The sequence below is a fragment of the Microbacterium sp. LMI13-1-1.1 genome (assembly GCF_040815625.1).
Taxonomy (GTDB): domain Bacteria; phylum Actinomycetota; class Actinomycetes; order Actinomycetales; family Microbacteriaceae; genus Microbacterium; species Microbacterium forte.
The window spans coordinates 723,188-838,530 of record NZ_JBFPNL010000005.1 but is presented as its reverse complement, the minus strand read 5'-3'; the positions used below and the strand labels follow the sequence as shown (position 1 = coordinate 838,530).

Sequence of the window (115,343 nt, the reverse complement as noted above, 5' to 3'; positions counted from 1 at the left end):
CGCCAGCCGTTCACCGCGACGAACCCGAGCGACGACAGCAGGAACATGCCGCCGGTGAGCAGACCCGTCACCGACTGGTTCGACATCGTGACCATGACGATCGCACCCACACTGCCCAGCATCGGCAGCAGGGATCCGAGGATCCCCATGCCGCCGTCATTGGGCTGAAGCTCAGGGGGCGCCTGAACGGGGAGCTTTCCGGAGGGGACGCGGGGCGGCGCGAGACGGGGTCCTGTCATGCTCTCTCTCCGGCGCTGCTGTCCGTGGCCAGCAGGAGGCTGATGGTGAAGCTGCGGTTGCCGATCCTGACGCGATCCGCGTCGTCGAGCAGGACGCGCTCACCGGCGACGAGCTCGGTCGTCTGCCCGTCGTCGGATCGGATGTCGGAGCCGTTGGTGGATCCGAAATCGGTGACCCAGGTGCGGCCGCGCGAGTGCTCGAGGCGCAGGTGCGTCTTCGACACCGAAGAGTCGGGGTCGGTCACGATCACGAGTCGGTCGTCGTGCACACTCGCCACAGGTGCGCGTCCGAGGTTCGCCGCGAGCGGCAGCCCGAGCTGCACGCGCTGCCCGGTGTCGAAGATCAGGAGCAGCGCTCCGGACTCGGATGCCTGGGCGGCGGGATCGGACTGCTGTGCTGCGGCCGGGGCGACGGTGAAGAGCGGCCTGTCGTCCCCCTGCGCCACGGGTGCGGGCGTCTCGGTGCGGTGCGAGGCCGCGCGAGAGTCGGTCGGCTCGGAGTCCTCGTCGATGACGGACGGGTGTGCGCCCAGAGGCACGACCTGCGGAGGCGCCAGAGGGGTGGCGGCCTCGGCGACGGAGACCTTCTGCTGTGCGTCCGCGGCGGCACGAGGCGGGACCGAGACCACGACGGTGCCGGCGACGCGATCGGCCCAGGACTGACGGCGACCACCGCGATCCCACGCGCTCGACGCGACGACGACCCAGCTGCCGACCGCCACCAGGAAACCGGCGCCGGTGATGATCGCGCGAACGAACTGGCGCCCGACGCCCGGCGAGTAGGGCCGGTCGCCGCGGGCGGCGCGCAGACGCAGCACGGCGTTGCCGAGGGTGAGTCCGGTGCGCGCTTCGAGCACGCAGAGGAAGATCGCGAGCTCGGCGGCCGTGAGCCCTGCGAGCAGCATGCTGCGGGTGATGATGAGCACGATCGCCGCGCTGAGGATCACTGCCGCGGCATCGAGTGTGAAGGCGGCGATCCGCGCTCCGGTCCCCGCCGGCGCGCCGACGAAAGCCGGGCCGAGCCCGTCAGAGGGGCGTCTCGTCCTGGCGCGTGTCGAGACGATCGGCGTCGGTGCGGGAGGCGTGGATCCCGACCGCAGCGGTGCGCCGTCGACTCCGGGCGGAGCCGCGATCAACGCCGGCGGCAGCGCGGGGATCTCACCAGGCTGGCCGGGCCCCGGATGCACGGGTGGGATGGTGCCACCGCCCGGCCAGGGCTGTGGTTCGCCGTTCCCGATCATCCCGCCATCATTCCACGAAGCAGGGACAGCGCATTCGCGTAGAGGAGCGCCGCGGGGAGGGCGAGCGCGACGGCGAGCCATTCGAAGGCGTCTCCGAAGCGCGACCAGACGAGCGAGCTCGCGCCGCGCGAGATGGGGATGATGACCGCGACCGCGGTGAGACCGACAGCGAACAGCACAAGGGCACCGAGCACCTGGAAGCCGTCGCCCATCGCGGCGGATGCCTGCAGACCGGCGACCAGGAACACGACGGCGGCGGCCGCACGGGGAAGCCAGCGGAGGATGCGCGAGGTCGTGTGCCGGGGTGTCAGCAGCAGCGCGAGGCCGACGCAGACGAGAAGTGCGATGCCTCCGGAGATCACGAAGGGGTCGTCCGGCCACGGGCGCAGGAACGCGAGGGGGGTCATCAGCGCGGCGACGATGCTGAGCACGGCGGTTCCGGCGATGAGTCGTGCCGAGGAATCGTCGACGACGGCGATGATGCGCTCGGGTCGCAGGAGACCGACGGACTCGGGGATGGCTCCGCGGACCGTCCAGCGACTGGTCATGAAGTGCTTGTAGTCGATGAAGTACCCCTCAGGGAGGTTCACCAGGCTGCTCGGCAGAGCGCGCAGTCCGAGCGGCACGAGTCCGAGCGAGATGGCGGCGGCCTCGGCCGGTCCCCAGCGCAGCAGCAACGCGAGCCCCCAGACCGCGGCGACGCCGACGAGGAGCACGGTCGCGGTTCCGGCGGCCGCCCGCATCGGACGCGCTCGGGCAGAGACGGCGATGACCGCCGTGGTGATTCCGGCGGCGAGAAGACCTGCGGCGGCGGAGAGGTGCGCGCTCGCGTCGAGTTCCGCCGGGATCAGGAGAGCGCCCGCGGCGAACGAGAGGAGGACCGGGGCGAGGACCCCGAGGATGCCGCGCACCCCTGCCGCCGAATCCCGGCGCGACCATGCGACCGCTCCGCTGACGGCACCGACCACGAGGAAGAGACCGATCAGGAGTCTGAGCAGCGGATCTCCGGCCCCCTGTGCGAAGACGGCGACGAGCAGCAGCCCGCTGACCGCGAGCATCCACCATCGAGCACCGTGGTCGGCGCGCGACGCCCGTTCGTTCGCCACCGCAGGTCGGGCCTGCGGCGCCAGCGCCGTGCGGTCGATGAGCGCATAGAGACCGCCATCGACGAGGTCTTCGCACTCGGTGTCCCCGGGGATCTCGAACCCGCCGGGACCGATCGTCACGAATCGATCCGCCGTGGACAGTCCGCTGAGGATGAGTGCGTCGTCGAGGGTCTCGTCGAACGGAAGCGAGAGATCGAGTCGACGATCCTCGCTCTGAAGAACGATCCGACGCCGCTCTACCGTTTCGACTGACATACCTGAACCCTATCGACCGTGTGCGGCTCTCGCCGCGGCCCATCCGACCACTGATCACCCTGATGCCGAGGGCGTGCACGGCATCCGCCGCCCACGCTCTCCGCCGCCCCGTGGATCAGTCTGTGTGCTCGTCACGGGAGCCGGCCTGCGCGCTCTTCGCGCGCGGACCACGCTCCTCCTCATCTTCGAGCTTGGGGGCGATCGGGCCTCCGAGTCCGGAGCGCTTCGCCTTGTCTTCCTCATCGGCTCCGCCGGCGCCCATCATGCCCATGCCGGGGCGACCACCGGCCGCACCGGACGAACCGGCACCGGCCGAGCCCGACGCAGAACCGGGGCCGCCCGCGCCGCCCACACCACCCACGCCACCCACGCCACCCACGCCACCGCGAGCAGTGCCGCCCGCGGCCGTTCCGCCGGCAGCGCCGGACGCGGAGTTGCCGAGGAGCCCGCCGCCCGACTTGAGCCCTGCGCCGGATGCCGAGCCGCCGATTCCTCCCATGCTGCCGACACCGGCGATCTTCGAGCTGGCGGCGATCGCCGCCGCTCCCGCACCCCCTCCGACGATGCCACCCAGGCCGCCACCGCCACCGGGCAGGAACGCCCCAGGAAGCGAACCGCCCGGGGACGCACCAGAACCAGGGCCGCCGGCCCCACCGGGGTAACCGCCACCACCCGTGCCGATGGGCGCCCCGGGGAGCACCCCGCCGCCGGGGTGATCGACCGAAGGGTCGCCGTCTCCGCTGCCCGAGCCGTCGGGGTCGACGCCTTCCACCCCACCGGGATAGGTCGGCTCCCAGCCGCCGGGATACGTCGGCTCGCCACCGCCGGGGTACGTCGGCTCCCAGCCGCCGGGATACGTCGGCTCCCAGCCGCCGGGGTTGAGGCCGCCGCTTCCACCCCCGCCGCCGGGGTGCGTCGGGAACGTCGGCGTCGAGGGCTGCTGCCCGCCGCCGCCGGCCCCGGGACCCGAAGGAGACGACCCTCCGCCGGGATACGTGATCTGCGGACCCTCGATGCCCGTGCCGGGACTGACCGGTTTCTCAGGCGGGGTGGGTACTGCGACGCGCGGATCGAAATCCGCCAACGTCGAGGATGCCTTTGTGAGCGACTTCGCCGACGGCGAGAGGTCCCGCTCGATCTGCTCGACGATCTTCTTCGCTTCCTCCTCACGCTGGTTGCCGAGGAACCCGCCGATCACATCGAGGGCCTTGTCGGCGGCAAGCGGGCCGAGCACCGGGTGCACGACGACCGATCCCACCTTGGCCGCGTTCGCCCAGAACGGATCGACGGTGGCTGACGGGAGCTCCGCGGCCGCGGCGTTGCGGCGGTAGGTGTTCGCGTGTTCGATCGTTTCGGTGAGATGCCCCACGTACGTCTCGATCATCCGGAAGTTCTGCTGCAGCCGAGCCAGCGCGCTCCGCGCAGCCTCTGCCGAGCTTCCCTCCCACGCCGCCGACTCGAGCACAGTGCCCAATGCGCGGTCCAGCGTCGTGAGTGCCATCCGCAACGACGCCGCCTTCGGAATCCGCCAGTCCTCGAGCCCCCGGATCCGTTCGAGCTCGGTCTCGTAGGGCCCTGCCCCTTGACTACTCACGATGGTCTCCCCCTTGTTGTGTCGTCTGTCGCCGAGACGATCTCGTCAGGACCACGGCGAGCACCACGCCGCCGATGACGAGAATCGCCATCACGACTCCCCCGCCGACCAGGAACGGCATCGCGTCGACGCCCTCCGACGACGCCCCGCCGGCCGGATCGCTCGTCGGCTGCGAGGTGGCTTCCGCCTCGAGCAACCGGGCTTCCTCGTCCACGGTGGCCTGATTGGGAAGAGCGTCCTCGTTCTCCGCGTCGAAGAGCGGATTCACATCCGGATACTTGGTCGGGTCGACCGCGAGCATCCCCGTAAGCGAGATCGCTCCGTACCCACCGCTGTTGTCCCACTTCGGCTCGTGTTCGCCCTTTGTGCCCGTGTTGTGGATCAGGCTCTGGATGAGCTGATTCGAGGTGGCATCCGGATATTTCTGCTTCACCACAGCCAGGAAGCCCGCGGCGATCGGGGCAGCGAACGACGTGCCTGACCGCAACTGCTGTGCGTCCCAGGAATCAGCGGTCCCCTGCGCGATGACGTCGAGTCCGGGCGATGCGATGATCACGTCGTCGCTCAGATTGGGCGACGGCTCTGCGAGCGCCGGGTCGTACGTCGAGTACTGGATCTGCCCGTCAGGACCGAACGCCTGAACCGCGATCACCCCGTTGTAGCTCGACGGCCAGTCGCCCACTCCGCCGACGTTCGGGAGAGACCCGAGCACCACCACACCGGCCGCGTGCGCCTTGGCCACCGCATACGACGCGTCGACGAGACCGCCCAGCGAGACGGAGATGATGTCGGCGCCGTCATCCACCGCATCCGAGATCGCCTGGGCCAGGCCCGACGCGAGGTTCCTCTCTTCCCGGGTGTCGCCGTCGCCGATCAACTCGCCGTTCTCCTGAAGGCACGTGGAATCGACGTCGTTGCCCTGGGGCGCCGTCGAGGTGACCATCGAGTTGTAATAGAGCACCTTCGCTCCGGGCGCCACGCCCTTGATCGGCGTCCCACCGACGGCTTCACCCGTGCCCAGGATCATCGATGCGACATTCGTGCCATGGTTCGCAGCGATGTAATCGGACGACACCGCGTCGTACCTCTCACCGGAGGCATCGAAGCAGTACGACTCCTCGCGCACCTCGAGGTCAGCCCCTCGGAGGCCCGGCGCGTCAGGATTCACCTGCGTGTCGACCACAGCGATCGTGACTCCGGCCCCGTCGAAACCCGCATCGATCGCCGCCTGCACCTTGCCTCGAGTGAAATACCAGAGCCCGCCTTCCGACGCGTCTGTGGCGGCGGCAGCCGGGACCGCGACCACGATGCTCAGCGCGACCACGCCGATCACTGCAGCGATCGACCGCCGCACTCGGGTCATCAGTAGTCCATCTCCTCAGGCTCCTCGGCGGCGGCATCCGTCTGGCCGCCGACCGGCTGCTGCCCGGCCGGCGTCTGCTGGCCGGCGGAGTCGAGCAGGGTCAGGATCAGTTTCGCCTCATCCGCGAGCGCGGCATCCTGCTCTGCGATCTCCGTGACCGCCTGTCGGATCGCCTGGTTGGCGTCGTTGAGAGCGGCGATCGAGTTCTCCGTGACGGCACCCATGCCCTGGGCGACCTGAGTGACGGCCACCCGGAACTCGGCGGTGGCCTTCGATGACCCGCCCTCAGACACGGCCACCTCGGATGCGGCAGGGAACTGCTGCATGTCGCGCTCGATGCGTTTCAGCTCGGCGAAGATCTGCTCGAAGTCGAATGCGATGGCCATCGACAACCCCTCCCTGTTGACTACGGCGATTCCCGTCACATCTGCTGCGCCCTCCGACTCGATCGCCGAACAGCACAGCAGACGGCGCGGGCCCGGCGCATCTCTGCGTCGGGCCCGCGCCGGAGATCAGGCTCCGAAGCGCCCGGCGGCCGACTTGTCGGTCTGGACGTACTGGCCCGAGATCTCCTCGGTCTTGCCCGCGATCTGCGTGAGAAGCTGCTGCATCTCACTCAGCGAACGGTTCCACTTGGCCTGAGCCTGGTCGTAGGCCTGCTGCGCGGAACCATCCCACGCCGCACGCAGCTTGCCGACCTCGGACTCGAGACGGTCGAGCTCTGAACGAATACCCTGCGACCCGCTGCGGATCTGCGCTGCCAGAGCGTTGACCTGCTCCGGGCGAACTGACATCGACTGCATCATGTTCTCCTTGAAATCTCTGTGGTCGTCGCTCAGGAACCCATCATCGAGCCGAGGCCCGAGATGGTCTGCTGGTGAGCTTCTTCGGTTGCGGCCTGGTCGCGCTCGGTGCCTGCGAGGGCATCCTCGAGCGTCACGAGGACCTCGTTCAGCTGACGAGCCTGCTCGTCCCAGCGGGACATCAGCGTCGTGAACGATGCGGCAGCCGCACCCGTCCAGAAGCCGCGCAGCTGCTCGATCTCGCTGCGGACCTTCTTGGTCTGCTGGTCGATCCCGGACTTGGTCTCCCGCACCGCCTGGGCTCCGCGGCGCAGAGCCCCTTCTTCTGCGGAGATGACATCAGCCATAACTCACTCCCTCCGGTCCTCACGGACACACGTGCGGGGGAGCGCATCCCTGTGTTGGGACGACTTCGAAACAACCCCCCACGATTCGTTTCAGGAGCCAGGCTAGATCACATCGGCGGGATGCGCCATAACACCAGCTGTATCCGCACAGCATTCGTGCGTTCGATGGAGAAATCGTCCCCCCTCGCGACTACGCGTTGCCGCACGCCTCAACTAGGGTGAAAGGCGGAATGCGCAGCCACGGGTCTCCTCCCGCTCGGTTGCACACCATGGAGGGGGCATCGTTCCATGACTCAGAGCGCAACGGCAGGCACCGTGCTGCGGCTTTCCGTCGTCAGCGACGACCGCCGGCTTGACGTCGGCGTGCCATCGCAGATCCCGCTCGTCGAGATCATCCCCGGCTTCGCTCGGAGTCTCGGCGTGCTCGACCCGACGCTCACCCATGGCGGCTACTCGCTGCAGCGAGCCGACGGCACACCCCTCGACCCCGCACGCGGAGCCGCAGCGCAGGGCGTGCACGACGGGGAGCTGCTGACGCTCGTGCGGGGCGGCCTGATGCAGGAGCCGCGTGTGTACGACGACGTCGTCGAAGCGGTGATCGACGCCACGGCCGAGCAGCACGGCTCCTGGACGCCGGCAGACAGTTCGCGCACCGCCCTCTTCGTCAGCCTCACCTTCCTCGCCCTCTGCGCGCTCCTGCTCGTCGCGACCCCGCCCACCTCCCTTCTGCCCGCGATCATCGCGGCGTCGGGGGCGATCGTCCTCAGCGTCGCGGCCGCCGTGCTCATGCGCCTCCGTCAGCCCGAAGCCGGGCACGCGCTCGGACTCACCGCCGCGGCCTACGGCGGACTCGCGGGCTACCTCGCCGTTCCGGAGCAGAGCATCTGGGGCTGGCCGCTCGCCGCGATGGGACTGGGCCTCGTCATCGTCGGCGGCCTCGGCCTCGCCGTGACCCAGGAGAAGCCCGAGATCCATCTCGTGCCCATCGCACTCGGCGCCTCGATCGGCATCACCGCGACCACGGCCGCGATCTTCGGCGACGCACTCGCGCCCTACGCGATCATGCTCGCGACCACCGCACTGCTCGCGAACGGCATCCCGTGGCTCGCGCTCAGCTCCACGCGCATCCGGGTCATCTCGCCGCAGAGCGATGCCGACATGTTCGCGGCGCCGGAGCCGATCGACGCGGACGAGGTCAAGCGTCGCGCAGCGGCAGGGACGCGCACCCTGATCGCACTCCGTGCAGCGCTGGGCCTCGCGGCCCTGACAGCGACGCCGTTGGTCGCTGCGAGCGGCGTCTTCGGCGCCCTGCTGTGCGTGCTCGCGTTCGTCGGGATGATGTTCCAGTCTCGGCAGATCTACGCCCGCCTCGGCGTGCTCGTGCTGATGGCGATCGGCGCGATCGGGCTCGCCGTCACCGGTGTCACGGTGGCACTGGCCCTGCCCGACGTCCGCACCTGGATGCTCCTCATCCTCGTCGTCGCCACCGTGATCCTGGTCGGGCTCACGCTGCTGACCCCGAAGGCGCGTCTGCGGCTCACGAGGCTCGGCGACACGGTCGAGGTCATCGCCCTCGCGCTGCTGCTGCCGCTCGGCGTCACGACGGCCGGGCTCGTCTGACCCATGGCGACCAAGAAGGATCTGATCGAGGCCCAGGGCTTCAGCAGGCGACGACTGCTCTCGGCGTTCACCGGTGGAGCCCCCGGGGGCAAAGAGCTCGACCCCGCGAAGCCGCTGCGCGCGGTCGTCGCCGGCGTCGCGCTCACGATCGGCGTCATCCTCGTCGGGGTGTTCTGGGGGATCATGCAGCCTGGACTCCCGGGCGACTGGCAGAACAACCGTCTGATCGTCGCCACCGACACCGGGGCCCGCTACGTCTCGGTCGAGGGAACGCTGTACCCGGTGATCAACACGGCGAGCGCGCGCCTGCTGATCCCTGCCGGCGAGTTCAAGGTCGTGCGCACGGATCAGGCCGCACTCGACGGCATCCCGGTCGGCCCCTCGATCGGCATCCTCGGCGCACCGGACGATCTGCCGGCCCCGAGCGCCCTGATCAACTCGTCGTGGACGGCCTGCATCGACGACACCGCGGGTGCGTCTGTCTCGCTGTCGACCACGCCGATCGCCGAGATCTCCACCGGGACCGGCGCCGTCGTCCAGCGCGGCGACGAGCTGTTCGTGATCGCCGACGGTCTCCGATACGCCGTTCCGTCGGACGACGCCAACGCCGTGCTCCGCGCCGTCGGACTCGGCACCGCCGACATCCTCGAGGTCGACGGGCGTTGGCTCAATCTCTTCGAGTCGGGCGAGGATCTCGAGCCGATCAGTCTCAACGCGATGGGAGCCTCGGTTCCCGGCACCGATCTGACGGCGGGGACGATCGTGCACACGCAGGGCAGCCCCGCGGAGGAGCGCTATGTGGCGCTCGCGACCGGCGAGATCGCTCGCCTCAGCCCGCTCGCCTACCAGCTCTACCTTCTCGGCAGCGGGCAGGAGGCCGGCGCCGAGCAGGAGGTGTCTCCCGCGGAGATCGCAGACGTGGAGACACGTCCGTTCATCGGCGGTGAGGACTGGCCGACTCTCCCGCTGACGACGCTCGCTGCGGGCGAGACACCGTGCGCGATGGTCACCGATGATGCTCGCACCGTGCTCGGAGCGACCACGACCGAGCTGCCGGAAGAGCGCTCCGGCGTCGACGTCTCGGTCGGCGGCGGCGCCCTCGTCGAAGTGAGCGGAGCGTCCGACGACGCGGCGGGCCTGGCCGTGCTCATCGACGAATCAGGCACCGCGTTCGCGATCCCCGGTGCCGCCGCGGAGCAGAGCGCGGAGGACGCGGCGAGCGGCCCCATCGCTCAGCTCGGCTACTCCCCCGACGACGTCGGGCGTGTGTCCGACGCGTGGATCGAGTTCTTCGCCGCCGGCCCTGCGCTGACCTCCGAAGCCGCCAGAGAGTCGCCCGGCTCAGGGACGAAGTGATGCGTCGACGCAGAACCGCCCTTCCCGCCCTCCTGGTGGGCGCGATCGCGCTCGGCGCCGTCTTGACGAGTGCGCCGGCATCGGCGGCCATGCTCAGCTCGACCGTGCCCTCAGCGACTGCCGGAGAGGCCTGCACCCCGGGCACCGTGGTGTTCACACCCGAGGCCCCACCGGCCCTCGCTCTGCTCGGCGCCGAAGACGCCAACCGCGTCGCCACAGGCAGAGGAGTCGTCGTCGCCGTCGTCGACTCGGGCATCGATGCGGGAAATCCGCATCTCGCCGGAGTCGTGATCGGCGGTGTGGATCTCGTCGGCGACGGCGAGCGCGCCGATGGTCTGAGTGACACCACCGGGCACGGCACCGCGATCGCCGGCCAGATCGCGGCACAGCCGGTCGACGGTTCCGGGGTCGTCGGGCTCGCGCCGGACGCCCGTCTGCTCTCGGTGCGGGTCTTCCGCAGCAACCAGCAGCAGGACAAGGACAAGGGCTTCGGACCGACGTCGCAGCGCATCGCGGACGGCATCCACTGGGCGGCCGACAACGGCGCCGACATCATCAACGTCTCGATCTCGCAGGAGACCGACTCCCCCGACCTCCGTGCGGCGGTGGAGCACGCGTCAGCCGTCGGAGCCCTGGTCGTGGCGAGCGGCGGCAACAGGGCATCGGACCCCGATGCGAAAGACGGCGCTCGCTACCCCGCAGGGTACGAGCAGGTGCTCGGAGTCAGCGCCGCCGACGCCAGCGGCCGCGCGAACGATGCATCGATCCATGGCCCGCAGGTCGGCGTGACGGCTCCCGGGATGAATGTGCTGAGCGCGGCGCTGGGCGGTGGAGACTGCATCTTCGCCGCCGACGCCCCCGCATCGAGTTTCGCGACCGGATACGCCAGCGCGGCCGCGGCTCTGGTGGCCGAGGCGCACCCCGAGGATCCACCGGCCGGATGGGCATACCGGCTCACCGCCACGGCCCTGCGAGACGACGCCGACAACCGTGACGACGTCAACGGATGGGGATTCATCCAGCCGTTCGCGGCCATCGAGCTGCTCCCGGACGAGACGACGCGAGGGCCGGTGAGCCCCTACTTCGACACCAGCGAGAGCGCGGCGCGCCCGCCTGCCGCCGCCGTGAATCCCGACCACGGCGCATCGCCGTTCCTGCTCACACGGGAGGCCGCACTCTTCACGACCATCGGCGGAGCGACCCTGCTCGGTGTGCTCGGCATCCTCATCGTGCTGCGCCGCCGCAGAGAGCAGCCCGCCGTGGATCCGGTGGAGATCGAACGTGAGGGCGGGCTGCTCAACACACCGGGGCCGGGCAGCGGCAAAGAGGCGTGGGACTGACGCGGGCTGCTCGCACCCTCAGTCGAACACCACGCTGTCGTAGCCGCGCTCAACGATGTCTAACACGGCTCAGTCGAACACGGCTCAGTCGAACACGACGGCGACAGCGCCGGACTCGTCGCGCTGCACTGTCGCCTCGACATCGACGGTGACCTCCTGCGGGCCACTCGTCCGTGTGAAGCTCACAGTGAGCGGAGCACCCGCTCGCACCTCGTCTCCTGCGACGAGCTCCAGCGGTTCCTCCTGACGCCACACGACGGAGTTCACATCGACCGCACCCTCGAACGCACGGTTCGCCACGCCGTCTGCGATCACGGAGGGACAATCGCTGCCCGTGAGTCCGCTGGCCGCGCAGGAGACGAGCAGCCTGTCGACGCTCGCTTGCGCCTCATCTGCGACGTCCGTCCGCAGCACGGGGTGGAGGACCATGATCCTGGACACCATCTCCGCACCCGCCGGAGGCTCGATCGAGGCGCCATCGGCGGGGTACTCCAGGGCGATCGGTTCACCGTCCCCGCCGTCCGGGTCGATCGTGGTGAGTTCCTCCGCATCGGAATATTCGAGGTCGTAGATCCCCGGCAGCAGCCGCAGAGATTCGTCCGTCGTCAGGTCGAAGGCGGTGAGGCCGTCTACTTCCAGCGACCCGGGGACGCCTCGGCCGTCGAAGTACAGTCCGAGATCGCCCCACTTCTCGATCCTCGGCTCGCCCTCGACCGTCGTCGTCGTCACTGTGATGTCGCGAGGTTCGGATTCGCCGTCGAGACGATACTCGACCGAGACGGACGCCTCGGACGACGACCCCGTCACCGCAGTGACCCGAGCCTCGACGGGCCGCACGGCCGCGGAGTAGACGTCGTCGTCCAGCGCAGCCGGGCTCACGACAGAGGGGTCGCTGAGAAGGGCGCCCGCGCCGACGGCATCACCGTCGATGAGCCGATCGAAGAACTCGGTGACGACCTGCGCCCCCGGATCGCCCTGCGACGCTCCGAACGAGCACCCGGTGGCCGCGAGCGAGAGGACCGCGACCCCTATCGCCGCGGCCCACCGCACCGCGCGCCTACGAGCCGCCGGCGACGACGCCCCATCGCTCACGACAGCCGAGCAACAGGCCACTTGCCGAAGTCTGTGCCCGCCGTGTTCGACGCGCTCGCGCGGAAGCTCTCGAGGTTGCTGTTGGAGGCCATGCCGAACTCGAAGATCAGGGAGACGATGTTCTGGACTGCCTCCAGAACCCGCGCGATGCAGTCCGCGATCGGCTCGGCCATGTCGAGCCACTTGATCGGGTTCGCGGAGATGAACTTCGATGCGAGCGGGATCGCGTCGATAACGAACGAGACGACCTCCTCATAGAGGTCCCACCACAGCCGGATGATGTTGTCGGAATGCTCGCGCAGGTACGTCCGCATGTTCTCGACGTGCGGTACGAGTCCCTCGAGTGCGGCGCGCTGACCCGCCGGCACGTTCGCGTAGTAGCGCCCCATGCCGTCCTGCCAGCTGGCCGTCGCATAGAACTTGTCGTCGCCCAGGCTGCCGACGACGCCCGTGAGCACCGTGTTGATGTTGTCCCACTCGTTCGCCATCATCTTCAGCGCGAAGGGGTTGCCGGGGCTGAGTAGCTGCGCGACCTCTTCTGCGATATCGGCCGCCCCCTCTGCGGCCTGCTCGAGCATCGCCTGCACGGCTGGCTGATCGGCGATGAGTCGCTCGATGTCTTTGGCTCCGAAGTAGAAGCCGGCGATCGGGAACAGTGCCGTTATCAGGCCCTGCCCGAGGCGCTCCCACCCCGACGGCCAGTCGATGTCCCTGACCTTCGCCTGGCACTCGTCGATCTTCGTCTCGACCTCGCCGATCTTCGGCGTGATCTCCTCGACTCCTGCGTCGAAGTCGGCCTGACTGGTTGGAATCCCCACTGCTACATACCCTCCGTCGAGTACCGATGACCTTTGATGCTCCGCCGCTCGGGGCCCACTCCCCGGTCACCCACCGCTGGCGTCCTGGTCGGCCGTCTCGATGTTCGTCGCGGTCCCTCGAAGTGCCTCCGCGATCCTCGCGGTCTCCGCCACACCGCCCTCGAGAAGGGTCCGCAGACGCTCCAGCACGTCGTTGTACGCCGTCGTGGCCCCCAGGCCGTGGGTGATGCCGTCGAAGGACATGAACGGCAGCGTCGCGCCTTCCGACATCATCGTGACGGCGCGACTGAACTCGCCCGAGACGTTGTCCCAGCGCGTGGCGTCCAGTCGAAGATCGCCGACGACTGCATCGGTATCCAGGTCTGTCATCGCTTGCCCCTCATTCTGCAGATCGGATCTGTCACCGCAGTCACGACCTGCGTGCTGCGGCCTTGAGCGCTCGTAGGCGCTTGAACTCGGTCACGGCGGGGAACCTCTGCCGCATGTCCTGCTCGATCTCGGCACCGGTGCGGATCGCCTGAGCGACCAGCGGCCGCGCGGTCTCGGCGATGTCATGCCCGACCGCGAAGCGCAGCCAGGTCGAGTCGAACGCGACGTCGCCGAGCGAGCCCCCGACGGCGGTGACCGTCACGTTGCCGTCCGCACTGGTCAGCGGTCGATGCTGACGCAGGGACTCGTCGAACGTCGCGACGTAGTCGGCCTGTTCCCGTGTGACCTCGATCAGGAGCTCGGCGGGGATGTCGGGAACCGACGAGGCCGGAGCACCGGGCGTTTCCGCACCGCCGGTTCGCTCCGCGTCGAGGCGCGCACGCTCCCGCTCATCATCGAGTCGCGCACGCTCTGCGCGGCTGTACGCGGTGAACACCGCGCCCGCGAGCGACTCGGGATCGATCCTCGACCGCCAGTCGTCGACGATCGTGAGCTCGTCCAGGTCGCCGTCGTCGTGCAGCGTGACGGTGACCGTCTCAGTGTCATCGACTCCGGCGTGGGAATCGTCTGCGTCTCCCGCACTCTCAGTCGTCGAAGCGTAGGGGTTCCAGGACATGGCATGACTCCAAATGATCGTGACGTGCGGGAAGCCGAGGGCCTCAGGACCAGAGGGCCTCGTTCTTGCGCCTCGCGTCTTGGAAGATCTCCTGGGCGCGCACGGTCGTGTGCCGGTGCTCGGCGAGCAGTTCGTTGAGCGCCGTCAGCTTGGCCGTCCATTCGCGCTGGGCGCGGTCGTAGGCGTCGGAGGCCTCACCGGTCCATCGACCGCGCAGCGTGGAGACCTCTTGATCGAGAGCCTCGAGAAGCTGGGTGAAGTGCTGAACCGCATCCCGCAGCTGGTCGATCAGCTGGTCCATGCCGGCCTGCGTGACCATGATCCGCTCTGACATTCGAGATCCCCCCTCAAAGACTCACTGCGACCCTACGACATGGGCATGCATCGTGCCAAGCACGAGTCTTCCCCGCCGCCGTCGCTCAGGCGAAGACGACGAAGCCCAGCGCCACCAATCCGGCGACCGAGACGACACAGGCCGCTGCGAACGCGAGGAGGGTGGTCACGCTCCAGCGCAGTCCCTGCTTCGTGACCGAAGGCAGCTCCGGGTCCACCGCGCGGGTGGGCGCGGCGGCGCCAATCACCACGGGCGGCGCGGAAGGGCCCAGTGGCGCGGGACGCGGTCGGTAGATCGCCGGCTCCGGAGCATCGGTCGGCGCCTCGAACGAGACGGCTGCGGCACTCGGATCGGTGACGGGCTCGGTGATGGGATCGGTGACGGGGGCGGGATCGACGACGGCGTCGCCCTCTTCGGGCCGTTCCGATCGCTTCCTGCGCACACGGCGCGGAGTCCGGGAGACGAGCACGGTCGCTTCATCGGGGAGCTCCTGCTCCCGTTCCGAGTCGCGAGCACCGTCCGGCACATCCGACCTCGAATCGGACCTCGACGGGCTCCGGTCGACGACGACGGTCGCCTCATCGAGAGGATCCACTGGTTCCCCGGGAGGATCCACTGGTTCCCCGATGGCACCGGCTGGTTCGTCGACCGCGATCGGATGGCGGTCGACGACGACGGTCGCCTCATCGACATCGCCAGGCGCCTCAGAATCGTCGGCCGCGGTGGAATCGTGGGTCTCCGCTGCGCCGTCCGCGACAGCCGCCTCCGAGTCGCTCGGCGCTGCTGGCGAACCGACGACCACCCCGCCCCGGCGCCGATCGCGACGGGTGAGCATGACGGTCTCGTCGACCTCGGACTCGTCGTCGGTCATCTGGCGCGGACCGGGATCGTCGTGCCCTCGAGGCTCGAGTCGGTGAGAGAGGCGGATGCGGCCTCGCGACCGGCCGTGCTGTCGTCCGGACGCGTGCGCGCTCCTCCCGAGACCACGTCGATCACGACGACCGACACGTTGTCGCGACCACCCGCCTTGAGCGCCCGGCTCACGAGAGCCGCAGCGGCCGACTCGGGTCTCCCGTTCATGGTCAGGGTGGCTCGGATCGCTTCGTCGCTCACCTCGCCGCTGAGGCCGTCTGAGCAGAGCAGCAGCCGCTCACCGTCGACCACCGGCAGCAGCCAGCTGTCGGCAGTGCTGTCCGGCGCCCCGATCGCCCTGGTGATGACGTTGCGCTGCGAGAACGACGAGAGATCCTCTGCGCGGAGCTCACCGGCATCCACCAACTCCTGCCCCAGCGAATGATCGATCGTCAGCTGGGTCAGCTCGTTGGCGTGGTGCCGGTAGACGCGAGAGTCGCCGACGTTGAAGACGAGCCAGTGCGGTGCGCCTTCGTGGTCGACGAGTGCGACACCCGTCACCGTGGTGCCCGCCCCGCGCTTGTGCTCGGCGGAGATGTCGTCGACGACGGCCGAGGCTCGGCTCAGCGCGTCGCCGATGTCGGCGACCTCGATCACCGACCCGCGAAGAGGCTCGAACGCAGCGACCACCGCAGCGCTCGCTCGGTCGCCGGCCTCATGCCCGCCCATGCCGTCTGCGACGAGGAAGACCGGGGATGCCACGAGCAAGGAGTCCTCGTTCGCGGCGCGTTTGAGCCCCGTGTCGGTCAAGGACGCGACGTTCAGTACGACCGACGAGACGGTCACGAGTCGCGCTCCGCCATCACGTGCATTCCCACTTCGCCGAGGATGAATCGGCCGTTGCCGGTCACGCTCTCACCCGGATCGAGCAGTGTCTCGGTGCCGTTCTCCTCGACCACGACGACGCCGTTCGTGGCGTGCAGATCGGTGAGGCGCCACTCGTCGTCGTGCACGACGAGGCGAGCGTGCGTCTTCGACAGCGTGCGGGTGGTGTCGGAGATCGCGAGCCGCTGCTCGCCCGGCTCGCCGATCGGGTTGCGTCCGATCACGACGCTCGCCCCCGACAACGAGAACTTGCGTCCGTCGTCGAGCACCAGCGAGCGACGCACACCGCGCCTGCGGGCGACGACGACCGTCGCGTCGAGGTCGTCGACGACGACCTCGTCCGTCGGGCGCGGGGTGACGACCGTCTTGTCGACATCCGCCGCGAGCCCACCCGACGGCATCCCCTGAGACTGTGGGGCAGGCACGGCAGGCGCATCAGGCGCATCAGCGGCGGGCGCGGGCGGTGCCTCTGCGACCGGGACGTCTGCGGCGGCAGGGACATCTGCGGCGGATGACGGGACCGGACGGATCGTCGGCATCTGCGGTTGTTCGGCCGAGTGCCCGCCGTCGCGGAACGACGGCGGCGCGGGTCGGACCGCGCGCTGCGGTTCTCCGACGGGCGGCGAAGAAGGCGCGTGCTCTCCCGACGTCCCGAACGGGGCCGCAGACGCGGATGCGGGTGCCGGAGACGCAGGCGCCTGCACCGCGATGTCGCCAGGGGCGGGTGCCGGAGACGCAGGGGGCTGCGGCGTGCCCGCGGCCCCGGGGTCGCCGCCCATTGCCGCCATGATCCCGGTCGTCGGGTGCGGATCGGCAGGAGTCGCAGGCGCAGGCGCAGGGGGCTGCGGTGCAGGTGCTGCCACAGGCGCAGGAGGCTGCGGTGCCGGAGGCTGCTGCCCGTGGGCGGGAGCGGGCGGCTGCTGCCCATAGGCAGGAGCCGGAGGCTGCTGCCCGTAAGCAAGAGCGGGTGGCTGGGGCGGCGCGAACGACGCAGCGGGCGCACCGGCAGCCGGGGGCTGCCCGGCGACGGGAACGGGCGGTGCTCCGGGAACGGGAGGCGCTCCGGGAGCGGGCGCAGCCCCGGGAACAGGCGCCGCCCCGGGAACAGGCGCAGCCCCGGGAACAGGCGCAGCCCCGGGAACCGGCGGGGGCCCGACCGGCGACTGCGGTCTCTGCGGCGGTGCTCCCCACGCAGAGGGAGCGACGGCGTCGGCATCCGAGGGTGCGCCGGGCGCGACGACGCCGGCGTGCGCGTCAGACGGCGCGTTCGCACGGGTCGGCGCGGCGTAGTCGGGGAACACGAGCGCGGGGGCATCCGGCTGACTCGGAGTGTGCGGAGCCAGCGACGGGATCGTATACCCCGACGCATCCCTGGCAGGCGCGGCAGCGGGCTGCGCGGTGCGGCGAGGACCAGGCTGCAGCGCGGCCAGTCGTTCGCCCTCCGGGTGCGGCGGGGTGCCCCAGGCGAGGATGGTCGCCCAGACCGGAGGCAGCAGGATGGCGAGCACCGTCATGCCGGCGCCCCTGCCGAACCTCCGATTGATGCGGTGCGTCGCGACGACCTTGAGGTAGATGCCGTACAGCTGCACGATCGGGATGAAGTAGAAGACCACCGACCACGCAGGAACTCCGCCTCGCGCCAGGATCTCAGCCTCGTTGAGGACGGGCACCCAGCCCTTCCACCCCTCTCCGTCGATGCGCGGGAACAGACGCGACAGCGCCAAGGCGTACCAGACGTAGACGGCGAGGCCGACGAGCACGCCGAGACCTCCCACGATGGCGAGCATCGTCACGTAGCCGCTATCCACGGGCGCGATCATGAGTTCCCCTTCTTCCGGTCGCCGAACGACCCGGTCAATCCGAGCGTAGCGAGAGCGGGCCTGGCTCCGGCGTAACCTCCACCGCTCGCAGCCCGCATGCGTCCGATGAACGACGTCGGCCGCACACGCCTGACGATGCGGTGCCACCACTTGCCGGATGCTGCCAGCTCAGCCCGCTCGGCATCCACGATCGCCCAGGCGGCGCTCGCATCGTCGTTCGTCGGAGGATGCTCGGCGAAGACCGCGCGATCGACGAGCACCGCCAGGCGGTCAGCGGCCTCGCGGTCGGTCGACAGCGCGCGCTGGGTTCGGGTGCCCTCGGCGTCCATCGCCACGTCGTGATCGGCGTACACGTCGACCAGCTCCTCCCAGGCTCCGGCCAGCCGCACCTCGGGGTCTTCCGCCGTGCGGCGGGTTCGGGCGCGCTGTCTCTTGGCGAACAACAGCACCAGGAACGGCAGAGCGAGCAGCGCGAGAGCGAGCAGGCTGAGTCCCACGGCCCTGAGGATCGGCAGCAGGAAGGCGAGCACCTCCGACTGCGGCGCCTCGAGCGGGGGTGCGTCGTTGTTCGAATCGCTCTGCGCCTGAGGCGGGTCGAGCGCCTCGGACCGCGGCTGCTCGGGCACGGTCGGGTGCTCCGGCAGCTGCTCGCCCTCGGTGATGGAGCTCGGCAGCATCGCGTACTGCGGCGTGGTGTCGACCGGCATCCACTCTCCACCGGGCCCCCTGACCTCGACCCAGGCGCTCATGTTCGCGCCCGTGCAGGTCTCGGTGCAGGCCGGAATGCCCGGAACCTCTTCTGCCGCCGCAAGCCGCGCGCCGATCACGACTCGGGACTCGAGACCCCAGTGCTCGGCGAGCAGTGCAGCCGCCACCGAGAACTGCTCGTCGTCGCCGACGGCGGACACCAGCAGCTCGGGTGCGGCGTCAGACCCCGCCCTTCGCTCCTGCTCGACCATGTCGGTGAACAGCTCCTCGATGCGGGCGGCGGAGTGCCCCGCATAGCTCGGCGCGAACGCGTATCCCTCGGACTCCTCGAGCGAGGCGATCCACCCCGTCGCGGCGTCGTCGTCGATGAGCGCATGGCTGAGGTAGCCGCGCGAACGCAGACGATCGATGATCTCGAGGTATCCGGCTCCCGTGCGAGGCTGCTCCTGCATCTCGGCCCACTCGGTGAGCGCGGGATACAGGTCTGTGTCGAGGTTCGAGGCGGAGCCCTGAAGCGCGGCGACCTCGCCGGGGGCACCGGGGGCGTCCACGAGCACGGTGTAGCGGTCACCGGGGACGAGCCCTTCTCCGCCGCCCGGCGCCTCTGCCACGGTGATCGCGGTGTCGCCGCCGGAGTTCACATGGAAGCCGTCGGCGAGCGCATCCGCCCGCGCGCCGGTGAAGTCGGGCGCCTCGGCGAGACCCGCAGGCGACGGCACCCAGATGCCGCGGTACGCGTCGCCGATCGTGATCTCGAGCGACATACGACCGGCACCCGGCATCGCCGTGCGGGGCAATCTGCTGAACCGGTCCTCGGGTGCGATGTGGAAGTCCTCGCCGTCGTACGAGTCGAGGGTGACGAGCCTGAGGCGCTCGATCGCGCCGGGGTCGCCCTCCATCTGCACGACAGTGTCGTCGAGAGTGCTGCCGGCGAACCACGAGCGGTAGGCGCTGAGCGGGCTCGCCTGCTGCTGCACGACGACCATGGGCTCGACCTCGTCGCGCAGAACCGAGCGGTCGCTCCACCCGGCCGCTGCGGGTGCGACCGCGAACCCGGCGACCAGGGCGACCACGGCGAGCCCCGCCGACAGCAGATGACGCCGGATGGTCAGCCACACAGGCGTCGCCCGACGCGAGATGTTCGCCGCGGCGACGGTGCGCAGCGCCTGCGCACGCTGCAGCCGGGAGCGACCGACCAGCCAGACGAGAGAGATCACGAAGAGCGCGACGCCGATCAGCCATTCCCGCGGCGCCGGAAGCGCCACGCCCAGCACAGAGACGGGAGCCGTCGTGCCGCTCACCCCGAAGGCGATGCCGAAGACGCTCATCGCGGTCACGACGGGAACCGCGACCGTGGCGCGACGACCGCCCTCGAGCACGAGCAGGGTCGCGATGAATGTGCCGAACAGCATCACGACGAGGAACGGGATCAGCACCGCCTGATACTCGCCGAGCGGCGGGTTCAGCGTCAGCATCTGCTTCCACCCGAGTGCGACCCCGAGCACGGCATCTCGGAGTCCGCCGAGGAAAGCAGGGATCGACGAGAGTGCCGACGGGATCGCGAGCGGAACCGCGACGACCAGATAGGTGCCGGCCGCCGCGAGAGAACCGATCAGCATGCCCCACCGGAGCACCTGCGTCAGCACGGCGACGGCCATGCCGAGCAGTCCGCCGATCAGGCCGACCGCCAGAGCGCGCGGGGCTTCGTAGACCGGCCACGCGGCCGCCGTCGCGAGGCCGACGCCGACCAGCACGTATCCGAGAGCCCAGACCGTCAGGGCCGAGAGCGCGAACGAGCGTCGCGACCCTGCGACCCCGCGCCGGGGGCCTGCCGCGCTCATCGCAGCGCTCCCCGAGCCAGCATCTGCGGAAGATCGCCCAGCGCGCCCAGGGTCATCACCGCGAGCTCGCGTGCCGTGCGCATCGTGGGCTGCTCGCCCAGCTCGCTGCGCACCGCGACAGCCTCGACCGCCGCCGGCAGCTTGACCGCGGCATGACGCAGTCGCTCGAGCGGCATGCGCGAACCCGTCATCAGGAACCCGATCGACAGGTCGGGGTAGGACTGCGCGGTGAGTGCGGCGACCGCCTCGAGGCGCATCACGCGGTCGGCAGGGTCGATGGTCGACGTCGCGTCGAGCAGCGCCTTGGGCGTGACAGTGGGAAGCGTGCGGATCGACAGCACCTCGGCACGGCTGTGCTCGGGGATCTCGTTGCTCACCGAGAAGAGCACGTCGCGGCCGTCGCGCACGCCCTGCAGCGCGAGGGATGCGGCAGCGCTGACCGTGTTCTCGAACTCGTCGTCGCTCTCGTACGACTCGCTGTCGAGGTCGAGGATGATCGCGATGCGGGCATGACGCGACTCCTCGTACTGGCGCACCATGAGCTTTCCGGTCTTCGCGGTCGACTTCCAGTGCACGTGCCGCTGCGAGTCACCCACCACGTATTCGCGCACCGCATGGAACGACAGGTCGGCATCGACCAGCGTCGAGCTCGGTGTGCCCTCGAGATCGCGGATCAGACCCGCGCTCGTGCTGGGCAGAGGAACCGTGACAGGGTGCACATGGATGCGCTGGACGTCGGGCCACCGCAGCTCGCGTCGGAGGATGCCGATCGGGTCGCCCCGGGTGATGGTCATGGGTCCGACGTCGATGACACCGCGGCGGTGCGCGGCGATCGTGAGCTGCTCGCGGTGGTGGGCGGCGGGGCGCAGCAGTGGAACGTGTGCTTCGACCAGCCCCTCCCCCACGGGGACGTCGACGATACCCGGCAGCGAGAGGCGCTCGCTGTTGTTGCGCACATCGAGCGTCGCGCCGATCTCGGCACCCGCGACCACGCGATCGCGGTCGAGCGTCAGCTCGATGCGATAGTCGTGGGTCCCCAGGATGAAGGGGACGCACGCGATCAGCAGCACCAGCGCGATCGCCGCCACCGCCCATGCCTCGACCCACCCGAAGAGCAGTCCGGCGGCGATGCAGAGCACGAGCGCCAAGACGACCAGCATCCCGGCCGACGTGACCGTCTCGCGCACCCACGCGACAGCCGTGCGGGCCGCGCGACGCGTCGTGCGAGCGGCACGACGGACACCGAAGACGGCGCCGCGGACGGGCCCTCGTCGTGTGCGGTCGTATCGCGTGACCGTCGACGTACGCGTCGACGTGCTGGTGCCCGCCGTGGTGCGCGTCAGACGGGACTCGGTGCTGAAGCTCACGCAGTGCCGTTCTCGCGCGGCGGCTCGACGTCGAGCAGGATCTGCCCCACCACGGCGACCGCGGTGACGCCGTCGAATTCGGCCTCCGGTTCGAGCACGAGGCGGTGGGCGAGTGCCACGACCGCGAGCTCTCGGACGTCGTCGGGGGTGGCGAACGTGCGGCCGTTCTTCGCCGCCCACGTCATCACGAGGCGCGAGAGCGCGATCGCACCTCGCACACTGGCGCCGAGACGCACCTCGGAGGCGCGACGCGTCGCATCGACGATGCGCATGATGTAGTCGGACACCAGCGGATTCACGTACACGCCGCGTGTCATCTCGGCCATCGTGAGGATGGCGTCGGTGCCGACGATGCCGTCGAGCACATGCTTCGGCTGTGCGGCGCCCTGAAGGATGCGCATGGTCGCGGCCTCGTCGGGGTAGCCGATCGACGTCTTGATCATGAAGCGGTCGAGCTGCGCCTCAGGCAGGCGGTAGGTGCCGCCCTGCTCGATCGGGTTCTGCGTCGCCATGACGAGGAAGGGCGAAGGAACAGGACGCGTGACACCGTCGACCGTGACCGTGCCCTCTTCCATGACCTCCAGCAGCGCCGACTGCGTCTTCGGGCTCGCACGGTTGATCTCGTCTGCGAGCACGATGTTCGCGAAGACGGGGCCGGCGTGGAACTCGAACGCCCCTTCCTTCTGGTCGTAGACGGTGATGCCTGTCACATCGCCCGGAAGCAGGTCGGGGGTGAATTGGATGCGCGTGCTCGTGCCCGTGACGGTCTGGGCGATGGCTCGGGCGAGGGCCGTCTTGCCGGTGCCGGGGAAGTCCTCGAGCAGCACATGCCCGCCGCTGACGGCCGCGGCGAGCGCCAGCTCGATGACATGCCGCTTGCCGAGGATCGCCTGTTCGACGTTGGCGGCGAGGATCGAGAACGTCTCCGCGAACCAGGAGGCCTGTTCGGGAGCGATGGTCACGGGAGCAACGGAGGGAGCAAGCATAGGGCAACCGTATTCGTCTCGGGCACCTGCGCGGTGCAGGGCGGTGGGGAATGGGGACTCAGCATGTGGGTAAGCTCATCCCGCGGGGTCGGTCGGAACGGGCCCGGGCGGTTCGACCGGGTCAGGCTGCTCCGGCTGCGTACACAGCTGGGCGCGATGGGTGATCGACTTGAGCGCAGCGAAGGCTCCCGTCCAGGTGATCTTCACCTCGACCATGGAGACGCCGTCGACGATCCTCGGCGTGAAGGTGCGCTCGTACGAACCGCGCGCCGCGGGGCTGACGGCGAATGCGTCATCCGGGTTCGCGGGCGCGCACTGCTGGAACTGCACGACCACCGTCGTCGGCACGGTCCTCGCCGTGATCTCCACGGGATCCGAGCAGAACTGGGTCAGGACCGAGTGGCACGAGCGCGCGCTGACCGGTAGCGGCGACGCGTCGGAGTTCAGCTCGAAGTTCTCCCGCCACTGCCCGTACATGTTGTACTGCGGGACGAAGCCGTCCTTCGCTCCGATGTCGGGTGCCGATTCCAGGCCATAGGAATAGCGGCCGTCCTGGAACGACGGCTGAGTGGCCACCGTGTAGCTCCTGTTGCCGTTCGGGCTCTCGACGAACGTGAAGGTGAAGACCTGCGTGGTGTTCGACTCGGCCACGCCGAACCCGTTCGAGGCACAGGCCTTGACGTTGTACGTGGAGTACTCGGCGAGTCCGGTGAGTGTGGGGGACGACGACTGTGCCTCTGCACCCGAGATCTGCAGCCGCCCGTTTCCGTCGGCGCTGCAGCTCGCATCGCCCGAGCGCCACGCAAGGTAGACGACGTCGATTCCGAGGGCGCTGCCGTTGGGCTGCGCAGCGACGCCGGAGACGTCGATCGACGTGTTGGAGGTCGCTGTCGCCTGCGTGCCCGCGGGGTCGAAGTAGACGGTTCCCGCAGCCGTCACCGACGTGCGGAAGGCACCGCCCTCATTGCCGCCGTCGCCCGTCGGCGGTTGGAACTGGCTGATCGGCACGATCGTGATGTTCTGCGGGCCGGGAGACAGCGCGATCTCGGCCGATGTCGTCGCGCCGGTGCGGTTGATGACCTGGCCGGTCTCCTCGACGCGGAAGGACAGCGAGTCGTCCGACGCGGCGATCGCGAGTTCGACGATGCCGCGTCCGCGTTCGGTATTTCCTGGGCGGTAGACGGGCGTAGCCGTCGCGTTCGACACCTCGGGGGCGGCATACGCCCAGCTGGTGTGCGGTGACGTGGCCGCGGAGGTTCCGACCGCGTTGACGGCCGCTGCGGTGAAGACATGCGGCGCTCCGTTGACGAGCCCGTTCACCGTGCAGCGGTAGACGCCTCCCGCCGGGCTGCATGACGCGTTCGCCGGGGAGCCGTCCTGCAGGATCGTCACACCGGTGACGCCGGGGTGCGCGCGCCCCGCTTCGCCGAGCGGCACGTCGAGCACCACGGTCGAGCGGGTGAATCCGACGGTCGTGACGCTGGCGGGCGCTTGCGGGAAGCCCTGCAGGTCGAGGGTGAGGGTTCCGGTGCCGGTGCGTCCCTGCGCATCCGACACGATGAACGGGATGATGCACTGGCCGCCGGGCGCCTGCCCTCCGCCGGGCCAGGTCGCAGTGATGGACGTGCTCCCCGAGGTCGAGACCGATGCGACATCGCACCGTGAGCCCCCGCCGAGCGACATCAGTCGGAGCCCGGATCCGGGCTTGCCCGCGAACGGATCGTACTCCCCCGCGACGTCGACGACATCGATCGTGCAGCTCGGGTTCGTGACGATGCACTGCGTCGTGAAGGTCGCGCCCCGCGGCGCATCGGGCGGCGCTGCGCCGACGACCAGGCGGACGGATGCCGACGGCTCACCGTACTGCGGCACCGTGACGCTCACGTTCTCGGTGTTGCCCGGTCTGGCGTCCGCTCGCGCTTCGATGGTCAGTTGAGAATCGGTGCGCGTGACGATGAAGGCCGATCCCGAATACACGATCCGGTACTCGAGCGATCCGGCGTCGCCCTCGCGGCCTCCCTCCCAGGCGGCCATGTTCGAGTACATGTCGACCGTCTCGGTGGTTCCGGGAGCGATCGTGTGCGAGATCGACGACAGCAGCAGCTGAGGCTCCGCAGGGCGGATGCTGATCGGCACATCGATGAACGACCAGCGCTCCTGCCCCTGCAGCCGCACCTGAACGAGGCAGGTGTCGGACCAGGGCGCTTCCCGGCCGGCTCGGTAGGTCACCTCGCCCGAGCCCTCGGCTGAGCACGACGCCGCCGCGCGCTGGGCGCTGAACTGCCCGGAGCCCACCTCGACGGCATCCGAGGCGATCAGGTCGACATAGTCGGCCGCATCGAACGAGACAGACGCGTCCTCGTCGACCACGACGGGGGTGGTGCCGGGCTTCAGCTGCACCTGCATGTCGTCGAAGGCGGGAATGCGCAGGAACCCGTAGGCGACCACGTCTCTGCCTCCCGACCCCTTGCCCTTGAGCTGGAACGGCACCAGCGCGCCGTCTTCCGGCGCCGCGCCCACGATGCGGTCGCCCTGCACCGTGAATCCGGGCTGGTCACCCCACAGACTCAGCGTGAGCGAGGAGGCATCGCCTGACGGCCAGCTCACACGGTCGGTCACGACGTCGACGCCCCGCTCCGGGAGGTCTTCACGGTCGCGCGCGGTGAGCACGGTGTCGGCGACGCTCGGCTGATCGGCGACCGCGCCGTCGGTCACGGTGACCACGATGAGCCCCTGCGACGTGCTCGACGTGCGCGAGGACTTGACGGTGTAGAAGTAGGAGTTCGTGCCTGCCGTGTCTCCCGCCCGGAGAACGACGCGACCGTCTTCGAGCGACGTGTCCGAGTCGATCAGCGCGTTCAGGCGGTCGTACAGCGGGTTGCCCTTGACCGGAGGCGCGTTGGGCACGAGTTCGGTGATCTCGAGCTCGCTCTGCGCCGGGTCGAGATCGTTCAGACGCGGGTCCAGCACGATCGGAGTGGTCGATCCTGCCTCGACCCGCACGTAGTCGCTGAAGGTCACGGGAGCCGCGTCGTCGATGTCGGCGTCGAGCACGCCGACGCGGACCACGCCTGTCCCCTGCTCGCCCTGAGGGTCGCGCACCGTGTAGCGGAACGTCACCTGACCGCCGTCGACGCCGGCCGCCGGTGCCCGGTAGACGATCGCGTCTCCGTCGGCCGAGATCGTCGCCGTGCCATAGCCCTTCTGGGGCTGGTCGATGCCCGCGAGGACCACGCGGTCGCCGTCGCTGTCCATGCCGGTCGCAGGCACCGGCAGCGACACCGTCTGACCGCTGAGGACCCGACCCGTCAGTGTCGAGGGTGTCGGCGCGCGGTTCGTGCCCGGAGGAACGACCGTGACCGTCACGACGCCGTTGTCGGAGAGAGCAGGATTGCGCTCGAGCGACACCGAATACGTGAGGCGGTAGGTGCCCGGCGTCGTGGGTGCGAGGTATCGCAGCGCATTGCGATCGGCGAAGACGAGCTCTCCGGACTCACCTGAGCCGGTCACCTCGGGGAGCACGACCAGGGGTTCACCGCGCGGGGCGACGTCGTTCGCTGCGACGTTGATGCGCGTGAGTGAACCGGCACGGACGGTGATCGCATCGGGGAACACGATCGGGCGGGTGACGGTCGACGGCGGAGTGAGGAAGACCGTGACCGTTCCCTGCACCGCGGCTCCGGTTCCGTCGGCGACCGTCACGGTGGCCTTGCCGATCACCCCGGGCTCGCCGTCCTCCGTGGTGCCGTTGAGGCGGATGCTCTCGTTGCCGACCACACGCACGCCGAGCTGCGGCGTCGAGCTCACGGCATCCGCCAGCATGAGCACTCGCCCACTGGTGTTCTGCACGGCACGGAGCACATCGACGGTCGTGTCTTCGCCTTCGCGCACGAACGCGGTGAGAGGTGCCATCGCGAGGCCTGCGGATCCGTCGACGGCCGTGATGCGGATGACCGCCGACTGCTCCGCCTGGGTCGAGACATCCTGGGCGGTGTAGGTCACGACGTACTGACCGGATTCGGCCACCGTCATCTCGACGGTGCCCGACGCCGCGTTGGGGTTGACCTCGAGGCCCTGAGCGGTCGCGGCGGTCTGCACGGCGTCGACCAGACGATACGAGCCGGATCCTCCGGACAGGTGGTCGGAGATGCGGACCGACTGCAGCTCTCCGACTCGGGCGGTCAGCGCCACGGGCGAGGCGACCAGGGCCGGGCTGCCGGTGACCTGGACATCGAGGGTCTTCTCGGCCGTCGCACCGTGCACATCCTCGACGACGACGGTGACCGAGATCACCGCATCGGCGGCGTTGGGGTCGGTGTGGCGAATGGCCACCCGTCCGTCTGCCATGGGCACGACCATGACGGGCGACGAGGAGTCGGTCTCGTAGGCATCGCTGAGCACGAACGGGTCGCCCTCGGGGTCGACCCAGCCCGACAGCGCCGAGACGACGGTGCTGCCACCGGGAAGAAGCTGCGGTGTCGGCCACTCCTGCTGGCACGCGTCGACCCCGCACCACACGGGCGCGGAGTTGGCGTCCTCGTCGACGACGGTCAGCGTCACTGTCGCCGGCGACGACACGGCGGCACCGTCGGTGACCGCATAGGTGAAGCTGGCCTGCCCCGAACCCGCCGTGACATTGACGACGAGCGACTGCCCGTTGGCGACGAGAGTCAGGTCGCCGAACGCGGGATCGCCGAGTCCACCCGACACCGAGTCGGGGTCGATCGACAGCACGTCCTCCTTGTTCGGATCGTGGTCGTTGAGCAGCACCGGCAGGATCACCTGTTCACCCGCGCGCACGCCGAACGCGTCGTCGACGGCGACGGGCGGCATCTGCTCGGCCACGTCCTCGACGATGATCGTGCCCTCCTGCTGCTCGGTATCGTCTTCGATCGCCCACTGCTCGAGCGGGATGAGGACGCCGTCGGGGGCGGTCCAGATGAGTCCGGTGCCGATCTCGCTCAGCACCGCGCGATCGCCGTTCTCCTGGAACACCGGTTCGATCGTCGAGGAGTCGAGGGCCTCGTCCGGAACGCGGAGCGGAACGGTCTCGCCATCCGCCCACAGGGTTCCCGCACCGGTGTCGAGCCAGGCCGCGTAGGTCTCGCCTGCCACGACGACCGGAGTGGCCGGGACGCCCGACGCCTCCGCGACGCGCTCGGGCTCGCCCGAGGCGAGGTCGACCGACACGAGGCCGTCGGAGTCGGCGATCACCACGACCTCGCCGGAGTCGGCGCCCTCCTGCAGGCGCGCATCTTCGGCGACATCGAGCTCGATCGGCTCGTCGCGCCCCTGGAGCCACAGCTCGCCGGTGCCCGTCTGGAGCATGGCCCAGCGGTCTCCCACGACCGTGACGGTCAGACCCTCGGCGGCATCCGGAGCTGCGGAGACGGACTCGGGATCGCCGAGGAAGCTGTGCTCGTCGATGTCGAACCGCCGGATCGCGCCCTCGTCCGAGGAATAGAGCACCAGCAGTCCTTCGGGCGACAATCCGATCGCATCCGCCGTGTATGTCGGAGGATCTTCGCCCTCTTCGACCTCGACGCCCGCGAACGGGTCGACGAGAGCGGTGGCCGCGCCGGCGTCGAGCGTGGTCACCGACACCTGACCGGTGTCGGTGCGATAGGCCACGTAGGCCCCGGCGGAGAGGATCTCCCGCGTGCCCGCCGGCGTCGGCTCGGAAGCGATCGGCGTGCCCTCCTCCGACGAGTCGGAGAGCAGATCGGCGGGGCTCGCAGGGTCGACGTCCCAGCGCTGCCTGTTGCCCTGCGCATAGACCACAGCCGCGGAGCCGTTCTGCCAGACCGCCTCCGGGTCGTCGACGTTGCGCACCGTGTCGATCTCGGCGAGCTCGGTGTTGACGCGTGCGTACTGACCGCTGTCGCGCATGACCCAGACCGACGACTCGAGCCGGGGCACCTCCTGCGACTGGTAGCCCTGCGCGGTGATGGCGAGGGTGAGCACCACCGCCAGAGCGGCGATGCCGGAGATCGCCGTGATCAGGCGTCCCCGTGATCGGGGGTTCGCCTCCGCACGCGCGCGATCGCCGATCGCCATCACAGAACCCCGGTGAGGTGGAGGGCGCCGAGACCGACTGCGGCGAGCACCGCGGCTCCGATCAGCGCGCCGATGACACCGGCGACGAGTGGGGAGCGGGTCTTCGCACGCGCTGCGGGCAGGTCGTCGCGATCGCGCGGCATCGCCTGCTGCCGTGCGGCACGCTCGGCACGTCGCGAGTCGGGTGCGACCGTCGTGATCACCGGGCCACGGGCCGTGGCGTCCGAGAAGCTGACGGGAGCCGCGGCGGCCCACTCGGCGGATGCCGCCTCGAACGCCGTCGGGTGCAGTCCGAGCTCGTACTGCGCCCAGCGGAGTCGTTCTGCGAAGTCGGCCATGCTCGCGAACCTCTTGGCGGGATCACGGTGCATCGCGGTCGCGAAGATCTCGTCGATGATCGGGGGGATGCCGTCGACGGGCACCGCCGTGTAACGCGCCTTGATGATCCGATCGGTGAGCTGATCGCGTGAATTGGAGCCGCGGTCCGCCCTCTCGAACGGGCTCCTTCCGGCGAGCAGCGTGTACAGGGTGGCGCCGAGGCTCCAGATCTCGCTCGGCACCGACCCGGAGACGCGCTCCTGCAGCACTTCGGGCGAGCTCCACGGCACCGACATCGCGATCGTCTCTCCGTCGCCCTCGTCGATCACGGCTGCGGCGATGCCGAAGTCGGCGAGCACGGGAGCCCCGAGGGAGTTGATGAGCACGTTCGACGGCTTGATGTCGCGATGCAGGAGCCCCGCCCGGTGCACCGTCTCGAGCGCACCGGCGATACGCACCCCGGTGTCGAGCACGTCCGCGAGCGCCAATGGCGCCTTCTTGTAGCGAGCGCTCATGGTGTCGGGGCAGTACTCCATGGCGAAGTACGGACGGCCGTCGGCAGAGATCGACGCCTGATAGATCGTCACGATCGAGGGGTGTGCGCTGAGCCTCGCGGAGATGTCGGCCTCGACGTTGAAGGTGCGCAGCACCTCGCGGTTCACCGCATCCGCCAGCAGCACCTTCACAGCGGCGACGCGGCGCGGCATGTCCTGTTCATACAGGAAGACGTCGGCGAACCCACCGGAGCCCAGCGGGCGCACATAGCTGTACCCCGCCAGCGTCGGCGGTGTCGATGCCATGCGCGTGGCCACCCATGCTCCTCACGGTCGGATGGGAGACCGCGCTCTGCATTCGCCCTGCGCGCTGCGCTGGACGATCCCCCCGATCAACGAGTATATCGAGGGCATGGATGATCTCGAAGGCGGTCTGGGCCGATGCTGCTGGTCAGGCGCGCCAGCATCCCACCACGTGGTCGTCGACCATGCCGGCCGACTGCATCAGGGCGTACATGGTGGTCGGCCCGACGAACCTGAAGCCTCGACGGCGCAGCTCTTTGCTCATCGCCGTCGACTCCGGCGTCACCGCCGGAACATCTGCGAAAGACGCGGGTCGGATGCCGGGCGCCGGCGCGAACGACCACATCAGCTCATCGAGCTCGCCCTCTGCCATCGAGCGGACGATACGCGCGTTGCCGATCGTGGCCTCGATCTTCGCCCGGTTGCGGATGATCCCCGCATCCGCCATGAGGCGCTCCACGTCGGACTCATCGAACTCGGCGACCAGCTCAGGGACGAATCCGGCGAAGACCTCGCGGAAGCGGGGGCGCTTGCGGAGGATGGTGATCCACGAGAGACCCGCCTGGAAACCCTCGAGCGCCATCTTCTCGAACAGCGCCCGGTCGCCATGCAGGGGCGTGCCCCACTCTTCGTCGTGATACCGGCGGTATTCCGGGTCGTCGCCAACCCAGCCGCATCGCTCGCGTCGGTCGGGGCCGGCGATCAGTGACGTCATGTGTCCACGCTAGCCGTCGCCACGGACACCCGGGAGGGATCGCTGCGCCGGCGCTCGCATGCCCTCAGAAGAAGATGTCTGGGGTCTACGGTTGCGGCTGGGCGGCGGTTCGCGCGGTTCCGGATCCGAGCGCGTCGATGAAGGATGCCGAGAACGCGTCGAGTGCTTCAAGGGCCGCGACGGGATCCTGTCGCTCGATGGCGTCGAGGGCGCCCGAGAGGAGGTCGCGGCGCGAGGTGCGATCCGCCTCGAGGTCCACGCCGTGACGACTCGCGGTCTGCGAATCCACGAACAGCCGGAGGGGGTCGATGTGATCGCGGACGATCCTCGTGCCGAGGCGGCCGAGTTCCCGCGAGATGAGGTGTTCGGCGAGTTCGAGGTATCCGAGCAGTTCGCAGGCGCCTTCGGCGAACCGAGGAGCCTGTGCGCGCATCGGCACGGGCGGGCCGCTGCACGTCTTCTCGACGATCAGGCGACCGACGACGTGAGCGCGCTCGACCATGTCGACGGACGACCATTCTGCGACGCGGGTCCCTGCGCTCGGCGACACCTGCACGAATCGCATGTCGACCAGTCTCTGCAGAGCCTCGCGCACCGGGGTGCGCGACACAGCCCAGGCATGGGCGAGCAGGTCGAGACGCAGCCGCTGCCCGGGAGGAAGACGGCCGCTCACGATCTCGGCGAGCAGTCGCTCGTAGGCGAGACCGCTGAGAAGCTGCGGCCTCAGCTGTTCCTCGAGGGAGCCCGTGGGCATGGTCTTGCCTTTCTCATGGTGCCGAACACCGGTGGGGGGGGGATCGTGCCGGATGCGCTGTGACAGTCACCAGCCAACCCGCCGGGCTCGGCTCTAGGACGCCTTGTGACGTCAGATACGAATGTGGAGAGCCGACAACCAGTGGTCGCTGTGCGGCGATCAGTGCTCGGTGCTCGGTGTTCGGTGTTCGGTGTTCGGTGCTCGGTGTTCGGTGCTCGGTATTGGGTGCCACGCAGTGGTGACAGCCACGTGATGGTGAGTGTCACGCGAGGGAGGGTTTCACGTGACGGCGCGCGTCAACCGATGGGTTCCGGGCTCGTGTTCTACCGCTTCTACTCGAAGTTCATCGAGCGAAACGCGCTCAGATGCGAAGTGAGGTGCGGCGCACTCGAGCGGGTGACGGCAGGCTGAGTCGTGGGGTGCGCCAGCGCTGGTCGGGGTCCCACCATGCCGGGCCGCGGACCTGCGGGAGGCCGTCGTTCATCCGGATCTCCCACCCCGAGGTGCCGAGGGAGCGGTGATGCCACCAACACAACGGCACACCGTTATCCGTATGCGTCGGGCCGCCCCTGGCGTGCTCGGTGACATGGTGGATCTCACACCATGATGCGGGGACATGGCATCCGGGGATCAGGCACTCTTTATCGCGGGCGATGATCGCCCGACGTTGATGCACGGTGAAGATCCGATCCGTGGTCGTGATCCCGATGATGCGGCCCTCGTCCATGAGGACACGCTGGATCGCCCCGCTGCATGCGACCTGCGCCGCGACGGAGACGGGAACATGAGCACCGGAACCGGGGATCGTCGCCCACCCACCATTGCCGCGCGCTCCAGACGCGGCGCCTCCGAAGCCGGCACTCCTGAAGACAGCACCCCCGAAGGCAGCACCGGTGGCATGAGCGGCATGGTGGGCGAGGTCGTTGGCGTCGACCGTGACGACGACGACCGGTGATGCCCCACCGAGGGTGGGCATGTCCTTGTGCCGGGCCGCGATCGCCAGCGCTGCGGCGAGAGCGTCGTGACGTTTCTGCGCCGCGGTGCGGTCATCGAGCACAGACCGCGGGTCGGAGTTGAACGGATCGGTCTCCTCCGGATCGCGCCCCCTATCGACGTCAGCGTCGACGCCAGAACCGGCACCAGCACCAGCACCAGCACCAGCACCAGCAGACGAAGAGTCGGCGTCGCGAGAGTCGGGATCCCAAAACTCGGTATAGCGAGAGTCGGTATAGCGAGAGTCGGGATCGTGAGAGTCGGGATCGTGAGAGTCGGGATCGTGAGAGTCGGTACCGCGAGAATCGGCGTCCGAAGAATCGGTGTCCTCACCGGAGCCCCCGCTCGGGGCGAAGAACACCCCCGGCATCGGCGGTCCGTCGCCCTTGGGGTTGAGGATCGCGTCCAGGATGAGCTGCAACTGGGCGGCGGCGTCCGGGGTCAGGTAGCCGCGGATTGCGTGCATGCCGTCCTTCACCCGGCCGATCGTGATCCCCCGACGACGCCGCGCGTCCTCGTCTTTCGGTTCCTCACCATCCGGATCGAACATCGACGCGAGATCCTCCGCCAGAGCCTTCAGATCCTGCACCGTCGGAGACGGACCCGCCGCATGCTCATCCACGTCCGCGTCGTCCCCGGTCGAGTCGTCGCCGGGCCCCGCCTCGAGGCCGTGGCCGCGGGCGCACCCCGCCAACGCAACATCCGCCGCCAACCGCTGATCGACCGTGAGCCGATCCCACACCTTCTCGATCGGACCCGTCGCCGCCAGAAACCCCGCGACCCCGACCACCCCGTCCAACAGCGCGAGCCGCATCTCCGCCCACCGCGCCGGCATCCTCTCCCCCGCCAGACTCATCGGCCGCCGCACCAGATCGACCACCCTGTCGACCCGGATCGCACCCCGCACATCCACACCGACCGTCCGCTGCAGCAGCTCATTCAGCCCCCGGCAGCCCGCCGAATGCGGAAAGTCGCCCGGATCTCCTGTCGCGATCGTCTCCACGATCACCGCCTCGGCACGCCGGAACACCGCCCCCGCACCCTGCAACACCGCGACCCGGTCCGCATCCGACAACCCCGCCAGCGCGTCATCGGACAGCACCGCATCCAGGTCGGCGACGACCCGATCCAAAAGCTCCGCGGTGCTGTTCATACCCCCAGTCAACCGGGGACCACCGACATTCGAGACCCGAAACCGCTCGCTTTTACCCCAGATCAAAGACATATTCCGATCTCCCAATACAGCGCACCGATGCCGCGCACACCACAGCCACGGGAGCGGCGCGAGAGCGAGAAAGAACGGACGGAGAGACACATGGAAATGGACACGGAGACACGACTCGAAGGGAGAGCACCCGGAGGAAGAGAGCACTCCGACGACGAGGAGAGCGCCGGGCAGGCAGCGAATACCCGGCGAGGACGGACCTCCGGAGGGTGAGAGCGCCCTGACGACGGGGAGAGGAGAGCAGAGGAGCAGAGAGGACAGAAGGAAAAGAGAAGCCGGAGGAGAGAGAAGGGAAGACGGAGGAGAGGAAGACGGAGGAGAGGAAGACGGAGAAGAGGAAGACGGAGAAGGGGAAGACGGAGAAGAGGAAGACGGAGAAGAGGAAGACGGAGGAGAGGAAGACGGAGAAGAGGGAAGAGGAAAGGGAAGAGCAGGAGAAGAAGAACAGAGAAGGACAACAGAGAAGAAGAACAGAGACGGACAACAGACAAGGAGAACAGAGACAGAGACGGAGAACAGAGAACGAGAACAGAGAACAGAGAACAGAGAACAGAGAACAGAGAACGAGAACGCGGTAGAAGAGAACCCGGGAACAACACTCTCGGAGCACGCACCCGCGGGATGGAGACCCCCAGAGAAGAAAGCCCCGGGAAGAACACCCCCGGAAAGAACACCCGGAGACAGCGAGAAGCCCCGGGGTGCAACACCCCGGGACTTCTCTCCGACCGTCAGTCCGCGAAGGTCGCGGCGTCGATCACGAAGCGGTAGCGCACATCGGAGGCGAGCACGCGCTCGTAAGCCTCGTTGATCTGCGCGGCCGAGATGACCTCGATCTCGGCCGCGATGCCGTGCTCGGCGCAGAAGTCGAGCATCTCCTGGGTCTCAGCGATGCCGCCGATGTTCGATCCGGCGAGCGATCGCCGTCCGCCGATCAATGACGAGACGTTGACCGAGAGCGGTTCTGCGGGGGCTCCGACGCAGACCATCGACCCACCCACATCCAGCAGACCGAGGTAGGCACGGAGGTCGACGACGGCACTGACTGTGTTGAGGATGACGTCGAACGATCCGCGCAGCGAGCGGAACGTCTCGGGATCGCTCGTCGCGTAGTAGTGGTCTGCCCCGAGGCGAAGCCCGTCGTCCTTCTTGCTGAGGGTCTGCGAGAGCACGGTCACCTCGGCGCCGAGCGCGTGGGCGATCTGCACGCCCATGTGGCCGAGTCCGCCGAGCCCGACGACCGCCACCCGCGTGCCAGGGCCGACGTTCCAGTGCCGCAGCGGGGAGTACGTGGTGATCCCCGCGCAGAGAAGGGGTGCGGCGACGTCGAGCTCGAGGGCGTCGGGGATGCGCACGGCGAACGACTCGGTCACGACGACCTGCTCGGAGTATCCGCCCTGCGTGATGGTCCCGTCGCGATCGACGCTGCCGTAGGTGAAGACAGCGCCGTTGGAGCAGAACTGCTCGTCACCGCGCTGGCAGTTGCGGCACTCTCCGCACGAGTTCACGAGACATCCGACCCCGACGCGGTCTCCCACGGAGTGCTTCGTGACGTCGGCCCCGATGGCGGCGACGGTGCCGGCGATCTCGTGGCCCGGTGCGAGCGGGTAGCTCTGCGGACCCCAGTCACCGCGCACGGTGTGGATGTCGGAGTGGCAGATTCCGGCGAATGCGATGTCGATCAGGATGTCGTTCGGGCCGAGTTCGCGGCGCTCGATGACGGTCTTCTCGAGCGGTGCGGCTTCGCTGGGTGCGGCGTAGGCGTTGACACGGGTCATCTCGGACTCCTCGGGTCGGGTCGGGTGGGCCAGATCGACACTACTCGCGGCGCCCTGTGCGCCACCCCTGTGCGCCACCCCTGTGTGATCGATACGTTGGGGCTACGACTCCGGAGGGGAAGTCCCATGCACCGCTCGACCTTGACCGCTCGACTGATCACCAGCGTGATCTCTCTCGTGCTCACTCCCATCGCCCTGATCCTGCTGTCTGTCGGCGGACAGACCATGATCCTCACGTTCTTCGCGTACGCCGGCGACGGCGACCTCGCGTCGCTGACCGGACCTGTGCTGCTGCAGATCCTCGGTCTCGCGCTGCTCATCCTCGTCGTGCTCACCGGTGTGTGGAGTTCAGCCGGCCTGATCGCCATCGGCATCTTCAGCATCGTGCCGCTGATCGTCGCCGTCTTTCCCGTGACCCTGTCATGGATCTACGGCATCGCACCCAGGGAGTGGGTCGACGGCTTCGTATACGGCCTCCCTCTCGTGGTGCTCGCCGCGCTCGGGGCGATGGGCCTGGTGCTCGCCCTCGTCCGCCGGGATCCTCGACCGAAGGGTGCCGCGCTCGGCGTGGTCGGCCTGATCGTCGCCCCACTGCTGCTCGCTGCGGGCGCCTGGTCGATCACCTGGGGAATCGCCGAGGGTACGCTGTTCGCCCTGCAGCGGTTCGAGTTCGACGTGCGCCCCGGGCCAGGCTTCGCAGTCGTCGCCGGGGCTCTGCTCGTCATCGCCGGTATCACCGTGACCCGCTGGTCGCGGTTCGCACTCGTCGTTCCCGCCCTCGTGCTCCTCGTCGGCAGCATCCTGCTCGTCGTGGCCCGCGATGCCGTGATGCCTGCGCTCTTCGAGCTGCCGCGAGGCATGAACACCGTCGCACCGAGCCTTCTTCTCTACGGCGGAGGAGCCGCGGCCGGACTCATCTATCTGACCTTCACAGCGGTGCTGCTGCGCGTCGTCGCTCACGCGCGATCGGCCGGAGCGCCCGGAGCGCCCGGAGCGCCCGGAGCGACGACACCCGACACCACGGTGCACGCGCAATACCCACACGCGCAATATCCACAGGCGCAGTACCCACCAGCGCCGATGCAGCATCCGTACCCGCCGGTCCCCGGTCAGCAGCCGCCCTCTGCGCCGTACCCGCCGCAGCCCGGGCCGTAACTCACCGAGCCGCCGCACGACGGCGGCTCAGACAGAAGGGAACCGGCCGGAATCCCACGATTCCGGCCGGTTCCGTGCTCTGCGAAAGCCGCGTCAGCGCTTGGCGTTCTTCTTCAGCGTCTTCTCCAGCACAGGTGCATCGCCGGATGCTGCGAGCGCCGCGTAGTACTCGCGGGCCTCGTCCTGGCGCTCTCGCTCAGCACCGGACGCGATGGGCGCTCGGACGTGCTCGGGCTCGTATGCGAACGCATCGACCAGGTCGAGGGCGTATGGGCGAAGCCGGGCGCACAGGCGGTCGATGTACCGCGAGACCGCAGCGGCGCGCTGCGTCGAGAGACGTCCGTTGATGAGGTGCCACGCGAGGTGCTTCTCGATGAGCTGCAGGCCGAAGAGGTCGCGCAGCCAGGTGAGAACCTTCTTCGTGTCAGCGTCATCGACTCGGTGGACGGCATCGGTGAACGCCTCCCACTGCAGCAGCTCGCCGTGTGCGCGGGCCGCCTCGATCAGCTCGGCCTGGTTCTCGTTGAACAGCTTCGCGCCGAGCACCTTGTCCTTGCCCGCAGGGCGCAGACGACCGGCGATGTCGGCGACCATCTGCTGCACGCGCTCGGCGAGCAGCAGGTGCTGCTGCTCTTCGCGCAGGCCGTTCTCGACGGAACGCGAGACCTGCCCGAGGTCGACGACCGACTGGCCGAACTGACGCAGGCCGGCACCGTGGAAGAGCTTGCCCGCGGTCATCCCGACGGCGAACTTGGCCAGAGCCGCAGCATCCTTGCCGGTGAACTGCTTGGCGTAGTCGGTCAGCAGCCGCTTGCCGACGAGCTGAAGCAGCACGTTGTTGTCGCCCTCGAACGTGACGTAGATGTCGAGGTCGGCCCGAAGACCCACGAGGCGGTTCTCGAACATGAAGCCGGCGCCGCCGCAGGCCTCGCGCGCCTCCTGCAGCGTGTCGAGCGCGTGCCAGGTCGACAGCGGCTTGAGTGCCGCGGCCAGGGTCTCGAGATCCTCGCGGTCGTCGGGGGTGTCGGTGCGACCCGAGAACACCCCGTCGAACTTCTGCAGGAACTCGTCGTGCGCGAAGATCTGCGCATACGTCGTCGCAAGCCGCGGGAAGAGGCGTCGCTGGTGCTTGCCGTAGTCGAGGAGCACGACCTCCTGCCCGTCTGCCCCGTCGAACTGACGGCGCTGCGTGGCATATGTGATCGCGATCTTGAGCCCCAGAGCGGATGCCCAGCAGGCCGCGCCGTCGAGCGAGACCCGACCCTGCACGAGCGTGCCGAGCATCGTGAAGAAGCGACGGCCGGGGCTGTCGATCGCGCTCGAGTACGTGCCGTCGACCGCGACGTCGCCGTACTTGTTGAGCAGATTGGTGCGGGGGACGCGCACGTGATCGAAGCTCAGACGGCCGTTGTCGATGCCGTTCAGTCCGCCCTTGAGCCCGTCGTCCTCTCGTCCGATGCCCGGCAGGTCGATGCCGTCATCGCCGCGCAGCGGCACGTAGAAGCAGTGCACCCCGTGGTTGACGCCGTTCGTGATCAGCTGGGCGAACACCGTCGCCGCGACGCCGTGCAGTGCGGCGTTGCCGAGGTACTCCTTCGTCGCGCCGCGGAACGGCGTGTTGATGACGAACTCCTCCGTCGCGGGGTCGTACGTCGCGGTCGTGCCGACTGCGGCGACGTCTGACCCGTGCCCGATCTCGGTCATCGCGAAGGCGCCGGGGATCGAGAGATCCATGACTCCCGGCAGCCACTTCTCGTGGTGCTCGGTCGTGCCCAGCTGCAGGATCGCTGAGCCGAACAGCCCCCATTGCACACCCGATTTGATCTGCAGGCTCGGATCGGCGACGACGAGCTCCTCGAAGCCGGCGATGTTCCCGCCGTTGTTCTCTTCGCCGCCCAGCGACTTCGGGAACGCGCGGTGCACGGCCTTGTTGTCGACGAGCAGGTGCAGCTGGCTGAGCACGCGCTCGCGGTGCTCGTCCTTGCCCAGTTCGTCCTTGCGCCAGAACGCCGAGTCCTTGATCATCTCGCGCGCCTCACGGCGGGTGTCAGCCCACGTGCCCATCAGCAGGTCGGTGACCCGAGCGACGTCGATCCGCAGGTTCGCGTCTGCGTTGTCGGTGTGGGGGCGAGTCGTCTTCGGACGGACGGCGGCGTCGACCATGAGCGTTCCTCTCAGAGGGAAGTAGTGATACGCCCATGGTAGGTGTGCCACAACCAGGAGCGAACTGCTGTGTACGCATCCTCCAACTGCCTGCGGGCACATCGCCCCGACGGATTGTCGTCAGACCACAGTCCGCGCGAGACCGCGACCTCAGGCCTCCACGCCTGACGGCCGGGGCGGGGCCGTCTGCGCCTGCTCCCACCGCCGTCTCGTGCCGGAGCTCAGACGCGCCCAGGTCCGATCACGGATGAAGATCGAGTCGATCGCGATCATCGTGAGCGAGAACCAGGGCAATCCCATCAGCACGCCGATGCCGATGTGGAACGAGAGGATGCCGACGAGGCCGATGAGACGCGTCGGCCGCGTGAGCAGCATCAGTGGGAACGCCACCTGCAGGATGATCGATCCCCAGGTCGCGGCGACGACCATCGGCCCCCACGTCGTGACGAGGTCGCTCAGAACCGGCCACGTGCCGAACCGGGCGGTCTGCAGCGGGTTGTACACCGCGTAGCCCTCTTCCCAGGGCGCACCGCCGGCTTTGTACAGAGCGCCGGAGGCGTAGACGAAGCACACCTGGGCGGTGAGCGCCACGAGGGCCAGATTGTGGAAGACGGTGCCCAGAAGAGCCGGCTGGCTCCCCGGAGCGAACCACTCGCCGTTCTTCGCACGACGTCTGGCGTCGAGCGACCACCGAGCCGCGGGGTCTGCGAAGAACAGCAGCAGCAGGGCGATGCGGAACATGTTGTCGCCCTGGTCTCCCACCATGTCGTTGGCTTCGATGAACCCCACCCAGAGGCAGAAGAACACCGGCAGGACGATCCGGAAGCGCCAGCCCAGCACGAACAGCACGGCCAGCACGCCGAGCAGCAGATAGAGAGCGGTATAGAGGACGTCATTTCCCATCGCCGCATGGAACGCGCTGAAGATCCAGATCTTCGGGAACTCGCTGACGGGTTCGGCGAGCTCGCCGTTCCACGCCGACCCCGAGCCGAACGTATAGAGACGTGTGCCGAAGTTCGACGCGAGCAGGCCGATCGCCGTGATGCCGAAGAGGATGCGGGTGACCGCCAGGCCGTAGAGGGCCTTCTTGCCGTTGAAGAGCCAGTCCCCCACGAACGCAGAGATCCGGTCGATCGCCGAGAGGACCATCGACCACAGCCCGCCGATCATCGACGCGACGAAGCTCAGCAGACGTGTCACGAAGGAACGGGGCGGCTGCAGCTGCGGCTGTGGTGTCGGAGAGGGAGAAGGAGCAGGCGAGACCGACGGAGCAGGCGCCGGAGGTGCGGATGCCGGCGCCGGCGCTGTCACCGTCGAGCGGGAGGTCTGACCCCCGGCATCCTTCTTCTTCTTCGCGTCTCCCTTGGGCGCGGTCCTGATCGGCGCGCTCACGGCTGGATCCTCTCGAACTGGGCACGGAAGGTGTCGGCGAAGTTCTCGCGACTCTGCCCCTCCTCTTCTATAGGCAGCCGCCACCCGGTGGTCGAGAACGTGGGATCGGGGCGCTGCGCGCTCGGATCGTTCCGGTCGGCATAGGGGACGACGTTCTGGCGACTCACGCGGTACTGGACCTGGACGACTGCATCGGCACCCCAGATCGCATAGGCCACCTGAGTGGCATAGGCGGTCGACAGGTGCTCCTCGGCCATGTACGCCTCGGTCGACGGCTTCTCGCCCTCGAGCTCATCGAAGGAGCGCACCATCCACTCCTCCCAGCCCTCCTCGGTGAAGTCGAGTCCCACGACGGCCTTCTGATCGTCGTCCAGCTTGTTGAACGCGTTCATCTGGCCGCTCGCGACCTCACTCGACTGGATGCCGGCGCGAGGCGGGAACAGGTTGTAGCGGATCATCGAGAGCTCGACGTCGGTGGCGCTCACCCAGCCGGTCTCGATCTCCTGGCCGTCCTTCTCTATGACGGCGCGGACGTTGAAGTGGTAGTCGCCGTTGATCGGCTCGGGAGCGAAGACGCTCCACGACTGACCGAACATGGGCAGCATGTACCCGGCGAGTACCTCCTGAGTGGGGATCTCTCGCAGTGCCGAATACGGTGCGATCCAGAGGAACGACGCACCCACATGCCACAGGGTCAGCAGACAGGCGGCGAATGCGATGAGCTTCACCCACCAGGTCGGGCGCGGTCGCGGGGCGGCCACGGCAGTCGCCGCATCCTGCACTTCCGGTGAGGTCTCAGTCATCGTGCTCATCCACATCCTTCTCACCGCTGCAGGTCGGGGCCGCCGCAGCGACGGCCCCGACCTCTCAGCGTTCCTGCACTGCGTTACTCCGTCTGGGCGAGCGGCCGTCGGGAACGCGCGACCCTCGTCATCCCGAGCCCGAGCATCAGCAGCAGCGCCGCCAGCGCGATCCACCCGCCCTGGATCTCACCACCGGTGGTGGCGAGGCCGGACGCCACGACCTGGAACGAGGCCGAGACGCTGCCGGAGGTCGCTCCGGTCAGGGTCACTGCATGGGTTCCGAGGTCGGTGCCGGACGGAATGGTCCAGGTGAAGGTGACCGTGCCCTGCGCATCGGCGACCTTGGTCCCCAGTGCGATCGGCTCGGAGGTCATCACTCCGGTGACGGACTCGCCGGGCTTGAACCCGGTGCCGACCGCCGTCTGCTTCTCGCCGCGCTCGAGAACCGGGTTCTCGATCGTGATGGCGATCTTGCCCGTCGGGTCTGCATCAGCATCCGCATCAGCAGAGGCCGAGGCCTCAGCCGTCGGATCCGCCGCCGCAGACGCGTCTGCCGTGGCGGAGACGTCCGCCGCAGCCGACGCGGACGCCGTGGCCGACGACGAGGCGTTGGCAGCCGCGGCCGCCGACGCGTTCGGGTCGGCACCGGCCGAGGCCGAGGCGTCAGCCGCACTCGTCGAGGTCGCGTCGTTCTGCGCCGTCGCCTGAGCCGCCGCAGCAGCAGCGGCAGACGCGTTGGCGTCCGTGGTAGCCGTGGTCGAGGCATCCGTGGATGCGTCGTCCGTGGCCGCCGCCGACGCCGCCGCATCAGCCGTCACGTCAGCCGCCGCCGAAGCCGAGCTCGTCGCGTCGGCCAGCGCCGCAGCGACCGCCGCCGCCTGCGCCGCAGCGTTGCTGTCGTCATCCGCCTGCGCGGATGCCGCAGCGGATGCCGAGGCGTTGGTGTCGGCCTCCGCCGTCGGATCCGCCGCCGCAGACGCGTCAGCCGAGGCGGAGGCATCAGCCGCAGCCGTCGCAGAGGCCGTGGCCGACGAGGTGGCGTTGGCAGCCGCGGCCGCCGACGCGTTCGGGTCGGCATCGGCCGAGGCCGAGGCGTCAGCCGCACTCGTCGACGTCGCGTCGTTCTGCGCCGCCGCCTGAGCCGCCGCAGCAGCAGCGGCAGACGCGTTGGCGTCCGTGGTGGCCGTGGTCGAGGCATCCGTGGATGCGTCGTCCGTGGCCGCCGCCGAAGCCGCCGCATCAGCCGTCACGTCAGCCGCCGCCGAAGCCGAGCTCGTGGCGTCGGCCAGCGCCGCAGCGACCGCCGCCGCCTGCGCCGCAGCGTTGCTGTCGTCATCCGCCTGCGCGGATGCCGCCGCAGATGCCGAGGCGTTGGTGTCGGCCTCCGCCGTCGGATCCGCCGCCGCAGACGCGTCAGCCGTGGCGACCGCGTCGGAGGAGGCATCGGTCGAAGCACTGGCGATCGCCGCCGCGCTCGCGTTCGATGCCGCGCTCGTCGAAGCGTCCGCCGTGGCCGAGGCCTCAGCCGCGGTGTCCGTCGTCGCGTCGGCCAGCGCCGCGGCCTGAGCCGCGATCGCCGATCCGGCGTTCGCCTCCGAGGTCGCGTCGGCCGTCGCGGCCGTCGACGACGTCGCCGTCGCCGTCGCCGTCGCCGTCGCCGCCGATTCCGCCGCAGCCTCGGCTGCCGGGTCAGCCGCAGCCGATCCCTCCGCAGTGGCGTCCGCGAAGGCCGCAGCCTGTGCGGATGCTTCAGCGATCGCATCGGTCGAGGCGTCGGCGTTCGCCGAAGCGGATGCCGAAGCCGCCGCGTTCGTGTTCGCCGAGGCCTCAGAAGAGGCGTCGGTCGACGAGTCGGTCGTCGCCGCCGCTTCGGAAGAGGCCGCCGAGTTCGACTCCGCCGCCGTCGAGGCATCCGCGTTCACGTCATCCGACGCGTCGGCCTGGGCCGCCGCCTGTGCGGCCACCGCAGCAGAGGCGTTGGCCGTCGAGGTGACATCGGTGGTCGCGGTCGACGATGCGTCGGGCGTCGCCGCAGCATCTGCCGCGGAGGTGGCGTCGGACGTCGCCGCTGCCGATGCCGCCGACGTCGCGTCGGCGAGAGCGGCGGCCTCGGCCGCTGCCTGTGCCGACGGGTCGCCGTCTGCGGTGGCGTCAGCCGACGCCGACGCCGATGCGGCGGCGTTGGTGTTGACGTCACCCGGGTCGCCCGCGGTCACCTCGGTGGTGTCCGTGTCGCTGAACGCACCGGATGTCGCGGTGAGCAGGTAGCCCGCAGCGGGTTCGGCATCACCCGGGACCGGATAGTTCTCCGTGAACGCACCGAACTCGTCGGTGGTCGCGGTCACGGGACCTCCGACGTCCGCTCCCCCACCGGGTGCGGTGAGCTGCAGCGACACCGTGGAGTTCACGGGCCAGCCGGAGCCGGTGACGGCGAGGTTGGTGCCGGCCGGAACCGATGCGGCCGCGTCGACGACGACAGGAGCCGCCGTCACCTCGGTCGTGTCGGTCGCCGTCTGGGCACCCGCGCTCGCGGTGACCGTGTAGCCCGTGCCTGCGGGGGTTCCCGCCGGCACCGGATAGTCGATCGCGAAGCCGCCGAGAGCGCCGGTCGTCACCGTCTGCGGTGTGCCGATGAGCGCGCCGCCCGGGGCCGTCAGCTGCACGGTGACCTCGGTATCGGCCGGCCAGTCGGCGCCGGAGACGGCGAGGTCGGTGCCCGCCTCGACGGTTGCCGCCGCGTCGACGGTCGCCGCCGCGGTCACAGCCGTCGTGTCCGTCGCCGTCTGGGCGCCGACCGTCGCGGTGACCGTGTAGCCCGCACCCGGAGCCGCCGAAGCGGGAACCGGGTAGTCCAGCGTGAACCCGCCGGACGCATCGGTGGTGACCGTCGCAGGAGCGCCGACGGTCGTTCCGCCACCCGGTGCCGTCAGCACCACCGAGACCTCGGTGTTCGCAGGCCAGCCGGTGCCGGTGACGGGAAGGCTCGTGCCTGCCTGCACCGTCGCCGCGGCATCGACCGCTGCAGCAGCGGTCACCTCGGTCGTGTCGGTCGCCGTCTGTGCGCCCACGGTCGCGGTGACCGTGTAGCCCGTGCCCGGTGTGGCCGATGCGGGAACCGGGTAGTTCAGCGTGAACCCGCCGTCTCCGTCGGTCGTGACCGTCTCAGGACCGCCGACGTCAGCGCCATCGGGGTCGGTGAGCTGCACCTCGATGACGGTGTTCGCCGGCCAGTTGGCACCGGTGAGGGGAAGGCTAGTGCCTGCCTGCACCGTCGCCGGGGCGTCGACCACAGCAGCGGCCGTCACCTCGGTCGTGTCGATCGCCGTGTCGGTTCCGTCGGTCGCGGTGACCGTGTACGCCGTTCCCGGCACCGCCGAGGCGGGCACCGGATATGCGAGGGTGAACTCGCCGTCGCCGTTCGTGGTGACCGTTTCAGGGCCACCGACATCCGCGCCTCCGCCAGGGGCGGTCAGCTGCACCGAGATCTCGGTGTTCGCCGGCCAGTTGGCGCCGGAGACGGCGAGATCGGTCCCGGCCTGAACGACCGCGGCCGCATCGATCGACGCGACCGGAGCATTCGTGACCTCGGTCGTGTCCGTCGCCGTCTGCGTGCCGGCCGTCGCGGTGACGGTGTAGCCGGTTCCGGCAGGGGTGCCGTCCGGCACCGGGTAATCGAAGGTGAACGCGCCAGACGGGTCGGTGGTGACGAGCTCGGGGCCGCCGACGTTAGCGCCGCCACCGGGCGCGGTCAGCTGCAGCGAGATCTGGGTGCTTCCCGGCCAGTTCGTTCCCGAGATGCCGAGGTTCGTGCCGTCCTGCACTGCAGGTGCGGCGTCGATCGCGGCAGCGGCCGTGACCTCGGTCGTGTCCGTCGCGGTGCTGGTGCCGTCGGTGGCCGTCACGATGTATCCGGTGCCGGGCGCCGTCGACGCGGGGATGAAGACGCCCCCGGTGAGATTGCCCGACGCATCGGTCGTCAGGGTCACGGGGTCATTGACCGGCGTGCCCCCTGCGCTCGTGACCTGCACCGAGACATCGGTGTTCGCCGGCCAGCCGGAGCCGGTGACAGGAAGGCTCGTGCCCGCCTGAACAGTGTCGGCCGCGTCGATCGCGGCGACGGCGGCGACCGCCGCCTTCACCGTCGACGATGCGAAGTCGAGTTCGACTCCTCCGCCCACGGCCGGCAGCAGATCGATCGCGAGTGCTCGCACGGTGAAGCTGTCACCCGGGATGTCTCCGGGCTCTGACTGCTCGTTGATCGTGATGGTCGCGACCTGCGACAGAACGCCCTGCAGCACGGGGTCGAGCGTCGCGAGCACAGGGCCGGTCACCGCAGCGAGGGCCGGCTGGACGAGCGGGATGACGCTGGTCAGTGCCGTATTCACCAGCGGTCCGGTCGTCGTGGCGACCGCCGTCGTGACAGCGCTCACCACCGGATTCAGCAGCAACCCGATGTTGAGTCCCGCGAGGGAGATGTCGGTGGTGACGGCGGGCACCGGTGTGGCCGTGCCCGCGAACTGGGCGAGGCTGCCGGCGACCGTCACGTCGCCTGACAGCAGGTCGAGACCGGTGAGCGGGTTGGTGAGATCCACCCCGACCGTGACCGTCACTGCGAGCGAGTCCAGCGTGGAGTCGAGGATCGTGGAGACCTTGCCGTTGAGGCTGTTCGGATGCGTTCCGGTGAGCGCCGAGGTGACGCCCTGCTGGATCGCTGCGATCGTGGCTCCGGACAGCACCGGGGTGTTCGCCGGGAGCGAGTTGAGATCGGCGCCGGCGCCCGTCTCGACGAGGATCTGGGCGAGATCGACAGAGATCGTCCCGTCCGTCAGATCGACGAGCACCGAGCCGGTGGTGTTCTCGAGCGGCTCGGTGAGCAGCTCGGCGACGACGGTGGCGCCGACCGTGTCGATACCGGCGATCTCGACCGTCCCTCCCGTCGCCTCGAAGGCGGCGACGAGGGGCACGTCCGGAATCGCGTTGATCGTGTTCACGAGCGTCGTGACGAGACCCGTGAGTGCTCCACCGGGACCGGTGAGGTCGCTCACGGGGGTCACCGTGCCCTGGATGGCCGAGCCCAGTGTGGTCGCGAGACCCGCGACCAGGTTGCTGTGCAGATCGAGGTTCAGGCCCGCGACGCGGTACTCCGAGGCGGCCACGCCCGTGGTCGACTCGGCTCGCGATGCGAGGGCTCCGATGCCGATCGACGCCTCGTCGAGCACCGCATCGGTGAGACCGGCGACGTTCAGCTGGTCGAAGAGGTCTGTCAGCTCGAGAGTTCCCGGGTTCACGCTTCCGTCGATGGCCCCGGCGTCGATCGCACCACCGGAGGTGATGGCGCCCGCCGATGCGATCGACTGCGTCTGAGTCGGCGAGGAGCTGAAGCTCTGCGCGCCTCCCAGATCGCCGAGCTGCAGCAGTCCGGGCGTCGTGCCGTCGGTCAGCAGCGGCACGTTGAGCGTGCCGACGTCGATGCTGAGCGCCTCGAGCAGATCCAGATCGAGACCGCCGAGCTCCGGCCCCGCCGCGGCGGGGTTGCTGGTGATCGTGTGACCGAGCGCGGCGACGTCGAGTCCGCCGAGCAGATCGGCGGGCAACTGGACGATCTGCCCCTGCGCTACCGACGGATCGTTCGGATTCGCGTCGTCGAGCGCGTTCGCCGCTGTCGGCACCAACGCACCCGCGAGGACCACCGCTCCGACGGTGACGCCGGCGATGCCTCCCCCGATCGCTCTGCGTCGCCGCAGAGTCTTCCCCTCGATGATTCTCATTCGCCTCTCCCGTGATGCAGATGTTCCGCGTCACAAGGCCCTCCCCAGGCGTCGACAGGTGTCGACCGAGCGCATGTCCAGACAGTATTGCGGGATTTCGAATGTTAAGTCCAGCGAACGTCCAGACTTCATTCGCTCAACGTCATAAGACGAGACGTTTGTGCACGTCCGAACGCAACCGATCGGCAGGTTGATCGCGCCCCTCACGTTTCGACGGACGAAAGGTCATCCCGACAGCACGCAGCCGCGAGCCCTCGGAACGACGAAGACCGCCCCGCAGGTCGATGCCTGCGGGGCGGTCTCAGAGGAGCGGGCGAGTGCTAGAGCGTGAGCCCGTGACCGAATCGGAAGAGCGGATCTGCGGTGTCGAAGGGCACGTCCGGACGCGAGGCGACGACCGCCGCCATCGACCTCGGCAGGTCGAACGGCAGCCTGCCCTGCGCGCTGGCGACGCCACTCAGCACGTCGAGCAGCGCGGCCGCGGAGACGCCCCAGTTGACGGTGACGGCAGCCGCGGCATCCGTGATCGGCTGGAGGATCGGCGGACGATCGGCGAGCACGTCGACCACGGTCGGCACGGCACCCGCGATCGCACGCACGTCATCGAGCACCTCGTCGGGGAACTCGAGCGAGCCCGCGTGGAAGAAGTTCTCGAAGGTGGTGTCGCGCTGCTCGAACGGTGCCTGCAGACGGATGACCGCGAGATCGGCCTCGTCCGGCGTCGCGACGACCTCGCCGTAGGCCGCCGCGACCTCGGCGTCGATCCCTTCGACGTAGAGCTTGAGCCCGGTGGCGAACGGCAGCGCGCCGTCGTTCGTCAGCACGGTGACGGACGCTCGTTGGGCCGCCTCTCCGGCGGCACGGAACTCTGCGCGGCCGACGATCTCATCGGCCGCATCCTCGTCGACGAACGGGTCCTCGAAGAGCCCGAGCTCGAACTTCTCCCGCAGGATCCGTCGTGCCGAGACATCGAGTCTGTCCTCCGAGACAGAGCCGTCGGCGAGGAGCTCGAGCAGCAGCTCCGGGCAGTCCTCGCCGCCGAACTGATCGACGCCGGCATCGAGCACCTTGAGCATGCGCTCGCGCGGCGTCAGGTCTTCGACGCCCCACGCGCGAGCGGGGAACGGCTGCCCGAAGATCTCGGCGTCGTTGATCAGTCCCCAGTCGGTGCAGACGAGCCCGTCGAACCCGAAGCGCTCGCGCAGCAGGCCCGTGATGACCGATCTGTTGAAGCCGAAGCCGACCTCTTCGTATTCGGTTCCCACGGGCATGCCGTAGTACGGCATCATCTGTCGGGTGCCCGCGGCGAGGGCGTCTTCGAAGGGCTTGAGGTGCAGCTCGAACTCGCCGCCCGGGTAGACCTGCTCACGGCCGTAGGGGAAATGCGGATCCTCCCCGTCGAGTTGCGGCCCGCCTCCCGGGAAGTGCTTCGTCATCGTCGACACGGATCCGGGGCCGAAGGAGTCGCCTTGGAATCCGCGGATATATGCCGCTCCGAGAATGCCTGTCAGTTCAGGGTCCTCCCCGAAGGTCGCGGTCTGCCGTGCCCACCGTGGTTCGGTGGCGAGATCGACCTGCGGATGGAGCGCCACACGCAGACCGACGGCCGTATATTCCTGTCGAGCGATATCAGCGAAACGCTCCACCAGCTCAGGGTCTCGAGTAGCTGCGAGACCGAGCGTCTCCGGCCACTGCGAGAACGGCCCTGCGAGGATCGATGCCCCGGGGTTCTCGCTGAACGAATGCCGCGGGTCGGTCGACAGAGTGACCGGGATGCCGAGCCTCGTCGATGCGGCGAGCCGCTGCAGCTCGTTCTGCCACGCCGCGATCTCGCGCCCGGTGGGCGCGGCACCCAGCAGATTGAAGTGCGTCATGTTCTTGACCTCGACGAACTCGCGCGCGCTCGGGGTGCCGAAGATCGGGTTCGCCTCGTCGAGGTCGCCGATCGCGATCATCGTGTGGAAGAACAGCCCGGCCTTCTCCACGATGGTCATCTCATCGAGGAGCAGCTGCACGCGCTCATCGATCGCCAGACTCGTGTCGAGCCATGGTCGCGCGGTGATGACATCGGTGTTCGTCATGGTCACTTGACTCCCTTGATGCGGTAGACGAGAACGGCGCCGGCGAGCGCGACGAGCGCCCCGAACAGATACCAGGTGGTGTAGCCGCCGAGCGGGGTCGCCGCCCCGAGAGCGATGATGCTCGGCGCGATGGCGGGAGCGATCGACTGCGGAAGAGCGTTCGCGATGTTCAGCACGCCGAGGTCCTTGGCGACATCGTCGGGATTCGGCAGCACCTCGGTGGCGAGGGCGAGGTCGACCGACAGGAACGAGCCGGCACCCAGGCCGATGATGGCCTGCGCGACGATCACGACCGGGATCGAGGGTGCCAGGGCCAGGATCACGAGGCCGACGACCATGATCACTCCGGCGATCGCGACGAACGGTCGCCGCTTGCCGATCCTGTCGGACAGGAACCCTCCGAGCGGGGCGGAGATGGCCATCGCCGCCATCGACGCGAGGTTCGCGATGAGGATCGTGCCGACCGCCCCCTGCTCGTCGAGCTCGAACTTGTTGACGAGGTACAGGGGAAGGAAGGTGGCGATGCCCGCGTAGCCGAACATGACGAAGAACTTGGTCAGCCAGGTCCAGCCGAAGTCCGGGTGCTTGCGGGGGTTGAACACGAACGAGCCGAAGAACATGCCGACAGTGAAGCGTGTGGCCGGCTTCTCGGTGAGTCGACGATCCTTCAGCGTGAGCACGAACACGACGACCAGGATCAGCGCGATCGCACCGGGGACGAAGAACCGCTCGAAGTCACCGGGGAGGAAGTTCACGATGAAGCTGCCGGCGAGGATGCCGATGGGTGTCGTGATGCCGATGATGCCCGAGACCTTGCCGCGGCTCGAGACCGGCACCTGGTCGGGCAGCGTGGCGTTGGCTGCAGCGAGCACCGCGTTCATCGACGCCTGCACGAGGCACCAGGCCAGCAGCACGACGAGCACCGAGGTCGCGGCGCCGATGATCGCGAAGCCGCCGAGACCGACGATCGCTCCGCCGAGGATCCAGGGGCGGCGCATGCCCCACTTCGAGGTCGTGCGGTCGGAGAGACGCCCCACCAGCGGGTTCGCGATGAGCGCGAATGCAGCGCCGACGCCCATCACGAGGCCGAGGCTCGCCTCGGTGTTCGTGGGGTCGAGGCGCTGGATCTTGAACGCCATCGACACCATCACGGGGGTGAGAAGCGCCAGGTAGACGCCGAAGTTCACGGCGGCGAGTCCGGGCGTATATCCGCGGGGCGTCTTCAGCGGCGTGGTGCCGGGGACTTTGAAGCCGGTGGTACCGACGGCAGCCGCAGTCGCGGCCGATGACAGCTCTGTCACGGGGGATCCTTTCGGGCAAGGTTCGTCGGTCATCTGCGACCGGACGTGAGGAAGACGATACACGAATCTCGACCGTTTGGTAAGTGAATTTCTACCGACTGGTAATGAGAGAGAATGAGGGGGAAGGGGGAGCGATGACGACAGCGACGACGACAGGCTCGCGTCAGGCGCGCGCCGCGGCCACGCGCCAGCGGATCCTGGACGCCGCCCGCGAGTTGTTCATCTCGAACGGGTACCGCTCGACGTCCCTGCGCGACATCGCCGCCGCGGCATCCGTGAGCCACCCCGGCCTCCTCGGCCACTTCGCCTCGAAGGACGACCTGCTCGCCGAAGTCGTCGCCGGGTTCGAGGAGGAGAACGAGAGGGCGTTCGATCTGGTCGGGGCGGCATCGGACTCGGGAGAGCTGATCTTCGCCGACGTCGCACGGCGCAACGCGCGCACCCCGGGTTATCTGGAGCTCTTCGCCGCGCTCACGGGCGAGGCGTCGGCCCCCGAGCATCCGGCCCACGAGCGGATGCGACAGCGATACGCCCGCCTGCGTGAGCTGAGCTCGGAGGTGCTCGAGGACGCGGCGCTGCACGGCACCATCGACGCCGGCAGGGATGTGTCAGACGAGACCACCCGTCACATGGCGGGCTGGGACGGGCTGCAACTGATCTCGCAGTACCTTCCCGACCGCGTCGATGTCGTGCAGATGCTCGAGGAGCGCGAATCGCTGTGGGCGCTGCCGGTCGGTTGGCGCGACCCTGCCCAGCCCGCACCCGCAGACGTGGCCGCGGGTCCGTTGCCCGCCATGTCGGCGGCGCTCGTCGAGGGTGCTGGCGACAACGAGCCCGGTTACGCAGTCGGTCGACGCCGTCGGGCGCAGATCCTCGCAGACGCGATGCATCTGTTCTCGCGGGGAGGATACGGCGACACGAGTCTCAGCGACATCGCCAAGGCTGTCGGGGTGTCGAAGTCGACGCTCCTGCACCACTACCCCTCGAAGGAGCTGCTGCTGAGCGCCGTGCTCACCGAGCGCGATCGCGCCATTCAGGAGCGCAGCGAGGACGAGCATCCCGAACGCGCCGGGGCCGCGCTGCGTGATCTCCCCACCGGCGCGCGCGTCAGCGCACTCGACGAGCCGGGCCTGATCGAGGTGTATGCAGTGCTGTCGTGCGAGGCCGTTCCCGCGACGCACCCCGCCCACGACTACTTCGCCGAGCGCTTCGAGGAGGTCATCGGCTACTTCGCCGAGCTCTTCCGACTCGCGCAGGTCGACGGGGACCTGTCGGAGCATCGCGACCCCGAGCACGAGGCGGTCTGGCTCGTCGCGATGTGGGACGGGCTGCAGTATCAATGGCTGTACGACAGGGACGCGGTCGACATCACCGCCCACCTGCGCGCCCATCTCGACGACGTTCTTCCGCTGCGCTGACGCGTGCGACGTCCTGCCGGAGGCCTCAGACGGCGTCAGGCCGCGGCGATCACCGCGAGCACGCCCTCGCCGTAGGCGTCGCGCTTCTTGGCGCCGATGCCGGTGATGCCATCGAGGTCGGCGAGCGAGGCCGGCCGGTGCTCGGCCAGAGCGCGCAGCGTGGCATCGCCGAAGACGATGTAGGCGGGAACCCCCTGCTCCCGTGCGGTCTCGGCACGCCACGCGCGCAGCGCCTCGAACAGCGGACGGTCGCCGGCGTCGAGAGCATCCGCCGCGCTCGCCTTGCGGGCCCGCGGTGAGGACGCCGGTCGCCCGATCGTGTCCTTGCGCAGCGGCACAGGCGTCTCGCCTTTCAACACGCCGACCGACTGCTCGCCGGGGGCGAGCGTGCCGTAGTCGCCCTGCGCCACGATGATGCCGCGCGCGAGCAGCTGACGGACGACGCTGCGCCAGTCCTGATCCGAGAGGTCGGCGCCGATGCCGTAGGTCGCGAGCTTCTCGTGGCCCTGCTGGCGGATGCGCTCGGTCGAGGCCCCGCGCAGGATGTCGATCAGGTGACCGGCGCCGAACGACTGGTTGCGCTCGCGCTTGAGGCGAACGATCGTCGAGAGCAGCTTCTGCGCGGGGACGAGCCCGTCGAAGGTCTCCGGCGTCTCGAGGCAGGTGTCGCAGTTGCCGCAGGGCTGAGACTCCTGTCCGAAGTAGCCGAGCAGATTCTGTCGACGGCATTCGACCGTCTCGCACAGCGCGAGCATCGCGTCGAGGTGCTGTCCCATCCGCATCTTGAAGGTGCGGTCGCCCGGGCTCTGATCGATCATGCGCCGCTGCTGCACCACGTCGCCGAGCCCGTAGGCCATCCACGCGATCGACGGTTCGCCGTCGCGGCCCGCACGCCCGGTCTCCTGGTAGTACCCCTCGACGGACTTCGGCAGGTCGATGTGGGCGACGAAGCGCACGTCGGGCTTGTCGATGCCCATGCCGAAGGCGATCGTCGCGACCATCACCACACCGTCTTCGCGCAGGAACCGCGACTGGTTCTTCGCCCGCACCTCGGCGGGAAGGCCCGCGTGATACGGCAGGGCGTCGAAGCCCTGCGCCGCGAGATACGTCGCCGTCTGCTCGACCGACTTGCGGCTCAGCGCATAGACGATGCCCACCGAGCCCTCCGGCTGCGCGCGGATGAAAGAGACCAGCTGCTTGCGCGGATCGACCTTGGGCACGATGCGGTATTGGATGTTCGGCCGATCGAAGCTGGCGACGTAGTGCTTCGCCGTGTCGAGCCTCAGTCGCTCGGTGAGCTCTTTGTGCGTCGCACGGGTGGCGGTCGCCGTGAGCGCCATGCGCGGAACGCCGGGGAACCGCTCGCCGAGGTCGCCGAGTGCGAGGTAGTCAGGGCGGAAGTCGTGGCCCCACTGCGACACGCAGTGCGCCTCGTCGATCGCGATCACGCTGAGCGTGCCTCGTTGCAGCAGCGCCGTGGTCTGCGGCGAGGACAGCCGCTCGGGGGCGACGTAGATGAGGTCGAGCTCACCGGCGACGTACGCCCGTTCGACCTCGCGCCGCTCGTCGATCCCCTGCGTGGAGTTGAGATACGCGGCGTTGACGCCGTTGGCCCGAAGGGCGTCGACCTGATCGTGCATGAGGGCGATGAGCGGGCTGATCACGAGACCCGTGCCCTCGCGCACGAGAGCGGGAACCTGATAGGTGACGCTCTTTCCGCCACCGGTCGGCATGAGCACGACCGCGTCGCCGCCGCCGATGACCTGATCGACGATCGCGGCCTGGTCGCCGCGGAACTCGTCGTAGCCGAACACCGTGTGCAGCGCCTCGGCCGCCGACGGATAGCGACTGGGAGTGGCACGCCGCACCGCGGGAGCGGATGCCGCGGAGGACGTTGCGGCGGATGCCGTCGCGCGGGACGCCGACCGCCCGACCTTCGTCGTCACGGGCGTCACGGGACCGCGACCCCAGTCGAGCGGAGGCTCGAACCCGGCGCCCTGCGGCTCCCAGTCCATGGGCTCCGGCGGCTCGGAGGGCTCCCATCCTGCGCCGTCCCAGGGCTCGTCTGCGTACGGCAGATCCTCGTACGGGTCACGGGGAGTCTGCGGCATCCCTCCAGCGTAACGACCCCCGCCGACCTCGGCCCGCCCCTCCGCAACTCCACGGGCGTAGGTTGGACGCAGACGCCTGAAGGAGATCCCGATGACCGACATCACCGTCACCCGCGACGACGCAGAATCCCGCTACGAGATCCGCTCGGACGGCACGCTCGCCGGCTACGCCGAGTTCGATCTGCGCCCCGGCGCGATCCGCTTCATCCACACCGAGATCGACCCCGCATTCCAGGGGCAGGGTCTCGCCGGCATCCTCGCCGAGAGGGCGCTGACGGATGCCGCCGCCTCCGGCGATGCGATCGTGCCGCTGTGCCCGTACATCGCGAAGTACCTGACGACGCACGAGATCGCCGGCGCCGAGATCCGCTGGCCGAAGCGCCCCGGCACCGCACCGGTCGAGGCCTGACCGGATCCGGACCTGGGCGAATGGCCTGACGGGAATGGCCTGGCGGGAACGGCCTGATGGGGATGACCTGACTCCAGGGCTCGACTTACTGCAGACAGGTGCCCATGTAGTACTCGAACAGGGCTTCTCCTGATGCTTTGGCGTTGTCGTCGTACGCCTCGATGACCGCGGTGGGATCGTCATCGATCGATTCCGCACCCACCGTGAGGTAGTCGGTCCAGGCCGTCAGGTCATCGGCGAGCTCCGGGGTCGGCTCGAGCTCCTCGACGAGGCTGAGCCGCGTCTGCACGTCCGCTTCCGTGTTCATCCCCGGGACCAGCGCGACGAACGCGACCGCCGCCGCCTCATGCTCGTCATGGAGTGGACCGCAGAACCCGGCATCGCCCCCTGAGGCGCAACCCGACAGCACCACCGCCGAGGCACCGAGGGCGAGCAGGATAATGGGAGAACGTCGAGACATCATGGGGCGAGCCTAGGAGTCCACCGGAGTGCCGGTGCGCAGACGCCCCTGAGCGAAGGAGAATCGGATGACCGATATCGCGACCCCATCCGGTGACGTCCACGGCGAAGCACGGATCGGCGAACGTCGCATCGTCCTCGAACCGCGCGAGGTGCCTCTCGGCGGGGTGCGCGGCATGAATGTGCTGCGTGTTCTGCCGCACCGCAACCTGCCGACGATCGGGGCCTGGTGCTTCCTCGACCGGTTCGGACCGGCCGACACCCGCATGCGGGTCGAGCCGCACCCCCACATCGGATTGCAGACGGTCACCTGGCCGCTGGTCGGAGAGATCCGTCACCGCGACTCGCTCGGCAGCGACGCCGACCTGCGACGCGGGCAGCTCAACCTGATGACCGCCGGCAACGGCATCTCGCACTCCGAGTACTCGATCGGCGATGACCCCATCCCCCTCGACGCCCTGCAGTTCTGGGTGGTCCTGCCCGACGGCGCACGCCAGGGAGCGGGCGGCTTCGAGCGCCACACCGATCTCCCTCAGGTCTCGCTTCGGGCCGACGAGGGCTCGTCGGCCACGGCCACCGTGGTTCTCGGTGAGTTCGCCGGCGTCACCTCACCGGCCACCGTGCACACACCCATCGTCGGCGCCGAGATCGTGGTGCCGGCCGGCACCCGCGTCCGGCTACCGCTGCGCCCCGAATGGGAGCAGGCCCTGATGCTCGTCGAGGGAGATGCAGACGTGGCGACGCACGGGATGACCCAGAACGAGATGCTCTACCTGGGCGACTCGCGCGATGCCGTCGAGGTGACGAGCGTGCAGGGTGCCCTGCTCTTCCTCATCGGAGGCGAGCCGTTCGCCGACGAGATCGTCATGTGGTGGAACTTCGCTGGACGTGATCACGACGAGATCGTCGAGGCGCGCACCGAGTGGGAGGCGGCATCCGCTCGCTTCGGCGTCGTCGAGGGGCACGACGTGCGCATCCCCGCACCTCCCCTGCCCGACGTGCGGCTCATGCCCCGCGGTCGGAAGATCTGACTCCATGGCGGCATGACGACGCCCCGCGCTCCGAAGAGCACGGGGCGTCGCCTGTGACTGCTACTGCGCGTCGACCGTCACGATCGTGCGCACGGCGGACTCACCGTATTGCACGAGTCCGAGATAGCGGGTGCCGGCGGTGAGACCGGTCCAGCTGAGCTCGTAGCTCGTCGCCTGGCCGCGCACGGCCTCGATCGGGTTCGGGGTCGCCGTGAACGCCCCCTCACCCTCGGGCTGCACGTTGGCGTAGGTCATGTCCCACGTCATCGGCGCCGAGGTCGAGTAGACGTTCGCGACCACCAGGTAGGTGCCGGCTGTCGGTGCAGGAAGCGTCACCCGCTCGTCTGCCGACCCCGTCGCCGACTGCCAGCGCTCGTAGTAGCGCAGGTCGTCGGGGCTCACGACCCGATAGACCGTGAGGTCGAGGTCACTGCCCGTGTCATCCGACGAGTCGAGGTCGAAGCGCGAGAGCGTCGTGCCCTCCGGCACGTCGACGATCCACGACACGTCCTTGTTGGCGTCTCCCGATGCCTCGTCACCCGAGTGGCCGACGACCCGGCCATCCGGGTCCTCCAGCAGCGTGAACGGCGTGAGGCCCGACACCCCGAGCGCGAGAGCGCCGTCGACGCCGGGAGTGATGTCGACCGTGGTCGAACCGTCGACTCCCGTGCCCTCGACCTCGGCCGGAGCATCCGCCGTGACGGGGAACACCGCGATCGGCGACCGCACCGTGTTCTTCTTGCTCGTCCAGGTGAGCGATCCGGTCGCCCACTGCTCGACCGGTGCACTCTGGTTGTCGAACGTGACCGTGTAGGTCGCGGTCTGGCCCGGCTTGTCGAACTTCAGCGTCGACGGCTCCACCGTCACGTTCACGCCGGGCAGATCGACGGATGCCGTGAACGTGCCCTTCTCCGTCGCGGTGACCGTGCGAGTGACCGTCTGCGCGCTGGCGAGCGATCCGATCGAGAACGACGCGACGTTCAGGTCGCTGCCGTCGATCGGCTCGCCGGGGAAGTCGGCCAGGCCCTTGCCCTCGAGGAACGCCACCCAGTCGGGCACGTCGTTCAGATAGAGCAGACCCGGGTTGAAGTAGCGCTTCGGGTCGACCTGACCCGCGCCCTGCTGGAACGGGTCCTTGTTGGCAGAGCCGTCGGGGTTCACCGTGTCGTATGCGGTGGTCATCATCGCGGACTTGATCTCGGCGGGCTTGGCGTTCGGCCGCTCGCCGAGATAGAGCGCCGCGAGACCGGCGATGTGCGGAGAGGCCATCGACGTGCCGGACAGGATGCCGAACGTCGGCGCCTCTCCGGGAGCGTTCTGCGTGGCCGCGAGGATCGCGACACCCGGGGCGGCGATGTCGGGCTTCATGATGTCGCTGCCGTCTGCCAGCATCGGGCCGCGGCTCGAGAATCCGGCGATCTGCGGCACGGGCGTCACCACTCCGGTCGTGTTCTCACCCACGAGCGTGATCGGACGGTCGACGCCGCCCTGCACGTAGGCGAGCACTGCTGCGCGATGCACCGAGGCGAGGTGCACGGTCGGCACGGCATGGAAGTCGTTGTCGAGCGAGTCGGCGGCACCGGGCACGTTGACGAGCACGACGCCCATGCCACCGGCATCCTTCACGACCTGCGACTTCTCGGCGCGAGCGTTGCCGCCTCGGTCGCAGACCACGATGTGACCGGTGACCTTCGCGACATCGAGCGTGCCGGGGAGGCACAGCGCGGCATCGGCGGCGGCCTGACCTGCAGCCGGCGCATCGCCCGCGTAGATCGACGGGCCGGTGACCGTCGTGCCGAAGGGCACGCTCACCGACGCACCGGCCTGGGCGAAGCCGTCGAACTGCACGGTGCCCTCCCACGTGGGGATCGTCGAGGCGGCGACCGTGGTGTACCACGGAGACGCGTGATCGGCCGTGACCGGGTCGGGGCCGTCGTTGCCGGCGCTGGTCGCCACGAAGACGCCCGCGGCGGCCGCGTTGAAGAACGCGATGTCCTCCGGCGCGAGCACGGTCGACGCGGCTCCACCGCCGATCGAGTAGTTGATCACGTCGACCCCGTCGGCGACGGCCTGGTCGATCGCGGCGATCAGGTCGCTGCCGGCACAGATGTCGTCGGTCGTGACCGCCTGGTCGGGTCCGACGTAGCAGGCCTTGTAGGCCGCGACCTTGGCACCGGGTGCGACCCCCGAAATCCTGCCGAAGTCGACGTCCTCGATCGAGGCCTTCACACCGAAGTTGCCGGCCGCCGTGCTCGCGGTGTGCGAACCGTGGCCGTCGCCGTCACGCGGCGAGAGGTAGTCGTACTGGAAGTCGAATCCTGCCGCCTCGGCGCCGGTGTAGAAGTACTGGGCGCCGATGAGCTTCGTCGAGTAGTCGCCCTTGTCCCATTCCTGGGCCTCGACCATCGTTCCCTGGAACTGACCGCCGTCGGACTTGTCGAAGTAGACGTAGGTGCCGTCGGTGTACGGCTGATTCCCCTTGTGGCGCTTGTCCTTCTTGGGCTGCTTCTTGAGGTTCTTGCCCTCGAACGACGGGTGCTCGGGGGCGATGCCGGTGTCGATGACACCCACGACCACGCCCTCGCCGGCCTTGTCGACACCGCCGGTCTGCTGCCAGACGCCGCCGCGGCCCTTCTTGTCGTCGCCGAGACCGAGGAAGTCCGTCGAGGTCTGCGCGTCGGGGTGACGGATGAAGTCGGGGTAGACGCCGTAGACGTCCTTCGACGCACGGAGCTTGTCGACCTGCTCTCCCGACAGCTCGGCGCTGAAGCCGTTGAGCACCACCTGGTAGGTGTTCTCCGGGGTGACCCCGACCTCTTGCGCGATCGTCTGCTGCTCGGACTCGAGATGCTCGACATAGCGCTGCGAGTCCTGCGACTGCCTCTCGAGCTGCTCGCCCTCGGCGGGCTTCGTCGCCTTGAGGCCGCTGACGTCGCCGGTGTAGCTCGCGAGTGGATCGGACTTCAGCACGACGATGTAGTGACCGGGCGTGCCTTCGACCGGAGTGGGGTGGTTCACCTCCTCCGTGCTTGCGTAGCCTGCGGTTGCCGTCGATGCGATGAACAGCGTTGCCAGGGTTGTGGCCGCTGCCATCCGGAGGGGTGTTCGACCCATGCGCTTCTCCCGATGATCACGGTGCGACTGCGTTGCCGCACCGCCGTTCAAGCTACGCCGGGCTTCCGTCCACACACCAGAGTCGGGGATTATTCCTGGACGAACGGCCAGCCGTGTCGCCGATGGTCGACAGTAGGCTGGACGAGTGGCATCCTCCCCCGTCCTGACGACCCGCGTGCTGCTGGTCTGCGCCGCGATCGGCGTCGCCACGGGCCTCCTCGGAGGGATCGCCGGCTGGATCACGCTCCCTGTTCTCGCGGGCCCGGCATTCCTCTACGGCCTCGTCCTCGGTTCGCACGTCCTTCCGGGCATCATCGCCCAGGAGGTGCTGCGCCGCCCCCTGGTCGCACTCGTCACGCACGTCATCGCCGCGCTCATCTCGAGCGCCTTCAACCCGGCCTGGACGCTGCGCTTCATCGGCACCGCGCTGCTGTTCGGCGCGATCCAGGAGGGCATCGCCGCACTCACGCGGTACCGCTCGTGGGGGCCGTGGCGCTTCTTCATCTCGGCCGGGGTCATCGGGGTCATCGTGGCGGTCGTGGTGTTCTTCGCCGCTCACCTGGCCGTGCTGCCGCCATGGGCGCAGATCGCCTATCTCGTGATCTCGGTGCTCGGCCCCATCGCCTGGACGGCCGTGGGGTTGGCGATCGGCGGCGCCCTGAGCCGGGCAGGCGTGGCCCGGCGCTGAGCGTCGATCGCGGCTGATCCGGCGCGTGGCGATTCAGGTAAGGCTCAGCTAAGTTAGAACGGTACCGATCCGCCGAAACCGGGGTTATGCCGTGCGCTCATCCGCGCCCCTTCTCAGCGTGCGTGACCTCTCGATCACCCACGCCGGTGCGGTGCGCCCCTCGCCCCACGACGTCACGTTCGACATCGGCACCGGTGAGGTCGTGTTGCTCCTCGGCCCCTCCGGTTCGGGCAAGTCGACGCTCACGCTCGCACTCAACGGGCTCGTCCCGCATGCCGTGCCGGCGACCATGACGGGCGCGGTCGACGCCGGCGGCGTCAGCACGGTCGAAGCCGACACCGCGTCGTTGAGCACCCACGTCGCGATGGTCTTCCAAGACCCGGATGCGCAGATCGTCACCGGCACCGTCTATGACGAGGTCGCGTTCGGACCCGAGAATCTGCTGCTCCCCCTCGACGAGGTGCACGCCAGGACAGCGGACGCTCTCGGTCGCGTCGGCCTGTGGGAGCGACGGGACGAGAACCCCGACCGGCTGTCGGGCGGCGGGCGTCAGCGCCTCGCGACCGCGTGCGCACTGGCCATGGGGTCGCCCCTGATCGTGCTCGACGAGCCGACCGCGAACCTCGACCCGCAGGGCATCGACGATGTCTATGCCGCACTGACCGATGTGGTCGCCGCCGGCGATCGGGCCATCCTGCTCGTCGAGCACAACCTCGACGCGGCGATGGGCTTCGTCACCCGCACGATCGTGCTCGACCGTGCCGGACGCGTGGCGTTCGACGGCCCGGCGGCCGAGATCATCCGCACGCACGCCCACGAGCTCATGGCCATGGGGGTCTGGTTGCCGGGTGCGACTCTGGCTGCACTGCGGATGCAGGATGCGGGGGCGCACTTCGACGAACTCCCCCTCACCCCCTCCGAGCTCGCCGCGGCGCTGACCGTGACGCGGGTGAACCACCTGCAGGGCCCGGGCGCGACGTCGTCCGCCGCCTCCCGCCCGAACCGTCTGCAGGACCGAGGCACGGATGCAGGACCAGACGACGCTGTTTCGCCCGACGTTCGTGCCACGGTCCTGCAGACGGACGCAGGTCGCGGCTCGACGACCGAGACCGGCGACACCGCACCGATCATCAGCGCCCGCGGTCTCACCGTGCGCCGCCACCGCACCGAGATCCTGCACGGCATCGATCTCGACATCGAGCCGGGAACCCTCACCGCGATCATCGGCACGAACGGCGCAGGCAAGACCACCCTGCTGCAGGCGCTGGCCGGAGTCGTGCCGCCGCCGAAGCGCCAGGTGACGATCGACGACGGCATCGACCCCGGCTCGGCGTCGCCGCGTGAGCTCGCGAGCCGCATCGGGTTCGTGTTCCAGAACCCGGAGCACCAGTTCATCGCCCACACGGTGTTCGACGAGCTGGCACACGGGCTTCGACTGCGGCACACCCCGGATGCCGAGACGCGCGAGCGCGTCGATGCCATGCTCGCCCGCTTCGGACTCGAAGCCAAAGCCGACGTGCACCCGTTCCTGCTGTCGGGCGGAGAGAAGCGACGCCTCTCGGTCGGCACGGCCCTCATCACCCGTCCGCAGGTGCTGGCGCTCGACGAGCCGACCTTCGGTCAGGATCGCGCGCGGGCCTCCGAGCTCCTCGCGCTGCTGCGCGATCTGCGCGCTGAGGGAACGACGATCGTCATCGTGACCCACGACCTCCAGCTCGTCGCCGAGCACACGTCGCACACCGTCATCCTCAAGGACGGTCGAGTGCACGCCGCCGATCGCACCGACGAACTCTTCCGCGATGAGGCGCCGTTCGTCGAGGCGGGGCTCCGGCTCCCGGCGCTGCAGCGCGTGCTGGCCGAAGCGGGGCAGGCGATCGCATGAGCGCGCACGTCTTCGACCCGTACGCCGCCGTCTCGGCATCCTCTCCGCGCCAGTTCCTCTATGCGCTCAACCCGCTGGCGAAGGTCGCCGGAGTCGCCCCGGCCATGGTGCTGCTGATCTTCGTGCGCGACCTCGCCACACCCGCCGCCTTCCTGGTGCTGTCTCTCGCACTGATCGTCGCGGGTTCCCGCGTGACCTGGCGCACGGCCGCGCTGCTGTTCGTCGCGCTGCCGGTCGGCATGCTCGCGATCGGCGTCGGGTTCTCGCTGTGGGTCGATGCGTCGCTCGTCGACGACACCCATGCCGCGCTGCAGATCGGCGAGTGGACGCTGTACCGGGGCGCTCTTGAGATCGGTTTCGCCACCGCCCTCCGACTCGGTGCGATCGTCGCCCTGGCGCTCGTCGGCGGCCTCACCACCACCGGCCCCGACCTCGTGCGCGCCAGCGTGCAGCAGCTGCGCGTGCCCTACCGGATCGGCTACACAGCCCTCGCCGCCTTCCGCTTCGTGCCGCGCTTCGGCCACGAGCTCGCTGTGATCCGTGCCGCGCATCGGGTGCGCGGTCATCACGGCGGCAGCGGTCCGTTCGCGCGCATCGCCCGAGGCTGGGGCTACATCGTGCCGCTGCTCGCCGGAGCGATCCGCCACGCCGAGCGCGTCGCTCTCGCCATGGACTCCCGCGCCTTCGGCGCCCACCCGACACGCACCGAGCGTCATCTCGTGCCGTTCCGCACCCGCGACACCGTCTTCATCATCGCGTCGATCACCGCATCCGCCGCGATCTTCGTGCTCTTCTTCCCCTGGCAGCTGCCCTGAAAGGCGCCCGCATGGCATACAGCAAACTGGTCAAGCCCGAATCGTCCGAGCTCATCCACCTCAGCGTGCTGCGCACCCAGCGCCTCTCCGAGCACTGGATGAGAGTCACCCTCGGGGGAGGCGAGATCGAGAGGTTCCATCCGATGGGATTCGACCAGTGGTTCCGCCTGTTCCTGCCGATCGGCGGCGACGCGGGCCTCGACCGGGTGCCCGCGAAGGCGAACAAGATGTTCGGGTATCTCAAGTTCCTGCGCATCCCCGACGGCGAACGCCCCGTCATGCGCAACTACAGCGTGCGCGCACACCGACCGGCGACGACGGAGTCAGGCGCCGAGATCGACGTCGACTTCGTGCTGCACGGGTCTGCGGCCGACGGCACGGCCGGGCCCGCCTCGCGATGGGCGGAGACCTGCGCGCCCGGCGAGCACGTGCTGATCATCGACGAGGGACTGACGTTCAACCCGCAGCGCGGAACGGACCGCGTCGTGCTGGTCGGCGACGAGACGGCGCTGCCGGCGATCGCCTCGATCTGCGCGTCGCTCCCCGCGCACGCCACGGGCACGGCGATCATCGAGGTGCCGTCCGAGGAGGACGCGCTCGACTTCCCGCATCCGGCCGGTGTCGACCTGGTCTGGCTCGTGCGCCCGCACGAGTTCGACCCCGGGTCTTTCGCTCTGGCTCGACTGCGCGAGCTGACGCTCCCCGACGCGCCGTTCCACGCCTACGCGGCGGGCGAGCAGTCGCTCGCATCCGGTGCGCGCAAGCACCTCGTGGGCGAGCGCGGCGTAGACAAGAACGACGTCAGCTTCTGCGGGTACTGGAAGATCGGCGCTGCGTCGCCGACGTCGAAGGCAGCCCGCGAAGCGGCAGCGGAGCCCCTCGCATGAGCGGCGCGGATGGCATACCCGGAGCGGATGCCGCGGACTCGAACCCCTACGCGGATTCGGCCCCCGACGGTGGTGAGCGGTCAGAAACGCATCCGAAATCGCCTTCTGGGATGCAGAATCGACCACGCACCGGCGGCGGACGCTCGCGCTTCCGGTTCCCGACGGCGATCCTCCTGACATGTGCCGCGCTCGGTGTCGCCGGTGGAGCGCTGCTCGCGCCGGCGAACTGGATCTCGACGATCCTCTTCCCCGGTCTCCCGTTCGTCAGCGTCGGGCTCGCCGGACTCTGGCTGCTCCCCTCGGTCATCGCCCTGCGTCTGCTGCGCCGCCCTCTCGTCGGCCTGCTGGTGGGCCTGCTGGCCGGACTCGTCATCGTCCCGTTCTCGGGATACGGCTTCAGCAGCGTCGCCACCAACCTGTGGTGGGCGGCGTTCACCGAGCTGCCGTTCCTCTTCGTGCTCTGGCGCTACTGGGGAACCTGGTTGCACTATCTCGGCGCCGCGATCGTCGGCATCGTCTACCCGGTGCTCGCCTGGACGTCGTTCAACCTCGGCAGCTTCGAGCTGCCCCTGCAGGTCACGTTCTTCGCCGTGACCCTCGCCAGCTGCCTCGGGGCGACTGCCCTCGGCATCCTGATCGCCGACCGGCTGCGGAAGGCCGGCGTGGGAGCACGGCTGCCCCGCTGACCGGGGCAGGACCCCGTCAGGTGCCTGTCGTCCGGACACAGCTTCGGATGCCGACTCGCGGCGTGCCGCGCTCCGGCATCCGGTTCCGGTGCGTCGCTCCTGCCCGCCGAATATGTGCGGAGCGAAGCCGATCCACTCGCCCACGAGCCGACTCGGGGTGGACCCGGCACCACGAGAAAGGGCCCCGGATGCCGACATCCGGGGCCCTTCGAATCTTCGGTGCGTCAGCGCTTGCCGACGATCTGACGACCGACGAGGTCGCGCATGATCTCGTTCGTGCCGCCGTAGATGCGGTGCACGCGGGCATCGGTGAAGGCCCGGGCGATCGGGTACTCCATGATGTAGCCGTAGCCGCCGTGCAGCTGCACGCCCATGTCGAGCACCTCCCACTCGCGCTCGGTCGCCCAGAACTTGACCTTCGCGGCGTCCTCGGCGCTGAGCGTGCTGTTCTTGTAGGCGAGCAGTGCGCGGTCGATGTACGCCCACATCGCGTCGGTGGTCGCCGCCATGTCGGCGAGCCGGAAGCGGGTGTTCTGGAAGTCGGCGATGCGCTCGCCGAACGCCTCGCGGTCCTTCGTGTAGGCGACGGTCCAGTCGAGGGCGGCCTGAGCGGCCGCGGCCGCGGCGACGCCGATCGAGAGGCGCTCGAGAGGCAGGTTGAGCATCAGCTGGATGAAGCCCTGCCCCTCCTTGCCGCTGATGAGGTTCTCGTCGGGGATGAACACGTCGGTGAAGCTGAGCTCAGCCGTGTCCCAGCCGTGGAAGCCCATCTTGCTGAGCTTCTTGCCCTGGTCGAAGCCCTCCATGCCCTTCTCGACGAGCAGCAGGCTGAACGCGTCGGGACGGTTGCCCTCGCCGGTCTTGACGAAGGTCACGACGACGTCGGCCGTCGAGCCGGAGGAGATGAACGTCTTGGCGCCGTTGAGGATGTAGCCGCCGTCGACCTTCTTGGCGTTGGTCTTGATGCCGCGCAGGTCGGAGCCGGCGCCGGGGTCGGTCATGGCGAGCGCACCCAGAACCTCGCCGGTGGCCATGCGGGGCAGCCACTTCTCCTTCTGCTCCTGCGTGCCCATGTGCACGAGGTACGGAACAGCCAGATCGTCCTGGATGCCGAAGGCGCCGGCCAGCGAACCCGCGCCGGAGGCGATGACCTCCTCCATCACGACCGTGCGGAATCGGTAGTCCTGCAGCATCCCGGCTCCGCCGAACTCCTCGGGCACGGACAGTCCGATCAGGCCCGCCTCGCCCGCCGCCAGCATGGTCGCCCGGTCGATCTCACCCGCGGCATCCCACCGCTCGATCGCCTCGTTGCTCACGTGGCGCTTGACGAAGTCCTTGACGAGGTCGCGGAATGCCTCGTGATCCTCTTCGTAGATGTCGCGTTCCATTGCGTCCTCCTGAACGTTCGTGCGTCTTTGCTCCGGCGATTCTATGCCGGGTCACCGACACCATGACAGCCCGTTGTGAGAATGCATCCCACAATCCGTGGGACTGGGTACCGCGATTGTCGGATGCCGCAATCGGGCCGATCCGGACATGCGCGAGACGCGGTCAGTGGGTGTAATCGGGAGCGGCGGGGAGCCCGAAGAACTCCTCCAGCGTGTGATATCCGCCCTGATGGTAGGCGGCCGCGAGCTCGCGTCCGAGGTAGCGCAGATGCCACGGCTCCGGCTTGTACCCGGTGATCCCCGAACCGATCTGCTCGTATCGGACGATGAAGCCGTATTCCCAGGCGTTCGCCGCGATCCACTCGCCCTGCACGGTCGCCCCGAACGACTCGATGGCTCCGCACGACGAGTCGCAGGCCACGAGATCGAGTGCGAGCCCGGTCTGATGCTCGCTGTGCCCGGCACGCGCCGACGAGGCATCCGCCCCGGCCTGGCCACTGTTGCGCACATGCGATGCGTGGGTCGCGACCTGCAGGTCGTATGACCGGTAGCCGTTGTTCGCGCCGATGCGGCCCGCTCCCTCGGCGGCGGCGGCATCGGCCATCTCTCCGACTGCCGCGGCGACGTCTGTGCGGGCCTGCCCCGAGCGAGTCGTCATCTGCAGCGGAAGGTCGGCGAGGGACGAAGGCGCGAAAGAGAGCGGAGCGAGGGGACGCGCCTTGTTCACGACCACCCAGACATGAGCGGGGTCGTCGAGCGCGATGCAGGGCGCGTTGCCCGCGACGACGGCGGCCCGGAAGCTCTCGCCGCCGCCAAAGCCGGCGATGATCGCCGAATCGTCGGCGACCGCTATCGCCTCGAGCACACTCGGCTCCGAACACGGATCGGCCGCGGTGGTCGCACCGACCTCGACCGCCGGCACGTCCTGCACCACCAGCGGCTCCGGCATCGCCATCTCCGCGGGCGCGGATGCGGAGATGGGCGCGCCCGCGATCGACAGCAGGACGCCGATCGCCGTCACCGCAAGACCGATGGGCAAGGCGGGTCCGCGGATCGGAGAGCGCTGTGCCGCATGCTGAGGCTGCGGCGGGAAGAACATGCTTCCATTGTCCCTTAAGTCCGATCGAACAGAATTCCCACCCCGGGTTGACGTTCCCTCGTAAGTATGTTCGAATTATCGGCATGCGGTGGCAAGGGCAGAAACTCGGCGACGTCGATGACGCCGCCCTGCCCGGCCTCGAGGCCCGCACAGGGGTGCTCCGCACGGTGACCACTCCCGACTTCGCGGGCATGACGTTCCATGAGGTGCTGTCGAAGTCCGCGCTCAACCATGTTCCCGGCGCATCGCGCATGCCGTTCGCCTGGACCATCAACCCGTATCGCGGATGCAGTCACGCGTGTGTCTACTGCTTCGCTCGGGGCACCCACGAATACCTCGATCTCGATGGCGGCTCGGACTTCGACTCTCAGATCGTCGTGAAGGTGAACGTCGTCGAAGTGCTGGAGAGAGAGCTGCGCAAAGGCAGCTGGGAGCACGAGACCGTCGCTCTGGGGACGAACACCGACCCGTATCAGCGCGCCGAGGGCCGGTACAAGCTGATGCCGGGGATCATCGACGCCCTCGCCGCGTCGGGCACCCCGATGTCGATACTCACCAAGGGAACGCTGATCCGGCGAGACATCCCATTGCTGGTGAAGGCGGCCCAGCGGGTGCCCGTCGACATCCAGATGTCGATCGCGATGTACGACGACGAGCTGCAGAAGGCGATCGAACCGGGCACCCCGACGACGCAGGCTCGGCTCGACACGGTGCGAGCGCTCCGGGATGCGGGCTTCAGGGTGACCGTGTTCCTGATGCCGATCATGCCCCACATGACGGACTCCGTCGAGGCGATCGACACAGCGCTGCGACGCATCAAGGAGGCGGGAGCGAATCGCGTCATCTACGGCGCTCTCCACCTGCGCGCCGGCGTGAAGCCCTGGTTCATGCAGTGGCTCGGCGAGTTCCGTCCCGACCTGGTCTCGTCGTACCGGGGACTGTATCCGGGCGTCTCGGCCGAGGCACCCAAGGGCTATCGCCAATGGCTCGCCAAGCGGGCGCGGCCGCTCATCAGGCTGCACGGCCTCGACGGCCAGCACGAAGACGACTACCCGGTGCGCGGCATCCGGGGGTCCGCGCCGCACGGGCGCCCGGCGCCGACGTTCACCCCGTCGCCTGCCCCTGCGCAGCCGATGCTGTTCTGAGGGAACAGGACGCGTCGGCGGCCAGCGCCCCGGGCGCGTAGGCTCGGACGTTATGGCTATCGGCTCCACCATGCACACGTTCGAAGTCCAACTGGCCGACATGGATCGCGGTGTGTACGACGACTTCTCACTGCGTGCGGCACGGCATCCGTCGGAGACCGATGCATACATGCTCACCCGCGTGCTCGCGTACGGACTCGAGTTCGCAGAAGGCATCGCATTCGGCGGCGGGATCTCGCAGACCGACGAGCCGGCCGTCCTCGTCCGCGACCTCACCGGCCAGATCACGGCCTGGATCGAGATCGGAGCGCCCGATGCCGAGCGCCTGCACTACGGCAGCCGACTGGCAGAGCGCACTGTCGTCTACACGCATCGCGATCCCGCGAAGGTCATGGCCCCCTGGGCAGACAAGCGCATCCACCGCTCAGAGGACATCCGGGTCTTCAGCTTCGATGCGGGGTTCATCGACTCCGCCGCACCGCTCATCGAGCGCCGCAACACCATGACGCTCACCGTCACCGAGCAGGTGCTCTACCTCGACCTCAACGGCACGACGTTGACGACAGCGATCCACGAGCACCAGCTCGGCTGAGCGTCGGGAGGAGGGCTGCGCTTCGGGAGGAGGACTGCGCCTCGGGAGGAGGACTGCGCTTCGGGCGGAGGACTGCGCTTCCGGAGGACGACTGCGCTTCGGGAGGACGACTGCGCTTCGGGAGGAGGATTCCGCTTCGGGAGGAGGACTGCGCCTCGGGCGGAGGACTGCGCTTCGGGCGGAGGATTCCGACCGATGAGTCCTCCCGAAGCGCAGATCTCCTCCCGGAGACGTCGCCCCCACGCGCCGAAGCAGATCACACGCGCCGAAGGAGACCACCCCTTCCGAAGCAGATCACCCGCGCCGAGGAGGGTGACCCCCTACGCACCGTGCCGCCGATGCGGCGACGCACACAGCCCCGGCGAACCGGACGAACATGACGAAGGCCCCGCCCCCGCGGATGCGGGGACAGGGCCTTCGTCGCGGCGGATCAGGCCGTGAGGTCTGACGCGGTCGGCATGCGACCGGCGATCTCCTCGATCAGGTCGTCGTTCAGACGAGCGTTCTCGAACGGAGCGTCGATCTCGGCGCGCTGCAGCAGCTCGGTCATGCGACGCTGACGCTGACGCGTGATCAGCGTGACGACGCGGCCCGAGCGACCGGCGCGACCGGTGCGGCCCGAGCGGTGCAGGTACGTCTTGTACTCGTCGGGTGCGTCGGCCTGAACGACCAGATCGATGTCGTCGACGTGGATGCCGCGGGCGGCGACGTCGGTGGCGACGAGCACGTTCACGCGGCCCGACGTCAGACGCTCGAGGTTGCGCGTGCGCTTGGCCTGGTTGAGGTCACCGTGCAGCGAGACCGCGGGGATGCCGGCGTCGTCGAACTGCTCGGCGAGCATGTCGGCATACGCACGGGTGCGGGCGAAGACGAGGGTCTTGCCCGCGCGGTCGACCAGCGACGTGAGGATGTCGGCCTTGTCGCGGTGCTCGATGACGAGCACGCGGTGCTCGATGGTGCTCGATTCCTGATCTTCACCTGCGACCTCGTAGACGGCCGGGTCGACGAGGAACTCGTCGACGAGGGCCGCGACCTCACGGTCGAGCGTGGCCGAGAAGAGGAGCTTCTGGCTGCCGTCGGCCGTGTGACGCAGGATGCGCTGCACGGGCTCGACGAATCCGAGCTCGCACATGTGGTCGGCCTCGTCGAGAACGGCGATCCGGCAGTCCGAGAGGTCGAGCTTGCCCTGGTTGATCAGGTCCTCGATGCGACCGGGTGTGCCGATGACGATGTCGACGCCCTTCTTCAGCGCGCCCACCTGGCGGCCCTGGGGCACACCACCGTAGATCTGCGTGGTGAACAGGCCGACGCTGCGGGCGATCGGCTGGATCGTGCCGTCGATCTGCAGCGCGAGCTCGCGCGTCGGGGCGAGGATGATCGCGCGGGGCTTGCGGCCGAATTCGCGGCGCTTGCCCGCCTGCGACTGCAGCACACGCTCGACGAGCGGAGCACCGAACGCGATGGTCTTTCCCGAGCCGGTGCGACCGCGGGCGAGGACATCGCGACCCTTGAGCACTGCCGGGATGCTGGCAGCCTGGATCGGGAACGGCGTCGCCGCGCCCATGCCGGCGAGGGTCTCGACGATGTTGGATCCGAGACCGAGGTCGCCGAAGGTCACACCGTCGACCTCGACGGCCGCCACGGACTTCGCCTCGAGGCGCTCGTGCACGACGTCGTCGGTCGGCTCGAACTTCTTGGCGGGGGCCGCACTCGATGTGGCGTTCCAGTCGTTGCGGCTGGGGCGCTCGTTGCGCGACGGCCGTCCGCGGGTGTCCGACGTCAGCGGGCGGGGACGATCGGTGCGGTACGCGCCACCGGTCGAGGGACGCGAACGCTCGTCGCGGCCACCCTCGATCGAACGCTGAGTGCGGTCACGGTCGAAGGCACGACGCGCACGGTCGGCGTCGTAGGAGCGCTCAGAACGCTCGGCACCGCCACGGTCATCACGACGCGGGCCCGCGCCACGGTCGTCGCGACGAGGACGGTCGTCACGGTCGAAGCGGGGACGCTCGGATGCTGCGCGGTCGAAGCGCGGACGCTCGGACGCGCCGCGGTCGTCGCGCTGCGGGCGGTCGTCGCGGTTGAAGCGCTGGCCACCGCGGTCGTCGCGGAAGCCACCGGAACGCTGGTCACGGCGGTCGTCACGACCCGGACGTCCGCCGTCGCGGTGATCGCCATCGCGGAAGCCCTGGCGCTGCGTGCCGGCACCGCGGTCGTCACGGCGCGGACGCTCGTCGCGCTGGCCGCCGCGCTCATCGCGGTACGTGCCGGGACCGGTCGGACGCTGTCCGCCGCGGTCATCGCGGCGCGGACGGTCGAAGCCCGCGGAGGAGCGGTCGTTGTAGCGCGGACGGTCGTCACGGCTGTGCGGTGCCTCACGGCGACCCGACTCGGCACGGTTGCGGATGCCGCGCGACTCGTCGCGACCCGCACGCTCCTGCGACGACCAGCGCTGCTTGGGTGCGGCGCCCTCTTCGGCCGGGCGGTAGCCGCGGTGGCCGACGCTGCGGCTGCCGGGACGACGGTCGTATCCGGCCGCGGGAGTGCGCCGCTCACCGGCATCCGCACGTCCACCGCGTGCATCACGCGAATCGCGGGTGTCGCGCGCGCCGTCACGGCCACCGTTGTGGCGGTCGTGGAACGACGTCTTGTTCGCGCCGTAACGCGGCTCGAAGTTGGCGGAGGGGCGTCCGCCGCGGGGCTTCTTGTTCTTGGGCATGAGGGTGTCCTTCTGAGTTCTCGCCACGAGAACGGCGCCGCGCACACGCGCGGTACCCTGCGCGCGGTGGGATGCGACCACGCGGGGTTTCCGGACTGTCAGCGGCCGGGGCCATTCATGTGATGGTTGATTAGCGTCGAGCGACGCTCACCATCGGCCCCTGGACTCACACTTCTTACACAAAAACGTCCGCGCACTGCGCGGGTGTCCGAAGCCGACGCATCAAGTGTAGCGGTCGCACCTGAAAGACTCCCCTGCCCCATGGCGGAGGCGGGTCGCCATACGATTGCGGAGTGAACTCCGCATCCCCCACCGGCACACAGGTGCACCTCCAGCTCGGCGACGTCAGCGCTCAGATCGCGCAGGTCGGCGCCTCGCTCCGCTCCCTCCGCATCGGCGCTGTCGACCTGATCGCTCCGTATCCGCTCGACTCGCCCACACCCTCCTGCTCCGGCGTGGTGCTCGCGCCCTGGCCGAACCGGGTCAGGGACGGACTCTGGAACGACGAGGGCACCGAGCGGCAGCTGGCGATCACCGAGCCGAAGTTCGGCAACGCGAGTCACGGTCTGCTGCGTTTCGCGGCCTACGACATCGCGGATTCCGCGTCGGCGACGACGCTGAGCGCGACGATCTTCCCGCAGACGGGCTACCCGTATCTGATCGAGACGAGTGTCACCTACGTGCTGCGCGCCGACGGGATCGACGTGACGCACGCGCTGACCAACCGCTCTGCCACCGAAGCACCGGTCGCGCTCGGCACGCACCCGTTCCTCACGATCGGCGACGTGGATCCCCATGACCTCGTGCTGCGGGTTCCGGCGCAGACTGCCATCGACACCGACGAGCGCATGCTGCCCGTGGGCACGTGCCCGGCCGAGGGGGCGCTTCGCGACGGCGTGCGCCTCGGCGACATCACTCTCGACACCGGGTTCACCGACCTCTCGCGCGACGCCGACGGACTCGTTCGGCACTCACTCACCGCGCCCGACGGGCGTCGACTCACCCTCTGGCAGGGTGCGGGATTCGACGTCGTGCAGGTCTACACGACCGACAAGTATCCGGGGCAATCCCTCGCCGTCGCGATCGAGCCCATGACCGCGCCGGCCGATGCACTGAACAGCGGAGTCGGCCTGCGCCGCCTGAATCCCGGTGAGACCTGGACCCTCGAATGGGGCATCACGCTCGACTGAGCTCGCCTGACCTCGAGCGCCCCGGTTCACAACTCAGCAAGAAACGCGCCGATGCCCGCCCGGAAACGCTTCCGGGCGGGCATCGAGCTCAGTCGTGCTGAATCATGGACGGCGGATGCGGCTACTCGCCGCGCTCGCGAAGCTCGCGCCGCGTCAGCTGGTTCGCGTGCGGCCACTCCGAGGCCGGAGCGGCACCTCCGCTGGAGGCGCCCGCGAGCGCCAGGCCATCGGCTGGCACGGGCCCGTCCGACGGCTCGGCATCCTTCGTCGGCGCAGACCCGTCGTCACCCGAACCCGCCTTGCGGGCCCGGCGTCGCTCTTTCGCACCCTCGACGAGGTTGTAGAGCGTCGGCAGCACGATCAGCGTGAGCACGGTCGACGAGAGGAGTCCGCCGATCACCACGATCGCGAGCGGCTGCGAGATGAAGCCGCCATGACCCGTGATGCCGAGCGCCATCGGTGTCAGCGCGAGGATCGTCGCGAGCGCTGTCATGAGAATGGGTCGCAGACGCTTCTCGCCACCGGCCTTCACGGCGTCGATGGTCGACAGCCCCTTCTCCCGGTACTGGTTCACGAGGTCGATGAGCACGATCGCGTTCGTCACGACGATGCCGATGAGCATCAGCACACCGATCAGCGACGCGACGCCGAGCGGCACGCCCGTCACGATCTGCAGCAGGATGGCGCCCGTCGCCGCGAACGGCACCGACACGAGCAGCAGCAGCGGCTGCCGCAGCGACTTGAAGGTCGCGACCATGACAACGTAGACGATCAGGATCGCGGCGAGCATCGCGAGTCCGAGCTGCGAGAACGAGTCGGCCTGCTGCGAGGCGACGCCACCGACCTCGGCCGATGCGCCGTCAGGCAGGTCGACCGCAGCGAGCGCCTCGGTGACCGACTGGGTCGCCACGGCGAGGTTGTCGGATGCCGGGGGCACCGTGATCGTGGCGGTGCGGCGTCCCTGCTCGGTGGTGATCGAGGTCGGGCCGTTGCGCTCCTCGACGGTGGCGATGTCCTGCAGCTGCACCACACCGGTCGCGCTCGGGACGGCCAGCTCGCGCAGGGCCTGCGCGGTGGTCGGCGGCTCGGACGCCGCGAGGTAGACCGTCAGCGCGGTGTCGTCGATCTCGACGGTTCCGACCTGCTCCGGGCGCATCGTGTTCGAGACGATCGATCCGACGGCCACTTCGGACAGTCCGCGCTGCGCCGCGGCGTCGCGGTCGACGACCACGGCGAGGTAGGGCAGCGCTGCGGCGAGGTTGTCGGTGACCTGTCCGATGCCGTCTCGACCGTCGAGCTCGTCGATGACGGCGGTCGTCGCGGTCTGCAGGTCTTCGGAGTCGGATGCCGAGACCGTGATCTCGATGTCGCTCGAGCCGAGTCCGGCAGACGCGGCGACCGACACCTCTCCGACGTCGGTGAGTCCCTCGATGGCATCCTGCACATCGGCGCGGAGCTTCTCCTGGTCGGCATCCGCGTCGGTGAGCACCGAGTAGGTCACGCCGGCTCCGCCGGAGAACGCGTCGCGCAGAGCGGATCCGCTCGAGCCGATCGAGGCCTGCACGTGCGTGATGCCGTCGATGTCGAGCAGCGCGTCCTCGACGGCGATCGCCGCCTCCGACTTGGTCTCGAGGCTCGCGGTCGGACCGAGGTCCTGCGTGACGGTCATGGTGTTCTGGCCCGAGTCGCTGAGGAAGTTGATCTTCATCAGCGGTGCGGCGGCGAGCGTCGCGCCGAGTACGACGACCGCGAGGATCACGGTCAGCCCGGAGTGCTTCAGCGTCCACCCGAGGATCGGGCGGTATGCCTTCTGGAGCCGCGTCGGCGGCGCGTCGGGGTCTTCCGGGTCGATCTGCACGCCGTTCTCGTCGAGCAGCGGCTTGCCCGGGCGGAGGAACCAGTAGGCGAGCACCGGCACGATGGTCAGCGACACCAACAGCGAGGCGACCATCGCGATCGACACCGTCATGGCGAACGGCCGGAACAGCTCGCCGACCATGTCGCCGACGAACACGATCGGCAGGAACACGGCGACCGTGGTGATGGTCGACGAGGTGACGGCCATCGCCACCTCGCGCACGGCCAGCCGGATCGCGTCTCCCTTGTCGGCGTCGCCGACGTAGTGCCTCTTGATGTTCTCGATCACGACGATCGAGTCGTCGACCACGCGGCCGATCGCGATCGTGAGCGCGCCGAGGGTGAGGATGTTCAGCGAGTACCCGAACGCCTGCAGGCCGATGAAGGTGATCAGCACGCTGGTCGGGATCGAGATCGCCGTGACCAGCGTCGAGCGGATCGACATCAGGAACACGAGGATGACGATCACGGCGAAGACGAGTCCGAGCAGGCCCTCTGTGGCGAGGGTCTCGATGGACTGCTGGATGAAGGGCGCCTGGTCGAAGATGATCGTGAACTTCGCGTCGGGGAACGCCTCTTCGAGCGTGTCGAGCGCGGCGATGACCCCCTGCGACACCTCGACGGTGTTCGCCGCCGGCAGCTTGGTGATCGAGATCGACAGGGCGTCCTTGCCGTCGACGCGCGAGATCGACGAGACGGGGTCGGTCTCCTGCACGACGGTGGCGACATCGCCGATCGTCTCGCTCGTGCCGACGAGCGGCAGCGCCGCCAGCTCATCGACAGACGTGATCTTCGCACCGGTCTGCACGGTGAGCGTCTGACCGTTCTCGGTGATGTCGCCGCCGGGGAACAGCGTGCCGTTCTGCTGCAGCGCCGTGGTGATGGCCTGCGTGCTCTGACCGAGCGCCGCGAGCTTCGCGACGTCGGGCGTGATCGTGATGCGCTGGCCGACGCCGCCGATGATCTCCGCGGCGTTGACGCCGTCGACGTCCTCGAGCTCGGGGATCGCGACGTTCTGCAGCTCCGCCTGCGCGTTCTCGGCATCCTCGAAGCCGGTCACGGCGACCTGGATCACCGGGAAGTCGTCGATCGACACGGTCAGCACCTGCGGGCTCACGTCTTCGGGAAGCTGACCCGAGATGCGGTTGATCGCCTGCTGGATCTTCTGCTCCGCCGTCGCGAGGTTCGTTCCGTAGGCGAACGTCGCCTGCACGATCGAGGCGTTCGTCGTGCTGGTGGCGGTGGTGCCTTCAAGGCCCGGAACACCCTGGATCGCCGACTCGATGGGCGTCGAGACGTCGTTCTCGACGACCTCGGGCGAGGCGCCGGGGTAGGTCGTCATGACCATCAGGTTGGGCAGCTCGAGCGACGGGATGAGCTCCTGCTTGAGGTTCGTCAGAGCGAGCCCGCCGAACACGGCGGCGACGATCGTGATCAACGCGATCAGTGCGCGGTTCTTGAGACTCAGGACGGCGAGGTTCGACAAGGCGGGTTCTCTCTCTGCTGATCAGGCGGATGCTGCGGCGGTGGATGCTGAAGTGGACGCCTGAGGAGTGAGGATCCCGGCGAGGGCGTCGCGGATGAGCTCTTCGTCGAGCGGCTCGTCGTGGATCTGAGAGTGCCAGAGTACGCCGTCGATGAAGACGGCTGCGGCCCTGGCCCTGTCCACTCCGTGAACGGGGGCGATGAAGCCGACGATCTCGTCGGACCAGAGCCGGGCGAACTGTCGGACGCGCGGGTCGTGCACGGCGGCGGTGACGACGGCACGGTCGGCCTGCACTGCACGCGCGTCATCGAGTCCTCGGCGCACCAGGCGGGCGATCCCCTCGGGCGTCACTCCCTCGATGATCACGGCTTGCCGGGTCGCGTCGATGCGCGCCTCGATCTCGACGGCCAACGCCCCGATCGCCGCCTCGCGCAGGTCGTCGAGGGTGGCGAAGTACTGGGTCGTCGAGCCGAGTGGAACCCCGGCGCGCGCGGCGACCTTGCGGTGGGTGAGAGCGTCGACGCCGATCTCGACGATCAGCTCGGCGGCCGCGGTGACGATCTCGCGACGGCGCGCTTCAGGGTCGCGGCGGCGGCGCGTGCCATCGCTCATTCCGGACCCCCAGCGATCACCCCTGTACGGGCGTACATGTACTTTTGTACATTCTGCATTCCGAACCTGAGGGTTCGCTCGGGGCGCCGCTGGTGCGACAGCTGCCGCTCGCGCCCCCTACTCGACCTGGCCGCGCTCGAAGTAGGCGACGAGGTCTTCGTCCAGCTGAGGGACCGTGATCGCCGAGCCGTCGCCGCGCAGCGACTCGGTGGCGAGGATTCCGGCCGCCACCGCTTCGCGCGCCGCCACCGGCGAGGTCTCGGTGGCTCCTCCGTCGCGCACGAAGCGCAGGAACTCGGCGACGAGCAGCGCGTCCGCCCCGTCGTGCCCTGCACCCTCCGACTCGGGGACGAGGAACGTCTCGTCGGCGTCGGCCGCACCGCGGTGACGGCGGTTCCACAACCTGACCTCGCTGCCGGCGGTGTCGCCGACGTTCTCGATGCGCCCCTCGGTGCCGATCACCGTGTAGTTGCGCCAGTAGTCGGGCGTGAAGTGGCACTGCTGGTACGAGGCGAGGATGCCACCGGACAGCCGCATGTTGACCATCGAGATGTCCTCGACGTCGATCACCGGGTTGAGCCCGGTGAGCGACGTGGGCGGCCAGTTGTCGACGCTGAACCAGTCGGGCATGCGCTCGCCCGTGCGATCCCGCCGGTCGGTGATGTCGCCGTAGACGCTGAGCTCGCCCATCGCGGCGACCTGCTCGGTGTAGGCACCCGCGAGCCAGTGGATGATGTCGATGTCGTGCGCCCCCTTCTGCAGAAGAAGACCTGTGGTCCGGCGGCGGTCGGCGTGCCAGTCCTTGAAGTAGTAGTCGCCTCCGTGCCCGACGAAGTGGCGCACCCACACGGCCTTGACGTCACCGATCCGGCCGTCCTGGATGAGTCCGCGCATCAGCGTGATCACCGGCATGTGCCGCATGTTGTGGCCGATGTAGAGGCGGCTGCCCGTGCGGCGGGCGGTCTCGAGCATCGCGTCGGCGTCGGCGAGGTCGATCGCGAGCGGCTTCTCGCAGAACACCGCGACGCCCGCCTCGAGGGCCCGGATGCTGAGCGCCGCATGCGTGTCATCCGGCGTCAGCACCATCACGGCGTCGACACCCGAGGCGAGCAGCTCGTCGAGCGAGTCGGTGATGAGAGCATCCGGAAGGAGGCGTCGAGCGTCGTCGCGGGCGCGCTCCGACGGGTCGCAGACCGCGGTGATGCGCGACCCCTGGCCGGGACGGTGCACCTCCTCGCGCAGTGTGGCGCGCGCGCCGAAGCCGATGATTCCGATGGTGAGATCCACGGTGGTCCTTCTGGGAGTAGAGATGTGCGCGCAGACGGCGGCGTCAGCGCGAGTGAGAGGAGGGGGCGTCGAGGTCGGTCGACGCCCCGGGGAACAGCGACCAGGCGAACTCGTGCAGCTGCCCGGGAGAATCGTCTGCGGCGAGCGCGCGGTCGATGATGATGCGCGCCTGCCTGTCGTAGAAGTCGGTCGGGCCGACCGTGGTCAGCGTGGGGGCGACGAGCTGAGCGTCAGGGGTGTTGCCGACACCGATCACGACGACGTCGTGCGGCACGCGGAGCCCGAGCATGTGCGCCGCGTTGATCGCCGCGATGGCCGCGAAGTCGGTGGTCGCGTAGATCGCAGAAGGCCGGTCGTCCTTCGACAGCAGCTGCACGGCCGCCGCGAACGCGCTGGCCTGCCCCTCGGTGTATGTGACGGTCCAGTCCGGATCGACCTCGAGACCGGCACCGGCCATCTTCTCGAGGTACGGCGTGTATCTGGTGACCTGCGTCGGCGCGAGGCGCACTGCGCCCTCGGCGGCGAGACACCCGATCGCCGTGTGCCGCTCGAGCAGGTGCTCCATCGCGAGCTCGCACCCCGGGATCGCATCCGACCGCACGACGTCGAAGCCCGCGGGTTCGAGGTGCTCCGAGAACACGACGAGCCGCTGCCCGCGCTGCACGAGGTCGGCGAGCTTGCGCTCGGCATCCTCGTCGATCCCGACGCCGTCGAGATAGGCGACGTCGCTCTCTACCCTGTCCAGGGCCGCATGCCAGTCGCCGTCGGCGAGGATGAGCGTCGTGAGACCGTGCCTGTTCGCCTCGGCGTTCACGGCGTCGGCCACCGCGAGCGACCACGGGTCGCTCAGCATGTGCAGCGAGAGCTGCACCATGCCGCTGCGCCCGGTGCGGATCGTCCGCGCGGCGATGTTCGGTCGGTAGTTGAGCTCGTCGGCCGCAGCGAGCACCCTGGCCGCGGTGGCCTCGGCGACGCCCGCCCCCGATGCCGCGCCCGAGCGCCCCGAGAACACGTACGACACCGTGGCCGTCGAGACGCCTGCGCGCTCTGCGACCATCTTCAGGGTCGGCCGCCGTGCGGTCGCCGACTGCTGCCTGCGCTCTGCCATGGGTCAGCCCTTCGATCCGCTGAAGGCGATGCCCTGGATGAACTGCCGCTGCAGGATCATGAAAGTGACCAGCATCGGCAGGGTCGCGAGCAGCGCTCCTGCCATCAGCACCGGGTAGTCGGTGCCGTGGATGCCGACGAGCTGCGAGAGCCCGACCGACAGCGGCATCTTGGCGGGGTCGGTCGTCACGATCAACGGCCAGAGCAGATCGTTCCAGGACCACAGCACAGTGAACACCACGAGAGCGATGATGCCAGGCTTCGCGAGCGGAACCATGATCCGCCAGAAGGTCTGCCACGGATTCGCTCCGTCGATGCGGGCCGCCTCCTCGAGTTCCGCGGGCATCGACATGAAGAACTGGCGCATCAGGAACGTGCCGAATGCACTGAAGATGCCGGGCACGATCAGCGCCTGCAGAGTGTTCAGCCACCCGAGCGCCTGGATGATCTCGTACTGCGGCAGCAGGTACAGCTGCGAGGGGACCATCAGCACCGACAGGAAGACCACGAACAGGGCGTTGCGGCCGGGGAAAGGGATGCGGGCGAAGGCATAGCCGGCCATCGTGCACAGCACGACCTGCCCGACCGTGCGCCCCACAGTGAGCAGCACCGAGTTGGCGAACATCTGCGCGAAGGGCATCGACTCGAAGACCTCGCCGAAGTTCGTGAACACCCACTCGCGCGGCAGCAGGCTCGGCGGCACCTGCACCGAGTCGGACAGCGTCTTGAACGAGGTCAGCAGCTGCCAGATGAACGGGAAGACCATGAGGATCGCGCCGACGAGGAGCACGACGTGGACGATCCAGAGCCCCCTGTTGCGTGGCTTTCCGGGACGGGCGGCCGAGCGACCGGTCGGAGCGCCGACGATGGCACGCGTGTCGAGCGAGACGTCACTCATAGTGCACCCACTTCTTCTGCAGACGGAACTGCACGACCGTGAGCACGAGGATGATCACGAGCAGCAGGAAGGCGATGGCGGCGGCGTACCCCCGGTCGTTGTCGAGGAACCCCGCTTCGTAGAACAGGTAGACGACCGTGCGGGTGTTGGGCATCGCCGGGTTGCTGCGGCCGAGCATCATGTAGATGAGGTCGAACACCTGCAGCGCGCCGATCACGCTGATGACACTGACGAAGAAGATCGACGGCGACAGCAGCGGGATGGTGATGGAGAAGAACTTGCGCACCGGACCCGCACCGTCGAGGTCGGCCGCCTCCATGATCGTGTCGGGAATGCCCTGGAGGCCGGCGAGGAAGATGACGATGTTGGTGCCGAGACCCGCCCAGATGCCGACGACCGCGATGGCGACGAGGGCGGTGTTCGGGTCGGTGAGCCAGCTGCGGCCCTCGATGCCGACCGAGCCGAGGGCTGCGTTGAGCACGCCGTAGTCGCCGTTGTAGATCATGCGCCACACCAGCGCGATCGCGGCGGGCATCGTCACGACCGGGATGAAGTAGAGCGTGCGGTAGGCGCTGCGCCCCTTGAGCCCCGCGGTGTTCAGCAGCGCGGCGATGCCCACGGCGAGCGGGATGCCGATGAGGGCGATGACCGTGTAGAGCGCGGTGTTGCGCAGGGCGCCGATCAGCTCGGGGTCTTGGAACAGGCGGGCGTAGTTCTCCATCCCCACCCATTCGGAGCCGCCGAAGGGGCCGGACTTCGTGAAGGAGATGATGAGCGTGCGCACCGTCGGCCACAGGTAGAAGACGGCGATGCCGAGTGCGGTCGGCCCGAGGAAGACGAGAGCCCACCACGGGGAGGCACCGGGATTGCGTCGCCGGCGGCGGATGCCGGGGCTCGAGGCCTCCGGCATCCGCTCTGCCTGGGCGCGCGCGGGTGACGCGACGACGGTCATGTCCGGTTACTCCTGCTCGGCGTCCAGCGCGGTCTGCATCTGCTCGGCCAGGTCCTTCAGGCCCTCCGCGGGGGCGACGGCGCCCGACCACACCTGCGAGAGCACCTCGCTCTCGATGCTGGTCCACGCGGACGTGTTCTTCGAGACCGGGTACGGCACGGCGGTGTCGAGGGCGTCGATGTAGACCTGCAGGTCGTACTGCGGCAGTGCGTCGACCCACCCCTGCTGGGTGCCATTGAACGCGGGGATCACCGTGCCGGTCTCCGCCTGGATCTCGGCGGCCTCCTCGCCGCTGGCGAAGGCCGCGAACGCCTTGGCCTCTGCGACGTGCGGGCTCTTGGCGTTGGCGACGTTGCCCACGCCGTGGATCACGCTCTGGTTGCCGTCGGGGCCCTCGGGCAGCGGCGCCACGTCGACCTTGTCGGCGATGTCGGCGTTGTCTCCGTAGGCGATGGCGGCCCACGAACCGTTCTGGAACATGGCGACCTTGCCCGAGAGGAAGAAGTCCTCGGGGTTGGTGTCGGTCATCTGCTGCGCTGTCGGCGAGGAACCGGCCTCGATGAGGTCGGTCCACAGCTCGATGCCGGCGAGCGCCTCGGGCGAGCCGTAGCCGCTCTCGGTTCCGTCTGCCGAGATGACCTCGCCACCTGCCTGGGCGATCGAGTTGTAGAAGTTCTCCTGCCCGTACTGGCTGGCTGCGACACCGAACTGCCCCGTGGCAGGGTCGGTCAGCGCGGCGGCCGCCGCGGTGAAGTCATCCCAGGTCCAGCCTGCGCTCGGGTACTCGACGCCGGCCGCGTCGAAGAGCTCCTTGTTGTACCAGAGGGCGACGGTGTCGAAGTCCTTGGGAGCGCCGTAGAGCTTTCCGTCGAAGGTGTAGAGGTCGATGAGCCCCTGCGGGTAGTCGGCGGCATCCACCCCCGCATCGTCCAGCGGCGCGAGCTGGCCGTTCGCGGCGTAGAGCTGGAAGTTCGGGCCGTTCATCCAGAACACGTCGGCCGCGGATCCGCCGGTCGCCGCGGTCTGGAGCTTGGTGAAGTACTCCTTGTACGGCGTCACCTGGATGTCGATCGTGACGTTCGGGTTCTCCTTCTCGAACGCCGCGGCGATGTCCTCCATGGCGGGCTTCTGGTTCTCGTCCCAGATGGCGTAGCTGAGGGTGACATCGCCGCCGGACGAGCTCTCGCCCCCGGCCGACGACGAGCAGGCGCTGAGCGCGAGGACGGCTGCCGCAGAGGCGGCGAGGGCGCCGAGGGCGCGGGGGGAAGTGCGGGGCATCGGTGTCTCCTTCGACGGGTGCAGGGGATCGTCGCTGCATCGGATTCTCGTGTTAAACGATTAGCAGTTAAACGATTAGCAAGGAGACTAGCCCGGTGCGGACGATCGGGTCAAGCATGAATCTCTCTGCGAGGCGGGCAGACCCGCGTCGTCGTCAGAGCATCGAGCCGAGCGCGATCCCCAGCCCTGCCGCGAGCAGACCGAGCAGCAGCATCCCCCCGGCATTGAACGCGGATGCCGTTCGCTCGCCGTCGCGCCACAGCGCGACCGTGTCGAGCATCGCCGTGCTGAACGTGGTGTATCCCCCGAGCAGACCGGCTCCGAGGAGGAAGGCGCCGTCAGGAAGCGCCGCGGTGATGACGCCCAATGCGAAAGACCCGCTGAGGTTCACGAGGAGTATCCCCCACGGGAAGCGCCGACCCGCGACCCTCGCGACACCGAGGTCGACGAGATGGCGCAGCGCTGCTCCCACGCCTCCGGCGAGTGCGGCTCCGACGAACAGCAGCGGGCTCATGCGGCTGCTGCTCCGTCGAGGCGGGCGGACGGACGAGGTCGGCCGAGACGCAGCCCCGCCGCGGCCGCGGCAAGGCCGAGAACGAGACTGGCCGCGGCGTAGACGAAGGCGAGCAGCGGAGCATCCGCCCAGAGTTCCACCGCACCGGTCATGAACGCGCTGTAGGTCGTGAAGCCGCCGAGCACACCGGTGCCGAGGAACACCCGCAGGCCCGTGGTCTGCGGCAGCCGAGCGGCGAGGATGCCGATCAGCAGCGCCCCGAGCACGTTGACGGTGAGGGTGGCGACCGGGAAGCCTCCGGCATCCGGAATCCAGAGCGCGACCCCGAGCCGCGCCGCCGTGCCGATGCTGCCTCCCACGAAGACCAGGAGGAGGCTGCGGAGAGTCACGCGACAACTCTAGCCGCGCCGTTGCAACGCATCCGCTGATTGTCAACCCGGTGTGGTTGCGCGGCGTCGGGGCGAAGACTGACGCCATGAAGCCACTGTGGAAGCTCGACCGGACCCCGCCCATCGGCACACCGTTCGATCCCGGCGCACGGCACGACGTGATCATCGTCGGTGCGGGCCTCACCGGCCTCACCACCGCAGTCATGCTCACGCGCGCGGGGCTCGACGTGGCGGTGATCGAGGCGGGGGAGGTCGCCGAGCTGGCGACCGGTGGCAACACCGGCAAGCTCACCCTGCTGCAGGGCAAGCGGCTCGCCGAGATCCGCAGGCACCACTCCGCTTCCCTCGTGCAGGCGTACGTCGAAGGCAACCGCGAGGGCATGGACTGGCTGGTCGGCTTCGCCGACCACGCAGGCGTCTCGTACGAGCGGCGAGCCGACCACTCCTACGCGCAGGATCCGAACGGCGTCGACTCGGTGCGCGCGGTGCACGAGGCGGCGCGCGAAGCGGGCCTCGCGACCAGGATGCTCACTCGGGAGGAGCTCTCGGAGGCGGCATTCCCCGTCGTCAGCGCCGTCGCGCTCGACGACCAGGTGACCATCGACCCTGCGCTCGTGACGCAGGCGCTCGCCGAGGAACTGCTCGCGACCGGCGGCACGTTGCACACGGGAACCCGGGTCACCGCCACCCACGTCCTTCCCGAGCCGCGCGTCGAGACCCCGGTCGGGCCCATGTTCGCGGAGCACATCGTGATCGCGACGGGCTATCCGATCCTCGACCGCGGGCTGTACTTCGCGAAGATGCGCGCCTTCCGGTCCTACTGCGTCTCGTTCCGCGTCGCAGGCGACGTGCCGGAGTCGACCTTCATCTCGCTCGACTCCCCCAGCCGGTCGATCCGTCCGGTCTCGCCCGCCGACGGCCCCGGCGGCACGGCGCAGCTCATCGTCGGCGGCAACGGGCATCCGGTCGGGCGCTCCGACAGCGAGGCCGCCGCGGTCGACGATCTGATCGACTGGACGAAGCAGTACTTCCCGGATGCCGAGGAGACACACCGCTGGTCGGCGCAGGACTACGAGTCGCACAACCAGATCCCGTTCGTGGGCGCGATGCCGCGAGGATTCGGCAGCATCCGCTTCGCGACCGGCTACGCCAAATGGGGGCTGTCGAACGCGCCGGCCGCTGCTCTGCGTCTGACCGCAGAGATCCTCGGCGCCCACTGGCACGATCGCCCGTCGTGGATGGTCAAGCTCGGCACGAGGCTGACGGTGCCGGCCGATCTCGCCCGAGGAGCCGCAGAAGGAGCGAAGGTCGCGGCCGCCGCGACGAGCGGATGGGTCGAGGCCGAGCGCAACCCCGTTCCGGTTCCGAAGCCGGCGGAGGGCGAGGGTGTGGTCGCCAACCGCAGCGGACGCCCGGTCGGAATCTCGACGGTCGACGGAGTCACCCGCGCGGTCTCGGCCGTCTGCCCGCACCTCGGCGGAGTGCTCGACTGGAACGATGCCGAGTGCACCTGGGACTGCCCGCTGCACGCCTCTCGGTTCGCTGCCGACGGCACCCGGATCGAGGGCCCGGCGGTCGAGGACCTGAAGGTGCTGCCCCGCAAGAGCGGGGGCTGAGCGTCAGCGCGCCGCGGTGTCGGCGCCGGGGGCCGGCGTATCCCACCCCTGCTGGGGCTGGTCGCAGTTCTCGCGGAACACGTACTGCGACGCGAGCTTGCGCTGGTGGCTCGACCAGTCGATGGCGGGGCGGCGCTGCTCGGGCGGCAGGTAGCCGAGGCGATACACGGCCATGAGCTCGAGGTCGTCGGGCACATGGAGCAGGTCGATGATCTCCTCCCACCGCCCGGGGACCTCCATCGGGAACGAGATGAACTGGATGCCCATGCCGAGCTCGACCGTCGTCAGCCAGACGTTCTCCATCGCCGCGCCCATGCTGAACACCGAGTAGAACGATGAGAGCTGGCCCGGTCGGTACTCGCTGCGATCGAGCATCACGCCGAGCAGGAGCGGAGAGCCGCCGACCAGCTTGTGGTTCTCCTCGCCCAGCGTCTTGGGCACGCCGAACGTGTTCATCAGCTTCTGACCGCGCTTCGTGAACACCTGGCTCGTGAACGGGCGGAGGGCCGCGGGGAGCTTGTCGAACAGCATCCCGCTGCGCTTCTCCTCCATCTCGGCCTGGCTGAAGCGGAAGTACGGCTTGTAGCGCTCGAAGAACGTGCCGTTCGACATCGCCTCGGTCATGCTCTCGCCCGAGATCCGCGCGATCCTGTCGATCGTGTCGCGGTTCTCGATGACCACGAACCGCCAGGGCTGGCTGTTCAGCTGCGAGGGTGCGCGGCCGGCCGCCTCGAGCAGGATGCGCTGATGCTCCTCCGACACCGGGTCGGGCAGAAACGGCCCGTTCGTGGTCTTGCGGCGGCGGATGGCGTCGAGCAGTTCCATGCGTTCACTTCCGGTCGGTGGCGAGGCGCGAACAGATGAGGCCCGCGACGATGAAGGGGGCCGCGGCGAGCGCGACGAGCGGATGCCGTCGGCTGTGCGTGCCCAGGTAGGGGATGGCGGCGAGCGGAGCGGCGGCCGGGGCGAGCGCCAGGGCGGCGCGGCGGCTCGCATGCTTCGGCCGGCCCCAGATGATCGCCGAGAACGCGGCGGCAGCGGTGGCGCAGGTGGCGACGTAGATCGCATGGTGCAGCCAGCGGAAGTTGCTCGTGTCGATGACCTTGGCGGCGACCGCCGACCCGAGGGCGACGTTCGCGGAGTAGGCGACGGCCGCCGCGGCGAAGAGCGGCGCGGCGTCGGTGCGTCTGCGGCGGTGGCCCATGACCCGACCCTACGCCCACCCCCGGCATCCGCTCTCGGCCTTGCCCTGGTGTCTCGATCTGTGCAAAGCGGGGCGTCTCGTTGAGCGAGCGAAGACCCGGTCGTTGAGCGAGCACGGCGAAGCCGAGCGAGACGAAACGCGCCACCGAAACGAGACCGGCCCACTACGTTTCGTCTCCGTCGACTCCGTCGTCGTCGCTCAACGACCGGGATGGGTCACAGGTTGCCGTCCGCGTAGATGCGGAGGGCGTCGCGGACGAACTCCGCTCCCTGCGTGCCGCCGGCCGACGTCGCGTAGTTCGCGCCGAAGCGCGGGTCGGCGACGTACATCTCGCCGAGCCCGATGACGTATCCCTTCACGTCACCACCCGGCACGGCTGCGGGGGTTCCGGGGATGCCGGTGAGCCACTCGACGTGGCGCCGAGCGACATCCTGAGCCTCGGCGGATGCCGGGTCGATCCCGCTCTCTGCGGCGGCGATCCAGTCGCGACCGAGGTCGGAGACACGCTGCTGCCAGTCGGCGCGCTCGGCGTCGGTCATCCCGCGCCACCAGCGGTCGCTGTCGGCGTAGGCCTTGCGACCCCAGCGCTCTTCGACCTCCTCCTTGTACTGGGTGTGGTCGAAACCGTCGAACATGTTCTCTGCCATGAGTTCTTCACCTCCTTTCAGTGCGTCGATGGTGTTCTCGACCGACGCGATCTGTCGCGCCAGCCGGTTCTGCTCCTCGCGCAGCAGCGCGAGGTGTGTCTCGAGAGCGGACTCCTCGCTCTGCCGCGCATTCACCGGGTTCAGCACCTCCGCGATCTGCGGCAGACCGAGTCCGAGTTCACGCAGCAGCAGGATGCGCTGCAGGCGCACGAGCGCGGCCTCGTCGTAGTGGCGATAGCCGTTGTGCGCGATGCGCGAGGGTGGCAGCAGGCCCACGTCGTCGTAGTGACGCAGCGTTCTGCTGGTGGTGCCCGCGAGTCGGGCGATCTCCTGGATCGACCAATCACGACCGGTCATCGAGTCCTCCTTCCGTGGATCCGTTCTTCGATAACTCCACGGTAGAAGTTGACGTTGCGTCAAGGTCAAGCGGCTGCCCAACCGATATTCTTCATCCGCGCGTCACACGAATCGGCTCGTCGCTCGCTACGGTCGTCTCGTGCCCGAATCACACTCCCCTCTGCATCCGCTCGCCCTCGCTCCCGTGATCGCTCCGCCGAGCACTGCGGATGAGTTCGTCGAGCGCTTCCTGCACAACCTCAACTTCGACCGCGGCGTCGCGCTGTCGGCATCCAGCGCGAATGACCGCTATCTCGCCCTCGCCCACACCGTGCGCGATTACCTGATGGCACGCTGGCTCGAAGACGTGCGGCACCAGAAGGAGGTGCAGGCGAAGGGCGTCTGCTACCTCTCGGCCGAGTACCTGCTGGGCCGTCAGCTCGACAACAACCTGCTCGCGGCCGACCTCACCGAGGTCGCCGGCGAAGCCCTGGCGTCGTGCGGCGTCTCGCTCGACGAGCTGCGCGCGCACGAGGTCGAGCCGGGTCTCGGCAACGGCGGACTCGGGCGCCTCGCCGCCTGCTTCATCGACTCGCTCGCCACGATGGCTGTGCCGAGCATCGGCTACGGCATCCGCTACGAGTACGGGATCTTCCGTCAGACGTTCGTCGACGGTCAGCAGGTCGAGCAGCCCGACGCCTGGCTTGCGCTCGGCTCCCCGTGGGAGTTCGCGCGACCCGAAGACGCGCAGACGATCGCGTTCGGCGGCCACACCGAGAAATACGACGACGACGGCGTCACGCGCAGCCGGTGGGTCCCCGCGTGGAACGTGCAGGCCGTGCCCTACAACTACATGGTCCCCGGATTCCGGAACGGCCGCGTCAACACCCTCCGGCTGTGGAGCGCGGTCGCCACGAGCGCCTTCGACCTGCGCATCTTCAACTCGGGCGACTACGAAGAGGCCGTGCGAGCGCAGACGTTCGCCGAGAACATCTCGAAGGTGCTCTACCCCGAAGACTCCACCCCGCAGGGCAAGGAGCTGCGCCTGCAGCAGCAGTACTTCTTCGTCGCGGCATCCATCCACGACTTCCTCGACAACATGCTCGCCGACGGCTTCGACCTCGCGAACCTGCCCGAGCGCGTGATCTTCCAGCTCAACGACACCCACCCGGTGATCGCGGTGCCCGAGTTCATGCGCGTGCTCATCGACGAGAAGCACCTCGAGTGGGATGCCGCGTGGGCGATCACCCAGCAGTGCTTCGCCTACACGTGCCACACTCTGCTTCCCGAGGCGCTCGAGGTCTGGCCGGTCGAACTGCTGGGCCGTCTGCTGCCCCGCCACCTCGAGATCATCTACCGCATCAACGACGAGTTCCTCGTGGCGGTGCGCGAGCGCTTCGGCGACGACGAGATGCTCGTGCGCAACATGTCGATCATCGCCGAGCATCCGGAGCGCTCGGTGCGCATGGCGTACCTCGCGACCGTCGCCGGAGCGAAGGTCAACGGCGTCGCCGAGCTGCACTCGCAGCTGCTTCGCGAGAAGGTGCTCAGCGACTTCGACGCGTTCTTCCCCGACAAGTTCACGAACGTCACGAACGGGGTGACGCCTCGGCGCTTCCTGCGCCTCGCCAACCCGGAACTCTCTTCGCTCGTCACCGCCGCGATCGGCGACGGCTGGACCACCGACCTCGAACGGCTGCATGAGCTCGAGCCGTTCGCCGAGGATGCCGAGTTCCGCACCGCCTTCGCCGCGGTGAAGGCCGCGAACAAACGCCGCCTGAGCGAGGTGCTGCGCGAACGGGACGGCGTCGAGATCAGCGACGGCCACATGCTCGACGTCATGGTCAAGCGTCTGCACGAGTACAAGCGCCAGCTGCTGAAGGTGCTGCACATCGTCACCACCTACGAGGGCGTGATCTCGGGGCGCATCGCCGTGTCTGACGTCGTGCCGCGAACGGCGATCTTCGGCGCGAAGGCCGCGCCCGGATACGCGATGGCGAAGCGCATCATCCACCTGATCAACGCCGTGGGCGAGGTGGTGAACACCGACCCGCGACTCGAGGGTCGACTGAAGGTCGTCTTCCCGCCGAACTACAACGTGACTCTGGCCGAACGCGTGATCCCCGCCGCCGACCTGTCGGAGCAGATCTCGCTCGCCGGCAAGGAGGCGTCTGGCACCGGCAACATGAAGTTCGCGCTGAACGGCGCGCTCACCATCGGCACGGATGACGGGGCCAACGTCGAGATCCGCGGGCTCGTCGGCGACGACAACTTCTATCTCTTCGGCATGAGCGAGCCCGAGGTCGAGGCGCTGAGCACTCGCGGCTATCGGCCGCAGGAGTTCTACCAGGCCGATGACGGCCTGCGTCGGGCGATCGACCTGATCGCCTCCGGCGCCTTCTCTCGCGGCGACCGCTCGGTGTTCGAACCCGTCGTCTCGAACCTGCTCTACGAGGACCGCTTCATGGTGCTCGCCGACTATGCGTCGTACATCGCCGCGCAGGATCGGGTGGATGCCGCATACGTCGACCAGGATTCCTGGACCCGCTCCGCGATCCTCAACGTCGCCCGCACCGGGTTCTTCTCCTCCGACCGCTCGATCCGCGACTACATCGACCGCATCTGGCACACTCCGCCCCTCGTCTGAGGTCGCCGTTTCCGCGGCCCACCAGAACCGTTTGCAGGACCGACGCACGTCTGCAGGACCATCTCCCCCGAACCGTCCTGCCGACGTGCCCGGATCCTGCAGACAGCCATCAGCCGGGTCACCCCACCCGTACCGTTTGCAGGACCGAAGCACGACTGCAGGACCATCTCCCCCGAACCGTCCTGCCGACGTGCCCGGATCCTGCAGACGGCCCGCGACCGAAGACACCCTTGACAAGATCGAGATATATCGTGTTACTCTTGCCGCACACGATATATCGTGTTCCCTCGAACCAGGAGAAGCAGACATGACCGAGAAGTGGCTCATCGCCCCCGGCGAAGAACGCGTCATCGACATCGAGAACGTCACCCGGCTGAAGATCGGTCTGGTCGGCGGTCAGGTCGACGTCATCGCACACGACGAACCCGGCATCCGCATCGAGGTGCACGGTGTCACGACCAAAGACCTCCGCATCGAGGCGAACGACGGCGAGGTCGAGATCGACCACCCGCAGCTCGGCTGGGACAACTTCCTCGAGGTGTTCCGCAACTTCGGCTCCGGCGGCCCCAAAGCCGAGGTCAGCGTCGCCGTGCCCCGCTCGATCGCCCTGAACCTCGGCGTCGTCAGCGCCGGAGCACTCGTCTCGGGCATCCGCAACGACGCCCGCCTCAACACCGTCTCGGGTGACCTCATTGTCGACACCCTCATCGGCGACCTCACGGTCAACTCGGTGTCCGGCGACGTGCAGGTGCGCGGCCTCACCGGCTCGATCAACGCGAACAGCGTCTCAGGAGATGTCGCCGTCACCGGCACCATCCGCCGCGCCACCGTCGACATCGTCTCGGGGTCGACGCTGGTCGACGCCGCCGGCGACGTGAACGCCATCAACGTCAACTCGGTCTCCGGCGGCACCACCGTGCGCCTCGACGAGTCACTCGCCGCGAACTACGTCGTGCGCTCGCTGAGCGGACGACTGCTGATCGACGGCGTCGAGCGTGGCTCCTCCGGGATCAACAACTACACCGGCTCGACCGGTGAGCTGGCCGGGCGTTTCGTCGACCTGCGCGCGAACTCCGTCTCGGGCGGCGTCACGGTCCTTCGCCGCACGCCCAGCTCGATCGAGAACGACCCCGAATGGGAGGAAGCATGAGTCCCGCAGTGTTCTCCCACGGCGATCTCAGGCTCTACCTGCTCTCGCTGCTCGCCGAGGCGCCCCAGCACGGCTACGGCATCATCCAGGCTCTTACCGATCGCACTGGAGGCACCTACACGCCCAGCGCCGGCACCATCTATCCGCGGCTCGCGAAGCTCGAGGAGGAGGGTCTGGTCAGCAAGACCGTCGACGGCCGCACCACGATCTACGCGATCACGGATGCCGGACGCGCCGAGCTCGCGTCCCGCGAGGGCGACCTCGCCGGCATCGAGGCGGGTCTCACCGACTCGGTGCGACTGATCGCCAACGAGGTGCGTCAGAGCGTCAAGGAGGCCATGAAGAGCCTTCGCGCAGACCTGGCCACGGCTGAGAAGGACGACCGCGCCGCATCCAAGTCCCGCCCGCGCACCGCGGGCGACAACGAGCGCATCGTCAGTCGCGAGGAGCTGCACCGAGCGGATGCCGTCATCAACGCCTTCCGCGCACGGGTGCGCACCGACCTCCGCACCCACGTGGCGAAGGGCGGCACGCTGCCGGCATCCGTCGTCACGCAGCTGGAGGACGGGCTGGATGCCGCGGCCCGAGGGATCACGACCGCTCTGGCATCGCTCGGGCGCTGACCTCACCCAACCGCACGTCCGAAGCCCCTCCCGTCACTCGACGAGAGGGGCTTCTGTCGTGCGGTGGGCTGGCGTCTTGCCGGTTGGCTGGGCCGTCCGGGAAGACGCCAGCCGTGCGGCGATCGACCAGCCATCCGAACCGGAAGGGGTCGACCGAGACCTACTCGGTCCAGATCTCGGGCTGAGTGTCGGGAACCGGGTCCTGCAGGGGCACGACGAGCACGGACCGGTGCTGGCGATGCGCGAGGCGGGCGGCGACGGACCCCGTGAAGAACTCGCGGATCGACTCGCCGATGCCACGTTTGCGTGTGCCGACGACGATCAGCTGGGCGTCGAGCTTGGTGGCGAGCTGCTTGATGGCGAGGGCAGGGTCGCCGACGAGCTGGCGGGCCGTCCACGTCAGGCCTGTGCCGTCGAGCGCCGCAGTGGCTTCGGCCTGCACGGCCTCGAACTCGGCTGCTCCGGCGTCGATGTTGATGTCGATGGGCGCCGAGTGCACATAGCCATCGGGATCTTCGTAGGTGACGAATCGGGTGACGTCGACGTGGGCCACCACGAGAGGCACCCGGAAGAGCCGGGCGAACCGCGCTGCTTCTTCGATCACCCGCGTGGGCTGACCCGGCTGCATCCCGACGATCACGGCCTTCTGCAGTGTCGCGTTCTGTGCGGCCTCGTCGGTGGGCGTCGAGGTGTTGTCGGTCATGAGGATCGCTCCCTTCACCAGCTGCCAACGGGCCAGTGCGGTCTGGCCGCGTGCTATTCTGAATGCTACTCTTACCGGCCCTCAGCCGGTGTCGTGAATGACTCGGGCAGATGGTTGCCCGCAGCTTAACTCGTGAGGGGGTCTCAGGCATGGGCCGTGGCCGTCAAAAGGCGAAACACACCAAGATCGCCCGCGAACTGAAGTCGTTCAGTCCGTCGGTGAACTACTCGGCGCTCGAGCGCGAACTCGCGCACCCGAGCGACGCTGAAGACGCATATGTCGACAAGTGGGCCGACGAGTATGCAGACGAAGACGAGGACGAACTCGAAAAGGCCTGACCGCCGATTCGATCGTCGTCGACTCCCCCGTGCGATGCACGGGGGTTTCGTCGTGCCCGGAATGCCGTAACCCGTCGCTGCCGATGCCCTGTCGGTGACGGACGGACCCCTACCAGCCTGAGAGGATCTCCTCATGGCTCGTGTCGTCTCGCTCTTCCGTCACCCGATCAAGGGCTTCACTCCCGAATCCGTCGATTCGCTGACCGTGCAAGCCGACGGCCGGATCGCGGGCGATCGCGTGCTGGCGTTCCGCTTCGCCGATGCGACGGCCCCGGAGCACCACGACGGCCTCGACCACTGGCCGAAGGCGAAGGGCCTCTCGCTGCAGGACTTCCCCGGGCTCGCGGCACTGCGCACCGACTACGACGATGCTCGGCAGCGCGTGCGGATCGAGCACGCCGGAGCAGTGCTCGTCGAGGCGGGACTCGATGACGCCGGCCGTGTGGAGCTCGCGGATGCCGTGACCGAGTTCGTGCTCGCGAGCGCGGAGGGCCGGCGCATCCGACGCCCAGGACGACTGCCGCTCGTGCTGGTGGGCGACGGTGTGACGTCGAGGTTCCAGGACCGCGCTCGCGGATACGTCTCGGTGCACAGTCGCGGCAGCGTCGACGCGCTCAGCGACGCCCTCGGCTTCGGCATCGATGACCGGCGATTCCGCTCGAACGTCGTCGTCGATGACGTCGCCCCGTGGTCCGAGCTCGACTGGACGGGTGAGCTGAGCATCGGTCGGGTGTCGTTCCGCACAGCGGGCCCGATCGTTCGGTGCCTGGCGACACACGCCAATCCCGACACCGGAGCCCGTGACGCGAAGGTGCTCAAGACCCTCACGAACGACCTCGGACAGGATGAGCCGACGCTCGGCAGGCTGCTGCTTCCGCCGCGTGCCGCGGCCGACGGATCCGCCGAGTGGGCCGGCGGCACCATCAGCGTCGGCGACGAGGTGCGGGCCCACTGAGGGCACGCTGAGGTCGCACCGGTGCTGTGACCTCGCCGCGAGTCACCAGCGACCGTGCCGGCGCTCCCAGTCCTCTTCGATCGTGCGACGACGACCCGCGATCCACCCGGCGGGGATCACCGCGATCAGAACGCCGACGAGAAGCCAGAGCGGGATCTGCCAGCTGTCGGTCATGTCGTGCAGCAGACCGATCAGCAGCGGGAACACCGCGGCGACCGCGTATCCGATGCTCTGCACGAACCCGCTGAGCGCCACGGCGCTCTCCGGCGTGCGCGCGCGGATGCTGAGCAGCACGAGAGCGAGCGGGAACAGCCCTGGCGCGAGGCCGAAGAACACGACCCAGATCGGCAGGGCCACCGTCGGGAGGAAGATGAATCCGAGGAGTCCGATGAGGCCGCAGGCGATCGAGATGACGAACACGGGTCGCGTGGCCTGGAACCGGACGATGAGGATGGGCACGAGCAGGGAGCACGGCAGACCCATCAGACCGAACAGTGAGAGCAGCAGCCCCGCATTCGCCGGCGTCACCCCACCCACGTCGATCATGATCGAGGGCAGCCAGGCGAAGGAGACGTAGGCCAGCGTCGACGACGCCGCGAACACCAGCGCGATGGACCATGCCATCGGCAACCGCCACAGCCGACCGAAGACCCGGGGGTTCGCAGGCGTCGTCGCGATCGGGCCGGTCGCCACGGATGCCGCGTCGTACCCGTCGCGCTCGACCTCGGTCGAGGCGGGATCGACGCGCGTCTGCGCGGCGGCGACGGCATCCGCTCGGCTCGTGACCAGCATCGCCACCCACGGCACCAGAGCGATCGCGGCGAACACGCCCCATAGGCCCAGAGAGACCCGCCACCCCGCCGAGTCGGCGAGCGGCACCGCGACCAGCGGCGGCACGAACGTCGACACGGCCATGGTGGTCGAGTACACGGTCATCATCAGACCTAGTCGATCGGGGAAGTACTTCTTGACCAGAGGCGGCAGCAGCACGTTGCCCGAGCCGACACCCGCGAACACCACGGTCGTCGCGGCGAGCAGCGACGTCGAGTCGACGGCGAGGCTGCGCAGCAGCAGCCCGGTCGCGATCAGCGCGATCGCGACCACGGCCACGCGCTCGAGCCCGAACCGGCGCTCGAATAGCGGAGTGAGCAGACCGAAGACGGCGAAGCACACGGGCGGCGCGGCACCGATCAGACCCACGACGACCGACGAGACCGCGAAGTCCTCGGCGACGTGGTCGAGCACCGGTGACAGGGATGCCACTGCCGAGCGCAAGGAGAAGGCGACCAGCACGATGCCGATCAGCGCGAGGGCGCGACCACGCCAGAGCGGCTGCGCACCCGAGGTCACGAGGTCTGCGACCCCTCCACCCACGCGAGGTACTCGTCGGAGACCGAGCCGGTGACGTACCGGCCGTCGAAGCAGCTCATGTCGAGATCGTTCAGCACGGAGCCCTCGGTGATCGCAGCCTTGAGGTCTTCCACCTCCTGGTAGACCAGGTGGTCGCAGCCCAGCTCGGTGGCGATCTCGGGGATCGTCCGTCCGTGGGCGATGAGCTCATGGCGCGACGGCATGTTGATGCCGTAGACGTGCGGGTATCGCACGGGCGGCGCGGCAGACGCGAACGTCACCGAGGTGGCACCGGCATCCCGGGCCATCTGGATGATCTGCTTCGACGTCGTGCCCCGCACGATCGAATCGTCGATCAGCAGCACGTTCTTGCCCTGGAACTCGGTCGACATCGCGTTCAGCTTCTGACGCACGCTCTTCTTGCGCACGGCCTGGCCGGGCATGATGAAGGTGCGGCCGACATAGCGGTTCTTGTAGAAGCCCTCGCGGTATTCGATGCCCAGCTTGCGGGCGACCTCCATGGCCGCGGGGCGAGATGAATCGGGGATCGGCATGACGACGTCGATCTTGTCCATCGGCACGTGCTTGGCGATCGTGTCGGCGAGTTTGTCGCCCATGCGCAGACGCGACTCGTAGACGGAGACGCCGTTCATGACCGAGTCGGGACGAGCGAGGTAGACGTACTCGAACGCGCACGGCGCGAGCACGGGATCCTTGGCGCACTGCCTGCTGTGCAGTTCGCCCTCGTTGGTGATGAAGATCGCCTCGCCGGGCTCGACCTCGCGGACCACCTCGTAGTCGGCGTTCTCGAGCACGAGCGACTCGCTCGCGACGACCCATTCGTCGCGGCCTTCCGCGCCAGGGACGGTCGAGGGGCGACGACCGAGGATGAGGGGGCGGATGCCGAACGGGTCGCGGAACGCGAGCAGACCGTAGCCCGCGATCACGGCGATGACGGCATAGGCGCCCTCGATGCGCTCATGCGTGCGCTCGACGGCCTCGAACACCCGCTCGGCGTCGAGGTCGACCGTCGACGTCGTGTTCTGCAGTTCACCGGCGAGCACGTTGAGCAGCAGCTCGGTGTCGCTCGAGGAGTTGAGGTGACGGCGGTCGCGCTGGGCCATGTCGGCCGTGAGCTCGCGCGTGTTCGTCAGGTTGCCGTTGTGGATGAGGATGATGCCGTACGGCGCGTTCACGTAGAACGGCTGCATCTCCTCTTCGTTCGACGCCGTGCCCTTGGTCGCATAGCGCACGTGACCGAGCCCGACGTTCCCGAGGAGCCCGCGCATGTCGCGGGTGCGGAACGCCTCGCGGACCATGCCCTGCGCCTTGGCGTTGTGCATGACGCCGTTCGCCTCAGCTGTCGCGATTCCCGTCGCATCCTGGCCGCGGTGCTGCAGCAGCAGGAGTGCGTCGTAGATGTCCTGATTGACCGGGGCAGAGCCCACCATTCCGACGATGCCGCACATGGGCTCTTACTTCGCTCCGTCCGCATAGGCGCCGACCAGGCGCACTGCTCCACCGTCGACGCCCTTGGCGCCCTGTTCGAACTCTCCTGCCGGACGCGCGCCGAAGCCCACGGTTCCGACCTGCCACGCGGGCATGCCGTCTGCCGCGAGCGCCGCGATGGCGGCATCCTTCTTGTCGGCCGCGACGATCGCGAGGAATCCGATGCCGAGGTTCCAGGTGCCCTCGGCGGATTCCAGCGTCGACCCTGCGATGTCGCTGAGCACGCGGAAGACCGGGCTCGGCGACCACGTGCTGCGGTCGACCTCGGCCCAGCTGCCCTGCGGGAGCACACGGGCGAGGTTTGCCGCGATGCCGCCGCCGGTGACGTGGCTGAGCGAGTGCACTCCGCCCGCCCCCGTCGCGCCGCCGAGCTGCTCGATCAGACGCAGCAGCGGAAGCGTGTAGAGGCGCGTCGGCTCGAGAAGAGCCTCACCCCAGGTCTTGCCGAAGTCGGCGGCGTTGTCGCCGTAGCCGATTCCGGCGTTCGTGACGATGTGGCGCACGAGCGAGTAGCCGTTGGAATGCAGTCCGCTGGACTCGACGGCGAGCACGACGTCGCCGTCCTGCACGCGGTCGGCCCCCAGGATGCCGTCGGCCTCGACGACTCCGGTCGCGGCGCCTGCCACGTCGTAGTCGCGCGGGCCGAGCAGCCCGGGGTGCTCTGCGGTCTCGCCGCCGATGAGCGCGGTGCCGGTGGCGGTGCACGCCTCGGCGATGCCGCGCACGATGTCGGCGATGCGCTGCGGGAAGACCTTGCCGCAGGCGATGTAGTCGGTCATGAAGAGCGGCTTCGCGCCCACCACGACGATGTCGTCGACCACCATGCCGACGAGGTCCTGGCCGATCGTGTCGTGCTTGTCGATGGCCTGCGCGATGGCGACCTTCGTGCCGACGCCGTCTGTGCTGGTCGCGAGCAGCGGGCGACGGAAGTCGCGCAGCGCGCTCGCGTCGAACAGTCCGGCGAAGCCGCCGACACCGCCGAGCACTTCAGGGCCGTGCGTAGCGCGCACGGAAGACTTCATCAGCTCGACGGCGAGATCGCCTGCAGCGGTATCGACGCCGGCTTCGGAATAGGGATTGGTGGGGGAGGCAGCCACACCTCCAGCCTACCGCCCGCGGGGCCCTCCTCTCCCCGCCCGCGATCTCCTACGATGGGGCCATGGCCGACAAGCCGCAGTGGTTGATCCGCGAGGATGCGAGCGTTCCGGTGCTCGTCGCGCTCGCGCTGCGTCAATCCCTCGGCATCCGGGCCCCCGAAGACCTGCCGAGCCTGCGCGATCTGCCCGTCAGAGCGCCGGATGCCGTCGAGGTGACGCCCGAGCTCGAGAAGCAGTGGCGCGACTTCTGGGACATGACGGTCGAACCTCGGGCGCACCCCTCCGGCGTGCCGCTCGAGCTCGTCGACGGCTTCGACACGCTCGTGGCCCTGCCTGCGACCGGTGCCGAGCAGCTCGCCGACGCGATCGCGCCGCACGCGGAGTCGGCGATGCACTTCGCCCGCGTCGCGCACGACCGCTACGTCGCGTCGATCCGCAGCTCGATGGCGAGCCGGTCGGGCAACGGCAACATCGGCGGCGAGGCGTACCGTGCCTATGCGAGCGCGATCGCCGAGTTCGAGCGCGAGATCGGGCGCCGAGCGCATTCGTTCGAACTCAATGTGCAGGTGCTGCCGTTCTCGCAGCGGGGGATCTGGTGGATCGGCGCTCTCACGGTCGCGGTGACCGACGGGCTGCGCCGCGACGTGGTGTCGTTCGACGCGGCGATCCGGCCGATCATCGCAGAGCTGGCCTGACGCGGCCTGCTGCGCACCGACCGGGTCAGTCGTTCTCGATGATCGTCTCGTGCTCGACCGTGACGACGTGATCGTGGCGGCGGGCGAGCCGCTCGAGGATCAGCGCGACGATGCTCGCGAGGGCGAAGCCGATCGGCACCGTCCACAGCAGAAGGAACCCGAACACCTGCCCTGGCGGGTAGACGACGCCGACCGCGTCGGAGGGTTCGTAACTGCCCATCATCGTCAGGATGCCGGCGGCGATGATGCCGAGCACGACGCCGATGCCCATGAACACGCCGAAGCGCGGCACGCGGCGGACGGTCGCCTCGACCGTCTGGGAGGAATCGTGGGAGGACATGCGTCCATTCTCCCACCGTTGCCTGTGGGTCGCTCCCCCGTCTTCCGAGCGTCTCGACGTCGCTCTGGTGGGGCCCTCGACCTGAGGGTCCTGCGGGCGCTCAGGGTGCTGCGAGTGCTGCGGGGTCAGGGACGCAGCGGCAGGACGTCCGAGAGGTCCGCGCGGGTGCCCGATGCGCTCACCCGGCCCGAGCCCGCGGCATCCGCCCAGTGCTCCGTGCCCGTGGCGACGGCGATCCAGGTCGCCGGGTCCATCTCGACGACGTTCGGCGGGGTTCCGCGCGTATGCCGAGGGCCCTGGATCACCTGCACGGCGCCGAACGGCGGCACTCGCACCTCGACGCTGTTGCCCGGAGCCTTCTCGTCGAGCAGCTGCAGCAGATAGCGCACGGCAGTGGCGAGCGGGGTGCGCTGCGGCTTCTCGCCCGCGGCATCCGCTCTCCTGACCTCATCGAGCGCCGCGCGGCCATCGATGATGTCGATCTTCCTGGAGGGCATGGGAACAGGGTACGCCGAGCGCAGCACTGCCCTGGAGGCTCTTCGCAGGCATAGGCTCGAGGCGATGAGCCAGAATCCCGACACCCTGCACGGCGCGAGAGCCGAGCTGCTCGCCGCGGCGAAGCGCAGTGAGGGCTGGACGAGGCCTGTGCCACCGGTCGACGGCAACGCGCATCCGGCGTCCGTGCTCGTGCTGTTCGGCAAGCTCGACAGCACCCCGGCTCAGACCGACGCCACGACCATGGCCGCAGACCTCGACGTGCTGCTGCAGCGCCGAGCGGCCACGCTGTCGTCGCACCCCGGCCAGGTGTCGTTCCCCGGCGGCCGGGCCGAGGATGCGGATGCGGATGCCGTCGCCACCGCCCTGCGCGAGGCCGAAGAGGAGACCGGTCTCGACCCGTCCGGCGTCGAGATCCTCGCCACTCTTGCGGAGATCCCGCTCGCCGCGAGCAACCACATGGTCACCCCCGTGCTCGGCTGGTGGCGTTCGCCATCGCGCGTCGCGGCCGTGGATCACGCCGAGACGGTCGACGTGTTCCGTGTGCCCGTGGCACAGCTGCTCGACCCGAAGACCCGGTTCACATCGACCATTCACCGCATGGGTCGCACCTGGAAGGGGCCGGCGTTCGACGTCGACGGCACGATCGTGTGGGGTTTCACGGCGATGGTGCTCGATGCGCTGTTCGACGCCGCAGGCTGGACCATGCCGTGGGACCCGTCGGCGGAGCGCCCGGTCGAGCTCTGAGCCGCAACCCGCCGAAACGCGCGCGTCCGCCTCGGTAGTCTGGACGGGTGAAGATTCTCGTCCTCGGTTCCGGTGCCCGTGAGCACGCGATCATCCTCGCCCTGCGAGCAGAGACCGCGGAGCACGAGATCTTCGTCGCCCCCGGCAACGCCGGGATCGCGCAGGACGCGACGCCCGTCACCCTCGACATGCTCGACGGCGCCGCGGTGACCTCCTTCGCCAACGAGCACGCCGTCGACCTCGTGGTGGTCGGCCCGGAGGCCCCGCTGGTCGCCGGTGTCGCCGATGTGCTGCGCGCGCACGGGATTCCCGTGTTCGGCCCCGGCAAGGCTGCGGCGCAGCTCGAGGGATCCAAGTCGTTCGCCAAGCGGATCATGGATGCGGCCGGCGTGCCCACCGGACGAGCAGTGCGAGCCACCACGACCGCTCAGGTCGAGGCCGCGTTCGACGACCTCGGAGCCCCCCATGTGGTGAAGGCCGATGGACTGGCGGCAGGCAAGGGCGTCATCGTGACGTCCGACCGCGCCGAGGCGCTCGCGCACGCCGAGCACTATCTGCCCTCGGGCCCCGTGCTCATCGAGGAGTTCCTCTCGGGCCCCGAGGTCTCGCTGTTCTTCCTGAGCGACGGCGACACCGTGCGGGCGCTCAGCCCCGCGCAGGACTTCAAGCGTGCGCTCGACGGCGACGCAGGTCCCAACACCGGGGGCATGGGCGCATACTCGCCGCTGCCGTGGCTGGCCGACCAGTTCGGCAGCGAGCAGGCCTTCGTCGAAGAGGTCACCCGAGATGTCGCCCTGCCCGTGATCCGTCAGCTCGACGAGGAGGGCACCCCGTTCATCGGCCTGCTCTACGCCGGGCTCATCCTGACTCCCGCCGGTGTGCGCGTGATCGAGTTCAACGCCCGCTTCGGCGACCCCGAGACCCAGATCGTGCTGCCTCGTCTCGTGACGCCGCTGTCGGAGCTGCTGTTCGCCGCGGCATCCGGCACTCTCGAAGACCAGCCCGAGCCGGTCTTCAGCGACGATGTCGCCATCACCGTCGTCCTGGCCAGCGAGGGCTACCCCGAGGCTCCGCAGACCGGTCGCCCGATCGAAGGCCTGGCCGACGCCGCGGCCGTCGAGGGCGTGCGTCTCGTGCACGCTGCGACCGCGAGCCCCGATGCACCCGGCGGCTCGCTGATCGCCACCGGTGGGCGCGTGCTGAACGTCGTCGCTGTGGCATCGGACTTCCGCACCGCGCGCGACCGGGCATACGAGGCCATCGGCCGCATCACTCTCGAGGGTTCGCACTTCCGCACCGACATCGCGGCCCGCGTCGCGGAGTAGCTCGCCCCTTCGTCGTTTTCCTGCCGACTCGCGCAGGTACTCCGCCATTCCGGACGTGGACTCTTGACACCGAGAACTTTCTTCAAGAAAGTGACTGGATGCCGCTCCGCTCCGACTGGTCGACAGCCACGTGTCCGATCGCCCGCTCCGCCGATGTGCTCGCCGACCCGTGGGTGCTTCTGATCCTGCGCGAGCTGTTCTCGGGTCGCACCCGCTTCGATGAGCTGCGCGATGCCACGGGAGCCGCCGACTCCGTGCTCGCCCGGCGCCTCGCCTCGATGACCGAGGCGGGCCTCGTGCGGCGCGACGACGAACGGGGGTATCTCCTGACGGAGGTCGGCCGAGAGACCCTCCCGATCCTCCACGCCTACGCGAGATTCACGCGCGTCACCGATCCCGACGGCCCCTGGGGGCTGACCGTCAGCTGCGGGCGCTGCGGCGAGCTCGCGGGGTCCGCAGACTGGTGCACGACCTGCGCCGCCCCGCTCGACGCAGACACCACCCGGTGGTCGCGTCGCAGCATGGGCGGCGAGCCGTTCGCGCTCTCATCAGGCACCGAAGCATGACCGCCGAATCGGTCGAGGAGCCGACCGACCTTCCGACACCCACGCCACCCCCGATGCCGCAGCGCCGCATCCATCCCGCATGGATCGTCGCACTCGTCGCACTGATCGCACTGATCGGAGCCGCCGGGTTCCGTGCTGCACCAGGGGTGCTGATGCTGCCTCTGCAGGACGAGTTCGGCTGGACCACGGCCGAGCTCTCTCTCGCCGTCACGGTCAACCTGCTGCTGTTCGGCCTCACGGCACCGTTCGCCGCCGCCCTCATGCAGCGCTTCGGCATCCGCGCCGTCACCGTGACCGCTCTGTTCGTGATCGGAGCGGGTGCTGCGCTGAGCGTCTTCGTCGCCACCCCGGCGCAGCTCATCCTGACGTGGGGCGTGCTCATCGGACTCGGCACCGGGTCGATGGCGCTGGTGTTCGCGGCCACGATCACCGACACCTGGTTCGCGACCAGGCGCGGCCTGGTGTCGGGCGTGCTCACGGCCGGAAGCGCCACCGGGCAGCTCATCTTCCTGCCGGTGATCGCCGCAGCGGCCGAGGACATCGGCTGGCGAGGGGCATCGCTGATCATCGCCGGGGGTGCGCTCGCGGTCGTCCCCCTGGTCTGGATCTTCGTGCGCAACCGTCCGAGCGATCTCGGTGTCAACCGCTACGGCGACAGCGGACCCGTCACCGTGACCGCACGACCGAAGGGCAGCGCGTGGGGAGCCGCTCGACTCGCGATCACCACGCTCCGCGACGCCGCGCGCACCAAGACGTTCTGGGCGCTCGCGATCGGATTTGCGATCTGCGGCGCCACGACCAACGGCCTGATCGGCACCCACTTCATCCCCAGCGCGCACGACCACGGGATGCCGACGACGACCGCAGCCGGGCTGCTCGCCGTGGTCGGGATCTTCGACATCGCCGGCACGGTGTTCTCGGGCTGGCTGACCGACCGGGTGAACGCTCGCATCCTGTTGGCCGCGTACTACGCGCTGCGCGGCGTGAGCCTGCTCTTCCTGCCGAGCCTGCTGTCGGCCGAGGTGCAGCCGAGCATCGTCGTGTTCATCGTGATCTACGGCCTCGACTGGGTGGCGACGGTTCCGCCGACCATCGCACTGTGCCGTGAGGTCTTCGGCGATCGGGGTCCCCTCGTGTTCGGCTGGGTGTTCGCCTCGCACCAGATCGGTGCCGGCATCGCCTCGTTCCTCGCGGGCATGGTGCGCGACCACACGGGCCAGTACACCGTCGCCTGGTTCGCCGCCGCCGGCCTCTGCGCCGTCGCCGCGCTGGTGAGCGCCACGATCCGCCGGCATCCGGCCGCGGTCACGTCGCCCTGATCGCCCGACGAGGAAGGCCCCCACCCGGAATCGGGTGGGGGCCTTCGACACCGGAAGACGCTCAGAGGACCTTCGAGAGGAAGTCCTTCAGGCGCTCGTTCTTCGGAGCGCCGAACAGCTCGGCGGGCGGTGCCTCTTCGACGACGACTCCGCCGTCCATGAACACCGTGCGGCCCGAGACCTCGCGGGCGAAGCCCATCTCGTGCGTCACGAGCACCATCGTCATGCCGCCGGAGGCCAGGTCGCGGATCACCTGCAGCACCTCGCCGACCATCTCGGGGTCGAGCGCGCTGGTGGCCTCATCGAAGAGCATGATCTCGGGGTCCATCGCGAGCGCGCGGGCGATCGCCACGCGCTGCTTCTGACCGCCCGAGAGCGATGCCGGCTTGGCATCCGCCTTCTCGGCCAGGCCCACGCGATCGAGCAGAGCGAGCGCCCGCTCCTTCGCCTCGGCCTTCGACAGCTTGCCGAGCTCGACCGGCGCGAGAGTGATGTTCTCGAGCACGGTCATGTGCGGGAACAGGTTGAAGTGCTGGAACACCATGCCGATGCGCTGGCGCACCTCGTCGAGCTTCACGCTCTTGTCGGTCAGGTCGACGCCGTCGACGATGACATGACCCGACGTCGGCTCCTCGAGCTTGTTGAGGCAGCGCAGCAGGGTGGACTTTCCCGACCCCGACGGACCGATGACCGCGATGACCTCGCCGTCTTCGACCGTCAGGTCGATGCCCTTGAGCACGTGGTTGTCGCCGAACGACTTGTGCAGGTCTCTGACCTCGATCTTGCTCATGCGTTGAACTTCCTCTCCAGGCGGTTCGCGAGCAGCGTGAGAAGCGTGATCACGACGAAGTAGATGATGGCGACGATGGTCAGCACCTGGGCCGACAGGTACGTCGAGGCGATGATCTGGCGCGACACGAACGTGAGCTCGGCGAGCCCGATCACGCTGATCAGCGAGGTGTCCTTGAGGGTGATGATGCCCTGGTTCACGAACGACGGGATCATGATGCGGAACGCCTGCGGCAGCACGACCTTCTGCATGGTCTTCCAGTGCCCGAGGCCCAGCGAACGCGACGCCTCGGACTGACCGGGGTCGACGGCCTGGATGCCGCCGCGGATGATCTCGGTCATGTACGCACCGGTGTTCAACGAGAGCGTGATGGCGCCCGCGACGAACGGGTTGAACGTGAGCCCGGGGAACAGCTGCGGGATGGCGAAGAACACGAAGAACGCCTGCACCAGGATCGGGGTGCCGCGGAACACGTAGACGTAGGCGGTGGCCACCCAGCGGAACGGCGCGAAGGCCGACACCCGGCCGAAGCCGAAGATGAGCCCGAGGATGAACGCCGCCACGATCGCGACCAGCGTCGCGAGGATCGTGAGCCACAGCCCCTCCATCAGAGCGGGCCAGTACTTCACCGCCACGGAGAAGATGTCGGTCGCCTGCGTGCTCTCCTCGCCGCCTGCGAGGTAGCTGTCGACGATCTCGTCGTACTCCCCCGAGGCCTTGAGGTTCTCGAGACCCGCGTTGAACATCTCGACGAGCTCGGGGTTCTGGCCCTTGTTGACCGCGAATCCGTATTCGCCGCCGAGCTCCGGCTCGCCGATCAGGCGGAAGCCGGACCCCTGCTGGATGCCGTAGGCGAGCACCGGGAAGTCCTCGAAGTAGCCGACGGCCTGGCCGGCCTTGACGGCATCCACCATGTCGGTCGTGTCCTGGTACGGCGTGATGCGGAAGCCGAATTCGTCCTGGTTCTCCTCGGCGAACGTCTGCCCCTGGGTGCCGGTCTTGACCGCCACCGCTTCGCCGTCGAGGTCGTCGAGCGACTGGATGTCGCTGGACTCGAGCACTCCGAGCTGGATGCCGCTGGTGAAGTACGGCTCGCTGAAGTCGAACGTCTTCTCGCGCTCTTCCGTGATCGACATGCCCGCCATGACGGCGTCGACCTGGTTGGCCTGCAGAGCCTGCACCGCGGCGTCGAACCCGAGCTGGCGGATCTCGACCTCGAAGCCCTGGTCGTCTGCGATCGCGCGCAGCAGATCCATGTCGATGCCGACGAGCTCGCCCTCGGGAGAGGTGAACTCGAACGGCGCGAACGTCGTATCGGTGCCGATGACATAGGTCTCGGAGTCGTCGGCCGCGGTGGCCGCGGACGCGCCGCCGAGCAGCGCACCGGCCGCGATGAACGCCGTGAGCGCCATCGCCCCGACGGTGCGTCCGAACGCGCGCAGGCGCGCGGAAGCAGGAGAGGGATGTGGGATCACGACGGGTGCTCCTCGGATCGGATGGGCGACAGGATGCTGCCACCGGGATGGTCGTCGACCATCCACCCTAACCGGCGACGGCGTGTCGCCGTGATCCGAGGGCGGTCCGCGCGCTCGCCTCTAGAGGGTGATCCAGTATCGGCGGAGCATCGCGTGCCCCCGCGCGGACTGGTCGCTGACGTCCTGCAGCACGCCTCCGGCACCCTCGATCGTGCGATACGAGCCGACGTTGTCGTCGTCGCAGGTGACGAGCACGCGCTCGAGGCCGATCTCGCGAGCACGTTCGAGCCCGAGACGCAGCGCCGCAGAGGCGTAGCCCTGTCGGCGGCGAGAGGCGCGCACCGAGTAGCCGATGTGGCCGCCCGCCTCACGGAGCCATTCGTTCAACTCGTGCCGGAAGGAGAGGAAACCGACGACCTCGCCGTCGTCGACGATCCAGTACAGATCGTTGTGCACGGCGTCGTCGGGCAGGTCGGCCGTGGTGTCGGCGAGCAGCGTCGACTTCTCGATCAGGGCCTCGAGCGTCGCGAGATCCGTGGTGACGGGTGCCTGCAGACCCGAACCGTCGACATGACCGTCGCCGAATTCGGCGACGGCAGCCGCCCAGGAGTCGAACAGGTCGGTGGTGGGCCTCGTGAGCTCGATCGTCATCGCCCGATGACATCACAGGGGGGTTCCGGGCCGCAAACCGGGCATTCCCCACGCGTGTGCGGAAGGCCCGGCTCGCAGGCAGGAGTGGGTCACGCCGCAGGCGCGGGCGCCTCCGTGGGAGCCGACGCGGCAGCATCCGCCCTGTCGTAGCGTCCGAGGAACAGCGAGGCGACGAGGGCGACGACCATCACGCACGCGGGAAGCAGGATCGCCTGCGACATGCCTGCGGCGAACCCCTCGGCGACCTCGGGCGGCAGCGAGCCGCCGCTGATGCCCGACGGGGCATCCGAGAGACCGGGCAGGTTCGCCTCGAGACGAGACTGCATGAACGTGGCGATGGATGCCGAGCCGATCACCGATCCGATGGTCCGGGTCGTGTTGTAGATGCCCGCGCCTGCGCCCGCCTGGCGCGGCGGCAGCTTGCGGGTCGCGGTGGTCGCGAGCGGCCCCCACATGCCCGCGTTGCCGATGCCCATGAGCGCCGACGGCAGCAGGAACATCCAGATCTCGGTGCCCATGTTGATCAGCGTCGAGTACCAGACGAGGGCGACGACGACGCAGAGGAGACCCGGGATCAGGATGATGCGCGGGTCGACGCGGTCGAGCAGCTTGCCCGCGAACGGGGCGAGCACGCCCGAGAGCACGGCCATCGGGATGAGCAGCAGAGCGGCCTCGGTCGGGGTGAGGCCGCGAGCGGTCTGCAGGAAGAACATCATCGGCAGCGACATGCTCGTCACCGTGAACCCGACCGCGGCGATGGCGACGTTCGCGCCCGAGAAGTTGCGGTCGCGGAAGAGGGCGAGCGGCACGAGGGCCTCACTGCGCGTGCGCGCCTGCTGCACGATGAACAGCCCGAGCACGATGAGGCCGGTGATGATCAGGCTCCACACCGAGATCGGGCCCCAGATCACACCCCAGTCGAACTTCTCGCCTTCCTGAAGACCGAAGACGATGAGGAACAGCGCGACCGCGCTCAGGATGACACCGAGGACGTCGAAGCGGTGCGGACTCGTCTGCAGCTTGGGCACGAGCCGCCAGGCGAGCACGAAGGCGACGATGCCGACGGGGATGTTCACGAAGAAGATCCATTCCCAGCCGAAGCCGTCGACGAGCAGTCCGCCGACGAGGGGTCCGACGAGCGTGGCGACACCGGCGGTCGCACCCCACAGGCCCATGGCCGCACCGCGGCGCTCGGGCGGGAACGTGCGGGTGATCACTGCCATGGTCTGCGGCGTCATGAAGGCGGCGCCGAGCCCCTGCACGGCGCGCGCCGCGATGAGCATCTCGAGCGAGCCCGAGAGTCCGCACCAGAGCGATGCGAGCGTGAAGATCGCGAGGCCGATGAGGTAGATGTTCTTGGGACCGAAACGGTCGCCGAGGCGTCCGGTGATCAGCAGCGGCACGGCGTATGCGAGCAGGTAGGCGCTGGTGACCCACACCACGTTGTCGAGGTTGTTCGTGGTGGGGTCGAGGGCGGCCTTGATCGCCGGGTTCGCCACCGAGACGATCGTCGTGTCGACGAGGATCATGAAGAAGCCGATGACCAGCGCCCACAGGGCGGGCCACGGGCTGGCGGGACGGTGGCCCGCCGCGAAGGTGCCGGTCGAGGGACCGGATGACGAGGATGCCACGGGCGTGCGTCCCGTCGAGGGAGAGTCGGTCATTGCTGTGCAGCCTTTCGCTGAGCGAGGTAGCGGTCGGTGTTCTCGAAAGCCGTGGGCCCCCAGGGGAACGCCTCGGCCTCGAGACGATCGAGGAGCGAGTCGAGCCAGCGCAGCTCGGCGTCGAGCAGCACCTCCTGACGCTCGAACTCGACGAGCACCTGCTCGGGGGCGCCCTTGCGGCGGGCGCCGGTCAGTCCGTCGCGGTGCAGAGCATGCCCTTCCGCGAGTGCGACGCGACGGATGCGGAGGCAGTCGACGACGTCGGGGCGCTCGAGGTTGTGCGCTTCCGCGAGTGCGATCCGGAACTCGGCGGGGCGGTCGATGATCGACAGCTCACGGCGGAGCCAGCCGATGAGCGCGTCACGACCGGCATCCGTGAGCGTGTAGGTGGTGCGCTCGGGGCGATTGCCCTCTCGATCGGTGCCCACCTCGTCGATGAGGCCGCCACGCTGCAGACGACCGACCGTGTGATAGAGCGTCCCGTTGGTGACGGCGAGCAGACGCTCGTCGCGGCGAGCGCGCATCAGACGCACCATCTCATAGGGGTGCATGTCGCCCTCGCGCAGCAGCGCGAGCACCATCACCCCCATCGGGGTCAACCGCTCCACAGGTTCCTTCGACACGTGTTCCACCTCAAATAGTCCACGTGGACTATACGCTCCTTCAGGCCGGTCGACAAGACGGATGCCGCCTGCGGCCGATCTACGCCATGGCGGCCGCAAGCTGTTCCGGCGTGAGCGGCCGATCCGCGTACACGAGTCGAACCACCCCGGGGTCGGGGTTGCCCGCGTCGGGCGCACGATGCACGAGGTCGAGTCCCAGCTTCCCGGCGACGCGAGCAGAGGCATGGTTGTGCTCGACGAGGTAGGCGATCACGGGCCGATCCGGCGCGATCACCCTCGCTCTCTCGACTCCGGCCTGCGCCAGCTCGGTCGCCAGCCCCTGACCGTGATGGTCCCCGGCGATGCGATAGCCGATGTTCCACACTGCTCCGCCCAGCAGGGTGCACCCGCCGTTGCCGACGACCTCTCCGGTGTCGCGCAGACGGGCGACCCACGATCCGAGACCGGCCTCCGACCAGCTGCGCTCCCACCGCTCCATCATCCGGATCGTCGTCTCGGGGTCGGTGTGACGCAGGCTCGGATAGTGCGTCCACACCCGCGGATCGCTCTGGATCGCGAAGACCTCGTCGAGGTCGGCGGCGACGGGGCGCGACAGGCGCAGGCGTGGGGTCAAGGTGTCGTCGGTCACGAGTCCAGGCTAGGCACCCCCGCAGACACCGGGCGCCGCCCTCCGGGGTCGCTCAGCTGCCCAGCCTCCGCAGCGCCGAGCCCTTGTGCGCGGCCTTCTCGCCGCTCTTCTCGGACTTCACGATGTACGCCGGCTCATCGTCCGAAGCCGTGAAGCTCTGTCCGGCGAAGCGGAAGTCCTTCGTCCGCTTCTCCTCCACCGTGCCGTGCGTTCGTCCCTGGGGCGTGTTCCAGCTCACCCGGTCCCCCGTAGACAGGTCCTTCGTCATGACTCCTCCGCTCCGTCGATTCGAGCGTCGCCGATGCCGCGCCGTTCGCACCAGCCCTTGACACGACACCGGCGCCGTCTACCGGGATAATGGGCGGGTGAGCACTCCTTCGGACAGCAACGCGCAGACCATCCCCGGCTGGCGCCACATCTACTCGGGCAAGGTCCGCGACCTCTACGCCTCGGATGACGCCGCCGACACCCGCATCCTCGTCGTCGCCTCCGACCGGGTGAGCGCGTTCGACTTCGTGCTGTCACCGGGCATCCCCCAGAAGGGCGCGCTGCTCACGCGTCTCAGCCGCTGGTGGTTCAGCCAGCTGAGCGACGTTCCGAACCACCTCGCCGAGGGCGACATCCCGGCGAGCGTCGTCGACCGGGCCATGCTCGCGCAGTCGCTCGAGATGCTGCCGGTCGAGTGCGTCGTGCGCGGCTACATCACCGGCTCCGGCTGGGCCGAATACACCGAGAGCGGCACCGTGTGCGGCATCCCGCTGCCCGCCGGTCTGGAGAACGGCGACCGCCTGCCCGAGCCGCTGTTCACACCGGCCTACAAGGCGCCGATGGGCGAGCACGACGAGAACATCACCTTCGAGCAGACCGTCGAGCTCGTCGGCGCCGACCGCGCGGCCGAGTTGCGCGACGTCTCACTCGCCCTCTACACGCGGGCCGCTGCGATCGCCGAGGAGAAGGGTCTGATCCTCGCCGACACCAAGTTCGAGTTCGGGACGGACGCCGACGGCGTGCTGCACCTGGCCGACGAGGTGCTGACGAGCGACTCGTCGCGCTACTGGGATGCCGAGGCCTGGCGCACCGGCTCGACCCCGAGCGAGCGCATGGCGAGCTTCGACAAGCAGATCGTGCGCGACTGGCTGGCCTCGAACTGGGACAAGCAGGGCGAGCCGCCCGTGCTTCCCGAGGACATCGTCGAGCGCACCGCCGCGCGCTACCGCGAGCTGATCGAGCGCCTCGGGGCCTGACCCCGCGCGCTCTCGGGAGGAGAACTGCTTCTCGGGAGGAGGGATCCTCCAGATTCCTCCTCCCGAAGCGCGGAAGTCCGCCCAGGCGTCGGGCCGCGCGCGCACCCAGGGAACACTCAGGAATCGGTAGTGTTGCTCCAGCACTCCCACTCCCCCCGATCCTGAGGAGCCCGCATGCCCCTGTGGAAGACCCACGGAAACGGCCGCACGGTCGAACCCGGCGCCGTCGTCAAGCCCGAAGAGCGCCTGAACTGGCCGGCCACGATCGCGATCGGCGCCCAGCACGTCGTCGCGATGTTCGGCGCCACGTTCCTGGTGCCGACGCTGACCGGCTTCCCGGTCTCGACCACGCTGCTGTTCAGCGGTCTCGGCACCCTCATCTTCCTGCTGATCACCAAGAACCAGCTGCCCAGCTACCTCGGATCGTCGTTCGCGTTCATCGCGCCGATCACCGCCGCGGTCGCCGCCGGCGGCACCGGATCCGCCCTGGCGGGAGTCGTCGCGGTCGGCATCCTGCTCACCGTCGTGGGCCTGGTCGTGCAGTTCGCCGGCCTGCGCTGGGTCGACGCTCTGATGCCTCCGGTGGTCGCCGGTGCGATCGTCGCGCTCATCGGCTTCAACCTCGCCCCCACCGCGTGGAACAACTTCCAGCTCGACCCCGTGACCGCGACCATCACCCTCGTCGCGATCATCCTGTTCGCAGTGCTCTTCCGCGGATTCCTCGGGCGCATCTCGATCTTCCTCGGCGTCGCGGTGGGCTTCATCTACGCCGCCTTCACCGGGTCGTTCGAGGTGCCCAACGCGCTGCGCGGAGGCAAGACGCCCGCAGAGCTCATCGCCGACGCGCCGTGGGTGGGCCTGCCCGAGTTCCAGCTCCCCGACTTCGTCGCGCCCGGCACGTGGTCGACCATCGCCATGTTCCTGCCGGTCGTGCTGGTGCTCGTCGCCGAGAACGTCGGCCACGTGCGCGGTGTCGCCACGATGACGGAAGACCCCGCGATCAACAGGCACACCGGCCGCGCCCTGATCGCCGACGGCGTCGCCACGACGATCGCCGGCGGCTTCGGCGGGTCGGGCACGACGACGTACGGCGAGAACATCGGCGTCATGGCCGCGACCCGCGTCTACTCGACCGCCGTCTACTGGGTCGCCGGCCTCTTCGCGATCCTGCTGGCGTTCTCACCCAAGGTCGGCGAGGTGTTCAACTCGATCCCCGCGGGCGTGCTCGGCGGCGCGACGACCGCGCTCTACGGCCTGATCGGCATCATCGGCATCAAGATCTGGGTCGACAGCAAGGTCGACTTCTCGCGTCCGGTGAACCAGTACACCGCCGCGGTGTCACTCGTGATCGGCATCGCCGGGTTCTCGATGCAGCTCGGCGACTTCGCGTTCGGCGGCATCGTGCTCGGCACGGTCGCAGCTCTCCTGATCTACCACGTGGGCAACGCGATCGCCCGCGCGCGCAAGACCGGTGCCGACGACCCGAGGCCGCTCGAGGCCGTGGGTCCGCTGGGCGGCGACCCCGCATAACCACGCTCGACCCGCGAACCCGAAGATCCCGGATGCTGCAGCTGCGGCGTCCGGGATCTTCGCGTCCGGCGGCGATCGCGATCAGGCGGCGATCGCGCTCAGTCGATGACGGCGATGACTCCGTCCGGCGCGATCGCCGCTGAGAGCTCGGCGCGGTGCGACAGGAGGCCGGCGCGATGAGCGGCGACCGTGGTCTCCATCTTCATCGCGTCGAGCACGGCGACCGGATCGCCCTCGGCGACGTGCGCGCCGTCATCAGCGAGCCAGCGCACGAGTGTGCCGGGCGCCGGCGAGCGCAGTTCGGTCGGGTCGGATGCGGAGGGCGCGGGCCCGGCATCCGCCAGCCCGCCGAGCCCCGCGAGCAGGGCGATCGGCAGCCCGAGCACGACCCGACGTCCGTCGATCTCGACGGGGAAGCGCTGGAGTGCGGCATCCGGGGCGGGAGCCGGGCGCAGCTGAGGCTCGAGCATCGGCAGCAACGTGCTCTCGATCCACTGCGTGTGCACCGCGAAGGTGTCGGTGGCGAACGCCGCGTCGTCGAGCGCGAGCAGATCGAACGGGATGACGGTGGCCGGCCCCTCGACCACGAGCTCGCGCAGCGCCCGTCGTGCCCGCACGAGTGCCGCATCTCGGCTGTCGGCGTGCACGATGAGCTTCGCGATCATCGAGTCGAACGCGGGCTGAACGGCATCGCCCGCCTCGATCCCGCTGTCCCAGCGCACACCGGGTCCGCCGGGGATCCGCAGCGACTCCACACGACCGGGACTCGGAAGGAACCCGCGACCAGGGTCTTCCGCGTTGATGCGGAACTCGAAGGCGTGCCCTGTCGGCGTCGGGGTCTCGGTGAACGAGATGCCCTCTCCGAACGCGATGCGGAACTGCTCGCGCACGAGATCCGTGCCGGTGACCTCTTCGGTGACCGGGTGCTCCACCTGCAGGCGGGTGTTCACCTCGAGGAAGGAGATCGTGCCGTCTGCGGCGAGCAGGAACTCGACGGTTCCCGCACCGCGGTACTGCACCTCGGCGCAGATCGCCCTGGCCGCGTCGTGGAATCGCGTGCGCTGGTCACTCGACAGCCCCGGCGCCGGGGCCTCCTCGATGAGCTTCTGATTGCGTCGCTGCATCGAGCAGTCCCGGTCGCCGACCACCACGATGCCGCCGAGTCCGTCGCCGAGCACCTGCACCTCGATGTGACGCGGGCTCTCGAGGAACCTCTCGACGAAGCACTCGCCGCGGCCGAAGGCGGCGATGGCCTCCCGGGTCGCGGCGTCGAAGGCGTCGGCGACCTCCGACAGCTCCCGCACCACCTTCAGGCCTCGCCCGCCACCGCCGAATGCCGCCTTGATGGCGATCGGAAGCCCGTGCTGCTCGGCGAAGGACACGGCCTCCGCAGGGCCGGCCAGGGGCTCGTCGGTGCCGGCCGCCAACGGTGCTCCGACGCGCTGCGCGATCCGGCGCGCGGTCATCTTGTCACCGAGCGCGTCGATGCTGTCGGGCGAGGGTCCGATCCAGACGAGCCCTGCGCCTTCCACGGCTCGCGCGAACTCCGCGCTCTCCGAGAGGAATCCGTAGCCGGGGTGCACGGCATCCGCCCCGCTCTTCCGCGCCGCAGCGAGCAGCGCATCGATGGAGAGGTACGTGGCGGCAGCGGTGTCTCCCCCCAGACCCAGCGCCTCGTCGGCGAGTCGCACGTGCAGGGCGTCGGCGTCCTGATCGGCGTAGACCGCGATCGACGTGTATCCGGCTTCGGCGCAGGCGCGGATGACGCGCACGGCGATCTCTCCGCGATTCGCGATCAGCACCTTGGTCATGAGGTCTCCTTGACGATGAAACGAACTCGCGCACCGGGCGGCAGCTGCCCGGCGAGGTCGAGGCTGCGATCGGTGAGGGCGCCGATGATCGGATACCCGCCGGTGAGCGGATGGTCGGGCAGGAACAGCACGGGCTGACCGTCCGGAGGCACCTGGATCGCCCCGGTGACGGCGCCCTCGCTGGGCAGCTCCCCGCCGACCGACCGTTCCAGGGGCACGGCTCCCTCGAGCCTGATGCCGACCCGATCCGAGCGCGGGGTCGCAGTCCACTCCTGAGCGGTGAGGGTGGCGAGCGCTGCCGCCGTGAACCAGTCGTCGCGAGGACCGAGAGTGATCTCGAGCTCGACCAGCTCGCCGGGTGCGGGGAGCGCGCGCGGCATCGCATCGGGCTCGACGGGATGCGGTGCGCGAACGCCGACACGGAGCACGTCGCCTGCGGCGAGCGCTGCCGGTCCGAGACCGGCGAGGGTGTCGCTCGCGCGGCTGTCCAGCGCCGGTTCCGCCGCCACACCGCCGCGGACGGCGATGACGTAGCGCAGCCCGCTCGCGGGGTGCCCGAGAGTGAGCTCGTCACCGTCGACGGTGGCGAAGGGCACTCCATGGGCGATCTGACGCGCCACGCCACCGTCATCGATCAGTTCGAGGGATCCGACGGCACCCGCGACGGCGGCGACCCCGGCACCCCGGAAGCGCAGCACCGCGCCCCCGACGCTCTCGAGCACGGCGGCACCGGTCTCGTTGCCCACCGCACGGTTCGCGTCTCGCATCGCACGACGATCGGCGACGCCTGACGCCGAGACGCCGAGCGCCGCGAAACCCGGACGACCGGCATCCTGCACCAGCAGCTGCAGTGACGGACGCACGATCTCGACGGCGGCCGGCATGGGAGAACCCGGGTCCGGCGTACCTGCGACGGCGGGTCGATCGGCGACACCTCGCTCGTCGGCCCGTTCATCTGCGTCGCCCGACGTCACGACCTGCTCGCGCACACGTTCGAACCGCACGGTCGTGCCCGGCGACAGCAGCGCAGGCGGGTCGCGGTCGATGTCCCACATCAGGGCATCCGTGCGACCGATGAGCTGCCACCCACCGGGACTCTCACGCGGGTACACCCCGGTGAACTGCCCGGCGAGCGCCACGGACCCTGCGGGCACACGCGTGCGGGGCGACGAGCGGCGCGGCACGTCGAACAGCGGATCGCTGCTCACCACATAGCCGAAACCGGGAGCGAAGCCCGAGAAGGCCACCTTCCAATCGGCACCGAGATGACGGTTCACGAGCTCTGACGCCGACACGCCCAGCAGGGCTGCGGCCTCGTCGAGGTCTTCGCCGTCGTATCGCACCGGCACTCTGACCTCGCCGGTGACCGGCAGGTGAGCGGTGTCGATGTCCGTCGCCGCGAGCGCCTCTGCGAGATCGCCGGCCGAGACGACGAGCGGATCGAAGCGCACGAGCACGGTGCGAGCGCCGGGGATGCGCTCGACCACACCGCGCACTCCGTCCCAGGCGAGGTTCAGACGCATCGCCTCGTCGAGGTCGGCCGCCTCGACGAGAAGCGCGTGATCGGATGCGGTGAGGATGCGCATCAGACGAGGTACTCGGCATCCGGCACGTCGGTGATGAACATGTACCCCGGTGCATGGGTGATGGCGAACGGCGGCTTCGAGGCCATGATCGCGGCCTGAGGGGTGACGCCGCAGGCCCAGAACACCGGCACTTCGCCGTCGCGCACCTCGGGGGCATCCCCGAAGTCGGGCCGGGCGAGGTCGAGGACTCCGAGGGATGCCGGGTCGCCGACGTGCACCGGAGCACCGTGTACGGCGGGGGTTCGGCCCGAGATCTGCACGGCATCCGCCACTCGGTCCGCCGCGATCGGCCGCATCGACACGACCATCTCACCGCTCAGGCGACCCGCCGGTGCGCAGGGCACCGAGGTGCGGTACATCGGCACATTGCGACCGAGCTCCTGATGACGGATCGGGATGCCGGCCTCGACGAGTCCGGACTCGAACGTGAAGCTGCATCCGATGAGGAACGAGACGAGGTCCGGATGCTCCGCCCAGGCCGCCGTGGCGTCGGCGACCTCCTCGGCCAGCTCGCCGTCGCGCCAGATGCGATACCGGCCGATGTCCGTGCGGATGTCGCTGCCCGGCGCGAGCCGTGACTCCACCTCTCCCTGCTCGATGACCTCGAGCACGGGGCACGGCTTCGGATTGCGCTGTGCGAAGAGCAGGGTCTCGAAGGCCCAGTCCGCGGGCACGGAGATGAGATTGGCCTGTGTCAGCCCGACCGCGACCCCACTGGTCGGCTCGGCGTGCCCTGCCCGGATGGCGGCACGGGCCGCGCGCGCGTCGGCGAGCTGGGCTGCGGTGGCGAGGACGGTCATGTCAGACGCCCGCGAACGGTGCGATCGTGATGCCCGCTTGCTGCAGCATCCGCTTCGTCTCTGCCGCCATGGCCACCGAACCAGGGCTGTCTCCGTGCACGCAGATCGACTGCGCACTGACGGGCACGTCGGTGCCGTCGATCGCGCGGATCACTCCTTCGCCGGCCAGGCGCACCATGCGCTCGGCGACCGCCGCGGGATCATGCAGCACAGACCCGGGCTCGGTGCGCGAGACGAGCTGCCCGTCGGGCTGATACGCCCGATCGGCGAAGGCCTCTGCCGCAGTCTGCAGCCCCGCGCGCTCGGCGACGTCGAGCACGACACCTCCGGCCAGGCCCAGCAGCACGAGGCTCGGATCGATCGCGCGGATGGCTGCCACCACGTCCTTCGACTGCCGCTCATCGCGGGCGATCGTGTTGTAGAGCGCTCCGTGCGGCTTGACGTAGGCGACCTTTCCGCCGACGGCTGCGGCGAGACCGATCAGCGCCCCGAGCTGGTACTCGACGTGGGCCTGCAGCGTGGCCGAATCGATGTCGACCTTCGTACGGCCGAAGTTC

The 115,343-nt window shown here is 69.0% G+C and carries 94 protein-coding genes (2 of these 94 running past the window's edge); 28 read left to right on the top strand and 66 right to left on the bottom strand.

What is annotated here, in order from left to right:
• The 8 genes from eccCa to MRBLMI13_RS10860 form a co-directional block, all read right to left on the bottom strand.
• Positions 1-239 carry the 5' portion of a type VII secretion protein EccCa gene (gene eccCa / locus MRBLMI13_RS10895; RefSeq protein WP_367822466.1) on the bottom strand. The gene continues 3,736 nt to the left of window position 1, outside the view, so only the first 239 of its 3,975 coding nucleotides appear in the window; its start codon is at positions 237-239; the stop codon falls past the left edge of the window.
• Positions 236-1,480, bottom strand: coding sequence for an RDD family protein (locus tag MRBLMI13_RS10890; protein WP_367822464.1), 1,245 nt, complete (start codon positions 1,478-1,480; stop codon positions 236-238). The genes eccCa and MRBLMI13_RS10890 overlap by 4 nt, the downstream gene beginning before the upstream one ends.
• Positions 1,477-2,841 carry a hypothetical protein gene (locus tag MRBLMI13_RS10885; RefSeq protein WP_367822462.1) on the bottom strand — a complete coding sequence of 455 codons (1,365 nt, stop codon included), beginning with the start codon at positions 2,839-2,841 and terminating at the stop codon, positions 1,477-1,479. Before MRBLMI13_RS10885 ends, MRBLMI13_RS10890 begins: the two co-directional genes overlap by 4 nt.
• A gap of 115 nt (positions 2,842-2,956) precedes the next feature.
• Complete coding sequence (locus tag MRBLMI13_RS10880) at positions 2,957-4,435, bottom strand: WXG100 family type VII secretion target (RefSeq protein ID WP_367822460.1); 1,479 nt, start codon at positions 4,433-4,435, stop codon at positions 2,957-2,959.
• Positions 4,428-5,798, bottom strand: coding sequence for a S8 family peptidase (locus MRBLMI13_RS10875; protein WP_367822458.1), 1,371 nt, complete (start codon positions 5,796-5,798; stop codon positions 4,428-4,430). The genes MRBLMI13_RS10880 and MRBLMI13_RS10875 overlap by 8 nt, the downstream gene beginning before the upstream one ends.
• Complete coding sequence (locus MRBLMI13_RS10870) at positions 5,798-6,184, bottom strand: hypothetical protein (protein WP_042542238.1); 387 nt, start codon at positions 6,182-6,184, stop codon at positions 5,798-5,800. The genes MRBLMI13_RS10875 and MRBLMI13_RS10870 overlap by 1 nt, the downstream gene beginning before the upstream one ends.
• Before the next feature lie 126 nt (positions 6,185-6,310).
• Positions 6,311-6,592: a WXG100 family type VII secretion target gene (locus tag MRBLMI13_RS10865; protein WP_079113895.1), complete on the bottom strand. Its 282-nt coding sequence runs from the start codon at positions 6,590-6,592 to the stop codon at positions 6,311-6,313.
• Positions 6,593-6,633: 41 nt separating this feature from the next.
• A complete protein-coding gene (locus tag MRBLMI13_RS10860; RefSeq protein ID WP_042542236.1) occupies positions 6,634-6,948 on the bottom strand; it encodes a WXG100 family type VII secretion target in 315 nt (104 codons plus the stop codon).
• A 288-nt stretch (positions 6,949-7,236) separates the two neighbouring features.
• Between MRBLMI13_RS10860 and eccD the strand changes: the two genes are divergently transcribed.
• The 3 genes from eccD to MRBLMI13_RS10845 are packed head-to-tail and all read left to right on the top strand — an operon-like array spanning position 7,237 to position 11,264.
• Positions 7,237-8,568 carry a type VII secretion integral membrane protein EccD gene (gene eccD, locus MRBLMI13_RS10855; RefSeq protein WP_367822455.1) on the top strand — a complete coding sequence of 444 codons (1,332 nt, stop codon included), beginning with the start codon at positions 7,237-7,239 and terminating at the stop codon, positions 8,566-8,568.
• Positions 8,569-8,571: 3 nt separating this feature from the next.
• On the top strand, positions 8,572-9,924 hold the full coding sequence (gene eccB, locus MRBLMI13_RS10850) for a type VII secretion protein EccB (protein ID WP_367822453.1): 1,353 nt from the start codon (positions 8,572-8,574) through the stop codon (positions 9,922-9,924).
• Positions 9,924-11,264: a S8 family serine peptidase gene (locus MRBLMI13_RS10845; protein WP_367822451.1), complete on the top strand. Its 1,341-nt coding sequence runs from the start codon at positions 9,924-9,926 to the stop codon at positions 11,262-11,264. The genes eccB and MRBLMI13_RS10845 overlap by 1 nt, the downstream gene beginning before the upstream one ends.
• A gap of 84 nt (positions 11,265-11,348) precedes the next feature.
• Here the strand turns inward: MRBLMI13_RS10845 and MRBLMI13_RS10840 are convergent, their stop codons facing one another.
• The 17 genes from MRBLMI13_RS10840 to MRBLMI13_RS10760 form a co-directional block, all read right to left on the bottom strand.
• A complete protein-coding gene (locus MRBLMI13_RS10840; RefSeq protein ID WP_367822449.1) occupies positions 11,349-12,314 on the bottom strand; it encodes a hypothetical protein in 966 nt (321 codons plus the stop codon).
• Positions 12,315-12,352: 38 nt separating this feature from the next.
• The gene (locus MRBLMI13_RS10835; protein ID WP_056375516.1) at positions 12,353-13,174 is read right to left on the bottom strand and encodes a hypothetical protein; all 822 of its coding nucleotides are present in this window, start codon (positions 13,172-13,174) and stop codon (positions 12,353-12,355) included.
• 66 nt (positions 13,175-13,240) lie between these two features.
• Entirely contained in the window at positions 13,241-13,543 is a 303-nt protein-coding gene (locus MRBLMI13_RS10830) for a hypothetical protein (protein WP_056375515.1), read from the bottom strand.
• Positions 13,544-13,583: 40 nt separating this feature from the next.
• Complete coding sequence (locus MRBLMI13_RS10825; RefSeq protein ID WP_367822446.1) at positions 13,584-14,219, bottom strand: hypothetical protein; 636 nt, start codon at positions 14,217-14,219, stop codon at positions 13,584-13,586.
• 43 nt (positions 14,220-14,262) lie between these two features.
• On the bottom strand, positions 14,263-14,553 hold the full coding sequence (locus MRBLMI13_RS10820; RefSeq protein ID WP_367822444.1) for a WXG100 family type VII secretion target: 291 nt from the start codon (positions 14,551-14,553) through the stop codon (positions 14,263-14,265).
• 85 nt (positions 14,554-14,638) lie between these two features.
• Entirely contained in the window at positions 14,639-15,424 is a 786-nt protein-coding gene (locus tag MRBLMI13_RS10815) for a hypothetical protein (protein WP_367822442.1), read from the bottom strand.
• Complete coding sequence (locus tag MRBLMI13_RS10810; RefSeq protein ID WP_367822440.1) at positions 15,421-16,251, bottom strand: PP2C family protein-serine/threonine phosphatase; 831 nt, start codon at positions 16,249-16,251, stop codon at positions 15,421-15,423. Before MRBLMI13_RS10810 ends, MRBLMI13_RS10815 begins: the two co-directional genes overlap by 4 nt.
• Positions 16,248-18,110 (bottom strand): DUF5684 domain-containing protein, encoded by a 1,863-nt coding sequence (locus MRBLMI13_RS10805; RefSeq protein WP_367822438.1) that lies wholly within the window; start codon positions 18,108-18,110, stop codon positions 16,248-16,250. The genes MRBLMI13_RS10810 and MRBLMI13_RS10805 overlap by 4 nt, the downstream gene beginning before the upstream one ends.
• Positions 18,107-20,659 carry a transglutaminase domain-containing protein gene (locus MRBLMI13_RS10800; protein WP_367822436.1) on the bottom strand — a complete coding sequence of 851 codons (2,553 nt, stop codon included), beginning with the start codon at positions 20,657-20,659 and terminating at the stop codon, positions 18,107-18,109. The genes MRBLMI13_RS10805 and MRBLMI13_RS10800 overlap by 4 nt, the downstream gene beginning before the upstream one ends.
• A complete protein-coding gene (locus MRBLMI13_RS10795) occupies positions 20,656-22,026 on the bottom strand; it encodes a DUF58 domain-containing protein (RefSeq protein WP_367822434.1) in 1,371 nt (456 codons plus the stop codon). The genes MRBLMI13_RS10800 and MRBLMI13_RS10795 overlap by 4 nt, the downstream gene beginning before the upstream one ends.
• The gene (locus tag MRBLMI13_RS10790; protein WP_414685966.1) at positions 22,023-22,988 is read right to left on the bottom strand and encodes an AAA family ATPase; all 966 of its coding nucleotides are present in this window, start codon (positions 22,986-22,988) and stop codon (positions 22,023-22,025) included. The genes MRBLMI13_RS10795 and MRBLMI13_RS10790 overlap by 4 nt, the downstream gene beginning before the upstream one ends.
• Positions 22,989-23,087: 99 nt before the next feature.
• The gene (locus MRBLMI13_RS10785) at positions 23,088-29,069 is read right to left on the bottom strand and encodes an Ig-like domain-containing protein (protein ID WP_367822430.1); all 5,982 of its coding nucleotides are present in this window, start codon (positions 29,067-29,069) and stop codon (positions 23,088-23,090) included.
• Positions 29,069-30,199 (bottom strand): serine/threonine-protein kinase, encoded by a 1,131-nt coding sequence (locus MRBLMI13_RS10780; protein ID WP_228385641.1) that lies wholly within the window; start codon positions 30,197-30,199, stop codon positions 29,069-29,071. Before MRBLMI13_RS10780 ends, MRBLMI13_RS10785 begins: the two co-directional genes overlap by 1 nt.
• Before the next feature lie 133 nt (positions 30,200-30,332).
• Positions 30,333-30,899 (bottom strand): DNA-3-methyladenine glycosylase I, encoded by a 567-nt coding sequence (locus tag MRBLMI13_RS10775; RefSeq protein ID WP_042542223.1) that lies wholly within the window; start codon positions 30,897-30,899, stop codon positions 30,333-30,335.
• Positions 30,900-30,984: 85 nt separating this feature from the next.
• Complete coding sequence (locus MRBLMI13_RS10770) at positions 30,985-31,653, bottom strand: GntR family transcriptional regulator (protein ID WP_367822427.1); 669 nt, start codon at positions 31,651-31,653, stop codon at positions 30,985-30,987.
• 361 nt (positions 31,654-32,014) lie between these two features.
• On the bottom strand, positions 32,015-33,799 hold the full coding sequence (locus tag MRBLMI13_RS10765) for a DUF222 domain-containing protein (RefSeq protein ID WP_367822425.1): 1,785 nt from the start codon (positions 33,797-33,799) through the stop codon (positions 32,015-32,017).
• Positions 33,800-34,599: 800 nt separating this feature from the next.
• Positions 34,600-35,646: an NAD(P)-dependent alcohol dehydrogenase gene (locus MRBLMI13_RS10760; RefSeq protein WP_367822423.1), complete on the bottom strand. Its 1,047-nt coding sequence runs from the start codon at positions 35,644-35,646 to the stop codon at positions 34,600-34,602.
• 126 nt (positions 35,647-35,772) lie between these two features.
• On the opposite strand from MRBLMI13_RS10760, the gene MRBLMI13_RS10755 reads away from it, so the two are divergent.
• The gene (locus MRBLMI13_RS10755; protein ID WP_367822421.1) at positions 35,773-36,801 is read left to right on the top strand and encodes a hypothetical protein; all 1,029 of its coding nucleotides are present in this window, start codon (positions 35,773-35,775) and stop codon (positions 36,799-36,801) included.
• A 93-nt stretch (positions 36,802-36,894) separates the two neighbouring features.
• Here the strand turns inward: MRBLMI13_RS10755 and MRBLMI13_RS10750 are convergent, their stop codons facing one another.
• The 6 genes from MRBLMI13_RS10750 to MRBLMI13_RS10725 form a co-directional block, all read right to left on the bottom strand.
• The gene (locus MRBLMI13_RS10750; RefSeq protein ID WP_042537923.1) at positions 36,895-38,964 is read right to left on the bottom strand and encodes an acyl-CoA dehydrogenase; all 2,070 of its coding nucleotides are present in this window, start codon (positions 38,962-38,964) and stop codon (positions 36,895-36,897) included.
• A gap of 150 nt (positions 38,965-39,114) precedes the next feature.
• A complete protein-coding gene (locus MRBLMI13_RS10745) occupies positions 39,115-40,356 on the bottom strand; it encodes an HTTM domain-containing protein (RefSeq protein ID WP_367822418.1) in 1,242 nt (413 codons plus the stop codon).
• Positions 40,353-41,168: a DUF5819 family protein gene (locus MRBLMI13_RS10740; RefSeq protein ID WP_042537925.1), complete on the bottom strand. Its 816-nt coding sequence runs from the start codon at positions 41,166-41,168 to the stop codon at positions 40,353-40,355. Before MRBLMI13_RS10740 ends, MRBLMI13_RS10745 begins: the two co-directional genes overlap by 4 nt.
• A gap of 74 nt (positions 41,169-41,242) precedes the next feature.
• Positions 41,243-46,927: a choice-of-anchor G family protein gene (locus MRBLMI13_RS10735; protein WP_367822416.1), complete on the bottom strand. Its 5,685-nt coding sequence runs from the start codon at positions 46,925-46,927 to the stop codon at positions 41,243-41,245.
• Positions 46,928-47,247: 320 nt separating this feature from the next.
• Positions 47,248-49,008 carry a glycoside hydrolase family 3 protein gene (locus MRBLMI13_RS10730; protein WP_367822414.1) on the bottom strand — a complete coding sequence of 587 codons (1,761 nt, stop codon included), beginning with the start codon at positions 49,006-49,008 and terminating at the stop codon, positions 47,248-47,250.
• Between the two features lie 2 nt (positions 49,009-49,010).
• On the bottom strand, positions 49,011-50,309 hold the full coding sequence (locus tag MRBLMI13_RS10725; RefSeq protein WP_367822412.1) for an MFS transporter: 1,299 nt from the start codon (positions 50,307-50,309) through the stop codon (positions 49,011-49,013).
• Between the two features lie 134 nt (positions 50,310-50,443).
• Between MRBLMI13_RS10725 and MRBLMI13_RS10720 the strand changes: the two genes are divergently transcribed.
• Entirely contained in the window at positions 50,444-51,727 is a 1,284-nt protein-coding gene (locus tag MRBLMI13_RS10720) for a TetR/AcrR family transcriptional regulator (protein ID WP_367822410.1), read from the top strand.
• A 35-nt stretch (positions 51,728-51,762) separates the two neighbouring features.
• Here MRBLMI13_RS10720 and recQ read toward each other — a convergent pair whose 3' ends face one another.
• On the bottom strand, positions 51,763-53,838 hold the full coding sequence (gene recQ / locus MRBLMI13_RS10715) for a DNA helicase RecQ (RefSeq protein WP_367822409.1): 2,076 nt from the start codon (positions 53,836-53,838) through the stop codon (positions 51,763-51,765).
• Between the two features lie 91 nt (positions 53,839-53,929).
• On the opposite strand from recQ, the gene MRBLMI13_RS10710 reads away from it, so the two are divergent.
• Positions 53,930-54,247, top strand: coding sequence for a GNAT family N-acetyltransferase (locus MRBLMI13_RS10710; protein WP_056375496.1), 318 nt, complete (start codon positions 53,930-53,932; stop codon positions 54,245-54,247).
• Between the two features lie 85 nt (positions 54,248-54,332).
• On the opposite strand, the gene MRBLMI13_RS10705 is transcribed toward MRBLMI13_RS10710, so the two are convergent.
• Positions 54,333-54,710: a hypothetical protein gene (locus MRBLMI13_RS10705; RefSeq protein WP_042537935.1), complete on the bottom strand. Its 378-nt coding sequence runs from the start codon at positions 54,708-54,710 to the stop codon at positions 54,333-54,335.
• A gap of 64 nt (positions 54,711-54,774) precedes the next feature.
• Here MRBLMI13_RS10705 and MRBLMI13_RS10700 point away from each other — a divergent pair, with 64 nt between their 5' ends.
• Positions 54,775-55,737 (top strand): pirin family protein, encoded by a 963-nt coding sequence (locus tag MRBLMI13_RS10700; RefSeq protein WP_367822407.1) that lies wholly within the window; start codon positions 54,775-54,777, stop codon positions 55,735-55,737.
• Between the two features lie 60 nt (positions 55,738-55,797).
• Here MRBLMI13_RS10700 and MRBLMI13_RS10695 read toward each other — a convergent pair whose 3' ends face one another.
• Positions 55,798-58,830 carry a S8 family peptidase gene (locus MRBLMI13_RS10695; protein ID WP_367822405.1) on the bottom strand — a complete coding sequence of 1,011 codons (3,033 nt, stop codon included), beginning with the start codon at positions 58,828-58,830 and terminating at the stop codon, positions 55,798-55,800.
• A 166-nt stretch (positions 58,831-58,996) separates the two neighbouring features.
• Between MRBLMI13_RS10695 and MRBLMI13_RS10690 the strand changes: the two genes are divergently transcribed.
• From MRBLMI13_RS10690 to MRBLMI13_RS10670, 5 genes are all read left to right on the top strand, one after another.
• Positions 58,997-59,539, top strand: coding sequence for an ECF transporter S component (locus MRBLMI13_RS10690; protein ID WP_367822403.1), 543 nt, complete (start codon positions 58,997-58,999; stop codon positions 59,537-59,539).
• A 91-nt stretch (positions 59,540-59,630) separates the two neighbouring features.
• Positions 59,631-61,421: an ABC transporter ATP-binding protein gene (locus MRBLMI13_RS10685; RefSeq protein ID WP_367822401.1), complete on the top strand. Its 1,791-nt coding sequence runs from the start codon at positions 59,631-59,633 to the stop codon at positions 61,419-61,421.
• Positions 61,418-62,236, top strand: a complete 819-nt coding sequence (locus MRBLMI13_RS10680) for an energy-coupling factor transporter transmembrane component T (RefSeq protein ID WP_367822399.1) — start codon at positions 61,418-61,420, stop codon at positions 62,234-62,236. Before MRBLMI13_RS10685 ends, MRBLMI13_RS10680 begins: the two co-directional genes overlap by 4 nt.
• Positions 62,237-62,247: 11 nt before the next feature.
• Positions 62,248-63,123 carry a siderophore-interacting protein gene (locus MRBLMI13_RS10675; protein ID WP_367822397.1) on the top strand — a complete coding sequence of 292 codons (876 nt, stop codon included), beginning with the start codon at positions 62,248-62,250 and terminating at the stop codon, positions 63,121-63,123.
• Positions 63,124-63,233: 110 nt separating this feature from the next.
• Positions 63,234-63,809 carry an ECF transporter S component gene (locus MRBLMI13_RS10670; protein ID WP_309693530.1) on the top strand — a complete coding sequence of 192 codons (576 nt, stop codon included), beginning with the start codon at positions 63,234-63,236 and terminating at the stop codon, positions 63,807-63,809.
• 224 nt (positions 63,810-64,033) lie between these two features.
• Here MRBLMI13_RS10670 and MRBLMI13_RS10665 read toward each other — a convergent pair whose 3' ends face one another.
• Complete coding sequence (locus tag MRBLMI13_RS10665; RefSeq protein WP_042537950.1) at positions 64,034-65,197, bottom strand: acyl-CoA dehydrogenase family protein; 1,164 nt, start codon at positions 65,195-65,197, stop codon at positions 64,034-64,036.
• A gap of 163 nt (positions 65,198-65,360) precedes the next feature.
• A complete protein-coding gene (locus MRBLMI13_RS10660) occupies positions 65,361-66,296 on the bottom strand; it encodes a M15 family metallopeptidase (protein WP_367822394.1) in 936 nt (311 codons plus the stop codon).
• An 83-nt stretch (positions 66,297-66,379) separates the two neighbouring features.
• Between MRBLMI13_RS10660 and MRBLMI13_RS10655 the strand changes: the two genes are divergently transcribed.
• Both MRBLMI13_RS10655 and MRBLMI13_RS10650 read left to right on the top strand, forming a co-directional pair.
• The gene (locus tag MRBLMI13_RS10655; RefSeq protein ID WP_367822392.1) at positions 66,380-67,441 is read left to right on the top strand and encodes an Rv2578c family radical SAM protein; all 1,062 of its coding nucleotides are present in this window, start codon (positions 66,380-66,382) and stop codon (positions 67,439-67,441) included.
• Between the two features lie 52 nt (positions 67,442-67,493).
• Complete coding sequence (locus MRBLMI13_RS10650; protein WP_042537956.1) at positions 67,494-68,033, top strand: YaeQ family protein; 540 nt, start codon at positions 67,494-67,496, stop codon at positions 68,031-68,033.
• Between the two features lie 430 nt (positions 68,034-68,463).
• On the opposite strand, the gene MRBLMI13_RS10645 is transcribed toward MRBLMI13_RS10650, so the two are convergent.
• Positions 68,464-70,752 carry a DEAD/DEAH box helicase gene (locus MRBLMI13_RS10645; protein ID WP_367822390.1) on the bottom strand — a complete coding sequence of 763 codons (2,289 nt, stop codon included), beginning with the start codon at positions 70,750-70,752 and terminating at the stop codon, positions 68,464-68,466.
• A gap of 293 nt (positions 70,753-71,045) precedes the next feature.
• On the opposite strand from MRBLMI13_RS10645, the gene MRBLMI13_RS10640 reads away from it, so the two are divergent.
• Positions 71,046-71,942, top strand: a complete 897-nt coding sequence (locus tag MRBLMI13_RS10640) for an aldose 1-epimerase family protein (RefSeq protein ID WP_367822388.1) — start codon at positions 71,046-71,048, stop codon at positions 71,940-71,942.
• 121 nt (positions 71,943-72,063) lie between these two features.
• Here MRBLMI13_RS10640 and MRBLMI13_RS10635 read toward each other — a convergent pair whose 3' ends face one another.
• From MRBLMI13_RS10635 to MRBLMI13_RS10595, 9 genes are all read right to left on the bottom strand, one after another.
• A complete protein-coding gene (locus MRBLMI13_RS10635; RefSeq protein WP_367822386.1) occupies positions 72,064-75,285 on the bottom strand; it encodes an efflux RND transporter permease subunit in 3,222 nt (1,073 codons plus the stop codon).
• 21 nt (positions 75,286-75,306) lie between these two features.
• Positions 75,307-75,897 (bottom strand): TetR/AcrR family transcriptional regulator, encoded by a 591-nt coding sequence (locus MRBLMI13_RS10630; RefSeq protein WP_042537962.1) that lies wholly within the window; start codon positions 75,895-75,897, stop codon positions 75,307-75,309.
• 117 nt (positions 75,898-76,014) lie between these two features.
• Positions 76,015-77,184, bottom strand: coding sequence for a Gfo/Idh/MocA family protein (locus MRBLMI13_RS10625; RefSeq protein WP_309693506.1), 1,170 nt, complete (start codon positions 77,182-77,184; stop codon positions 76,015-76,017).
• Positions 77,185-77,227: 43 nt separating this feature from the next.
• Positions 77,228-78,292: a LacI family DNA-binding transcriptional regulator gene (locus tag MRBLMI13_RS10620; RefSeq protein WP_367822383.1), complete on the bottom strand. Its 1,065-nt coding sequence runs from the start codon at positions 78,290-78,292 to the stop codon at positions 77,228-77,230.
• A 3-nt stretch (positions 78,293-78,295) separates the two neighbouring features.
• A complete protein-coding gene (locus MRBLMI13_RS10615; RefSeq protein ID WP_197065957.1) occupies positions 78,296-79,189 on the bottom strand; it encodes a carbohydrate ABC transporter permease in 894 nt (297 codons plus the stop codon).
• Complete coding sequence (locus MRBLMI13_RS10610) at positions 79,182-80,141, bottom strand: carbohydrate ABC transporter permease (RefSeq protein WP_079112160.1); 960 nt, start codon at positions 80,139-80,141, stop codon at positions 79,182-79,184. Before MRBLMI13_RS10610 ends, MRBLMI13_RS10615 begins: the two co-directional genes overlap by 8 nt.
• A gap of 6 nt (positions 80,142-80,147) precedes the next feature.
• Complete coding sequence (locus MRBLMI13_RS10605) at positions 80,148-81,419, bottom strand: ABC transporter substrate-binding protein (protein WP_367822380.1); 1,272 nt, start codon at positions 81,417-81,419, stop codon at positions 80,148-80,150.
• A gap of 154 nt (positions 81,420-81,573) precedes the next feature.
• On the bottom strand, positions 81,574-81,933 hold the full coding sequence (locus tag MRBLMI13_RS10600; RefSeq protein WP_367822378.1) for a fluoride efflux transporter FluC: 360 nt from the start codon (positions 81,931-81,933) through the stop codon (positions 81,574-81,576).
• The gene (locus MRBLMI13_RS10595) at positions 81,930-82,322 is read right to left on the bottom strand and encodes a fluoride efflux transporter FluC (protein ID WP_367822377.1); all 393 of its coding nucleotides are present in this window, start codon (positions 82,320-82,322) and stop codon (positions 81,930-81,932) included. Before MRBLMI13_RS10595 ends, MRBLMI13_RS10600 begins: the two co-directional genes overlap by 4 nt.
• Positions 82,323-82,408: 86 nt before the next feature.
• On the opposite strand from MRBLMI13_RS10595, the gene MRBLMI13_RS10590 reads away from it, so the two are divergent.
• The gene (locus MRBLMI13_RS10590; RefSeq protein WP_367822375.1) at positions 82,409-83,938 is read left to right on the top strand and encodes an FAD-dependent oxidoreductase; all 1,530 of its coding nucleotides are present in this window, start codon (positions 82,409-82,411) and stop codon (positions 83,936-83,938) included.
• A gap of 3 nt (positions 83,939-83,941) precedes the next feature.
• On the opposite strand, the gene MRBLMI13_RS10585 is transcribed toward MRBLMI13_RS10590, so the two are convergent.
• The 3 genes from MRBLMI13_RS10585 to MRBLMI13_RS10575 form a co-directional block, all read right to left on the bottom strand.
• Complete coding sequence (locus MRBLMI13_RS10585; RefSeq protein WP_367822373.1) at positions 83,942-84,763, bottom strand: nitroreductase family protein; 822 nt, start codon at positions 84,761-84,763, stop codon at positions 83,942-83,944.
• A 4-nt stretch (positions 84,764-84,767) separates the two neighbouring features.
• A complete protein-coding gene (locus MRBLMI13_RS10580) occupies positions 84,768-85,142 on the bottom strand; it encodes a hypothetical protein (RefSeq protein WP_367822371.1) in 375 nt (124 codons plus the stop codon).
• Between the two features lie 215 nt (positions 85,143-85,357).
• Complete coding sequence (locus tag MRBLMI13_RS10575) at positions 85,358-86,146, bottom strand: MerR family transcriptional regulator (RefSeq protein ID WP_367822369.1); 789 nt, start codon at positions 86,144-86,146, stop codon at positions 85,358-85,360.
• Positions 86,147-86,285: 139 nt separating this feature from the next.
• On the opposite strand from MRBLMI13_RS10575, the gene MRBLMI13_RS10570 reads away from it, so the two are divergent.
• The 3 genes from MRBLMI13_RS10570 to MRBLMI13_RS10560 all read left to right on the top strand — a co-directional run bounded on the left by MRBLMI13_RS10570 (position 86,286) and on the right by MRBLMI13_RS10560 (position 90,545).
• Complete coding sequence (locus MRBLMI13_RS10570) at positions 86,286-88,772, top strand: glycogen/starch/alpha-glucan phosphorylase (RefSeq protein ID WP_414685956.1); 2,487 nt, start codon at positions 86,286-86,288, stop codon at positions 88,770-88,772.
• A gap of 307 nt (positions 88,773-89,079) precedes the next feature.
• On the top strand, positions 89,080-89,922 hold the full coding sequence (locus MRBLMI13_RS10565; RefSeq protein WP_042537987.1) for a DUF4097 family beta strand repeat-containing protein: 843 nt from the start codon (positions 89,080-89,082) through the stop codon (positions 89,920-89,922).
• Positions 89,919-90,545, top strand: coding sequence for a PadR family transcriptional regulator (locus tag MRBLMI13_RS10560; RefSeq protein ID WP_367822367.1), 627 nt, complete (start codon positions 89,919-89,921; stop codon positions 90,543-90,545). The genes MRBLMI13_RS10565 and MRBLMI13_RS10560 overlap by 4 nt, the downstream gene beginning before the upstream one ends.
• Positions 90,546-90,705: 160 nt before the next feature.
• On the opposite strand, the gene MRBLMI13_RS10555 is transcribed toward MRBLMI13_RS10560, so the two are convergent.
• Positions 90,706-91,248, bottom strand: a complete 543-nt coding sequence (locus tag MRBLMI13_RS10555; protein ID WP_367822365.1) for a universal stress protein — start codon at positions 91,246-91,248, stop codon at positions 90,706-90,708.
• Between the two features lie 149 nt (positions 91,249-91,397).
• Here MRBLMI13_RS10555 and MRBLMI13_RS10550 point away from each other — a divergent pair, with 149 nt between their 5' ends.
• Both MRBLMI13_RS10550 and MRBLMI13_RS10545 read left to right on the top strand, forming a co-directional pair.
• Entirely contained in the window at positions 91,398-91,586 is a 189-nt protein-coding gene (locus MRBLMI13_RS10550) for a DUF3073 domain-containing protein (protein WP_042537993.1), read from the top strand.
• A 133-nt stretch (positions 91,587-91,719) separates the two neighbouring features.
• The gene (locus MRBLMI13_RS10545; RefSeq protein ID WP_309693467.1) at positions 91,720-92,541 is read left to right on the top strand and encodes an MOSC domain-containing protein; all 822 of its coding nucleotides are present in this window, start codon (positions 91,720-91,722) and stop codon (positions 92,539-92,541) included.
• A gap of 42 nt (positions 92,542-92,583) precedes the next feature.
• Here MRBLMI13_RS10545 and MRBLMI13_RS10540 read toward each other — a convergent pair whose 3' ends face one another.
• The 3 genes from MRBLMI13_RS10540 to purM are packed head-to-tail and all read right to left on the bottom strand — an operon-like array spanning position 92,584 to position 96,497.
• On the bottom strand, positions 92,584-93,915 hold the full coding sequence (locus tag MRBLMI13_RS10540; RefSeq protein ID WP_228385640.1) for an MFS transporter: 1,332 nt from the start codon (positions 93,913-93,915) through the stop codon (positions 92,584-92,586).
• Positions 93,888-95,360 carry an amidophosphoribosyltransferase gene (purF, locus tag MRBLMI13_RS10535; RefSeq protein WP_367822362.1) on the bottom strand — a complete coding sequence of 491 codons (1,473 nt, stop codon included), beginning with the start codon at positions 95,358-95,360 and terminating at the stop codon, positions 93,888-93,890. The genes MRBLMI13_RS10540 and purF overlap by 28 nt, the downstream gene beginning before the upstream one ends.
• A 6-nt stretch (positions 95,361-95,366) precedes the next feature.
• A complete protein-coding gene (gene purM, locus MRBLMI13_RS10530) occupies positions 95,367-96,497 on the bottom strand; it encodes a phosphoribosylformylglycinamidine cyclo-ligase (protein ID WP_042538000.1) in 1,131 nt (376 codons plus the stop codon).
• A gap of 62 nt (positions 96,498-96,559) precedes the next feature.
• Between purM and MRBLMI13_RS10525 the strand changes: the two genes are divergently transcribed.
• Entirely contained in the window at positions 96,560-97,192 is a 633-nt protein-coding gene (locus tag MRBLMI13_RS10525; protein WP_042538002.1) for a hypothetical protein, read from the top strand.
• 25 nt (positions 97,193-97,217) lie between these two features.
• Here the strand turns inward: MRBLMI13_RS10525 and MRBLMI13_RS10520 are convergent, their stop codons facing one another.
• Positions 97,218-97,532, bottom strand: a complete 315-nt coding sequence (locus MRBLMI13_RS10520; RefSeq protein WP_042538004.1) for a hypothetical protein — start codon at positions 97,530-97,532, stop codon at positions 97,218-97,220.
• A gap of 125 nt (positions 97,533-97,657) precedes the next feature.
• Complete coding sequence (locus MRBLMI13_RS10515) at positions 97,658-98,029, bottom strand: sterol carrier family protein (protein ID WP_042538320.1); 372 nt, start codon at positions 98,027-98,029, stop codon at positions 97,658-97,660.
• A 64-nt stretch (positions 98,030-98,093) separates the two neighbouring features.
• Here MRBLMI13_RS10515 and MRBLMI13_RS10510 point away from each other — a divergent pair, with 64 nt between their 5' ends.
• The 4 genes from MRBLMI13_RS10510 to MRBLMI13_RS10495 all read left to right on the top strand — a co-directional run bounded on the left by MRBLMI13_RS10510 (position 98,094) and on the right by MRBLMI13_RS10495 (position 101,984).
• Entirely contained in the window at positions 98,094-98,774 is a 681-nt protein-coding gene (locus MRBLMI13_RS10510) for an NUDIX hydrolase (protein ID WP_367822358.1), read from the top strand.
• A gap of 47 nt (positions 98,775-98,821) precedes the next feature.
• Positions 98,822-100,099: a phosphoribosylamine--glycine ligase gene (gene purD, locus MRBLMI13_RS10505; RefSeq protein ID WP_079112149.1), complete on the top strand. Its 1,278-nt coding sequence runs from the start codon at positions 98,822-98,824 to the stop codon at positions 100,097-100,099.
• A gap of 98 nt (positions 100,100-100,197) precedes the next feature.
• On the top strand, positions 100,198-100,665 hold the full coding sequence (locus MRBLMI13_RS10500) for a winged helix-turn-helix transcriptional regulator (RefSeq protein ID WP_367822356.1): 468 nt from the start codon (positions 100,198-100,200) through the stop codon (positions 100,663-100,665).
• Positions 100,662-101,984 (top strand): MFS transporter, encoded by a 1,323-nt coding sequence (locus tag MRBLMI13_RS10495; RefSeq protein ID WP_414685955.1) that lies wholly within the window; start codon positions 100,662-100,664, stop codon positions 101,982-101,984. Before MRBLMI13_RS10500 ends, MRBLMI13_RS10495 begins: the two co-directional genes overlap by 4 nt.
• 61 nt (positions 101,985-102,045) lie before the next feature.
• Here the strand turns inward: MRBLMI13_RS10495 and MRBLMI13_RS10490 are convergent, their stop codons facing one another.
• The 7 genes from MRBLMI13_RS10490 to MRBLMI13_RS10460 all read right to left on the bottom strand — a co-directional run bounded on the left by MRBLMI13_RS10490 (position 102,046) and on the right by MRBLMI13_RS10460 (position 108,083).
• Positions 102,046-102,774 (bottom strand): amino acid ABC transporter ATP-binding protein, encoded by a 729-nt coding sequence (locus MRBLMI13_RS10490; RefSeq protein ID WP_042538015.1) that lies wholly within the window; start codon positions 102,772-102,774, stop codon positions 102,046-102,048.
• On the bottom strand, positions 102,771-104,249 hold the full coding sequence (locus MRBLMI13_RS10485) for an amino acid ABC transporter substrate-binding protein/permease (RefSeq protein WP_056375462.1): 1,479 nt from the start codon (positions 104,247-104,249) through the stop codon (positions 102,771-102,773). Before MRBLMI13_RS10485 ends, MRBLMI13_RS10490 begins: the two co-directional genes overlap by 4 nt.
• Positions 104,250-104,369: 120 nt before the next feature.
• On the bottom strand, positions 104,370-104,900 hold the full coding sequence (locus MRBLMI13_RS10480) for a GNAT family N-acetyltransferase (protein WP_367822353.1): 531 nt from the start codon (positions 104,898-104,900) through the stop codon (positions 104,370-104,372).
• An 89-nt stretch (positions 104,901-104,989) separates the two neighbouring features.
• Positions 104,990-106,564, bottom strand: a complete 1,575-nt coding sequence (locus tag MRBLMI13_RS10475) for a DHA2 family efflux MFS transporter permease subunit (protein ID WP_367822351.1) — start codon at positions 106,562-106,564, stop codon at positions 104,990-104,992.
• Positions 106,561-107,187, bottom strand: a complete 627-nt coding sequence (locus MRBLMI13_RS10470) for a PadR family transcriptional regulator (RefSeq protein ID WP_200933716.1) — start codon at positions 107,185-107,187, stop codon at positions 106,561-106,563. Before MRBLMI13_RS10470 ends, MRBLMI13_RS10475 begins: the two co-directional genes overlap by 4 nt.
• A gap of 79 nt (positions 107,188-107,266) precedes the next feature.
• The gene (locus MRBLMI13_RS10465; RefSeq protein WP_367822349.1) at positions 107,267-107,815 is read right to left on the bottom strand and encodes a GNAT family N-acetyltransferase; all 549 of its coding nucleotides are present in this window, start codon (positions 107,813-107,815) and stop codon (positions 107,267-107,269) included.
• A 52-nt stretch (positions 107,816-107,867) separates the two neighbouring features.
• The gene (locus MRBLMI13_RS10460) at positions 107,868-108,083 is read right to left on the bottom strand and encodes a DUF2945 domain-containing protein (protein WP_056375459.1); all 216 of its coding nucleotides are present in this window, start codon (positions 108,081-108,083) and stop codon (positions 107,868-107,870) included.
• A 97-nt stretch (positions 108,084-108,180) separates the two neighbouring features.
• On the opposite strand from MRBLMI13_RS10460, the gene MRBLMI13_RS10455 reads away from it, so the two are divergent.
• On the top strand, positions 108,181-109,059 hold the full coding sequence (locus MRBLMI13_RS10455) for a phosphoribosylaminoimidazolesuccinocarboxamide synthase (protein ID WP_367822346.1): 879 nt from the start codon (positions 108,181-108,183) through the stop codon (positions 109,057-109,059).
• A gap of 174 nt (positions 109,060-109,233) precedes the next feature.
• Entirely contained in the window at positions 109,234-110,589 is a 1,356-nt protein-coding gene (locus tag MRBLMI13_RS10450) for a uracil-xanthine permease family protein (RefSeq protein WP_042538034.1), read from the top strand.
• A 98-nt stretch (positions 110,590-110,687) separates the two neighbouring features.
• Here MRBLMI13_RS10450 and MRBLMI13_RS10445 read toward each other — a convergent pair whose 3' ends face one another.
• The 4 genes in view from MRBLMI13_RS10445 to MRBLMI13_RS10430 are tightly spaced (at most 1 nt apart) and all read right to left on the bottom strand, a layout consistent with a single transcriptional unit that may run on beyond the window.
• Positions 110,688-112,400, bottom strand: a complete 1,713-nt coding sequence (locus tag MRBLMI13_RS10445) for an acetyl/propionyl/methylcrotonyl-CoA carboxylase subunit alpha (RefSeq protein WP_367822344.1) — start codon at positions 112,398-112,400, stop codon at positions 110,688-110,690.
• Positions 112,397-113,986, bottom strand: a complete 1,590-nt coding sequence (locus MRBLMI13_RS10440) for a carboxyltransferase domain-containing protein (protein ID WP_367822342.1) — start codon at positions 113,984-113,986, stop codon at positions 112,397-112,399. The genes MRBLMI13_RS10445 and MRBLMI13_RS10440 overlap by 4 nt, the downstream gene beginning before the upstream one ends.
• Positions 113,986-114,786 (bottom strand): putative hydro-lyase, encoded by an 801-nt coding sequence (locus tag MRBLMI13_RS10435; protein WP_367822340.1) that lies wholly within the window; start codon positions 114,784-114,786, stop codon positions 113,986-113,988. The genes MRBLMI13_RS10440 and MRBLMI13_RS10435 overlap by 1 nt, the downstream gene beginning before the upstream one ends.
• Position 114,787: 1 nt before the next feature.
• Positions 114,788-115,343 carry the 3' portion of a LamB/YcsF family protein gene (locus MRBLMI13_RS10430; protein ID WP_042538041.1) on the bottom strand. Its footprint extends 209 nt past the window's final position, so only the last 556 of its 765 coding nucleotides appear in the window; its start codon lies off the right edge, out of view; the stop codon is at positions 114,788-114,790.

Bases quoted from the DNA above. Each gene is read 5' to 3' on its own strand.
- MRBLMI13_RS10775 (WP_042542223.1), bottom strand. From the start codon at position 30,899: ATGACGTCACTGATCGCCGGCCCCGACCGACGCGAGCGATGCGGCTGG.
- MRBLMI13_RS10755 (WP_367822421.1), top strand. From the start codon at position 35,773: ATGCACCGCTCGACCTTGACCGCTCGACTGATCACCAGCGTGATCTCT.
- MRBLMI13_RS10890 (WP_367822464.1), bottom strand. From the start codon at position 1,480: ATGATCGGGAACGGCGAACCACAGCCCTGGCCGGGCGGTGGCACCATC.
- MRBLMI13_RS10550 (WP_042537993.1), top strand. From the start codon at position 91,398: ATGGGCCGTGGCCGTCAAAAGGCGAAACACACCAAGATCGCCCGCGAA.
- recQ (WP_367822409.1), bottom strand. From the start codon at position 53,838: ATGCCGCAGACTCCCCGTGACCCGTACGAGGATCTGCCGTACGCAGAC.
- MRBLMI13_RS10700 (WP_367822407.1), top strand. From the start codon at position 54,775: ATGACCGATATCGCGACCCCATCCGGTGACGTCCACGGCGAAGCACGG.
- MRBLMI13_RS10545 (WP_309693467.1), top strand. From the start codon at position 91,720: ATGGCTCGTGTCGTCTCGCTCTTCCGTCACCCGATCAAGGGCTTCACT.
- MRBLMI13_RS10845 (WP_367822451.1), top strand. From the start codon at position 9,924: ATGCGTCGACGCAGAACCGCCCTTCCCGCCCTCCTGGTGGGCGCGATC.
- MRBLMI13_RS10705 (WP_042537935.1), bottom strand. From the start codon at position 54,710: ATGATGTCTCGACGTTCTCCCATTATCCTGCTCGCCCTCGGTGCCTCG.
- MRBLMI13_RS10630 (WP_042537962.1), bottom strand. From the start codon at position 75,897: ATGAGCGATGGCACGCGCCGCCGCCGCGACCCTGAAGCGCGCCGTCGC.
- MRBLMI13_RS10510 (WP_367822358.1), top strand. From the start codon at position 98,094: ATGAGCCAGAATCCCGACACCCTGCACGGCGCGAGAGCCGAGCTGCTC.
- MRBLMI13_RS10445 (WP_367822344.1), bottom strand. From the start codon at position 112,400: ATGACCAAGGTGCTGATCGCGAATCGCGGAGAGATCGCCGTGCGCGTC.
- MRBLMI13_RS10665 (WP_042537950.1), bottom strand. From the start codon at position 65,197: ATGGAACGCGACATCTACGAAGAGGATCACGAGGCATTCCGCGACCTC.
- MRBLMI13_RS10710 (WP_056375496.1), top strand. From the start codon at position 53,930: ATGACCGACATCACCGTCACCCGCGACGACGCAGAATCCCGCTACGAG.
- MRBLMI13_RS10600 (WP_367822378.1), bottom strand. From the start codon at position 81,933: ATGAGCCCGCTGCTGTTCGTCGGAGCCGCACTCGCCGGAGGCGTGGGA.
- MRBLMI13_RS10655 (WP_367822392.1), top strand. From the start codon at position 66,380: ATGCGGTGGCAAGGGCAGAAACTCGGCGACGTCGATGACGCCGCCCTG.
- purF (WP_367822362.1), bottom strand. From the start codon at position 95,360: ATGTGCGGCATCGTCGGAATGGTGGGCTCTGCCCCGGTCAATCAGGAC.
- MRBLMI13_RS10650 (WP_042537956.1), top strand. From the start codon at position 67,494: ATGGCTATCGGCTCCACCATGCACACGTTCGAAGTCCAACTGGCCGAC.
- MRBLMI13_RS10885 (WP_367822462.1), bottom strand. From the start codon at position 2,841: ATGTCAGTCGAAACGGTAGAGCGGCGTCGGATCGTTCTTCAGAGCGAG.
- eccB (WP_367822453.1), top strand. From the start codon at position 8,572: ATGGCGACCAAGAAGGATCTGATCGAGGCCCAGGGCTTCAGCAGGCGA.
- MRBLMI13_RS10590 (WP_367822375.1), top strand. From the start codon at position 82,409: ATGAAGCCACTGTGGAAGCTCGACCGGACCCCGCCCATCGGCACACCG.
- MRBLMI13_RS10615 (WP_197065957.1), bottom strand. From the start codon at position 79,189: ATGAGTGACGTCTCGCTCGACACGCGTGCCATCGTCGGCGCTCCGACC.
- MRBLMI13_RS10490 (WP_042538015.1), bottom strand. From the start codon at position 102,774: ATGAGCAAGATCGAGGTCAGAGACCTGCACAAGTCGTTCGGCGACAAC.
- MRBLMI13_RS10820 (WP_367822444.1), bottom strand. From the start codon at position 14,553: ATGTCAGAGCGGATCATGGTCACGCAGGCCGGCATGGACCAGCTGATC.
- MRBLMI13_RS10575 (WP_367822369.1), bottom strand. From the start codon at position 86,146: ATGACCGGTCGTGATTGGTCGATCCAGGAGATCGCCCGACTCGCGGGC.
- MRBLMI13_RS10460 (WP_056375459.1), bottom strand. From the start codon at position 108,083: ATGACGAAGGACCTGTCTACGGGGGACCGGGTGAGCTGGAACACGCCC.
- MRBLMI13_RS10765 (WP_367822425.1), bottom strand. From the start codon at position 33,799: ATGAACAGCACCGCGGAGCTTTTGGATCGGGTCGTCGCCGACCTGGAT.
- MRBLMI13_RS10865 (WP_079113895.1), bottom strand. From the start codon at position 6,592: ATGTCAGTTCGCCCGGAGCAGGTCAACGCTCTGGCAGCGCAGATCCGC.
- MRBLMI13_RS10480 (WP_367822353.1), bottom strand. From the start codon at position 104,900: ATGACGATCGAGCTCACGAGGCCCACCACCGACCTGTTCGACTCCTGG.
- MRBLMI13_RS10560 (WP_367822367.1), top strand. From the start codon at position 89,919: ATGAGTCCCGCAGTGTTCTCCCACGGCGATCTCAGGCTCTACCTGCTC.
- MRBLMI13_RS10860 (WP_042542236.1), bottom strand. From the start codon at position 6,948: ATGGCTGATGTCATCTCCGCAGAAGAAGGGGCTCTGCGCCGCGGAGCC.
- MRBLMI13_RS10555 (WP_367822365.1), bottom strand. From the start codon at position 91,248: ATGACCGACAACACCTCGACGCCCACCGACGAGGCCGCACAGAACGCG.
- MRBLMI13_RS10680 (WP_367822399.1), top strand. From the start codon at position 61,418: ATGAGCGCGCACGTCTTCGACCCGTACGCCGCCGTCTCGGCATCCTCT.
- MRBLMI13_RS10620 (WP_367822383.1), bottom strand. From the start codon at position 78,292: ATGGCAGAGCGCAGGCAGCAGTCGGCGACCGCACGGCGGCCGACCCTG.
- MRBLMI13_RS10500 (WP_367822356.1), top strand. From the start codon at position 100,198: ATGCCGCTCCGCTCCGACTGGTCGACAGCCACGTGTCCGATCGCCCGC.
- MRBLMI13_RS10670 (WP_309693530.1), top strand. From the start codon at position 63,234: ATGCAGAATCGACCACGCACCGGCGGCGGACGCTCGCGCTTCCGGTTC.
- MRBLMI13_RS10800 (WP_367822436.1), bottom strand. From the start codon at position 20,659: ATGAGCGCGGCAGGCCCCCGGCGCGGGGTCGCAGGGTCGCGACGCTCG.
- MRBLMI13_RS10730 (WP_367822414.1), bottom strand. From the start codon at position 49,008: ATGACGAACACCGATGTCATCACCGCGCGACCATGGCTCGACACGAGT.
- MRBLMI13_RS10720 (WP_367822410.1), top strand. From the start codon at position 50,444: ATGACGACAGCGACGACGACAGGCTCGCGTCAGGCGCGCGCCGCGGCC.
- MRBLMI13_RS10515 (WP_042538320.1), bottom strand. From the start codon at position 98,029: ATGCCCTCCAGGAAGATCGACATCATCGATGGCCGCGCGGCGCTCGAT.
- MRBLMI13_RS10660 (WP_367822394.1), bottom strand. From the start codon at position 66,296: ATGTTCTTCCCGCCGCAGCCTCAGCATGCGGCACAGCGCTCTCCGATC.
- MRBLMI13_RS10805 (WP_367822438.1), bottom strand. From the start codon at position 18,110: ATGATCGCGCCCGTGGATAGCGGCTACGTGACGATGCTCGCCATCGTG.
- MRBLMI13_RS10565 (WP_042537987.1), top strand. From the start codon at position 89,080: ATGACCGAGAAGTGGCTCATCGCCCCCGGCGAAGAACGCGTCATCGAC.
- MRBLMI13_RS10435 (WP_367822340.1), bottom strand. From the start codon at position 114,786: ATGACCGTCCTCGCCACCGCAGCCCAGCTCGCCGACGCGCGCGCGGCC.
- MRBLMI13_RS10785 (WP_367822430.1), bottom strand. From the start codon at position 29,069: ATGGCGATCGGCGATCGCGCGCGTGCGGAGGCGAACCCCCGATCACGG.
- MRBLMI13_RS10825 (WP_367822446.1), bottom strand. From the start codon at position 14,219: ATGTCCTGGAACCCCTACGCTTCGACGACTGAGAGTGCGGGAGACGCA.
- MRBLMI13_RS10875 (WP_367822458.1), bottom strand. From the start codon at position 5,798: ATGACCCGAGTGCGGCGGTCGATCGCTGCAGTGATCGGCGTGGTCGCG.
- MRBLMI13_RS10770 (WP_367822427.1), bottom strand. From the start codon at position 31,653: ATGCCCACGGGCTCCCTCGAGGAACAGCTGAGGCCGCAGCTTCTCAGC.
- MRBLMI13_RS10695 (WP_367822405.1), bottom strand. From the start codon at position 58,830: ATGGCAGCGGCCACAACCCTGGCAACGCTGTTCATCGCATCGACGGCA.
- MRBLMI13_RS10520 (WP_042538004.1), bottom strand. From the start codon at position 97,532: ATGTCCTCCCACGATTCCTCCCAGACGGTCGAGGCGACCGTCCGCCGC.
- MRBLMI13_RS10815 (WP_367822442.1), bottom strand. From the start codon at position 15,424: ATGACCGACGACGAGTCCGAGGTCGACGAGACCGTCATGCTCACCCGT.
- MRBLMI13_RS10475 (WP_367822351.1), bottom strand. From the start codon at position 106,564: ATGACCGACTCTCCCTCGACGGGACGCACGCCCGTGGCATCCTCGTCA.
- MRBLMI13_RS10440 (WP_367822342.1), bottom strand. From the start codon at position 113,986: ATGCGCATCCTCACCGCATCCGATCACGCGCTTCTCGTCGAGGCGGCC.
- eccD (WP_367822455.1), top strand. From the start codon at position 7,237: ATGACTCAGAGCGCAACGGCAGGCACCGTGCTGCGGCTTTCCGTCGTC.
- MRBLMI13_RS10605 (WP_367822380.1), bottom strand. From the start codon at position 81,419: ATGCCCCGCACTTCCCCCCGCGCCCTCGGCGCCCTCGCCGCCTCTGCG.
- MRBLMI13_RS10450 (WP_042538034.1), top strand. From the start codon at position 109,234: ATGCCCCTGTGGAAGACCCACGGAAACGGCCGCACGGTCGAACCCGGC.
- MRBLMI13_RS10585 (WP_367822373.1), bottom strand. From the start codon at position 84,763: ATGGAACTGCTCGACGCCATCCGCCGCCGCAAGACCACGAACGGGCCG.
- MRBLMI13_RS10675 (WP_367822397.1), top strand. From the start codon at position 62,248: ATGGCATACAGCAAACTGGTCAAGCCCGAATCGTCCGAGCTCATCCAC.
- MRBLMI13_RS10740 (WP_042537925.1), bottom strand. From the start codon at position 41,168: ATGAGCACGATGACTGAGACCTCACCGGAAGTGCAGGATGCGGCGACT.
- MRBLMI13_RS10580 (WP_367822371.1), bottom strand. From the start codon at position 85,142: ATGGGCCACCGCCGCAGACGCACCGACGCCGCGCCGCTCTTCGCCGCG.
- MRBLMI13_RS10735 (WP_367822416.1), bottom strand. From the start codon at position 46,927: ATGAGAATCATCGAGGGGAAGACTCTGCGGCGACGCAGAGCGATCGGG.
- MRBLMI13_RS10495 (WP_414685955.1), top strand. From the start codon at position 100,662: ATGACCGCCGAATCGGTCGAGGAGCCGACCGACCTTCCGACACCCACG.
- MRBLMI13_RS10760 (WP_367822423.1), bottom strand. From the start codon at position 35,646: ATGACCCGTGTCAACGCCTACGCCGCACCCAGCGAAGCCGCACCGCTC.
- MRBLMI13_RS10750 (WP_042537923.1), bottom strand. From the start codon at position 38,964: ATGGTCGACGCCGCCGTCCGTCCGAAGACGACTCGCCCCCACACCGAC.
- MRBLMI13_RS10610 (WP_079112160.1), bottom strand. From the start codon at position 80,141: ATGACCGTCGTCGCGTCACCCGCGCGCGCCCAGGCAGAGCGGATGCCG.
- MRBLMI13_RS10830 (WP_056375515.1), bottom strand. From the start codon at position 13,543: ATGACAGACCTGGATACCGATGCAGTCGTCGGCGATCTTCGACTGGAC.
- MRBLMI13_RS10645 (WP_367822390.1), bottom strand. From the start codon at position 70,752: ATGCCCAAGAACAAGAAGCCCCGCGGCGGACGCCCCTCCGCCAACTTC.
- MRBLMI13_RS10870 (WP_042542238.1), bottom strand. From the start codon at position 6,184: ATGGCCATCGCATTCGACTTCGAGCAGATCTTCGCCGAGCTGAAACGC.
- MRBLMI13_RS10525 (WP_042538002.1), top strand. From the start codon at position 96,560: ATGGCCGACAAGCCGCAGTGGTTGATCCGCGAGGATGCGAGCGTTCCG.